Genomic DNA, 115,343 nt, shown 5'->3' on the forward strand with positions numbered 1-115,343 from the left:
TTTTTCTCCTTTTTTTGCTTAAATTTAAGTTTTAGAAGTTATTTTAAGGGATTTTAAAAAAATATTGTTAAAATTTAAAACCAAAATCAACTTTATTAAATGTGCTAAATAAAGTTGATAAAATGTTTGCAAAAACATTTTTGTTGTTTTAAACAAAACAAATTGATTTAAAAATTATACTACAAAATTAAAGGAAAATTTATAAAATGCAAACAAATAAAAATAATTTAAAGGTTAGAACACAGCAAATTAGACAACAAATTGAAAATTTATTAAATGATCGAATGTTGTATAACAACTTTTTTAGCACAATTTATGTACTCAACGAGACAGAAACTGAAATTATTATAGATTTTACAGACTTAATCGCGAAACAGGAAGTGATTTCACGCTGAGTTGATACGGTTGAAAAAGCTATTAAAAATCTTGAAATTTCAAAAATCCTAACTTTTAACAATACAAATAATTATACCATTAATTCAAAAGAAAGCCAAAACTTTTCCATAAAAAATAAATATTGCAGCTTTAATATTAACAATGTTTTAAACAAATTTACCTTTAGAAACTTTATAAAATCAAGTTATAATTTCCAAATTTTTAGTATTTATGACGCAATAGTCGCAAATTCAAGACTAAATTACTCACCAATTTTTATTTCAGGACCATCAGGAATTGGAAAAACGCATTTTATTAATGCGATCGGAAATTTACTTGTAGAAAAACAGAAGAAAGTTTTCTACATTAACGACTATAAATTTATCAGTTGCGTTTCTTCCTGGATGCAAAATGGTCAAAATGAAAAAATTAGTGAATTTTTAAACTGATTGTCTCAAGTTGACGCTTTTCTTTTTGATGATATCCAAGGTTTGGCTAACAAACAACAAACTTCAATTGTTGCACTTGAAATTTTAAATAGATTTATCGAAGAGGATAAAACAGTGATAATAACATCTGATAAATCGCCTTCTTTACTTGGTGGATTTGAAGAAAGATTTATAACGCGATTTAGTTCAGGGTTGCACATTAAATTAAACAAGCCGAAAAAAGAAGACTTTTTGCGGATTTTTAAACATAAATTAGTTGAAGAAAAATTAGAAAAACATATTTGAACAAATGATGCTTTTGAATTTTTGTCAAAGCATTTTCGAAATTCGATTCGTGAGCTTGAAGGTGCGCTAAAATCAATTGTTTTTTATATCCAAACAAATAAAAATAAATTTGAGAATGAAATTTATTTTGATAAGAAAAAAATGTTTGAAATTTTTGTTGAAAAATATGAAATCGAACAAACAATTACCCCTGATTTAATCATTGAGGTTGTCTCAAAATATTATGGCGTCTCAATTTTAGATATAAAAAGTGAAAAAAGAGGCAAAAATATTGTGCATGCCCGCGATATTGCAATCTGATTAATTAAAAATATTCTGGATTTAACTCATAATAGCGTAGGAACTTTTTTTAACAACAGAAGACATTCGACAATAATTTCTACCCTTAAAAAAATTGATACCTTAAAACAAAGCAACAATAATGAACTTGAAATTGCACTTAACCACATTTATAAACAATTAAACTGAAGTTTTAAACAGCGAAAATAAAAATATTAAACAGCATTTTGGACAAAAAGTACTATAAATTAAAGTGGTTTTCTATTTTTTCTACATTTCTACAGCCTTATTATTTTTATTATTAAAACTAAATAAAAATTAACCAAATATAATATAATTATTAGAGGTAAAAATATGAAATTTACAATTGAAAAAAAAATTATTGAATGACAAATTGAAAGAATGCAATCAGCAATTCTAAATAATATAAATTCACCATTAAGTTCGTTTTTTTTAAAACTTACAAGAAGCGGATTATTTATAATTTCAACAAACAGTGAGCTTTCTTATAAAGTTTTTATTAATAAAAAAGATTTAATTGAAATTCATGATGTTGGAAGTTGCTTAATTGACGGTGTTTTTTTACGTGATGTTATTAGAAAAAGTGATAAACAATTAAGTTTTCATCTAATTGGTTCTGAATTAAAAGTTTTTTGGGAAGATGCTCTTTTTTCAAAGACAACTCGGGATTCTTCTTTTTTTCCAGAAATTAACTTTGAGCAAAAAGGAATTAAATTAACTGTAAATGCTAAAAATTTTAAAAGAGCGATAAAAAATACAGCTTTTGCAACAACAAATAATCCTTCACAGCCGATTTTATCGGCAATAAATCTTAGATCTGAAGCCGGTTTTCTACATTTTTCGGCAACAGATACATCTCGATTTGCCTCAGAAAAAATCGAAATTTCGAATAAAAGTAGAATAAATATTTCTGTTAGCGCGAAAAATTTAAAAGATTTTATCCCACCTGAACTTGATAAGGATATCGAATTAAATATTGAATCTTCAAAAATTAGTTATATTTACGATAATTTAACAATCCAGTCGCGAATTTTCACTATTGAATACAAGGATATTTCAAATATCCTACCAAAAGACAGCGAAATTTTATACTCACTTACAATCAACAAACGCGACATCCTCGATCTGATTGATAAAACAACAATAATTACCCCCGGAAAAGATAATGTTATTAACCTTTCGTTGTCAAAAAATGCGTTAAAAGGCTATATTTCTCAATATGATTCGGGTCAGTCGAATGTTCAGACAAAAAATGTTCTTGATTTCAGATTTAACCCAAGATTTGCATCAGATTTTCGATTCGACCCTGAATTAGCTCAGGTTAATATAAATTATCGCTATTTAAAAGATGCAATTTCTGTTTTTGATAAAGTAATTGATATTCACATTAATGAAAAAATGAACAAAATGTTGATAGTTTCACCAGAAAAACCAGAAATTTGTCAGTTAGTCGGTCTTGTTTTAGTCTAAATTTTCTCTAAAATTTAGACTATTTTTTTTGATTAATATTTAAAAAAAATAAGCTATTTTATAGTATAATTTAAAAAAAGAAACTAATTTGAGGAAATTTTTAATGTCAAAAAAATCTAAAAATTCAAGCATTGAATTTGATGCTATTGTTGTCGGTGGCGGCCATGCTGGGATCGAAGCAGTTTATGCATTATTAAAAAAAAAGTTAAAAGTTGTTCTAATAACTCTTGATAAGAAAAAATTAGCTTCAATGCCTTGTAATCCCGCAATTGGTGGGCCAGCAAAAGGAATTATAACTCGCGAGATCGATGCCCTTGGAGGAGTTCAGGGAAAATTTTCAGATTTAGCAATGATCCAAATTAAATATTTAAATGAATCAAAAGGTCCTGCCGTTTTAGCAATTAGAGCCCAAATTGATAAGGAAAAATATTCAAAATTAATATTAAAGGATTTGAAAAAACAGGAAAATTTATTAATTATCGAGGATTTGGTTAGTGAACTTCTAGTTGAAAAAAATCGTGTTTTTGGGCTAAAAACAGCGAAAAAACAAGTGTTTTTTTCAAAAACCGTGATTATTACAACAGGTACCTACATGGATTCAAAAGTTCTTCGAGGCTCATTAGCGATTCCAAGTGGGCCTGATGGTCAACAAACTTCAAATTTGCTTTCAAATAATTTAAAAAGGCTTGGTTTTGAACTTCAAAGGTTAAAAACTGGAACTCCCCCGCGAATTTTTACTTCTTCAATTGACTTTTCAAAAGTTGAAAAAGAGGTTTTGCCTGTTTATAATATAAATTTTTCTTTCCAATCAAAGCATAAGATAAAAAAACAAATTTCTTGTTATTTGACTTATACAACAGCAAAAACTCATGATATAATTAACAAAAATTTAGGAAAATCCTCGATGTATTCAGGTCTAATTTCCGGTGTTGGACCACGTTATTGTCCTTCGATTGAAGATAAAATTGTTCGCTTTTCAGAAAAACCTCGCCACCAAATATTTTTCGAACCAGAAACAAAAAAACAAGATATAATGTATATTAATGGCCTTTCAACGTCGATGCCCGAGGATGTTCAGCTTGAAATGGTTAAAACAATTCCTGGTCTGGAAAATGCAAAAATTGCAAAATTCGGTTATGCGATTGAATATGATGCCCTAAATCCGCTTGAATTGAAAAAAAGTTTGGAAACTAAAAAAGTTAAAGGACTTTTTATGGCAGGTCAAATCAATGGAACAAGCGGATATGAAGAAGCCGCGGCTCAAGGTTTAGTCGCCGGAATTAATGCGGGCCAATTTGTGCTTGGGAAAAAACCAGTCGAAATTTTAAGAAATGATGGTTATATCGGCGTTTTAATTGATGATTTAGTCACTAAAGGAACAAAAGAACCTTATCGTATGCTGACTTCACGTGCAGAATATCGGCTTATTTTAAGAAATGATAATGCCGATATTCGAATGGCAAAATATGCTTTAAAATCAGGGCTGATCTCCAAAAAAGAGTATTTGAAAATCAAAGCAAAGTATGCAAAAATTGACAGGAAAATTTTAGAACTTTCTAAAGAATTTGTTTCCCCAAAAGATGAATTAGCAAAAAAATATAATTTGGAGAAGCGAATTTCCAAGTTAAAATTAATTTCCTGACCAAATGTTAACTTTAAAGATATTCTCCCTGATTTTGAATTCGGATATGAATTAACTGTGATGGCCCGGCTAAAAGGTTATATTCAAAAACAAAATTCTGAAGCCCAAAAGATGATTCGACTGGAAAAATTACTGATTCCAGGCGATCTAAATTATGAAAAAGTCGCAAATTTGTCATCAGAAGCTCTTGATAAGTTTCAAAAAGTTAGACCAAAAACAATTGGGGAAGCAAGTAGAATTAGTGGTGTAAATCCTGCTGATATCCAGATGCTTTTGTTTCATATTAAAGTTTTAAAAATGCAAAAAGTCTCTAAAATTTAATGAAAATTTCAATAATAAGTTTTGGTTCTAGCCCCAGAGAATGATTAGGTTTATACAAAAAAGAAATTAATAAAATCAAACAGTTTAAATATCAAATCGAATTTATCAACCTTTCTGAGCATTCCCAAGAAAATATAGAGCTTAAAAAAATGCTTGAAACAAAGGATATTTTGCAAAAAATTCCTAAAAATTCATCTTGTTATCTTTTTACAGAAAGGGGAAAAACAGTAACGAGTAAAGAATTTTCCCAACTTTTGAATTTCTCGAATATTTGTTTTATAATTGGGGGTTCGTACGGCGTTGATGAAAAATTAATTGCAAAATCAAGGCCAGATATTGGTTTTTTATCATTTGGAAAGCTAACTTTTGCCCATAAAATTTTTAAGCTTATCGTTTTAGAGCAAATTTACCGTGGTTTTTCGATTAAATTTAATCGAAAATACCACCACGCCGATTAAAAAAAGAGGTAAAATGAAAAGAAAAAATTATGAAAAAATAATTCAAAACATTGAAAATCATGATAATATTTTTATCTTTCATCACATCAGACCAGATGGAGATTGTCTGGGTGCCCAACAAGGTTTTGGTTATGCGATCGCAAAAAGATTCCCTAAAAAGAAGGTTTTTTTTATTGGGGATAATGAAAATATTTTTAATTTTTTAAATTTTCATTTTGATAATGAAAATTTAATTCAAGATGAATTTTTTCAAAATTCACTTGCAATTACAGTCGATACTGCTGATATTAAAAGAATCAAAAAATTAGATTTTTTTCTAAATTCAAATTTTAAAACACGAATCAAAATTGACCATCACCCTGATATTTTTGAGGAAATTTATAACGAAAAATGGGTTGATCCAACTTTTTCGGCTGCTTCAGAGATGATAGGGTACCTACTAATGGAAGAAAATTGGGAAATTAATAGTGAAATTTCCAAATTTATATATTTAGGAATTCTAACTGATTCAGGCCGTTTTTTATTTCCTTCAACAACCTCAAGAACATTTCAGGTTGCTGCTTTTTTGATGAAATTTAATTTTGATTTTGCAAAATTAAATTGATTTTTGTCGAATAGAACAGAACAAGAAGTCGCTTTTTGTGCTGAAGTTTTAGCAAATTATAAAAAAAAAGATAAGGTTTTATGGTATTTTGTCTCAAAAGAGATACAAAATAAATTCAAATTAAGAAACGATCAGTTATCAGCCGTTAATATTTTGGCAAACATTGGCGATGCCCGAATTTGACTATTTTTGATTGAAATGGAGAATGGAATCCGTGTTAGAATACGTTCAAATGGTCCAAAAGTTAATGAAATTGCTTCTGAATACGGAGGTGGGGGCCATGAGTATGCAGCAGGTATTAATCTAGAAAAGTCAGAAAAAACTAAGGAAATTTCGCAGGAAATTATCGAGAAATTAGTTATTCAAGTAAAGGAATTTGAACAAAATGAGTAATATTAAGATAAAAGAAATTATAAAACTTATCGAAAATCACGATACAATTGTAATTTTTCACCATATCAGACCAGACGGGGATTGTATTGGCGCACAATTAGGGCTTAAAAATTTAATTTTAGATAATTTTAAAAATAAAAAAGTTTTTGCAGTTGGCAATCACAAAGGATCATTTTCATTTTTGAATGCAAAAACAGATTCAATTCCCGATAAGCTAATTTTAAAAAATTCTTTGGCGATAATTGTTGATGCAAATTTTAAAAATCGAATTGAATCTGTTTTTTTATTTGATCAATTTAAATTTAAAACAATTCTACGAATTGACCACCATCCAAATGAAGATGATTTTGAACAAATTTACCGTTGAGTTGATCCAAGTTATGTTGCTACCTGTGAACAAATTGCCGACTTGGCATATAAAGCAAAATGGAAAATTTCCCGGAAAAGTGCTACATTCATTTACCTTGGAATTTATACTGATTCAGGTCGTTTTCTTTATAAAAATACATCAGCTAGAACACATTTTTTGACAGGAATATTATTTAGAACAGGATTTAATTTTGCATTAATCCACGAAAAACTAAATCAAAAAAAATTATCTGATATTGATTTTGATAGTTATATTTTTTCTGTGAAAAAAATATATAAAAATGTAATTTTTTACACATTGAGTATGGAAGAGCAGAAAAAATTAAATAAAAATCCCTCAAATTCAGTGCGCCCAAATTTACTAGCGAATATTGAAAACTTCAGAATTTGGTTGTGTCTTGTTCAAGAAAAAGAAAATTCCTGGCGGGTAGAGTTTCGTTCATCCGGCCCAAATGTTCAAAAAGTTGCTCAAAATTGAGGAGGTGGGGGTCATCTTAATGCTTCGGGCGCGATTATTGAAAGTCTTGATAAATTAGATTTATTAATTAAAGACTGCCAAGCTGAATATGAAAGTTGATTTTCTCAGTTAAAATAAATAATAAAAAAGGAAAAGTAGGCGAAAATTACTAATTTTTTCCTTTTTTTTAATAAAAGGCTAAAAAAAATTAATATTGGTGGATGTTGAAAGGAGAAACTGATGGAAGGAATCAATATAACTAATTTTTTAAAATATCTATTTGCATATTATTATATTGATACAGGTGAAAGGGAGGTTTATCGAACATGAGTGCAAAAAATACTTTGATTTACACATTGAAAATTTTATAGAATGTATCAAATACCGTTTTTTTCAGAGAATTTTCAATCTTATAAATATGGGCCAATTTCCTGAACTGTATTGCAGACGCAATTTTTTGGTATCGAATCCTTCAAAAATTCACAATACAATATTGACGAAATATTGGATTTTCACCAAAATAATCTTGTTGACGAGTTTAAAAATCGACTAAAAGAAGACTTTTTAAACGACTTTAACGAAGATTTTGGCGAAACATTTGATGAAAATCAAATAAAAGGCGATTTAGATCTAAGATGATCTTGTTTTGTTTTTGTTTTTGAAAAATTAAAAAAATTTCGCCCAAAGGATTTAATAAATTTATCTCACAGCCAAAAATCATTTAAAATAGCGGCTAAAAATCCCCACTCAAAGGTTATTTTTAATGAAACAATTCTTGATGATGAGGAAATTTCTATATTAGAATCATAGAATTTTAAAATTATTTATTAAGAACTGAACGGAAAAAAGTAATTTTAATTTATAATTTAATAAAATTATAAAAATTATAGGAATTAAAAATGTCTTTTTTTCGAAAAATTAGAGAAAAAATTTTTGGTACAAAACAAGAAAAACCGGCAAATTTGGATAAATATGTTGCCGGTTTAACAAAATCAAGACTTTCTTTTTTCAAACAAATAGTTCAGCTTCAAAAAAAACATATTAAAATTGATGAAAATTTCTTCGAAGAATTAGAAGAAATTTTAATAATGTCTGATATTTCTCCAAATTTTGTCAGAACAATAATAGACTCGTTAAAAGCTGAAGTTCGCCATCACAATCTCAATAATCCCGATCTAATTCCCGAAATAATTATGGATAAAATGTATACAATTTATTCAAATCGTTCAGTTGTCAACACAAATTTGAACATAAAAGACGGGAGAATCAATGTTTTTTTAATCTCAGGGGTTAATGGTTCTGGAAAAACTACTTCAATTGCCAAAGTCGCGCGAAAATTCATTATAGAAGGAAAAAAAGTTCTTATAATCGCTGCTGATACTTTTCGGGCAGCCGCAGTTGAGCAACTTGAAATTTGAGCTAACCGCGTAGGGGCTTTAATTTTAAAACCCGAAGCTAATGAAAAAGATCCTGGATCTGTAGTTTTCCGCGGTTTGGATTTTGCTATTAAAGAAAAAACCGATTTGGTTTTAATCGACACAGCCGGACGTTTGCAAAACAATGTGAATTTAATGCAGGAATTAAAAAAAATAAATAAAATAATTTCCCAAAAGGTTCCTAATGCCCCTCATGAATCACTTTTGGTAATCGATGCAACAACTGGTCAAAATGGGGTTTCGCAGGCAGCAAATTTTGCAAAAATAACTCCCGTTTCTGGTATAATTTTAACAAAAATGGATGGTACAAGCAAAGGAGGGATCATTTTTTCGATTAAAGATCAACTTGATATCAGTGTTAAATTAGTTGGACTTGGCGAAGCGATGGATGATTTACAACCTTTCGATCTTGATTTGTTTATTTTTGCAATCACAAAAGAAGTTAAAAATCAATATCAGGTTTAAATTTTTACTTATTTTTTACCTAATTTTTAACAAATAAGTAAAAATTTAAGTATTTTTTCTAATTTTTTCAATAAAATAAAAAAAATTAGAAAAAAAATAAATTTGGTTAAATAAATTTTCCATTTTTGTAAAATTTATTTAACAAAAATGGAAAATTAAAGGAAATTAATGGCTAAAATCAGTTTTTTTGCACTTGGTGGGCAAGACGAAAATGGGAAAAATTGTTATATTTTAGAGATTGACGATAATATTTTCATAATTAATTCAGGGGCAAAAATACCACTGGATAGTTCAGTTGGTGTCGATACAATTATTGCAGATTTTACCTATCTTGAGGAAAATCAACATAAAATCAGGGGTGTTTTCATCACTGATGCTAAAAATGAATCATTTTCTGCCTTGCCGTGGTTGATAATGAAATTGAAAAAAATCAAGATTTATAGCTCTTTTTTCACAAAAGCACTAATTATTGAACGAATCCATAAATACAGACTGTCTGAATCTGCTTTTGAAGTAATTCCTATAACTTCTGAGCTAAAAATCAATGAAAAGATATCAGTTTCTCCTTTTCCAGTTGCGGGTTCTATGCCCGGAACAATTGGTTTTTGCTTTCACACAGAGGATGGCGGAATCGTTTTTATGGCTAATTATGTCGTTGGGAATTTAGGTGTTTATGGGGAGACAAATTTTGAATTGATCAAAAAAATTAGTCAAAATCCAAAAGGCATTTTGATGTTTATTTCTGATTCAGGTAAGTCAAACTTACCTGGAAAAGCAATAAATAAACTTTTTGCAAAAAATTTTTTAGAAAATTTTTTCTTAAAAGCCGATAAAAACTCGCGAATTGTGGTCTCAGCTTACGATGAAGAAATGGTTTCAATACAAGAAATTATTGATCTTTCGATAAAATTTAACCGCCAAATTACCGCTTATGGTAAAAAATATGATAAATTATACGATATGATCTACAAGTTAGATAAGCTAACAACTAATAAATTAAAGAAATTACCGACATTTTTTGACTATAAATATGCAAATAAACAGAAAAATTCGGTGATTTTGATTACTTCAAGTCCCGAAAGAATTTGTTATCGCTTTAATAGAATTCTTGAAAACGATGATGTTTATTTTAAATTAAAAAAATCTGATTATGTGATAATGTTGACCCCTCCAATCAACGGAATGGAGCAACTTTATGCAAAAGTTTTAGACCAGATTGCCAAATCAACAACAAGTATTGTTGATATTTCAGAATCAGATTTTGGACTTGCTCGCCCTTATAAAGAAGACATTTCTGAGATGATTCAGCTTCTAAAACCAAAATATTTTCTTCCAATTCAAGGTTTATATCGCTACTTAATTGTGGCCTCAAATATCGCGGTTGCAAATAAAGTCAAACGACAAAACATTATCGTTTTGCAAAATAAAAGGTCTGCTAATTTCATTGATGGTAGTTTATTTTCAAGAAAAAAAATTTCAAAAGGTGAGGAAGAAATTTATGTTTCTGGTTTTGGGATTGGTGATGTTTGCTTTAGAGTACTAAAAGAAAGAGATGCTCTGTCACGCAATGGTTTGATTATTGTTTCTTTTTTATTCGATCCAATCGAAAAAAAAATTTTTTCAACTCCAGAGATTACGACATATGGAATTTTAAGTAGGGAAAATCGGGAAGCTTACTATGATATTATTAGAAAAATTATTTTTAATAATTTTTCTAATATAAAAAAAATAAATGATAAAATACTAAAGGAATTGCAACAAAAAAGTCAAAAAAATATAAAGCGAAAACTTTTAAGAATTTTTGACAAGGAACCAAGCGTTTCAGTTCTAATTCATAATATTTATCCAGAGGTAAAAAAAATGAAAAAAATGCTATGAAAACAAGCCGAAAACGAATTAAAAACAGGCGTAGTTTACCTTGAATTTGCAGCGGATTGGTGTAATGACTGTAAAATGCAAGAGCCTGTAAATGAAGAATTAAGCAAATATTTTAAAGACCGAAGTGATGTAAAATTAATTAAAGTTGATGCGGAAGAATCCAAACTTTTCCGTCAAAAAGGGACAAAATATGAAGTACTTTTTGTCCCAACTCATTTTATTTTTAAAGATGGACAAATTCTTTTTAAGCAGTTTAATTATGTTCCAGCCGAAGTTTTAATTGAAAAGATTGAAAAAGCACTTAATTCATAGTAAAAATTTTTTAAAAAAATAAAGCAAATTACTAGATAACAAATTTTGCTAATTTGCTTTGTTTTTTGTTATAATTTACCAAAGATGCCAAAATTAGACTCAAAAAAAGAAAAATATCTTAAACAAATAGTCGAAAATTTCATAAAAACCGGTGAATCTATCGGTTCTCTTAACTTAAAACAAAGTTATGGTATCAAAAAATCACCTTCATATCTTCGGGCAATTATGAATCAACTTGAAAAGGAAGGATTCTTAGAAAAATCTCATAGTTCAAGTGGCAGAATCCCGACTTTACAAGGTTTTCAATATTATGCGGAATTTTTATCTTTTGACGAAAATGAAAATTTAGCAAACAAATTAAAAGATTTATTCGCCCGTCGTCGCATAAATATTGAAAACACAATTTCTGAAGCCGTTAAATTAATTTCTGAATCGGTTGGTACTACCCTAATTGCAACAACAAATAACGAAAATGAACGATTAATGTCAATAAATTTAACGCAAATTTCCCAAAATGAAGGAATTATTGTTGTTGTTAGTTCCAGTGGTAATGTGGAAAATAAAAAAATAACTTTTTCTGAACAGATTCCAAGACAAGATGTTAAAATTGCTATTAGACTTTTCCAGGAAAGATTAATAAATACACCTTTGCTTGAAATTTCTTCAAAATTAGCTATTTTAAAACAGGAATTAGAGAAACAAATTAAACACAGCGATGAACTTTTGCATCATTTTATGGAAAAAATTTTTAATTTTCAAGTCCAAAATAAGTCTAATATCTACAATAAAAATTCGCTGATTTTGGACAAGGAGATTTCGCGGGCCAAACTTGTTGATTTACTTTATATAATTGAAAAAAAATCAATTTGAGAAATGCTTGAAGATCGAACAACAAAAGACGATGATACCCTAAAAATCAGTATAAAGTCCCCAGAAGTTTCATTTATTTCGAAAAAATTTGAAAAATTTTTACCAATTAAGGAAATCAGTATGGTTGGAGCAGCTAAAAAAATTAATTATTCGGCCGCTCGAACAGGTATAAAACTTTTGGAAGATTTTTTATCAAACAAAAGCAAGATTAGAAAGGGATAAAAATGGTATTTGGTGATAAAAAATTACAAGAATTTGAAAATAATTTGCAAAATTTGTCTTCTGATAATGATTTAGAAGACAAAAAAGTTATAAATCCTGATGAAAAACAAGGGCTCGAAATAGATAAAGAAGTAGAAAAAACTGAGAAAACTGAGAAAAAAACTCGTAGATTTTTGAAAAAAGAAGCAAAATTAAAAGACCTTGAAAATCAAATTCAAAATTTAACCACTAGAAATATAACTCTCGAAATCGAAGCAATTAAGTTAAAAGATAAGATCAAAAAGTTAGAGGAAGATTTTAAATCTCAGGTTAAAACTTTTGAAGAAAAAGCAACACAAAAAGTCAAAGAATTAAAACTTGATTTACAAAAAAAGCTCGAAAATGAGCAGGATTTACTTAAAAAATACAGTTTACAACCATTTTTTGAGGATTTTAGCTCGCCTTTTTTAAACCTAAAAAAAGCTATTTCTTATGGTTTAATCTCTCAAAATCCCGAAATTTCCGCGTATGTAAAAGGTTTTGAAATGCTTGTAAATCAAATTGAAAATGTAATGGAAAATTTCGGTTTAGTCAAAATATATCCTAAAATAGGTGATTTTTTTGACTCATCAGTCCACGAAATTTATGAAATAAAAACAGGGGAAAATGATAAAATCATTGAAGTTGTTTCAGAAGGTTATAAATTACACGACCGAATTGTGAAAACAGCGCTTGTTGTAGTTGGAAAACCTAATGAAGAAAAAAATTAGCCAGGCAATAATTAAATTTTTTAAAAATGAAAATTTAATTATTGATGAAAGTAAACTAATTATTGAAAAGTCAAAAAATTTTGGTGATTATAGCTCTAATGTTGCGCTAATTTTTGCTAAACAGAACAAAATTGACTCCCTAAAATTAGCACAAACGATTAAAAATCAACTACTTTCAGAAAATTTAAATTTAGAAAAAATAGAAATCGCTCCCCCCGGCTTTATTAATTTTTTTATTTCCAAAAATGAATATGCAAATATAGTTTCAGAAATTATTCAAAAAGGTGAAAATTTTGGCCGTTATTCCTTACAAAAAAAAATAAACCTTGAATTTGTTTCGGCAAACCCGACAGGTTTTTTACATCTTGGTCATCTTCGAGGCGCAGTTATTGGTGATATTTTAGCGAATATCCTTGAATTTAGCGGAAATTTTGTTTTTCGAGAGTATTATATTAATGACTTTGGTAGTCAAATTGATCGCTTGGTGGGCTCAGTTTTTTCCCGATATCAACAGATTTTTAAAAAATTCGCTCTTCCTGAAGAAGCTTATCTTGGCGAGGATATAATTTGGTGCGCGCAGAAATTTTTTCAAATTTATGCAAATAAATTTGAAAATTCATCACTTGACGATTTAGAAACTTATAAAATTTTCCGTGAAAAATCTATTGAGATTTTTCTTGACGAAATTAAAGCTGATTTGGCAAATTTATCTATAAAATTCGATGTTTTTAGCTCAGAAAGCGAACTTTTTAGGACTGAGAAAGTTCAAAAAAATTTAGCAAATTTACCTTTTGTTTATAAAAAAGAAGAGGCAATTTGGCTTAAAACTTCCAAATTTGGTGATCAAAAAGACCGTGTTTTAGTTAAAAAAAACGGAGAATTTACTTATTTTTCAAGTGATATTGCATACCATTTTGAAAAAATTAATAGTAATTTTAAGCCGGATTTTTTGATAAATATTTGGGGGGCAGACCACATTGGTTATGTTGATAGAATGAAAGCGGCCCTAAAAACTGTTAATTTAAATCAAAAATTAGATATTTTACTATATCAATTAGTAAAATTATTCAAAAATGGCCAAGAATTTAAGATGTCCAAACGAATGGGGAAAACTTTTACGATTAAGGATTTACTTGAACTTGTTGATCAAGATGCAATCCGTTATTTTATTAGTGAAAGAAGTTATAACTCACTTGTCGAATTTGATATCGGTCTAGCGGCTAAAATAAGCCTGCAAAATCCGTTGTTTTTAATTCAATATGCCCATGCAAGGGCCTCGAAATTGTTGGCAAATTCGACAATAGTTCCAGAAAAAATATTAAAATTTGAAGCTGAAAACGAGACTATTTTGATTTCAAAATTAAAACAATTTGAAGAAATTGTTTTAAAAATTACAAAAAATTATAAAATTAACCTCTTAAACAAATATTTGCTTGAATTAGCTAATCTTTTTAACTCATTTTATTCTAATTCAAAAATAATTGGTAATCAAAATCAAAATAGTCTCTTATCCCTGACAAAAGCAGTTCAAATAGTACTAAAAAATGGACTAAAATTACTTGGGATTAAAGCCAAAGAAAGGATATAAAAACGTGAAAACAATCATTTCGATTGCAATTGATTTTCTAAAAAATCGTGAATCCGCTCATTTTAGCGACATTTTTTTAGAAGTTCAAACTTCTTTGATGTCAAAATGAGAAAATCAACTACCTAATTTATCAACAGATAAAATTTTAACACTAAAACGGGGCGAATTATACAAATTACTATCAATTGATGGTAATTTTGTCCCACTCGGCGATAATTATTGAACACTTAGATCAGATCTTAACGCTTAGTTTTTTTTTTTTTTTTTTTAAAAGGTTTCGACTGCAAAAAAAAAAAAAAAAAAAAAGTATCGAAAGGGAAAAATGCAACTAGTAAATACTAAAGAAATGTTGGAAAAAGCACTGAAAAATAACTACGCAATTCCACATATTAACATTAACAATCTCGAATGAACAAAAGCGGCACTTTTAGCGGCCCAAGCAAAAAAATCACCTTTAATTATTGGCACTTCCGAGAGAGTACTGACATATATGGGCGGACTCAAAACTATTTATAATTTAGTAACAAATTTAATTGACTATTTTAAAATAACAGTCCCAGTCGCTCTCCATTTGGATCATGGAACTTATCTCACCTGCAAAGAAGCACTAAAAAACGGCTATACCTCAGTGATGTATGATGGTTCTAAAGAAAAATTTGAACTAAATTTGGAAAGGACAGAGGAAATTGTTAGGCTAGCAAACAAAGTAAATGCAACCGTTGAAGCTGAAGTTGGCCAAATTGGGGGTGAGGAAGATGGTGTAATTGGTAATGGAGAAATTGCTGATCCGGAAAATGCAAAAAAAATAACAGAAACTGGAATTACATGTCTGGCAGCTGGCATTGGTAATATTCACGGTATTTATCCCCCAGATTGAAAGTCCCTGAATTTTGAGATTTTAGAAAAAATCTCAAAAGTAACAAAGATTCCGCTGGTTTTACACGGAGGGAGCGGAATACCAAAAGACCAAATCCAGAAGGCAATAAAACTTGGGATTGCAAAAATTAATGTAAATACGGAATTACAACAGGCAAATGCGGCCGCAATTTCCGAATTTGTTCTTTCAGGAAAAGTAAAACAAGGTAAAAATTTTGATCCTCGAAAATTATTAGCACCCGGAACTGATGCCATTCAGCTTCTTATTGAAGAAAAAATCACAGAATTTGGTTCTGCAAATCAAGCATAAGTTTTAATGATTAAGTTTGTCGCAACAAAAAATCAAAGCGGCCAAAAATTAATTCAGTTAATTAAGAAAATACTTTTGAAGTCGAATTATAACGAAATTCAAAAGTATTTTCGTACTAAAAAAATAAAAGTTAATAATACTTTCCAGGAAAAGAATTATATCATAAAAGAAAAGGATATAATTTTAATTTTTTCTCAAGAAAAACTAAAAACTTTTTCAAAAAAAGTGCCTGAATTTAAGTTAAATTTGAAAATTATTTATCAAGATGAAAATATTTTACTAGTTGACAAACCTCAAAACTTACAAGTTCATGGTGGTAGATTTAACCTGGATTTAGCAGTCTGAAATTATCTAAAAATTCCAGAAAATCAAGTTTTTAAACCTTCTCATATTGGCAGACTTGATAAGAAAACTTCCGGGATTATTTTATACGGGCTGAACTATCAAAGTGTGGTCGAACTTAATCAGAAGCAAAAATTTTTTGAAAAAATTTATACTTTTAAATCAGATATAAATTTAAAAAACACTATAAAAACAGATGTTTTTATTAGAAAAAACAACTTTCAACAAAAAATGGAAGTTACTTTAAAATCACCAAACTCATTTTTTGCATCTACAACTTTTTATTCTAAAAATCAAAAAAAATTTGCCATTTTACATACTGGGAAAAAACATCAAATTCGAGTTAGCTTATCACATTTAGGATTTCCAATTTTTGGTGATGAAAAATATGGTGGGACTAGGGATAAAATACTTTATTTACATAGTTTTTCACTAAAATTTTCTGGATTAGGAGGCTTTTTATCATACTTAAATAACAGGAAATTTATTTCAAAACCAAGTTGATGGTAGGGGCAATTTTCACCATTTTATTATTCTTATTATCTAAATAAAGGCTAAAATTAACACTAGCTTATACAAGGTGTTAAGTAAAAATTCATTATTTTTATTTGAATAAACGCTAATTTCTTTATTGCCTAATTGGTTATTAATTTTATATTTTAGTGATATTAATTTGAAAAAGTTAATAAATTTGAAATTCTTATTGATTTCAACTGTTTCAGTATTTCAATTTGTGGAAATTTTTGAAATAAATACTATGTTCTGTTTGTTGATATTCTTAAAATTTTCGAAAAAATAATTGATATCTGCCAAGTAAATTTCATTACTTGATATTATTTTTTCGTTTTTATTTAAGGAATTTATTTTTTCAAAAAAAAAAAAAAAAAAGTATAAAGAAATAAACATAGAAAAAGGTAAGCATAAAAATTTTAATTAATTTTTTTTGAAAAAGTATTTTATATATAACCTTATTTTTTATTAAGGAACCAAAAACTTAAATTTCCAATATGTTTGAATTTAAGTTTTTTACAAGTCACTAGTAAACCTATATAAAATATTATTAGGGCTAAAATTGGAATATAGTTGATCAAATAATTGAAAAACTAGTGTGATTTTCTATGTGTATGTTAATTTTGCAGAATCCTGATGTGAAAACCTTTTGTAAATTTCAGGAAAATAATTGGAACTATAAAAATGAAATCTGAATTTCCCGAAAAAGCCTGTAAAATAGCGATTTTTTGCTTCTAACCGCCAGATAGATCTTTGACTTGTTGATTTAGTTTTTCACCTTGAGTATTAAGAAAATTTGCTCTTTTTTCAAGCAAATTCTGATTAAATTCTTTTTGAATTAAGCTATTTCCAATTAAAATATTATTTTTAACAGAAAGATTTTCAATTAGGTTAAAATCTTGAAAGACTGCATTAATTAAAGGGTTTTTCTCTTCATTCGCTTTTATATTTCGTTGCAAAAACAACAATCAAATTAATTAAAACTGATTTTTACCAACCAACTTTTCAACTAGAAATGTCATCTTATTTGAAATAATTTCTAGGTTAATTTTCTTAAGAATAATTTTATAACTGTTTTTTTGGTTAAATTATTAATTTATATTTTAGATATTTTTATAGTCCTTATTTTAGAAGTTGAACCACCGGTTTGCTGTAAAAAAATCATGAAATTAACAAATAAATAAAAGAAAGAATAAAAAACAATATAATTCAAACTAATAAAAAATAAAGACAAACTTGCTCATATGAAGGAAATCTGTAGTTATTGTTTGATATCGCTGAATAAATTTCAGGAGTAATTGGGACTATTAAAATTAGCCCAAAAACAAAAATTAAAAAGGCTATAAAAATTAACGTCATTCAATGGTATCCGAAAATCCGGGCTGTTTTTGCTCCCAAAGCTTTCAAAACCCCAATCATTTTCCGCTTAGAATCTGTTAAATTTTTTGCATAAAAAATTGTTAAAACCACAAGGCTAAGTGAAAAAATAATCAAAACTGTAAAAATTATTACTTGAGTGAGGGTTTGTAGGTCGAAAAATAAATTGTTGATAATAGAACTTTTTTCAATAGGTTCAAATTCTGGGAAGGTTGATTTAAATTTTTCAATATTTTCACTTAAATTTTTATGCTCAAAAAATACTTTTAAAAGTAAAGGACTCAAATTTTTTGATTCTGGAATAATAGAATGATGAAAAATAACTTCATTTTTAATCGTTGTTTTTAGATCTGTTTTAGCTTTGATATTTTGTTTTTCTTGGTCATTTTGGTCGAAAATTCCGACTATTTTGAAATTAAATATCTGTCCATTATTTTTACTTAAAGAAGAAATTTTACTATCAATTAAAGATTTTTTTTCATTAAAACTTATGTAGTCATTTAAATTCTTTGAAATTGCAATTTCATTAGAATTTTTTGGGAAATTTCCTTCTAAAAGTTTAAATTTTTTAATTTCAGGCTGATTTTCATAGTAATTTTTGGTAATTTCTACCCTTTTTAAATCGTCTGATTCTACAAAAGAGAAAATTTGATCATTTTTATCAACATTTTTTGTATTTTCAAAAAGCGTTGATTTTGGCAAATTAAAGTGAACAAAAGATAAATTAAGATTATCATTGTTAAAAGAATTATTTACTCCAACAATTAAAAGCTCCTTTTTGTTTTTATTATTTAAAAAATCGATAAATTTAATTTTTTTTCCAATTGGATCTTTAATTTCTAATTCACTAGCAAGAGCTGCCGAAATTATAATTTCATTCTCATTTTTAATAAATCGGCCTTGTAAATCGTTTGTTCCGATTTTGAATCTTTTGCTAAAAAATTCGGATTCATCAACAAAATCAACAGGAGAATTTTTTGGCTGGTTATTATTATATGAAAAAAGCATAGTTGGGGCGCTATACAACGGTAGAATTTTTACTATTTTATTGCTACTTTTTTCAATTTTATTTATTTCATCGTTTTCAAATTTATCATAATTACTGTTTTTTCTGATTAAAACTGAATCTAAATGTTCTTGAAAAATTTTCTCAGTATTGATACCCTGAACATTTGAGTTGAGCACACCGAATAAAACAATTCCAAAAATTGTGGCTAAAAATGAAAAAATTAATAAAATTGTTGTTATTATTTTTGATTTAAAATCAACAATTGACAACAAAAGCCCAGTTTTGAATTTGCCTCAAAAATTAATATGTTTTTCCTTATTTTTTTGGTGAAAACTAGAATTTTTATTATTATTTTCCTGATTTTGTCCATTTTTTTCAAAAATTTCAACATCAATAGTATCTTTTTTGATATGGATAATTTGATCTGCATATAATCTTGCCATCTCTAAATTATGACTTACAACCAAAATTGTCTTGTTGCTAGATAATTTTTTTAAACTTTCAAAGACTGCTATTCCGTTTTCTCTGTCTAAATTCCCGGTTGGTTCATCAAGTAAAATAAAGTCTGAATTTCGCGAAAAAGCACGTAAAATAGCGACTCTTTGCTTCTCGCCGCCTGATAAATCATTAGTTTTTTGTTTTAATTTTGAACTTTGAATATTAAGAAAACTCGCACTTTTTTCAAGTAAATTTAAGTTAGTTTCTTTTTGAATTAAGCTATTGCCAATTAAAATGTTATTTTTAACTGAAAGCTGTTCGATTAAGTTAAAATCCTGAAAAACTACATCAATTAAAGGATTTTTTTCTTCTTTTCCATCTTTAAAAAATAGAATTTCACCCTCATCTTTTTTAGTAAAACCGGCAATTAAATTAATTAAAGTAGTTTTTCCAATCCCAGATTTTCCAATTACAAATGTTATTTTATTTGATGGAATTTCTAGATTAATTTTGTTTAATATTAAACGGTCCGCAATTTTTTTACTTAAGTTTTTAATTTCTATCATTTTAAAAAATTATTTTTAATACAATTATTCGAAATTTTAATTAGTTGTTTTAATTTTTTTAATAGTAATTTAAATAATTTTAATTAAATTATCCCATAAATTTTATATTTTTTTGGTTTTTTGTGTTTTTGGGTCCCTTTTCAAAAAAAACCTTAACGTTTTGTATATATTTCATTCCAAAATTATCTAAAAATTATGCGATTGATCTTTTGTAATTAGTCCTTAATGTTAGTAAAGAAAAAATTGAAAAAATAAGAAATCCTGCTAATCAAACAACAAAAACATAAAAACTGATTATCGAATATGAGGGTAGCACAACATTTTGCCCTGAAATCCAGTGATAAATTTCAGGAATTAAAGGCATCAATACAACAAATCCAAAAACAAAAGCTAAAACAGAGATAAAAACACACGTCATTCAATGATAAAGAAAAATTTGTCATTGTTTGGCTTTTAAATTTTTTAAAAGCCTAATTATTTTTCTTTTTGAAGATGCTAAATTTATTGAATAAAAAATCATTGCAATCAAAGAAATGATTGATAAAAACACAGAAATCGCAATAAAAAATCAGCTTAAAACCTTTATTGGTCCTTCAAAATTGTCTCTTACTGTCTTAACTGGTTCGAGTTTCTTATATTCCGGAAAAGAATTTCAGAAATTTTTGATATTTTCATTTAAATTTTTATAGTTAAAAAAGATCTTTAAAAATATAGGTTTAAAAGTTTTTGATTTCTCAATGATAGTGTGGTGAAAAATTACTTCAGTTTTAGGAATAGAATTTTTTTCAATTTTATCGTTAAGTTCGCCATTTTGATTTTTTGAGTCGTAAACCCCAACAATTTTAAAGTCAAAATTTTGCCCTGTATTTCCACTTCATGAATACACAATGTTGTTGATTATGGAATTTTTATTAGAATTTATAAAATTTTGTAAGTTACTTGAAATTACAATTTCATCAGAATTTTTTGGGAAATTTCCTTCTAAAAGTTTAAATTTTTTAATTTCAGGCTGACTTTCATAGTAAATTTTGCTAATTTGCGCCTTTTTTGAATTCCCTGACTCTAAAAATGAGAAAATTTGGTCATTTTCTTTATTCAAGTTTTTTTGCTTATTTTTAATAAAAGTCGATTTAGGAAGATTAAAGTGAACAAAACTCAACTGTTGATTTCATTGATTAGAAGCATTATTTATTCCAACAATCAAAAGTTCTTGATCCATCCTACCATTTATATCATCAATAAATTTAATTTTTTTTCCAATGGGGTTTTCAATTTTTAACTCTTTTATTAGTTTAGATGAAATAATAATTTCATTCTCATTTCTAATAAATCTACCCTGAAAATCTTTTGTGCCAGGCTTGAATCTTTTACTAAAAAATTCGGATTCATCAACAAAATCAACATACCCGTGACTACTTTGTTGACCATTATAACTAAAACTCATATATGTAACATAAAATGGTAAAATTTTAGCAATATTTCCACCTTTTTCTTCAATTTTTTTAATTTCTTCAACCTCAAATTGATTTCCAGGACCTTTTCATATTGAAATTGAATCTAATTGGTGTTGAAAAATTTTTGACTTGCTAACAGCCTCAACCTTTGAAGTTAAGGAAAAATAGCTAACTATTCCAAAAATAGCCATAAAAAAAGCAAAAATAAGTAAGATTGTAGAAACCATTTTTAATCTAAAATCAGCAAAAACAAGCAAAAGACCAGTTTTGAATTTTGTTGAAAAACTAACTGGTTTTTGTTCAATTTTTGTTTCAAAATCAAAAATTTCACTTTTGATTTCCTCGTTTTTTTCACAAATTTCAATTTCAACTGAATTATTTTTTAAGTGAATTATTTGATCTGCATATTTTTTTGCAAGATCTAAATTACGGCTAGCAACCAAAATTGTCTTGTTTTTAGATAATTTTTTTAAACTTTCAAAGACAGCAATTTCATTTTCCTCATCAAGATTTCCGGTTGGTTCATCGAGTAAAATAAAATCTGAATTTCGCGAAAAAGCACGTAAAATACCGACTCTTTGTTTCTCGCCACCCGATAAATCTTTGACTTGTTGATTTAGTTTTTCATTTTCAATATTAAGAAAATTTGCTCTTTTTTCAAGCAAATTTTGATCAAATTCTTTTTGAATTAAGCTATTTCCAATTAAAATATTATTTTTAACAGAAAGATTTTCAATTAGGTTAAAATCCTGAAAAACTACATCAATTAAAGGATTTTTTTCTTCTTTTCCATCTTTAAAAAAGATAATTTCACCTTCATCTTTTTTAGTAAAACCAGCAATTAAATTAATTAAAGTTGATTTTCCAATTCCGGCCGCACCCACAATAAAAACAAGTTTGTTTGCAGGAATTACAAGATTAATTTTTTTAAAAATTCATTTATTAGCATCTTTTTTATTTAGATTTATAATTTTTATCATTTTTAATTAAATTATTCATATTTTTTACTTTTAGTAATTCATAATCATATTTTTTAATAAAATTTTGAAATTTTTAATTTTTTAAAAGTTGTACAACTGGTTTTCTATAAGTTCATAGCGAAGTTATTATATAAATTAAAGTTAAAATTGTAAACATTATGGCTCAAATAATTGAAAAAACAAATATAACCTGAGTATATGAGGGTTGGGCAAAATCCTGATGAGAGATTCCTTTATAAATTTCAGGAATAATTGGAACTATAAAAATAAAGCCTAAAAATAAAACTGCAAAGGATAAAATCAACAAATCGAGCCAATGATAAAATAGAATTTTTTTGGTTTGGGCACCTAAAGCCTTTAAAATTCCCACTGTTTTTCGTTTTGATCAACATAAATTTCTTGCAAAAAATCCAATAAATATAGAGAAGGTGATAGAAAAAATTATTAAAACCCCGAAAAGAATCAATTGCAGAATTATTTTAGCATTAATTAATAATCCAAGGGTTCTTTCTGCACCACCATTTATTAAAAAATAGGGATGATTTTTTTCAAAATTTTTAATATTCCGGTATAAATCATCGTTTGAAAAGTATAACCTAAGTGTGTTTGGTCTTAAGGTTTTTTGCATTTTTTGAATTTGATGATTGAGAACAACAGTTCCAAATCTACCATCAACTGCACCATTTAGTTGTTTTTCAGGTTCAAAAACCCCAACAATTTTAAGAACCACATTTTGGTTGGCTAAATTTGTGTTGGTCTCTAAAAAATCACCAATTAAATTTAACGAATCCTTCCCGATAAAACTATAATTTGAACTAATAGCGATTTCATCATAATTTTTTGGAAAATTGCCTTTTAGTAATTTTAGTTTACTAATTTCTGGTTGGTTATCGTAATAAAATTTCGAAACTTCTTTTTCTTCACCGTCTCGAATTTCGTGAACTTGGTCTACCCGAGCCGTTTTATAATTTTTACCAATTCAAGAAATCGACTCAAAAGGTTCTAATGTTTGATTTTTCAAATATTCCTTTTCAAAAATCGATTTAATTAAATTATGATGTAAATAAGAATAAGCAAAATTTTCAACTAGTTTATTATTTACTCCAACTATAGTTGCTTCAATATGCCTGAATTGATTAAGATCTAATTCTTTGTTTTTTTTATCAATTTTTGCTAAATTATAGTAAACAACATTAATTTTCTGCCCAATTGGGTTTTTAATTTTTAATACTCTAACAACATCTGTTGATATTATGATTTCATTTTCATTTTTGATAAAATTACCATCAACCTCTTTTGTATAAAGTCGTTTTTTAAAAAAATTTGACTGATCAATTGGCATAATTAGATTGTCAATTGCAAGTTTTTTAGAATAAAAAAAACCAATATTTCTCATTAAGTTTTGGTAATCCGGTATTAATTTTTCGATTTTTGAATTATTTTTTACAATCTCTTGCTGATCTTCCTCGGAAAAAGGAATTCCTATAAATGGTCTATTTATAATTACTGAGTCCATACTATATTCCTGGACCTTAGACAAATTGAGATTTTTTGCAGAAATCTGTAGTGAAGTGAACAATGTGCCCCCACTTATAAAAACAAAAAAAACAATAATTAATAAAATAAAAGTTGTTATTTTTGTTTTAAAATCGGCAAAAGCTAGCAAAAAACCAGTTTTATATTTCGTTAAAAAATTAAAAACTGGTTTTTGTTCAATTTTTGAAACAAAAGCAGAATTTTCACTCTCATTTTCTTGTGTTTTTTTCTTTTTGTCAAAAGTTTCAACATCAATAGTATCTTTTTTGATATGGATAATTTGATCTGCATATTTTTTTGCTAGTTCTAAATTGTGACTAACAACCAAAATAGTTTTGTTTTTTGATAATTTTTTTAAATTTTCAAAAACAGCAACTGCATTTTCCTCATCAAGATTTCCGGTTGGTTCATCGAGTAAAATAAAATCTGAATTTCGCGAAAAAGCACGTAAAATACCGACTCTTTGTTTCTCGCCACCCGATAAATCTTTGACTTGTTGATTTAGTTTTTCATTTTCAATATTAAGAAAATTTGCTCTTTTTTCAAGCAAATTTTGATCAAATTCTTTTTGAATTAAGCTATTTCCAATTAAAATATTATTTTTAACAGAAAGATTTTCAATTAGGTTAAAATCCTGAAAAACTACATCAATTAAAGGATTTTTTTCTTCTTTTCCATCTTTAAAAAAGATAATTTCACCTTCATCTTTTTTAGTAAAACCGGCAATTAAATTAATTAAGGTTGATTTTCCCATCCCAGATTCGCCAACTACAAAAGTTAGTTTGTTTGTGGGAATTTCTAAATTAATTTTTTCAAAAATCGATTTAGTTTCAAACTTTTTACTTAAGTTATTAATTATTATCATCTTCTTCAGGTAAATGCCCGTATTTTTCTTCGATATAACGACCTAAAATATCAGGAAATGATGTTTTAGGTTTTCTTTTTCGTCGTGTTGTAATCATTGAATTTTCAGTATTAAACATTAAAAATTCATCTTCAGTTTCTATTGCTCCTACTCCATATTGCCCATATGAAGTTACTTTGTATCTCCAACCCGTACCCGCATAAGTTATTTTAGCTTGTGGTAGGTTTTGAACACTTTTAGTAATAAATAATTCTCTAGTTCCATAATCTATTCCAATTTTTATACCTAAATTAGATCTGAAATTACCATTATATTTTATTTCCCCGCCTACCTCAAAGGAAGGGCTACCTAAGCCCGAGGTTCAAGTTTTTAAGGTTGCTTCAATATATTTTGGCTTACTTGTTATATAATATGGACTTACTTTTTTTTGATGTTTTACTGTTAAATTACTTGCTCATGCAACTTTATCTTCCCAAAATAATCCACCAAAATAAACTATGGATTTTGCTCCGAGAAGCGAGATTTCCCCTGCGTAATTATCTTGTTCAATTTTTAAATATTTATCATCTACATATTTTTGGGCTAGCGCGAATGAACTTAACGATTTAAATGGGTCCAGAGCAGAGGAAAAAATTGTAGAAGCTATTGAACTTGCATTTTTAATATTTTCTTTGCCCGAATAAAACCCGTTTGCATTTTCATTTCTAATAGAAATTGTTGTTGTGGTTGTTGTAAGAATTGTACATAAAGAACCAAAAATTCCGAAAAATAAGGATATTTTTTTTAGATTCTTTTTTAGATTTTGCATTATTACTAATTCCTTTCGGTTTTATAAGTTAGGTTTGTTGGGTTTTAACTTAAATTTTACTATGCAATAATTTTAACAAAAAAAAAAAAAAAAAAAGTAAAAATAAGGAAAGAAGAATATTTATAAAACATTGAATAATATTGAATTATTTGCAAATATCAGAATAAAAGGTCACTTCTTTACTAAATCAAATTATTTTACTATAGAATTTTATATTAATTAGTATGTTTGCCTCAAATTCAACACTTTTTATTATAAAATCAAAAATTAAAATTGTTTTTTTATGATAAAATATCAAAGAAATAAATTTAATAACTATGTTAAAATCTAAAAACTTAAGTAACAAATTTCTAAAATTTATTAAGAAAAATCGCTTAATTATTGGTGTTATTTTTATTTTTACTTGTGTTTTAATAGTTTCTGCGCTTTTTATCTTTGTCTACCAATTAATAAATGTCGAAGGAAACTCAATGTTTCCAACCTTAAAAAATGGCCAACAAATTTTTATTAACAATGTCAAAAAACCTCAGCGAAATGATGTGGTAGTTTTCAAATATAAAGATAAAATTTTAATTAAAAGATTGGCTGGAATTCCTGGTGATAAATTAGAAGTTACTGAAAATTCTATTTTAATAAATGATGAATTAGTTGCTAATTTTACTGATTTAGGTTTTTGGAAATTTAACGGAGTTATTCCCGAAGGTAAATTTTTTGCACTTGGTGATAATATAAATTTTAGTAATGATAGCCGTACTTTTGGCTTTTTTGATTTAAATGATATTAAAGGTGTTTGGGCCTAAAAGCTGTTTTTGTGGTTAAAAATTTGCCAAAATTTTAAAAATTTTATATTTATGTTAATTGTTATACTATATTTTTTCAGAAATTAACCAACAAAAAAATTTTTAGTTGGTTAAAAATTTAAATTTTTTGATTTTTAAGAAAATTTTAGTGTATAATCTGTTATTTATATAAAAAATAATAAAGAATTTTTTGGGGGAGAAGTGGACAAGGAAAAAATATTAAAACTTGCAAAATCTCTCTATTTTGTCCCAAATGAGAAGGTAATTTATACAATTTTAACTGAAAAAGATCAAATGTTAGCTCGAATTAACTATTTGCACCAGTTTGATACAAAAAACATTCAACCACTTGAAAAAATTAACTCACTGCCAAAAGGTATAGAAATTTTATTTGAGGATATTCCAGCTTTTACCAGTTTTAGAGAACAACTTTTTGACAATTCTATTCATAGCAGTGAAAACCAAATTATAATTAAAAAGGTAATTGATGACTAAATTTCAGCTTAGTTTTCAAGGAGCACTTGAGAAATTAAAAAATGATAAAAATAATACGGTTGCTTACTTTTTTCAAGAAAAAAACAACAAAAAAGGTGTTTTGGCAAATAAATTTTTTAGCATCAAATCGAATTTTGCAACAACTGAAGGTGTTTCTCATGCTTCTTCAATTTCCCTTTTAAATTTTAAACCCTCTTATAATGCAACTGTTTTTCAAAAATTAATTAATGCCGGAGCACAACCACTTGTAAAAGTTCATAATGACGAGTTGGGTTTAGGTGGAAAAGGTCTTTTTTCAGCTTTCGGTAAAATTGTAAATCCTTTAGACAAAACAAAATTAATTGGCGGATCTTCATCTGGAAGTGCCGCAACAATTAATTTTGTTCACTTCGCAATTGGCTCAGACACCGGCGATTCGATTAGAAGGCCGGCTAGTTTTATCGGGAAAGTTGGATTTAAACCTTCATATGGTGCTGTATCCCGTTATGGATTGTTTCCTTATGCCACTTCGTTGGATACAGTAGCGTGGTTAACTCATAATGTTCTGGATTCTATTTTAGTATCACAGGTAGTTTTTGGTTCTGATGAAAACGACTTAACATCTGTTGAAATCGATGTTAAAAATGTTGAAAAAACAAAACCAAAAAAAGTTGCATTTCTTGATTTGGATGCTGAAATTGAAGATTATGTAGTAAAAAAACTCTATAAATTACGGAATATTTTAAAATCTGACCAGGTAGAAATAGAGATAATTAAACCAGATTTAAACCTATTAAAAACAATTCTACCTGTTTATGAAATAATTTCTTATTCAGAGGCAACCTCAAATTTATCTGCAATTAATGGGATAACTTTTGGGAATACTGAAAAAAATTTAAAATGAGAAGAGATTTTTATTAGAACAAGATCAGATGGTTTTGGTTTGATGCTGCAAAAAAGACTAATTTGAGGCTCTTTTTTTCTTGAAAAAGATAATCAAGAGCATTTTTTTATTAAAGCCAAAAAAATGAGAACTTTAATTAAGAATTATTATGAATCTATACTGAATAAATTTGATTTAGTAGTTTTTCCTGCTTTTTATGGCATTGCCCCTGATATTCAAGGTGAAAACAGTGAAAAAAGTGATAAAATTACTAATTTTATTCTAGCTATTTCAAATTTAGTTGGCAATCCATCAATTAGTTTGCCATTAGGTAGTTATAAAAATTTACCTTTTAATTTAGCGGTTGATTCAAAAATAAATTCTGATGCAGAATTGTTAGGATTTTCCCTTTATCTTGAAGAAAAAATAAGCGAAATTAATAATGAATAATAAATATTTAGTCACAATTGGGATTGAAATTCATTTGGAATTAAATACAAAAGCAAAAATGTTTTCAAATTCACCGAATTTACGCGGTGAAGCAAATCAATTTTTTAATCTTTTTGATCTAGCTTATCTCGGAACTTTACCAAAAATTAATAAAGAAGCTGTTAAAAAAGCAATAATTTTGGCAAAAGCACTAAAAATGCGAATTTCACCAATTTTAGCTTTTGATCGAAAAAATTATTTCTACCCTGATTTGCCAAAAGGTTTTCAAATTAGTCAACAATTCCATCCCATTGGAAAAAATGGAATTTTAAAAGTTGGTGATTTTAATGTTGAAATTGAAAGAATTCATCTTGAAGAAGATACGGCAAAACAAATTCATAAAGATAATCAAACATTTTTTGATTATAATAGATGTGGGGTTCCCTTGATTGAAATTGTTACAAGACCTGTAATAAGTTCATCAAAACTAGCAGCAAAATATGTCGATGAAATTAAAAAATTAACCTTATTTTTAGGTATTTCTGATGCAAAATTAGAAAATGGATCACTTCGTGCTGATATAAATATTTCAGTTCGCCCTGAAAATCAAGTCGAATTTAATCCAAAAGTTGAAATAAAAAATATAAATTCAATTTCTAATATCCAAAAAGCCGCCGAACTTGAAATTCAAGAACAAATTTATGCCTATGAAAACGGTATAAAAGTCAAGCAAGTTACAAAAAAATTCAATGATGTTATTGCAAGAAATCAAATTTTAAGACTTAAAACAGATGCAATTGACTATAAATATTTTCCAGAACCTAATTTGCCATATATTGAACTAAAGCCAGATTTTGTTGATAAAATTCAGGTTCCACTTACCCCATCAGAAATAGAAAAAATGCTTAAAAAAGAAGGAGTTTCCACCTTTTATATTAATCAGATCTTGAATAATTTTAACTACTGAACCTACCTAAACAACTCCAATCCTGATAATTGAAGTTTAAGTGTTAAATTATTTTTTTCTGAAATTGTACCAATTATTAATAAGCTAGGGTTCGAAAATTTAGCAATAGAATTTGATTTTTTTGGGAAAATAATCCAAAAACATTTTAACAAAGAATTGTCAAATTCCGAAATTCGCAAAATAATTGAAATAAAACAAACAAACAAACAATTTAATTTAAATGATATTTTATCTAACATAAAGGAGAAAAAACTATCTGAAGCAGCAATAAAAAACTTGTTAAAAGAAGTAGTTAGTGAAGAATTTGCTCAGATTGAAAAAAATAGACAGGATAAGTCTAAATTATTTAAATTTTTAATAGGAAAATTAATGCAAAAAACAAAAGGAAACGCCGAACCAATTAAAGTCAATCAAGTTTTAAAAGAATGGTTAGATAGTTTTAACTAAAAAATAAGTAAGATATTACAGAGACAAAATTGTTGGTTATTTTTCTAGGTAAAACTCAGGATTTTCCAAAAAAATTAATTTATTTTTTTGAAAAATTAAGTAAACCTTTTTCATTAAAATTTTAGTGATTCGTAAAAACCAGTTAAATATTAAAATTTTAAATGTTTTTTAATTTTAGTAGTCGACAAAATTTTTGATTTTTTTAAAAAATCGCAAAAATAAGGTAGAATTTAAATATGTATAAAGCTGAGATAAAAAGATTATTAATTTCACTTAAAAATTTAACAATAACTTTAATATCAATTCGGGGTGTTAGGTTTGTTATAGAAATTATTTGGGGTATTATGGCATTCTGACTTTTAACAACCTGACTTTTTACTGCCTCTTCAGAAGATATAACTGATCCTAAAATTTGACAAGAGAAGCAAGATGCAGTTAAAAACCAATTATTTAGGTTTTCAGGGCCACAATTTATTTTGCTTCTTGTTTTAATCGGGCTAATTATAGCAAACTGAATTTTTTATATAATGTTTTTTATAAAGTTAAATAGGCTTCAAAAACTTCACTTTTATATTCAAAACCCGATAATAATTGCTAGATTATCCACAATTAAGTCATATACTATTATTGGTTTTTTTGTTGGGTATGTTGATTTGGTAGCGGCTATTTTTGCTTTAAAATTAGTTGTATCAGATTGAAGAAGACTAACAGAACCTGAACAAAAGAAGTTAGAAATTTAAAATTATCCTTTAATTTATGTTATTTTTTAAAAATTTGTCGTATCTTTTGGGAATAATTTTCAAAAAATAAGTTAGAAAAAATTCATTATCTAATAAATTAATAAGGACTGAGATTATTATTTGTCAGCCTTTTCTTTTGGTTGTTTTTTCATTCTTCTTCCATCAAAATTCTTTAAAAAATTAATAAGATGAACTAAAACAATACCAATTGGTCCAGAAAAAATAAATAAATCAGCAAAATTAAATGTACCACTTGAGGGTAAATATGGTAAAAAAAGCAAATCTTTTACGGTATTATTGTTTAAAATTCGGTCAATTTCGTTTCCTCAGTTACCCGCTAAAAGTGTTGCCATAAAGATAGTGAGTGAAAATTTTCTACTAAAAGGTATTAAAATTAAAAGAATCGCTGTCAAAAAAAAAGCAAAAATATGAATTCCCACAAATCCAATGATTTTGTTAATTTTAGAAGTTACACCTTGGTGCAAAAGTGGCCGAAAACCAATAAAACCTCATGAAATATTTTTTATAAAGCCTTTTTTGGTTGAAATTTCGTATTCATCTCAAGTAAAAATTAAATTTTTTGTTAATTGGTCAACCAACAAAAAAACTAAAATAATTGAAAAACCAATGATAATATTTAAAATAAATCGTTTTTTTCCAACAAGTTGGTATTTTGTTTTGGTAAAATTAACTATTTTTTTCAGGTACAATTTCACTTAAAACCTCAAAACAACGCGCACATACTTTGTTTATTTTTTCAAAATGATTCCAACATCTTGGGCATTTTTCTCAATTTAGTTGTAAAATTTCCGTTTTTCCATTAGAAAATTCAACTTTTGCAACCATTAACAACTTCTTAAGGTCGATTGATTTTATAAAGTCTGAGTCAGTTTTTAGTAAAACACCTACTTCATTTGGTCGTTTAATTTCCTTTGACTTAATTTTTTGCTCAATTAGTTGGTAAACTGAATCCTTAATTTGGAAAAATTCGTTTCATTTTGCGTCTAATTCTTCATCAAAATGTGACTCTTTAAAGAATTCTTCCATATGAACTGAAATTTGCTTGTTATTTTTTTGTATAAAACTGTAAATTTCTTCGGCAGTCGTTGGCATAATTGGTGCAATTGCAATATTTAAAACCTGCAAAAGTTCATATAAATTATACTGAACTTGCCGTCTTTTTAAGGACTCTTTTTTATCTGCGTATAAAATATCCTTGACAATTGAAAGATAAAAATTCGAAAATTCAATAATAAAATTATTAATAATTTTGACAACTCGAACAAAGCGATTTTGATCATAATTTTGAATAATTTCGTTTTTTAATTTTTGAATTTTATTGAAAATATATAAATCCACTTCAGTTAATTCGTATTTTGTTGGCTTAAAATCGGCTAAATTGGTGATTAAAAACCTTACTGTGTTGCGAATTTTGCGATAAATTTCAACATTTTGCTCAAAAATCGCCTCAGAATACACAATATCATTATAATATTCGCTGTTTGCAACTCAAAGACGAAAAATATCGCAGCCATATTTGCTTAAAATTAAGAGTGGGTCAACTCCATTTCCCCTGGATTTTGACATTTTATTCCCCTTTGCATCAACAACAAAACCGTGAGAAAGTAATTTTTTATAAGGAGAAAATCCAAAATAAATTACAGAATTTATCAAAGACGAGTTGAATCAACCGCGATATTGGTCCGAACCTTCAAAATAAATATCAAAAGGAGGTTTTTCATCGCTAATATTTGCAGCAAAAAAACTAACACCGGAATCAAATCAGACATCTAGAATATCATTTTCCTTAGTTCAACCTAAATTTTGGTACTTTTCTGGTAAAAGTTCATCAGTAGTTTTTTCATACCAAATTCTAGAACCAAATTTTTCAACAAGTGAAATTATATAATCAAAAATTTCTGGCTTATCAAGGACAGGATCTTTATTTTGATCATAGAAAATAATCAACGGAATTCCCCAACTTCGCTGACGTGAGATCAGTCAATCTTTTCGTTCGACTACCATTTTTGTCAGCCTTTTTTTGAGTCAATTTTCCGGGAATTCAATTTCTTCTATTGCTTTTTCAAGATCTTTTTTAATCTTTTCAATTGAGACAAACCATTGCGGCGTTCCGCGATAAATTACCGGTTTTAAAGTTCTTCAATCATGTGGGAATGAGTGATCTATAAAACTTAGGTGCAAAATTTTTGACTTTTTTTCTAAAAATTCTGTTATTAATTTATTGGAATCAGCATAAAACTGCCCGGAAAATTGACCTGCATTTTCATTAAATTTTCCATCATCATTTACATGCATTACCATTTCAAGGTTGTTTTCTCTTCCAATTCAGTAGTCATCCTCACCAAAAAGTGGCGCCAAATGAACAAGTCCAGATCCAACATCTAAACTTACATGGTTTCCAGAAACAATTGGACAAATTTTTTCAAAAATTGGGTGAAGATATTTGATTCCCAAAATCGCCCTTCCAGGAAAATTATCTATAATTTCATAGTGTTTTCAGTCAAAAATAACAGCTAATTTTTCTAGTAAATTAGCTGCTAGAACATAAAAATTCTCTCCATTTTTTATGCGAACATAATCAAAATTTTCTCCAACAGCGACTCCGGAATTGGCAATTAATGTTCAAGGTGTGGTGGTTCAAATTATTAATTTATCATTTTCAGCGACAAAATTATTACCTTTTTTTATATCAAAACTCGTAAATAAAGACGGTGAACGGTATTCAAGATACTCAATTTCGGCTTCTGCAAGCGCACTTTGGCTACTTGGCGATCAATAAACTGGCTTTAGTGCCCGATAAACAAGTCCGCGACTGACCATTTTTTTAAATAATTTTAGTTGTTTTGCCTCATAATTAGGCGTGTTTGTTTGGTAAATTTGTTTAAAATCAGTTAATAAATTTAACTTTTTAAACTGCTTCATCTGTGCTAAAATTTGTGAATTTGCAAAATCATTTGATTTTCTACGGATTTCTAGTGTCGATTTTGAGCCAATTTGGTTGATAATTTTATTCTCAATTGGCAGACCATGAGTATCTCAACCTGGAACAAAAGGTGAATAAAATCCCGCCATAGTTTTATAACGAACAATAATATCCTTCAAAATTTTATTAAGCGCATGGCCAATGTGAATATCACCGTTTGCATATGGTGGCCCGTCGTGTAGGATGAACCGCGGATTTCCGCGTCTTTTTCTTAAAATTTGCTGGTAAATCTGATTTTTTTCTCAAAAATCAGCATAAAATTTGTCTTTTTCTGACAAATTTGCTTTCATTGAAAAATTAGAATTAAAAATATTTAATGAATTTTTATAAAAATTTTTATCCATTATTTGTCATCCTTTTCTATTTTTTTCAGAATTAAATCAATATCAATTTCACTTACTTTCCGAAGTTTTTCTTCTAAAGTTGAGTCATTTTTTGATATAGAATTTTGATCATTAGAATTGCTTTTTAGCAAAAAGTTGTTGTTTTTTATGTGGTTTTTTCCCGATTGAATATTTGGTAAAAAGAATTTATAATCTTTTTTTTGATTAGTTTTTAGCTTTCTAAAATCATTTAAACTAAAAATTTTTAATCCTTCTCCAAATTCAAAAATTTGCAAATTTTCGTTATAAATTATTATGCTTTTTGGGCTCAGGGAAAAATCAAGCTTTGTTTTAAAGTTTTTTGGAGTAAGAATTTTATTTCCAAAAAACAAATTTTCAGTATTAATTTTTTCAAACTGTGAATTAAAGTCAATAACTGCAAGTGATTCTGAGCTTTCAATAGTTTGACTGGCACTGATAAATTCATTTTTTCGGTGTCTGAAAATTTTTATACCTGTGGAATTTCTAGTATAAATTGGAATTTCTGATATACTCATTTTTAGAGCGCGGTTTTGTGTGGTAATTAGAACAATATTTTTTAATTTTTCTTCTAAAAAAACACTAATTAGCTCATCACCTTCCTTGAATCGAAAGATATTTTGTAATTTTTTTTGCTTAATTTTCATTAATTGGTCCAAATTCATTCTTTTAGCAAAACTGAATTTGGAAATAAAAATTAAAAATTGACTACTTTCAAAACTATCAGCAAAAAAAACACTTAAAATTTGTTGATTATTTGGGATTCCTAAAGTTATTTTTAAATTATTAGGTGAGTTTTTCAGATTTAATTCAGGAATTTGATGCACAGCTAAAATTGCTATTTCCCCTTTATTAGTTAGAAAAACTGCTTTTTGTTTTTGGTTAATTATACCTTGAAAAATGAAAAAATCTCCATTTGGAAGCTGAGTTTTTTCTATTTCATCAGGGAGAGAATTTTTTATATCTAATTTTTTATAAAGTCCCGATTTTGTTATTCAAAAATAAAAAAACTCATCTTTTACTAATTCATCTTTGTTAATTTTTATCTTAATATCAGAGTCAATTATCCTAGTTTTTCGCGGTTTTCCGTGATGTTTTTTAAAATCAGTTAACATATTTATTAAATTTTTATCAAATTCATCTTTATTTTCAATAAGTTTTTTGAACTTAGTAATGTTTTTTTCTAAATTTTTTGATTCTTCAAGGTAAATTTGCTGCTCAATTTTCGAAAGACGGTATAAACGCATTGATGCAATTGCCTCTGCTTGGGTTTGGCTAAAGTTAAAAAATTTAATTAAATCATTAACTACCCCAACTTTTGAATTATCAGATGCGCGAATAACCTTAATAACTTCGTCAGTAATATCGGCAACTTTGAGAAACCCAGTAATAATTTCTAATCTTTTTTTATTTTTGTAAAGTTCAAAATTAAATTCGGCAAGCTTAATTTTTCTTAAATGCTCAAGATAGTAAAAAATCATCTCCTTGATTGACAAAAGTTTTGGTGAATTATCACAAATTGCAACGGAATTATAAGAATAATGTATTTGTAGATGAGTTTTTTGTAGTAGATAATTAATAATTAGGTCAGGATTTCCGTCCTGTTCGAGTTCGATCAAAATGGAAACTCCATTTTGATCGGATTGATCAATTACATTTTTAATCCCATAAATTTTTACATCAAAACGAATGTCATCAATTTCTTCGATTAAACTTGACTTTGAAATTCCAAAAGGAATCGAGGTAATTTCAATTACATTTTGCCCATTTTTTTCGAAAATTTTATAATCAGAGCTTATTTTTATTTTGCCTTTTCCAGTTTTGAAAGCATCAAAAATACCTGATTTTCCATAAACAATTCCGCCTGTTGGAAAATCAGGACCTAAAATTATAGTAGAAATTTCTTCAATTGTAATTCCTGGATTTTTAATCATCAAAATTGCTGCATCGATCACTTCGCCTAAATTATGCGGGGGGATTTCAGTTGCAAATCCACTTGCAATTCCAATTGCCCCATTTATTAATAAATTTGGGAAAATTGCAGGTAAAATTGTTGGTTCTTTTTCACTATCATCAAAATTAGGGCAAAAACTTACAACATTTTTCGAAATTAATTCAAGTAAATGCTCACTAATTTCAGCCAATCTAACCTCTGTATATCGCATCGCGGCAGGTGGATCGTCATCAATTGACCCTTTATTTCCGTGCATTTCCACAAGCGGAGAATTCATTTTTCATTCCTGGGCAAGTCTGACAAGAGCATCATAGATTGAAGAATCACCATGAGGATGATATTTTCCGATTACATCACCGACAACTCTAGCAGATTTTTTGTAATTTTTACTATTTTTTAGCCCCAACTGTCACATTGAATAAAGAATTCGCCTCTGAACCGGTTTTAGGCCGTCTTTGACATCTGGAATTGCCCGTTGTTGAATTACATATTTTGAATAACGGATAAATTTTTCTGCTAAAATTTTTTCTAGCTGGGAATTAATTACTGAATCAAGACTTTTATTCATAAATTGTTTCCTTTAAATTTTCAATAAATTTGTCTTCAAGGGAAAAATTAACGTTTTTTTCAATTCAGCTCTTTCTTAGATCAGCTCTTTCCCCCATTAAAATTTGAAAATTTTTCTCTACTTTTGGATAATTTTCAATTAAAACTTTTTCCAAAGTTCGCCTCTCGGGGTCCATTGTCGTTTGCCAAAGCTGATTTGCATTCATTTCCCCAAGTCCTTTATAGCGCTGAATTTGCAAATTTGTACTGTTTTTGATGTATTTTTCGAACTTTTCCTCATCCCAGATATAAATATCTTTTCTCCCCTTTTCACTAATTCGATATAAGGGCGGTTGAGCAATATAGACAAAACCTTTTTCGATTAAAGGCCGCATATGCAAAAAAAGAAAGGTTAAAATTAAAATTTGGATGTGGGCTCCGTCATTGTCAGCGTCAGTCATAATGATAATTTTGCCATAATTTAGGTTCTTAAGGTTAAAATTCTGGCCAATTCCAGTTCCTAATGCACTAATAATTGCGATAATTTCCTCATTTTTTAATAGATCAATTAATCTTGTTTTTTGGGCGTTTACAATTTTACCTTTTAAAGGTAAAATTGCTTGAAACTCACGGTTTCTTGCAAGTTTTGCAGAACCACCTGCCGATTCACCTTCAACCAAAAAAAGCTCGCGATTCATAGCTTTTTTTGAATTTGCTGGGGTTAATTTCCCTGATAAAATCCGCTTTTCTTTTGTAATTGATTTGCTTGTTTTTGACTCAATTATGCTTAATTTTGACTTTTGTCTTTGGGTATAAGTTTCTAGTATAAAATTGATTATTTTACTTGCAACTTCTTTATTTAGTGCAAAAAAAGTCATTAAATTTGTAAAAATTACCTCTTCTGTAACTGTTTTTGCTAAAATAGTTGATAATTTATTTTTTGTTTGCCCAACAAATTCAAGAATTGATTCAGGAATTCGCAGTGATAAAACAGCTGAAAGTCCAACTTTTGCATCACTAAATTCTAAAATTTGCTTAGTTTTAAGTAAATTATTTTGTTGGCCGTAAGTATTAATTGCCTTTAAAAAACCGGATTTAAAACCATTTTCGTGACTTCCCCCTAAATTTGTTTTTACATTATTGACAAAAGAGATAATATTTTCTTGCTGTGAATTAACATACTGAAATCCAAATTCCACTATGATTTCCTGCATTTTTTCTTTAAAAGTAATAACTTTATCATGAATTTTTTCTTGATCATTGTTCAAAAATTCAATAAAACTTTCGATTCCCCTTTCGCAGAGAAACTTTTTTTCAATATTGTTTTTTGTATCAAAAAAATTGATTTTTAGATTGTTAATCAAAAAACAAGTTTCGCGTAGGCGCGAAATTATCATTTCTGAGTCAAATTCTGAATGTGAAAAAAGGGAAAAATCAGGTCAAAATCTGATTTTTGTCCCAGTTGTAGCGCTTTTTCCTATAATTTTAGTTCGAGTTTCAATTTTTCCACCGTTAATAAAACTAGTATAGAACAATTTTTTATCCCGATTTATATAGACTTCTAGTTTTTCAGAAAGAGCATTAACAACTGAAGAGCCAACACCATGAAGGCCACCAGCGGTTTTGTAGATATCAGTAGAAAATTTCGCTCCTGAATGGAGCTCGCTAAAAACTAATTCAACGCCAGTTTTTCCGGTTTTTTTATGAATTTCTGTCGGGATTCCGCGCCCATTATCACTAATTTCAATAGAATTATCACTATTAATTATTAGTGAAATTTCATTTGCAAATCCAGCAATTGCCTCGTCAATTGCATTATCAAAGATTTCCCAAATTAGCTGGTGTAATCCGTTTTTATCAGTTGATCCAATATACATTCCCGGGCGTTTGCGGACCGCTTCAAGCCCTTTTAAAAGTTTTAATTTTTCTACTGAGTAGGTCATATAGGGTCTAAATCCTTTCTGAAAATGCGTAAAAATTTTTCTAAATTAAATTTTATACAAAAAGGTAAATAATTTTACAAAAATTTTAATGTAAAATTTAAAAAAAGTGGTAAAATTACTAAAAATAATTAAATTTTGTTAATTTTTTGTTTTTTTAGTACCAAAACTCAAAATAGACAAAATTAATATAAAAGAAATGGAGATTCGCAATGAAAAAAATCGCAATTAATGGCTTTGGACGGATTGGGAGGTTGGCACTTCGTCGTCTTTTTGAAGTTAATGATGAAAATTTACAGGTTGTTGCAATTAACGACTTAACAGATGCATCAGTTTTAGCTCATTTATTTAAGTATGATTCCGCCCATGGAAAGTTTAACGGTGAAGTTGAAGTTTTAAAAGATAACGGAAAAAATTACCTTAAAATTAAAGGTCAAAAAATTCTTGTTTTATCTGAAAGAGACCCAAAGTCCTTGCCTTGAGGTCAGCTTGGAATTGATTTGGTTGTTGAATGTACAGGATTTTTTGCTTCAAAATCAGGAGCTAGTCAACATTTAGAGGCGGGAGCAAAAAAAGTAATAATTTCTGCTCCGGCAGGAAATGATGTTAAAACCATTGTTTATAACGTAAATTGTGATACAATTACTGAAGATGATAGAATTTTATCCTCAGCTTCTTGCACTACAAACGCACTTGCCCCACTTGTAAATGCGCTTGATAAAGAATTTGGGATAGACCACGGATTTATGACAACAATTCATGCTTATACTGCAGACCAAAGATTACAGGATGCTCCACATGGGGATTTAAGAAGAGCTCGAGCGGCTGGAGTAAATTTAGTTCCTTCATCAACAGGTGCTGCAAAATCTATTGGACTTGTAGTTCCTTCCCTTACAGGAAAATTGGATGGAATTGCAATTAGAGTCCCAGTGATTACAGGATCTTTTGTTGACTTAAGTGTTGAACTTAAATCAAATCCGTCCATAGAAGAAATTAATCAGAAAATGAGAGAATATGCAAACGAATCTTTTGCATATTGCGATGAGCCAATCGTTTCCAGCGACATTATTGGTGACAGACACGGATCAATTTTTGATGCAACATTAACAAAATATATTGAAGCAAATGGGAAAAGACTCTATAAATTATATACATGATATGATAATGAGTATTCATTCGTGTCTCAATTTGTAAGGGTTATTAGAGATTTTGTGCAAAAATAACAAAAAGTAAGTAACAAATTTTGTTACCAAAAGTACTTAAACTAATATAAAAATCCTTAATAAGAGTTTAAGTTCCTTATGAAAGCAAAAATAAGGGGGTGATTTTGGTAAGATATAAAAGAGAAAAAATTAAAAAAATCCTAAAAATACTTAGTATTTTCGGGATTTTTTCTCTTTCTTCTTGTAATTATTATAGTTCAGTTCCCTTAGTTAATAAAATTAAAATTCAAAATTCAATTCCTTACAATGATAAAACTGATTTAAGTCAGACTGTTTCAGAAGATAAAGTACCTGAAAAAAAAGATTTTTTTGTTGAACCAAAAGTAAAAACTTCGAAATTAGATTTAAATCTCAGTACAAAAAATCAAGAAAACTCCAAAAAAATCGATAAAAATAATCAGTATTTTTCTACCCAAAAAGATCAAACTACCCAAAAAGATCAAACTACCCAAAAAGATCAAACTACCCAAAAAGATCAAACTACCCAAAAAGATCAAACTACCCAAAAAGATCAAACTACCCAAAAAGATCAAACTACCCAAAAAGATCAAACTACCCAAAAAGATCAAACTACCCAAAAAATAACCTTATTACCGCAAAAAAAGCCAATAAAAAAAGTTATTGTACCCCCTGTTTCACCTGTTGTACCCGAAGAACAGCTTAAAAAACAAGTCGTACAACCTTCAATTTCACCTGAAAATTTAAGAAACCAACCTAAATCAATCTCAGATAACGGGAAAATTAGCCCTCCTAACTTAGTTAGTTCTCCAAAGACAAAGGATCAGATTTCGCTAAAACCACAAGATCCTAAAAAAATTGAAAAAAAGGCTATAAATAAGTTCGATATTTCTAAATTATCTAAATATAACGATAATGAAAAAGTGCAAAATATTGTTTTGGGGAATAAAACCGGAATATTTAAAACATTTAAGGTGTCCACCGATAATGCAATTTTGCGTGAAAACGGCGAGTCATTTTCAGGGTCAAAAAACGAAGGTTTAAATATTTATCTACTAGATAAATTGGATAAAAATAAAATAGATAAGAATAATCCAGTTCTTGGATTTTTTGTTAATTATTTTAATAAAAATTTTCGCAAAAACTACTATAAATTAAATCATTTTGGCTTTAAATCAGTTGATTATGCTGATAAAAGATACAATGAAATTTATCAGAGAAACGTCCGCTTCAGTTCAGGGACATCAATTTTACTTGATATGAATAGTGAGGAGGCGCTTTTTTTAACAAATAATCACGTATTATTTGACAAAAACAACCGTCCAATGTGGGCTTTTTTTGGTTACCCATTTATACTTTTTTATTTTAATAATCGGATTAATTTTATTCCTTCCCCTGATTATTCCTGGGTTTTGGACACTCTCCAAATTAAAGAAGAATATGAGAAAAAAGGTAATAAATTTCAAAAAAAGTCGAATTCAAAATCTAAACCAGAATTTGTTAAAAAAACTTACGAAAAATACTTTCGACTTGCCCCTGATTTTAACAGAAAAAATAAAGATCTTGGACTTTTTTACTTTAAATACAAAGAATTTATAGCTGATTTTTCAACGGCGGTTAAATTTTTTGAACAACATCAAAACGAAATTAAAACTACTTTTGACTGAGCAAAACGGCAAGATACACAAAAAAGGTTAAAAGATTTTGAAAGAGCTATCCAAGTTTTTAGCAAATATTTTGAGCAAATGTCCAAATTAGGTCCTGTTAAATTAAGTGAAAGGGTCTGAAAAAATGGAGATATCGACTATGAAACAAAATTAGGCCTATTTTGGCCGCGTCATATAGCTGCCAAAAATATGTTCAAAGGGGTTTATATCCGCGGGCAAGAGGCAACTTTTTTTGCTACAAATGGCCATGGCGCATCGGGAAGTGGGATTTTTAACACAGATGGTTCGCTTGCGTTTGTAAATTATATAATAGTTAAAGATACGGCACAAAAGTATTATTATAGTGATCAAAATAATTTATTCAATTTTCTTACAGCCGCAATTGCTTTAAAGACTCCTTATATCAATTTAGTTGATGAAATTTATAAATTTTATTATAATAAAAATGTAAGGAATACTTTAAAATAAAGAATTTTTTGCGAGTATACTTGGCTTATCTAAATTTTTTATTTTGCACAAAAATGGAAGATTAATAATTTTTTTAAAAAAAAAGTGATAAAACTGAATTTTAGGCTAAAATAGCACTAATTTTACCCTCTCAAACATTAACACTTTCAATTTTAATATCAATAAATTCGCCCAATTTAAATCTTCGTCTGCTATTATAAATGCAAAACCCATCTTCTGTCAATTGGTATGGATCATTTTCGTTGTTTGGGAGACTTTTATTACTTAACATCGCATCAAAAAGTCCGTTAATTTCAACAAAAAAACCAGATTTTATAATTGAAGTTATTTGGGCATTAAAAGTTTGACCGATTAATTTTTTTACATATTCAGTTTTTTTTATATTGACAATTTTTCTTTCTAAATTAAAGGCTTTTTGCTCTAGTTCCGTGGTCAAGTAGGAATTTTTAGTTAAAATTTCGTTGAAAAAATCAAAATTTTTGTTTTTTTCAAAGATAAAAAAACGAATAATTCGATGTAAAATTAGATCCGGGTAGCGGCGAATTGGGCTTGTAAAATGGGAATAAAAATTCGCTGCCAAACCAAAATGACCTATGTTTTCCGTGCTATAAATTGCTTTTTGCATTGTTCTTAAAATTGAATATTTTAAAAAATTATCGTTATTTTTTGTTTTTATTTCATCAATTTTTCTTGCAAATTCCCTTGAATTTGAGTTTAATTTTAAAGTATTCTTAACTCCTAACACCTTCAAAATTTGATTGAAAATCATAATTTTTTCAGGATCAGGCTTGTTATGAACCCTGTATAAAATTGGAATTTTCCTTTTTGTTAAGAATTCAGAGACATTTTCATTAGCTCTAATCATAAAATTTTCAATTAATTCTTCTGAGGTTCCCCTACTTTTTAATTTTAAAGATTCTGTAAAACCTTGTTCATCCAAAATAATTTTTATCTCATCTATGGCCAAATCGATATAACCTTGATTTTTTTTAAACAGTGATAAAATGGTGTTTAATTCTTGTGCTGTTTTCAACATTTTTTCTAAATTAGTATCGTTAAAACTAGATTTTCCATTAAAAAAATTATTGACATCTTTGTAAGTCAGTCGCCATTTTGAGTTAATTACTGATGGATAAATTTTAATTGATAAATTTTCACCCCTTTTATTAATTAAACTTTCCATTGTTATTGTAAATCGGTCAACATTCGGCTTTAAAGAGCAAATTCCATTTGATAATTCTTCGGGCAACATTGGAATGACGGTGTGAGGTAGATAAATTGATGTTCCTCGGCGTTGGGCTTCAACATCAATTGGACTATCCTGCTTGACATAATGGGCAACATCGGCAATATGGACTTTCAAAAGAAAATTTCCTTCATTTGTTTTTTTAACAGAAATTGCATCATCGAAATCTTTTGTATCTTCGCCATCGATTGTAATAACTAATTCATCGCGCAGGTCGGTCCTGTTTTTTTCAATATTAGTAATTTCCTTTTCAATTTTTTCAGCCTCTTCAAGAACATCAGCACTAAATTTATTAGAAACTTCAGATTCAATTATTGGAATTTTTACATACAAAAATGGCTCGCTTTTATGACCAATTTTCTGAATTATGCTTATTTTTAAAGTATTTTTTTGATAGTCAATAATTTTTACCTTATAATAATTATCATTAATTAAATCATCAGTTGTGTTTCAACGGAACAAAAAATCACCTTTAAAATTTACAGGTTCAAAATCTCAATATTTCCCATTTTTAAAAGCTTTTCCGATTAAAAACTTGTTATTTCTTTGAATAATTTTGGTTACTATACCAAATACCTGATCACTTTTGAAACGATCAGCATAAATATTAATTTTAACTTCATCACCTTCAAGGGCGCTCGCTGTAAAACGCCCGGGGATAAAAACGTTATTTTTCTGGATTGGATTTTCTTTGTCTTCAACAAAACCAAAAGCAGAATTGGTTGCTCTGAAAATTCCAGATGTGGTTTTGAGAAATTTAGGAGCATAATATTTTCCTTCAGGGGTTTTAAAAACAACAAAATTTTCAATTAGATTACTAATTTGATTAGTTAGCTGGTGATTTAAATTGAAAGGAATGTTAAATTTTCGAACAATTTCAATAAAAGTTTTTTCTTGACGCAGAAAATTTTTTAAGCGCTCTTCCGATATAATTTCCATAATATTTATAATAACCTAACAACTAAAGCGAGCCCGAGAAAGATAAAACCCACAACAAACATTGCTCATTTTGTGAATTTTTTAAATCCGCGTTCTTTTGAAATCTGGAATAAATCTAGGTCGCTAGAACCAATAAGCGCTCCCGAAAAAGAGTTTGAATGTGGCGACATAAGCAGTGAGATTAAAATAATTAAAACACCAAAAATGGCAATAAACGTAACGATGATTGTTCTTCACATAATTCAAAAACACCAATAATAATATTAATAATTATACTATAAATTAGACAGTTTTATATAACAGTTTTTAAAAAAAATATAAAAAAACGAAGGATAAAAAAAACTTTTGATACCTTATTAATTTCAATAATAATATTTTGATTTTTTAGTACCTGAATATAATTTAAAAAGTCACCTAAAATTTTTCCTTTAAAAAATAAATTAGTTTCATATTGAAAAAGAAGCGATCGATAATCTAAATTCGAGGTTCCTATCATTCCATATTTATCATCAATGATTATTGACTTTCCATGGAAGAAAAGTTCTTTAAAATAGTGTATTTTTGCTCCATATTTCAATAATTTTTTAGCAAAAAAATCATTGAAAGTTTTAATAATTTTTGAATCATTTCTCCCCGGTAAGAAAAAATTAACCTCAATTTTAGCAAGCAAAATATCCTTTAAAGCATCAATAATTTTTTGCGAGGGAACAAGATAAGGGGTAAAAATTTTTATATTTTTTTTTGCTGAATAAATTTTTTTTAAAATAAAACCCTCAATTAATGAGTGCTCGAGGTTGGGTCCATTTTGAATAACTACACCAAGATTATCGTTTTTGTCTTGCTTTAGATTAGAATTTTCAATACTGCAAAATCCATTGATTTTTTCTTTTGATATCTTTTTTTTGCCTCATTTTGTTCAATGGAACAGAAAATTTTTACAGTAAGTTTGAACAATTTCACCTTCAAGTCTAAGGTTTAAATCCATTCAATATCCATAATTTTTATCAAAACTTGAATATTCTTCGGATATATTATTTCCGCCTGTATAAGCAATTTTTCCGTCAATAATATAAACTTTTCGGTGATTTCGGTAAAAACTTTGTCCGGAAACAAATGGAATTTTAAAGGTGTTAAAGTGCAAAACCTCAATTTTTTGCTTCTTTAATTCGATTCAATGGCGCCTTTTTATAAGATAGGTGCCAAAAGAATCGACTAAAATTTTAATTATCACCCCGCATTTCCGCTTATCAACCAGTATTTTTTTTAATTTTTTTCAAATAAAATCATTTTTTATTATATAAACATCAATAAAAATAAATTTTTTTGCATTTTTAATGTCAGCAAAAAGTTTTTCAAAAAAACTATGACCATCAACTAGCAAATTTCCATTAAATTCTTTAATTGGGGATGAAAAATATTCACTAGAAAAACTTAGTAAAGTATCTTTAGATTCTTGATTTTTCCAGGTTTGAACTTTTTCTTTTAGGTTAGTAAAATTTCTGTATTGTGCAAAATATTTTTTAATATTTTGACTTTTTAAGTATTTTCTGCCTAAAAAAATATATGAAATTGGGCCTATTATTGGCAAAATTGAACAAGCAATTAATCAAGAAATTTTCGTTTCATACCTTCTTTTTTGTAATAATATAAATAAATTAAAAAAAGAGGTAGAAGCATAAACTATAAAAATAGTCAAAATTGAAATTCAATTCATATTCTTTGCTAAAAAATAATGAATTAAATAAATTGTGGCACTAAAAGCAACTAAAAATATTACTAAGAAACAATAGTAAAAAAATCATTTTATAAATTTATGCATTATAATAATAATTTTACTATAATGTTTGAGATTGTTGTTGATTTTCCTTTAGTTTTTCAATAATTTGATCCTTTATTTCATTAAATAGTTTGGTATTATTTTCAAGTAGTAATTTTAAATTCACTTTACCTTGGGCGATATTCTCTCCCTTATATGCAAATCACGAACCTTTTCGTACAAGAATTCCAAGTTCCTCGCCTAATTGGGCAATTTCTGCTGATTTTGAAATACCTTTGGCAAAAACAATTTCAACTAAAGCAGTTTTAAAAGGAATTGCAAGCTTATTTTTTACTACTTTGATTTTTACACTATGCCCGGTGATGTCGTTTCCACTTGTTATTTGTTGAATTTTTCTAACATCTAACCTGATTGAAGCATAAAATTTGAGTCCTCTTCCACCAGGAGTAGTTTCAGGATTACCAAAAATTACTCCAACTTTTTCCCTAATTTGGTTAATAAAAATTACAGTTGTCCCGTTTTTATTTAGAGATGCTGTGATTTTTCGGAGCGCTTTTGACATCAGTCGAGCTTGTGCTCCTATTACTTGATCTTTCATTTCTCCTTGAAGTTCAGCCATTGGCACTAATGCAGCAACAGAGTCAACTACAATTAGATCAATTGCTTTTGTTTTTGTTAATGTATCGACAATGTCTAAAGCTTGTTCGCCAGAGTCTGGCTGTGAAAGTATTAAATTATCGATATCAATTCCTAAATTTTTTGCATACTGTGGATCAATTGAATGTTCTGCATCAATAAAGGCGGCAATTCCTCCCTGTTTTTGGACTTCAGCAATGGCATGGAGACTAATTGTGGTTTTCCCTGATGATTCAGGACCATAAATCTCAACAATTCTTCCTTTCGGAAAACCACCAATTCCAAGAGCCATATCGATAGCCATACTCCCAGATGAAAAAACTTCTGTATCAATTGGCGGCTTTTCACCTAAAACCATAATTGATTCGTTACCAAATTTCTTTTTAATTTCTGCAAGCGCTTGTTTTAATAATGATTTTTCGTTAATTTCAGTCATAATTGTTTCCTTTTTTTAATTTTTCGGTTTTGGTTTGTTGCTTATTCTAATTTAATATTTTTTAAACATTTTAATAAAAAAAGGAAAAATTTAGGAAAAAGTGGCCATTTTTCCTTTTTTTGAAAAAATTTTGTATTTTTTCATAAAATATTATGCTAGGGCGGAAAATAAAAGTAAAAATTTCAGCCCTAGTAATAATTTTTATTTTAAAATTTGAAAAATATAATAAAATTTCCAGTATGAAAAAAATTTTGATTGGATTTACTAATGAATCATTCCGCGAGGGTAACAAATTTATACAAAAAAAAATCCATAATGGAATGAATCATAAAATAGATTATAATATTTTATCAAATTTTAATTTTGTTCCAAAATTAATTTTAAATTCTAATGAAAAAATTATTTGGGAGTGGATTGATGGCGAAAAAGTTGAACCAAAAATTGAAACACTAGAAAAAATTGCTTCTCAATTAAGAGAAATTCATAATTCCAACCTTGATTTTCCTCCCTCAAATCATTCCTTTCGGGTTGAGCATTATTTGAAAGTTTTATCTGAAAAAGGTATAAATAATACAGTTATTGTAAAATATTATGACTTTATTAAGAAAATTCTTCAAAAAATGGATAAATCCAAGCCACTTCATAATGATTTGTGGTTGATGAATATGATTGAAAAAGATCAGAAAATCTACTTTTTAGACTGGGAGTATGCATCAAAAGGTGATATTCATTTTGATTTGGCTTATTTTATTGAATCAGCCAAACTAAATAGTGAAAAAGAACGCATTTTTTTAAATTTTTATGGTATAATTAATTATGAAAATCTTCTATTACAAAAAATTTTAGTATTATACCTTATAATATTGTGAGTGAATGCGCAAGAAACAAAACATTTTGATGATACACCTTATGCGAAAAAACTAGAAGATTTATATTTGGTTTTTGCATCTCGAAAGGAATAAAATGCGATTTGTCGACTATGTTTCAATCGAAGTCGTGGCTGGAAAAGGTGGCGATGGGATAATATCGTTTCGCCGGGAAGCTCATGTCGACAAAGGTGGACCGGACGGTGGCGATGGTGGATGAGGTGGTTCAATTTATTTTGTTGGTGATTCAGGTATGAATACTTTATTACCTTTTTATCAAACCAAGAAGATTTTCGGTTATAATGGCGAAAATGGTAGGCCAAAAAGACAGACTGGCGCTAATGGAAAAGATATTTTTATAAAAGTTCCTTTAGGTACACAAGTTTTTCTAAAAAAGTCTTTAATTTGTGATATAATTTTAGAAAAAAAATACTTAATAGCCAAAGGAGGTCGAGGAGGTCTTGGAAATTTTCATTTCAGAAATTCAAAAAATAAGGCACCTCGAATTTCTGAAAATGGGGAATTAGGTCAAAATTTTTATCTTGATTTACAACTAAAAGTTATGGCTGATATCGGTTTGGTAGGTAAGCCTAATGCAGGTAAATCGACACTTTTATCACTAATTTCTAACTCAAAACCAAAAATTGCAAATTATGAATTTACAACTTTAGCCCCACAATTAGGTGTTGTGAAAATTTATGAAAATTCATTTGTAACAGCTGATCTTCCCGGATTAATCCAGGGTGCTAGTTCGGGGAAGGGAATGGGAATTATTTTTTTAAAGCACATTGAAAGGTGTCGAGCAATTGTTCACGTAATTGATTTTGGTTCAGATAACAAAAATCCAATTAAGGATTTTATCGAGATAAAATCAGAATTAGAAAAATTCAATAAAAAGTTATTGGATTTAAACCAAATAGTTATTGCAAATAAGTGTGATCTACCTAATTTTCAGTTTAATTTAGCAAATTTTAAAAGAAAATTTCCAAAAATCAAAATAATTAAAAGTAGTTTAATTTCTGCAAAACAAAACGAAATTAATATAATTAAAGAGAAAATGTTTGGTTTGTTAGGAGAAAAACAAAAAAAATTAGAAATTCAAGAGATAAACACCTCAAAAATTGAATTTAACTTAAAAGCTCCCTTTTTAATTAAGAGCAGAAATAACGGTTTTTTTGAAATTACAGGAGAACTTATTCAAAAAATTATTCAAAAAATCCCGCTAAATTCTCAAGAGAACATTTTACGTTTTAATGCAAAAGTTAAAAAAATTGGACTTTGGGATGAATTGATCAAAAAAGGAATTAAACCAGGGGATTTAGTTAGAATCTATGAATTTGAATTTCACTGGAATTAAAATTATTTTATTAGAGCGAAAATCGCTCCAAATCACCAATATTATTCAAAAAAAATACAAACCATATGAAAGTGAGGAAACGCAATGAGCGTAGTTGCCAAAATAAAGAAGTTAATTGCGGAAAACCCGAAAGACAAAGCCGAGTGGTCTTTTGTTGCTAAAAAAACATTAGTTGCATTGTTATTTTTATATCATAAATCAACTAAATTAACTTCTCAAAGAGAGAAAGTTTACCAAACTTTAGGAATAGTTGAAAAACCAAAAGAAAACAAAGAAGAGGAAGTTTCAGCGATAGAACGTGCGCTCTCGCTATTGGAACCTAAATATACAAAACTTTTGATCAAAGAATTTATTGACAACGATTATAGCTGAATAAAAAAATATTGATCAAAATCCACTTATTACAAAAATATGCACAATGCAATTGACCAATTTATCATAATTTTAAACCTTTAATATATGAATTTCGAATTAGCTCCTTATGAAAATCCGGAAATCCAAATAGCAAGGAGTTATGGGCAGATTTCATTTAGTTATGCATCAAGTTCTTCACCAAACGGAATTAGACAGTTTGTGAAAATTGAGCGTGATTTATCTTCGGATCAATTTAGCGTGATTGTTACTGTTTTTTCAAAAGTAGCCGGAAAAGTTAATGTTTATGTTCAGGTTAATAATTCTAGTCCAACAGCTCCAAAATTACTTGAATTATTACCAGAAAAATTCAATCAAGCAGTTTTTACATTCGGAGACTTTGGGCAAACAAAAGAAAAGGCCAATGAGTCTAAATTTCCGAAATTAGATAATATTTTAGTTTACTTAACAAAAGAAAACGAGCAAAAAATACTATTAGATAATGTTTTGAAGGTGCGAAATTTTTCAGATGTAAATAAAGAATATTCGATTAAAAAAGCAGGGATTGGTTTTAAGCTTTTAAAATCAATTAAAATGGCAAATTTAGGCGCTGATGCCTCAATTGAATTTTCAAAAACTTATGAAAAAATTGATGAAAATACAATCTATTTTTTTCCTGATAAATTTAGTCAAAAAAAACACAATATAAATATTTTTAAAGTTGGTCTTGATCCTGAAGTTTTTGAAGCTGGCAATATTGAAAAAAATATTAATATTAGCAATCTAAAACTAACAAATCTGCCAGTTAAAGCAGTAACCGGATCAAAAAATCAATTGGATTTATCTTTTAAATTTCGCCAAGATATTTACGATAAAAATAAGGGACCGGAAATAATTCAAGGAAAATACATTGTTGGTGATATTTTTATAACATCAAATAGTTATTATGATCCAACAGAAAGAGCAGTTTTTTTAGGGAATTCGCAAATTTCTCAGCAAGGTTTTGTAATTCCCTATAATTTTTCAGGGACGCTAAATCCTAAAGTAGAGATGAGCATCAATAATGACTATCGGAAAATAAACGTCGCTTTTTCACAAGAAATACCGAAAAAATTAATTGATTATCAAAAAAAGAATGGAATTTACAAGCTAAAAATTACAAATTACCCTACCCCTTTTATTAAAACAGATCGAATTAGAATCTCAAATCAAGATTTTAAATATGTTGCCACTAATTTTTTAACAATTCAACAATTAAAAGATCTTTCTTTTACTAACTTTAAAGAAGACGATGATGAGAAAGAATTAGAGGAATAAAATTAAGGGCGCAATTAAAGTAGGGGCAGCTCTTATCTCGGTTGGGATAATTGCTGGAGCTGGTTTTGGAGGTTGGTATTTATATAATCACAAGTTGCAAAAATCAATTCCATCTTTAAAAAAACAGCTTGATTTTGATGTAAAATCTGATACTGATTATAAAGATAGTGATGTTTTTCCAAATATTTATGCCAACGATTTTTATGATACAATTAAGGTTAAAAACGGGGAAGTTTATATTGATGAGTGATTAGTGGAGAATGTAATTAAGGAGATTGTTTCAAAAATTAAAGTTGCTTTCGGAACGGTCAATTTTCGATACCAAATTGATGAGAAAAAAGAAACAATATATATTGAAATTTTATGAAAATATAAAAAACATATGTTAAATCGTAACTATAAAATTAGTTTATATCAGGATATTTAATATTAGTTATTTTCGAAAAATTAAGTATAATTATTTTTGATTTTATGTTAAAAATAATTGCTCATATTGATATTGATAACTTTTTTGTTTCATCAGAACTAAAGTTAAACCCAAAATTAAAAGGACAGCCAATTGTAATTTCCCGAAGCGAGGATTTTGCAATGGCTGTTTCTGTCTCTAAAGAGGTTAAGTCAAAAGGTTTCAAAATATCAGATAAAATTAATGAAATTAAAAAAAAGATACCTAATTTATTAGTAATTCATCCAAATATAAATTATTATAAATTCTTATCTGATCAATTTTTTAATTTTATAAGTAAAAATTTTTCAAAAAAAATTGAGGTTTATTCAATTGATGAATGTTTTATTGATCTAACAGAATATTCCCGAAAATTTAAGTCAATTACAGATATGCTCTATTTTATTAAAAATAAACTAGTAAAAAATTTTAGATTACCAATCTCAATCGGACTATCCTATAATAAATTATTAGCAAAAATGGCAACAAATTTAGCCAAAAATTCAGAAGCAGGCATTATGCAGGTTTCAACAAAAAAAGATGTTAAAGCTTTTATTTATCCTCAAAAAATAGGCAATCTTTTTGGAATTGGCATTCAAAATACTGAAAAATTAAAAAAATTCGGAATTATCACTATTCAAGATTTTATCCAAAAAGGTGTTAATAATGAGAAAATAATTGAAATTTTAGGAGTTAATCGTTATTATTTTTTTCATGCATTAACTAAAATAGGTGATGATAATGTTTGTGATAAACTTGAAAAATTCAAGAGTGTTTCGCATTTTCGCACTTTATCAGGAGATATTTTATTAACTAAAAAGCAAATTTTAGACGGTGTTTCCGAATTTTTACTAGAATTAGTAGAAAAACTAAAAAAATTCAACAAAGCAGCAAATCGTGTTGAATTTTTTTTTAAATTAAAAAATAAAGAAAAAGATCATTTTTTTTCTGATATAAGTTTCCCCTCAAATGATTATGATTTTCTTTATCAGAATTTGTTAGCACTTGTTGAAAAAATTGAAAATTTTTCTTTAATTCACGGCTTTGGTATCACCCTATCAAAAATTTCAGATTATGATAAAAGTATGTTAAATACTAATCCAAAAGTAAAAAATATTGTTGCAAAAGTTAATAAAAAAATCGGGCTGAAGAAATTATTTGTCCTAAAATACCTTAAAAATTAAAAAAATGAAAAAACTTTTATATTTTTATTTAAAAATATTTTTTCTAATATCAGTAGTTTTAGCTTTTGTTGCAGCTTGGAATTACACATTAATATTTGGATGGCTTTTTTCTGGCATTAGCGTTTTAGCATCTTTTTTTTCAAAACACTTTTTTTTAAAAAGAATTGTAATAAAAATTAAAACTGAAAAAACTACGTTTTTTAAAGGATTTTTTGCTTATTTGGGATTAATTTTATTTCAGGGATTAATATTGATTTCCATTTATTTTATTAATAAAAAATTCCAAAAAACCAATGCTAATAGCATTTTTGGAATTTTTTCTTATCCTGTTAATATTTTTTCTTTTATTTTTGGCTATACAATTTTCCCGGTTTGTGCTATAATAATAAATTCTATAAATATAAAAGTTAGTCAAAAACAAAAAAAGGAGAAATAATGGATTTTTTTCGCGACTGAAATCAACCGCAATTATTTACCCTTTTTATTCTAGTATTTCTTGTAATAATTTTATCAATTATTATTTTTTTTCATATAAAAAAAGCAAAAATTGATGAATCCCCATCAGCTGTTGTTTTGTTTGCTGAATCTTACCTAATTTTTATTGATGATTTAGTTGAAACTGCTGGAGAAGGTTATATTAACAAAGTAAAACCATACATTTTTTCACTTTTTACCTTTTTTTTACTAGGAAATTTATTATCACTTGTTGGCTTAGAGCCAATTTCAACATCAATTTCGGTTACTTTAAGTTTGGCCTTTATTAGTTGGTTTGGAATTTTTGTAGTTGGCGCTATTTATTCAAGGTGAAAATATTTGTCTGAATTTGCAAAAAATCCTTTAAAAATAATAGGGATTCCAGCGCCGTTAATTTCATTATCGTTTCGTATGTATGGAAATTTAATTTCTGGATCAGTTTTATTATTAATAATTTATTCAGGCGTCCAGTGAATTTATCAAAAAATACCATTAGGGACTTTTGGTAATTTTAATTTGCCGATTGTCTTGATTTTTCCACCTTTTCTTATTTATTTTGACATTGTTGGCTCGTTAATTCAATCTTTTATTTTTGTAATTTTAACAACTTCATATTGAGGTATGGAGGTAAATCAGGATGAAGCAAGATTAAAAATTAATAAAAAACAACTAAATTTACAGAAAATTTAGACTTAAATAACTTAAAAAAGGAAAAAAATGAATTCTATTGTTAATTTTTCGCAACAACTTATTCAAAATTTTCAGGAAGTAAGTCAAAGAACTGCGGCAGATTCATCAAATTTAAAAGCATTTGCATATTTAGGCGCAGGACTGGCGATGATTGGAGTAATTGGGGTTGGTGCTGGCCAAGGATATGCGGCCGGGAAAGCCTGTGATGCAATTGCCCGTAATCCCGAAGCACAAAAACAAGTATTTCGTGTGTTGGTTATAGGGACAGCGATTTCAGAGACATCTTCAATTTATGCGCTTCTTGTTGCACTAATTTTAATTTTTGTTGGATAATTTTAAGCAAAAATTAAAATTTTTATTCTTTGATAGGTTTAAAAAAAGTTAAAATGGTAAATCTGAATCAATCATTGGGTGACTTATTTAAAGGGATTATCCCTAATGTTTATGTTTTGGGTGCTACAATAGTTAGTTTTTTGATTTTGTTTTTATTTATTACTTATTTTGTCTATCGTCCGTTAAAGAAATACATAAAAAAACGTAAGGATTTTTTACAAAACCATATAGATCTAACAATTAAATCAAATGTAGAAGCTGAAAAACTTGAAAAAAAAAGTCAACAAAAACTGCTAGAAACTAAAGAGTTTTGCATTGAGCTTAAAGAAAAATCACAAATTGAAGCTAATGAATTTCTTGAAGATGCCAAGAAAACTGCAATCGATAATGCGCGTCAACTAATTAATGAAGGCCAAAAAGTTCTACTTGAATACGAGAATGAAATTAAGTCTAAATATTATATGAATGTTATAAATGTTGCAGTTGAAATCTGTCAAAAATACCTTGAAAAACAAGATAAAAATAATAAAATTCTCCAGCAAAGTCTGATTGCTGACTTGGAAAAGGAGCTAAAAAAACGCGAAAATTCCTCCAAAAAAAAGGATAATTTTGGTAAATAATGTATTTGTATAAAAAAAATTATTATGGTTATGCTGAGAGTCTTTTGGATATTTCCATTTCTGAAAATAATGTTGAAAAATATATAAATGATTGTTTTTTTATTCTTAGTATAATTCAGAATAATCAGGTTTTAATCTTGTTGTTTAAGTCTCATTTTATTGGAAAACAGGAAAAATTTAACATAATAGATAAAATTTTTTCAGCAAAAATTGAAAAAATTTTAGTTAATTTTCTTAAAGTTATTGCTAAAAATAACCTTTTTTTATATTATAAGCAAATTTTGCTAAAATATATTAAGCTGGCAAATTCTCATTTAAGTCAAACTTGGGGTGAAATTGAAACTGCATTTCCGATTTCTTCAGTAATGACTTCAAGTTTCGAGTCTATTCTTTCAAAAAAACTAGGAAAAAAAGTTCATCTAAGACATAAAATTAATTCAAAATTAATTTCTGGGATTAGAATAATTGTTGATAATCAAATTTTTGAAAATTCACTTTTTTCCGAACTTAAACTGCTAAAACAAAATCTAAAAAAACACCTAATCACCAAAAATGATCTATAAATTTAAAGGTTTTTTATTATGAATAAAGATATAAATATAGCCGCAATAATCAAAAATGAAATAGAAAATTTTGAAGGGAAAATTCAAAATCACGACATTGGAAAGGTCATTATTGTTGGTGATGGTGTTGCGCTTGTATCGGGAATTGAAAAAGTAAAATTTGGTGAACTTGTTGAATTTGAAAATAATGTTTTAGGAATCGCGCTAAATTTAGAACAAGATTTAATTGGCGTTGTTATTATGGCTAGTGAAAATTCAGTTTTTCAAGGGTCGATAGTTAGAAGAACAAAATCGGTAATTTCAATTACAGTTGGTGATCAACTTTTAGGACGAGTTGTAAATGCTCTAGGAATTCCAATTGATGGAAAAGCAGAACTTGATAATAGTCTGAAAAGTGCGATTTTTACAAATGCGCCGTCAATTATGGACAGAAAAAGTGTGGATCGCGGGCTAAAAACAGGAATTTTAGCAATTGATTCACTAGTTCCAATCGGAAAAGGTCAGCGTGAATTAATAATTGGTGATCGCCAAACTGGAAAAACAACAATCGCAATTGATGCAATTTTAAACCAAAAAGGAAAAGATGTTTATTGTGTTTATGTAGCAATTGGACAAAAAAACTCAAGTGTCGCACAAATTGTTTCGCTTTTAGAAAAAAAAGGTGCCCTTGAATATACAACAGTAATTTTGGCTGGAGCAAGCGAACTCTCACCTCTCCAATACCTTGCGCCATATTCTGGGGCAGCGATCGCCGAATACTGAATGAATAAGAAAAAAGATGTGCTAATAATTTATGATGATTTATCAAAGCATGCAATTGCCTATCGAACTTTGTCACTACTTTTGAGAAGGCCGCCCGGAAGAGAAGCATTTCCTGGGGATATTTTTTATCAGCATTCTTACCTCCTTGAAAGGTCTGCGCAACTTTCTAATGACAAAGGTGGTGGTTCGATTACAGCTTTGCCCATAATTGAAACCCAGGCCGGGGATATTTCTGCATATATCCCAACAAATGTAATTTCTATTACCGATGGGCAAATTTTTTTACGAGATAGTTTGTTTAATTCTGGCCAAAAACCAGCAATTGATATTGGCCTTTCAGTCTCACGGGTTGGTTCTGCTGCCCAAACTAATTTGATGAAATGAGCATCTTCATCCCTAAAATTAAACTTAGCCCAGTATAATGAACTTAAAGCTTTTGCCCAGTTTGGTTCTGATTTAGGGCCTAGTTCACAGTTAATTTTAGATCGTGGGAATAAAATTTATGAAATTTTAAAACAAGAAAACCAATATCCACTAACTGAAAGGCAGCAAATTATGTTGCTAATTTTGATTCGCGAAAATCTAATCGATAGTTTAGAACAAAAATCAATACCATTATTTAAGTCAGCGTTTTTAAAATATTGTGATTCTGAGCCCAAATTTAGAGACAAAATTGAAAAAATGGATTATAATCGTGTTCTAGAACCCAATAATCTTGCTGGAATTCTTAAAGATATCACCGATTTTATTGAAAAATTCAATTTAGGGAATGTATTTTAGTTAATTTTTCTGTAAAAATGAGTAAAAAATGCCCAAATTAAACCGACTTAGAGCCCGATTTGTCCAGATTCAAAACATTGAAAAAATGACAAATGTAATGGAAATGATTGCGAATGCAAAAATTCCAAAAATAAAAAACAAGTTTAAAATTGTTCAAGAATATTTTGAAAATTTAGATTATATTTTTCAAAATATTCTTGCAAATTTATCTAAGAAGGTTGAGGAATTAACTAATGCTGATTCCAAAAAAAATCTTTATATTATTTTTGGATCAAATTTAGGTTTTTGTGGTGCCCTTAATAATTTAATCTTAAAAAATGTTGTCCCACAACTTCAGAAAAATGATGAAATTATCGTCTTTGGTGAAAAAATTTATAATTTTTTGTCAATAAATTACTCTAATTTAATTATTAAATTTTTTCTAAATATTGAAGAAACTAATTTTAGTGAACCAATTTTAGAAATCTCAAACTTTGTAAATCAATCGATTTTTGAGAGAAAATATAAAAAAATTTTTATTTGTTATAACAAATTTATCAGTATTATACATTCAAGCCCAGAGATGCAAAATTTATTTGATTTCAAAAAAAATACTATAAAATACGGTGGTTACGGGATTGAGTTTGAACCAAATGCTACTGAGGTTTTTAAAAAATTAATGCCCTTTTATATAAAATCCATCCTTGAAAAACTTTTTATCGAATCAAAATTAGTTGAGACTTCAACTAGACGAACATCAATGGAAAGTGCAACTGAAAATGCCAGTGAAATTTTGCATAAGTTAGAAACAGAAATAAATTCAAGTCGTCAAGCAATGATTACACAAGAAATTATTGAGATTATTAGTGGTAAAATGTAGAAAAAGTAGGTAAATTTATGGAAAAACAAAAAAATGTTGGTCATATTGTACAAATTTTTGGCCCTGTCATTGATGTTCAGTTCCCAAACGAACATATGCCGGCGATTCTTTCAGCTCTTGAGGTTAAAATTAACGATGAGAGTATAATTTTTGAGGTCGCACAGCATTTAGGTGAAGGAATTGTTAGGGCAATCGCAATGTCAATGACTTATAATTTATCAAAAGGACTTGAGGTTTATGATACTGGTTCACAAATTTCAGTTCCTGTTGGAAAACAAGTACTTTCTCGAATGTTTAATGTTTTAGGTCAACCAATCGATGGCGGAAAACCACTTGATTCATTTATAAAAAATCCTATTCATGCAAAAGCGCCGACATATTTAGAGCAAAAAGCAACTAGCGAAATTTTAGTTACTGGCATAAAAGTAATTGATCTTTTAATACCATTTATAAAAGGCGGGAAAATCGGACTTTTTGGCGGAGCAGGTGTTGGCAAAACTGTTTTAGTTCAAGAATTAATTAATAATATCGCTTCAAAACATGGAGGTCTTTCGGTTTTTGCTGGAGTCGGCGAAAGATCGCGCGAAGGAAATGATCTTTATTTTGAAATGAAAAAGGCCGGTGTTCTAGATAAAACGGCGCTTGTTTTTGGACAAATGAATGAACCTCCTGGAGCAAGAATGCGAGTTGCGCTCTCAGCACTAACGATGGCAGAGTATTTTCGTGACTATGAAAATCAGGATGTTCTACTTTTTATTGATAATATCTTTCGGTTTACTCAAGCAGGCTCAGAAGTTTCAACTTTATTAGGAAGAATTCCTTCAACAGTAGGATACCAACCAACATTATCCACTGAAATGGGTCAGTTACAAGAGCGAATTACATCAACAATTCGCGGTTCAATAACCTCGGTTCAAGCGGTTTATGTCCCAGCTGATGATATCACTGATCCCGCACCAGCAACAACTTTTTCTCATCTTGATGCAAAAACAGTTCTAGATCGAGGCATTGCTGCTTTAGGGATTTATCCAGCAGTAGACCCACTGGCTTCATCATCGCGGGCACTTGAACCAAATATTGTCGGTAAAAAACATTATCTAGTTGCCAAAAAAGTTGTTCAGATTTTGCAAAGATTTAAGGAATTACAAGATATTATTGCGATTTTAGGCGTCGATGAACTAAGTGAATCTGATAAACAAGTCGTTGCCCGTGCGCGAAGAATTCGAAATTTTTTATCACAACCATTCTTCGTAGCGCAGAAATTTTCCGGAATTCAAGGGCAATTTATAAAAATTCAAGATACGGTTAATAATTTTGATGAACTTTTATCAGGAAAATATGATAATATCCCTGAAGAAGCATTTTTATATGTAGGGACAATTGATCAAGCACTTGAAAAAGCAAAAAAAATGGGTTGAAGTGAAAAAAATTAGTCTTAAAATCCTTACTCCAAAAGGAGTTTTTTTAGAATCAAGTCCTTATTCAGTGGCAGTGAAAACAAAACTAGGTTACCGAATTGCCCAGTATGGAATTACACCTTTTGTTGGTGTGATTTCCTCCTCAAATTTGCATATTTTAAATGATAATGAAAAAATTGAAATTCCAATTAAAAGCGGAATTGTTTATGCTAACAAATATGAGGTTTTGATTTTTAGCGAGGATCAATTATCATCTACCTAATATTAATTTTTTTATGGAAAATTTCATAAAAAAAGGAAAAACAGCTTGTTTTTCCCAATTTTTTCCTTTTTTCTGCCAAAAAGTGAAAAAAAACTTAATATGTTATATATGAACCACAAAAACCGCGGAATGTTTCTCGAAAAAATTATTAACAACACAATTGAATTTTACTGTGAAAACGGTATTGGTATTTTCCATAAAAAAAATTTAGATATTAGTTTTAAGGCGGTTAGTAAAGATTTAGCAGTCAATGATGCTTTTATTTTTAAGAAATCAACAGTTGATTATTATGGAATTTATAAAGGAATTTTTGTTGCTTTTGAGGCAAAAAGTACAAACGAAAATGTTCTAAATTTAAAGCAAATACCTGAACATCAACTAAGTTATCTTCAAAAAATTCGAGAACATTTTGGTTGTGCTTTTTTTATAATTTTTTTCAAACAACTAGAAAAATTTTATATTGTAAGTATTGACAAAATTAATTTATCCTGAAAATCTATTCCTGTTGCATTTTTACAAAAAGAAGGTTTTGAAATCCCGCTAACATATCCAGGGATAATCGATTTTATAGGTTATATTGATCAGATGATTTAATTTTTTAGTTTAATTTGTAAATTTAAAGCAGAATTACAGGTAGTAATTGTATCAGAAAAAGATTAAATTGTTTTTAATTTTTAATTTTTAATTTTATGATATAATTTAATTCTTAAGCTCAGAATAAATAAAAATATCATTAAAATGGATTCAGTTGGGTGTGCTTTTTTAAGTTCTAACTGTTCGAAATTTTAAGTAGAAATAACAAACTAAAGGAAAAATATGGAAAAACTAGTAACACAACAAGTCCAAAATGTTGATCCAAAGCAATCCGAAATATTAAATATTAGCGAGATTCCAGCGGAAAATCCTACTGAAACTCCTATTATTTCAAAACAAAAATTACTCGAAGCTGGGGTTTATTTTGGTCACAAAGCATCACAATGACACCCAAAGATGGCGCAATTTTTGTTAAAAAAAAAGAGAAATGAAACCCACATTATTGACGTTTTAAAAACACAAAAAATGTTGGAAATTGCCTATAAATTAGTTGAAAAGTTTGCTCAAAAAGGAGCAAAATTTATTTTTGTTGGAACAAAAAAACAGGCAAAAAAAGTCATAGAAGAACAAGCTGTCCGAACAAATTCTATTTATGTTTCAGGCAGATGATTAGGTGGAACTTTAACAAATAATCGAACAATTTTATCTAGGCTTAAAACAATGGAAAATCTTGAAAAGCAAGCAGCAGAAAATTTTCAAGGTTATACAAAAAAGGAAAAACTTGCAAAACAAAAACAATTAGCCAAGTTACAAAAAAACCTTAACGGAATTAAAGGGCTTAAGGATGTTCCCCTATTTTCTCTAATTATGTTAGTTGCCGACCCCTTAAAGGATGCAATCGCGGTTAAAGAAGCTCGTAAGAAAGGGATAAAAATTATTGGCATAACAGATTCAAATGTTGATCCTTCGTTGGTTGATTTTGGGATTCCAGCAAATGATGATTCGACTAAATCAATTACATTAATATTTACAGTTCTAGCTGATGCAATTGCTTCAGCAAAAGGAGGTAAAAAACTTTTTGCATATCAGTCAGACGAAAATATAATTCTTCCTGAGGATCCAGAAAAAGAATTAAAACAAACTCGTTACCGCAATAATTCATTTGAAAAATTTGCTCGCCAAAAAAATACTTTAAAAGAGAGTCAAGTTTTAAAACCAAACACAGAAATTCAAGCCTAAAAAATAAAAATAAAAATACGAGAGGTTAAGATGTCACAAATTGATAAAATGGCAAAAATCAAAAAATTAAGGGAAATTAGTGATGCTCCCTTTGTTGATTGTAAAAAAGCATTAGAAAATTCCGATTATGATATTGATTTAGCAATTAATTGACTTAATAAAAGCGGAAAATCAAAAGCTTTGAAAAAATCAGATCGAATTGCCGCTGAAGGGTTGGTTTTAGCAAAAAAAGATCCTAATTCCGTTTTAGTTTTTGAGCTAAATTCGGAAACTGATTTTGTTGCGAAAAATCAAAATTTTATAAATTTGCAACAAAAGATTGGTGAGTTACTCCTTGCAAATGATTTTACAAATTTAGAAGACGCCTTACTTATTCAGGATGAGGCAGGTAGGCCAATTTCAGAATTATTGATTTTAGCAACAGCAACAATAGGCGAAAAAATTACCTTGCGTCGCGTTTTTAAAACAAAATATTCTTTAGAACAAAGTGTTGAAGTTTATACCCATTCAAATGGTCAAATTGCAGTAATTACGATTTTAAAAGGCGGAAATTTAGAAATAGCAAAAAATATTTCCATGCATGTAGCGGCATTAAATCCCCAATATATTTTAAAAATCGAGGTTCCAAACGAGAAATTGCAGGAAATTCAATTAGAAGTTGAGAAAAAGGCTTTTGCTGAAGTTAAAAATTTTGAGAAAAAACCAGAAAATGTTAAGGCCGGCATTTTAAAAGGAATGATAGACAAGCAACTTTCAGAATTTGTTTTAGAACTTCAGCCTTTAGCGACTGACAGTGCTATTACAGTCGAAAAATATTTAGCTCAAAATTCAGCAACATTAGAAAAAGTAGTTCGTTTTGAGGTAGGCGAGGGGATCCAAAAGCAGAATGTTGATTTTTCCGCTGAGGTTAATCAGCAAATTCAAGAATTTCAGAAAAAATAGAAAAATTATCAAACTAAAAATCTGAAGAGGGGTATAAAATTTTTCCTATTTTTAAAGGAAAAGTTTTGTATTTTTTATAAACAAATGCTAGAATTTTTAACTAATCGAATTCAGTCATCCTTAAAAAAATTACAAAAATCCATAACAATTAATGAAAGTGATTTAGTCGAAATAACACGTGAAATCCGGCTTGCCTTACTTGAAGCTGATGTTAATTTGTTGGTGGTTAAAGATTTTATATCTAAAGTTAAAGCCCAAGTCTTAAAGCAGGGTTTGACTTCAAAATTAAACCCACAGCAAGAATTTCTAAAAATTTTACATCAAAATTTACTAGAAATTCTTGGAATTAATTCAAAATCAATTAATTTTAACAAAACTCTTACTATAATAATGTTAGTTGGCCTTCAAGGTTCGGGGAAAACAACAACCGCTGCAAAATTAGCAGTTTTTGCAAGGCAAAAAAAATTAGCAAAAAAAATTTTACTAGTTGCTTGTGATACTTATAGACCAGCTGCAATCGATCAATTAAAACAGTTAGGAAAACAGGTTTTAATTGAGGTGTTTTATGTTGAGAAATCACCAGTTCAAATTGCAAAAGAGGCCCTAATTTATAGTAAAAACAATGATTTTGATCTTGTAATTTTCGATACGGCTGGCCGGCTTTCAATCAACGAAGAATTAATGAATGAGCTTTCAGAAATTAAAGAAAATATTAAACCTGATCAAATTTTATTTATTCTTGATGCACTTTCAGGTCAAGACATTATCAATGTTGCTCAAATTTTCAACCAGAAAATTAACCTCACAGGAGCAATTATTACAAAATTAGACTCAAATGCGCGCGCAGGTGCCGCGCTTTCAATAACGCATTTACTTAAAATTCCGGTTTTGCTCGTCGGGACAGGTGAAAAAATTTCTGCTCTTGAACTTTTTCATCCAAATAGGATGGCCGATCGAATTTTAGGAATGGGGGATGTAAGGTCACTTTTAGAGCAAGCAGAGGAAAATATTGACAAAAAAACAGTAAAAAAATTATCTCATCGAATGTTTTCTGGCCAGTTTGATTTAAATGATCTTTTAAATAGTCTAGCCCAGATTCAGAAAATCGGAAAATTTTCAAAAATTATTAAAATGATACCAGGTTTATCAGGAAAAATTGATCAAAGTCAAATAGATGAAGTTGAGAAAAAGATGAAGGTCTATAAAATTTTGATTTCTTCAATGACAATTGAGGAAAGAAAAAAACCAAAAATTTTAAAAAATCCCTCGCGTCGAAGTCGAATTTTGCGTGGTTCTGGAAGGTCAAGTGCTGAATTTAACCGTTTAATTAATGAATTTGAATCAATGTCGAAAAAAATGTCAGAAATTTCCACAAAAAATCTTAATCTTGACTCTTTTATTAAATAAAAACTAATAATTGTTAAGGATTGAATAATGGCCAAAATTGAAAATTACAATTTTTTTATTAACCAACTACGGGAGCTAGGGTTTGTTTTTCCAAGTTCACAAATTTATGGTGGTCTGGCAAATTCGTATGATTATGGTCATCTTGGTGTGCTTTTAAGAAAAAATATTGAGAATTTTTGAGCTGATTTTTTTGTTAATTCAAATCCTAATGCATTTTTTATTGATAGTAAAATTTTATTAAACCCGAAAGTTTGACAGGCGTCTGGACACCTTGATAATTTTGTTGATTTATTAGTTGAAAATAAAATTAATAAAAAAAGATATCGTGTTGATCATCTTTTTGAAGAATTTTTTCCTGAGGTTGAATTTGAAAAATTATCTCAGGATGAAATTCAGGGGTATTTATCTCAAATTCAACTTTTGGAAAATGCAAAAGTTGAATGAGCTAGCCCAAAAAAATTTAATTTACTTTTTCCGACCTATCAAGGCATAATCGAAGATGAAAAAACACTTTTATATTTAAGACCGGAGACAGCTCAGGGTATTTTTATAAATTTTAAAAATCTTCTGCGGACAACAAAAAATAGTTTGCCCTTGATAATTGCTCAAGTAGGAAAATCTTTCCGAAATGAAATTTCCCCGGGAAATTTCATTTTTCGTACACGTGAATTTGTACAACTAGAATTAGAAATATTCTTAAAACCCGATCAATCAGAGAATTTTTTTCAAAATGAGATTGAAAAAATTAAAAACTTTTTAAAAAAACTTGGTTTTGCGAAAAATTCAATCAGATTAAACTATCACAAAAAAGAAAAATTAGCTCATTATGCCAAGGCAACAGCTGACTTTGAATACAATTTTAATTTTGGGTGGGGTGAATTGATCGGAATTAGTAATCGTGGTGATTATGACCTCAAAAACCATAGTGAGAAAAGTGGTGAGAAGCTTGAATTTGTTGATTCAGCTACAGGAAAAAAATTTTTACCCCACATTATCGAACCTTCGATGGGCCTTGATCGTTTAATGTTGGCGGTTTTAGAAGAATGTTTTTGTTTTGACAGTGTAAAAAATCGCTATTTTTTAAAGCTACCATTTATTCTAAGTCCTTATAAGGTTGCAGTTTTGCCGCTTTTGAAAAAATTTAATTTTTTAGCAGAAAAAATTTGAAATGAATTAATTAGCCAAAAAATATCAGCAACACTAGTAACTTCCGGTTCAATCGGGAAAAGATACTATCATCAAGATGTGATTGGAACGTATTTTTGTATTACAATTGACCAAAAATCGGTTGAAAATAGCATTGTAACACTAAGATTCCGGGATACAACCGAGCAAAAAACACTAAAAATTGACGAAATAACTAAATTTATCAAGGAAAATTTTGTTAATGAATAGACAAGAAATTATAACACATATAATAAAAAATACCGATATTTACGACCTAATTTCAAAAAATATAAATTTAAAACCAAAAGGTCGAGATTCTTTTGTCGGTCTTTGCCCATTTCATGAAGATACAAATCCGTCGTTGTCAGTTTCCTTAAAAAAACAAATTTTTAAATGTTTTTCGTGCCAAAAATCCGGTAATATTATAAATTTTGTAATGTTGTTACAAAATTTAAATTTTTTAGAAGCCCTGCAATTTCTTGATAAGGAATATAATTTAAAACTTAAGCTAAATTATACCACAAAACTTGAAAAAAATTATTCAAAAGATGAGCTTCAAGCATTACGAGCCTTTGAAAACGCGGTTTCTATTTATTTAGTTGAACTTATCAAGATTTTCTCTTTAGGCCAGCAGAATTTGATTATCGAAAATCCTATTTTTTTCCAGTTATTTAACTTCCTTAAATCACGCGGGATTACAAGGGAAATTATCGAAAAATTTAAAATCGGATTTGTGCCGACAAACTCAATTTTAAAAAAATTTTTAATTGATTCAAAATTTTTTGATGGCGAGGTTTTAATGAATTATTCACTTCTAACTGTTAATGGAAATGATTTTTTTCAAAAAAGACTTGTTTTTCCGATTGAAAATTTTGAAGGAAAAGTGGTTGGATTCTCTGGTCGCTGTTTAGATGATAAAATATGTCAACCAAAATATTTGAATTCATCCTCGAATAGTTTGTTTTCAAAGACTGAAATTCTTTATAATTATGCAAACGCAATAAAGCAAAACCCAAAAGAAATCATTATTACAGAAGGATTTTTTGATGTAATTGCTTTTTATAAGGCGGGAATTCAAAATGCAGTTGCACTGATGGGAACAACTTTGACAAAAAAACACTGTGAAATGCTTAATAATTTTACAGTTTTACTCGCGCTCGATAGTGATAAGGCTGGTGTGGAAGCTAGTCTAAAATCAGGACTTATTCTGGGACAAAACCGTATAAATACTTATATTTTAACAGGTTTTGAAGGCAAAGATCCAGATGAATATTTCAATACTTTTGGTTCAGAAGCACTTGTTAATAAACTAAGTAATCGAATAAATAGCTTTGATTTCGCTTATGATTTTTATAAGAATTCTATAAAAAATAATTCAAGTGAAGAGATAAAAATTTTCATTGAAAAATTTAGTCCCTTTTTAGAAATATTATATCACCAAAATCTGCAATTAGCGCAAATTTTTTTCAAAAAAATTAAGGAAGATTTTGGTATTTCCCAGGATAGTTTTAAATTTAGACCTTCAGTTCAACATTATAATGAATTAGAAAATACCTTAAAAGAAAATGAGGACCAAATTAAAAGTATTCACATAAAAAAAACAACTAATTTATGGCTAGCAAAACCGATTTCAACCGAAATTCAAGAACTTAAAATTTTAAGTCAAGTTTTAGATGATATTTTATACCATGACGGTGAAAAATATAATCGTTTTAAAGGAAAGCAATTTAAATTTCTAAATCCATTAAATAATAAATTAATGGAAGAAATTAACATTTTTGGGTATAAAAATCCAAAAATGCGGGAAAAGATAAAAACAAAATTAAAGGAAGTAAATGCTGAATTAGAAAATTTAATATTTAAAGATCGCATAGAAAAACTCATAAACGAGGATTTAAATTGAAAAAAAGAGAAAAATGCCGATGATTTAGACAATTTAATGGAATTAATACAAAAAACAAGAGGCAGAAAAGATGCCGATAATATTCGTAAACTTCAACTTGATAAAGAAATGAATAATGAGTTTGTGGGCAAGTTCTTTAAAAAAATTAGAGGTCTATAATCAGAAAAAGGTGGGTGTTTATGCTAAAAAAACAGTTAAAATTCCCAAAACAAGAGAGTTTTATTGATTTTTCGTTGCTAGAAAAAACGCAGAAAACAAAAAAAATTATTGATAAAAAAGTTTCAAGTATTAGTGTAGAAGAGATAAAAATGGAAAATTCATTAAAAAAAGTAAATATAGAAGAAGGAAAAAAAACAGATTTAACAAGAGAAGATGGAATTAAAAAGCCAAAAAATACAAAAAAAGCAAATCTTCGTGAGCGAAGAAAAAATTCATACGAGCAAATCGAAAATTTTTTCAACATTATCAAAACATCAAAACACCAATCAGATTTTTTAAAGAATTTAGAACAATTTCGAGCAAAAACTTTATTGCAACTATCTCAAAATATTAATTCAACTAGTTTGGCTCAGAAATCAAAAAAAGAAGAAAAATCTAAACAAAAAACAGAAAAACAGCTAAATTCCACCCTGGTATCCCCCAAAAAACCCGTAAAAAAAGCTAAAACAAATTCAGTTAAGGAAAAACTAACTAAAATTATCCCAGTCAAAAAACCTGATAATATAGATTTACCTAAAAAAATAACAGAAAATAAAGAACTTTTCCCCCAAAAAGAGGATTTTATTCCAATTTCTAATATTAATCAAAATAGTTCTGAATATAATTTTATTATCGAGAAATTAGAACAAGAATTAGAACAAAAACACCAAAAGATAGGAAAAAATAGTTCTAATTTAGATAATTTTTCTATTTTTTTAAGTCACGATGAAATTTATAAATATATTGAAAAGTGAAATCTTGCAATTGAAGAAGAAAAACTTGATGATTTTTTTCAAACTTTAATACAAAGAAAAATAATTGCTGATGAAGTCGATAAGGAGGATCTTGAAAATGTTTCAAGTTTTGATTTTGCCGAGCAAATTAATAATAAAAAATCTGTTAGAGATAAAAAAAATAAAAAATATAGTCAAGATTTTGATCAGTCACTAATAAACTTAGATGATCAAAATTTCGATATTAATCATAACGAGGAAGATGATAATTCTGACCTAAATCTAGGACAATCAGTCGATGATTCCTTAAAAATTCAGGAAATTGACGACCTGGATTATATAACAGAAAATAGTCCAAATCAATACCACAAACCAAAAGTTTATAGTGATGAAGTTTACCTTAACAAACTGACCGATACAAGTGATATGATAAAATGGTATATGCGTTGGATTGGAAAATATGGAAAACTTTTAACGGCTGAAGAAGAAAGAGAACTTGCAAAAAAAATGAAAATCAAAGGCCGGATTGGAAAAAAAGCGCGTGATACCTTAATAAAACGGAATTTACGTTTGGTGGTTAACAGTGCAAAACGCTATAAAAACCGCGGTCTTGGATTTATCGATCTAATCTCAGAGGGAAACCTCGGTATTATTAAAGCAGTTGCAAAATATGACTATACCCGTGGATTTAAATTCTCAACTTATGCAACCTGATGAATCCGCCAAGCGATTACAAGGGCGGTTGCCGACCAAGCCCGGCTCATTCGAATTCCGGTTCACATGGTCGAGACAATCAATAAAATTAATAAGGTAGAAAGGGAATTACAACAAGAAAAAGGACTTAATCCAACAGCCGAAGAAATTTCAGAACGTTTAGATGGCGAATTTAGCCCTGATAAAATACGGTATATTAAAAAAATCAATATCGATCCAATTTCACTAGATAAAGCAATTGGGAAAGAGGAAGATAGTTCATTTTCTGATTTTATCAAGGATGAGAATATGATTTCCCCAGTAGATTATGCAATTCGTGAGGAAAAAGCGAAAGTTTTGCTTGAAATGATCGATTCAACACTTGATTATGATGAAAGAGATTTTATCAAAAGACGTTATGGGGTCGGAACAAACGATGAAGGAATTCCTTATCAGGCCCATAGTTTTGAAGAGCTTGCGGCGATGCGTCGAGTAACAAAAGAGAGGGTTAGGCAAATTGAGGCAAAAATTCTAAAAAAATTAAGAACCCCACATCGCCGCCTATCATTAAGGGATTTTAATTAAAAAGTAATGAAAACAAAGGAAGTTGGCGATTTTCTCCTTGAAAAATTTCCACTAGAAAATTGTCAAAATTGGGATAAGTGTGGCTGACAATTTCTTTTTGATACTAAATTTTTAGGCGCAACTATTTGTCTTGATCTGACAAATGATGTCCTAGATTTTGCACTAAAAAACAGTTCTAACTTGATAATAACTCATCACCCATTTTTTTTCTATCAAACAAAAAAAGAGGAATATGCCTATTCACCTTATAAAAAAAAACTTACTCTTTTACTTAAAAAAAAATTAATTAGCGTGATTTCACTGCATACTAATTTTGATTCAAAAGAAAATCAAACTGCTTTTTCAATAATAAAGCAGTGTGGATTCGATTTTGAAAAAATCGAAAAAATTGATGAATTCAATATTTTGTTTCAAACTAGTGCGGATTTTAATGAAATTTTAAAAAAAATTTCATTAAATACAAATTTAACTACTTTCCGCAGCAATGTTGAAAAAAATTTTTTTCCAAAAAAAGTAGCAATTCTTCCTGGTTCAGGCGGAATTTTGGCCTGCCTTCAAGCAAAAAAACAAAAAGCCGATTTAATTATCACCTCAGATCTAAAATGATCCGATCAGATAACATTATACCATAAAAAAATAAAAGTCCTAGAAATTCCCCATTTAATTGAGCAGGCTTTTGTCTTTGAAATTGAGCGAATTTTAAAGGAAAAATATAGCAAAATTCCAACCTTTACAGTTAAATTAGCTGAAATTTTAAAAGAAATGAGATTATTATGATAAAAATAGGCTCCCATGTAAGATTCAGAAAACCTGATTATCTTTTTGGTGCAATTCAAGAATCACTAGAAAATAAAGCAAACACTGCAATGATTTTTCTAGGACCTCCACAGTCAACTTTCCGAGTCAAGCCCGAGAATTATAAACTCCAAGATTATCAAAAACACTTTTTTAAACAAATTCCGCCTGAAGATATTATTGTTCATGCCCCTTATATTATAAATCCGGCTAGTCCTATAAAAGCACAATTTTCTAATGATTTTTTAGTAAAGGAGATCGAAAAAATAAACTATATCGGGGCAAAATTTTTGGTTCTACACCCTGGATTTTTCACAAGTTTTACTAAAGAAGTGGCAAAAAAACAGTTAATTTCATCACTAAAATCAATTTTAGAAAAAACTAAAAATGTAATTTTATTACTTGAGACAATGTCTGGAAAAGGTAGTGAAATGTGCGCTAATTTTGAAGAAATTGTTGAAATAGTTGAAGCAGTTGAATCACCAAGAATCGGAATCTGTCTTGATACATGCCATGTCTGGGATGCTGGATATGATCTTAAAAATTTTCCTGAATTTTGTAAAGAAATAAGAAGAACAAGGCTAATTAATTATTTGAAAGTGATCCATTTAAATGATTCTTTAAGCCCACTAGGTTCAAAAAAGGATCGACATGCTAATATTGGCAAAGGTTTTATTGGGCTTGAAAGCTTACGCAAAATTATTTTTGACCCACTTTTTGCTAATATTCCTAAAATTTTAGAGACACCTTATGTTGATAATAAGCCTATTTATGATCAGGAAATTGCGCTTTTATTAAAAAAAGTTTAAAATTTAAAGGTTTTTATGTCATATATAGAAAAACAAGAATTTCTCACTGAATTAAAAACAAGAAATATTCTAAAGGATATCAGCAGTCCTGAAAAATTTTTTAATCTAAAACCTGACCAAGGAATTTATATCGGATTTGATCCAACAGCTACTTCTCTGCATTTAGGAAACTATATTTCAATCAGTCTACTTAAAAGATTACAAAAAATAGGGATAAAAGTACTTGCAGTTATTGGTGGGGCTACTGGAATGATTGGGGATCCATCTTTTAGTTCAAAAGAGCGAAAACTACTTGATTTTAAGACACTTAATGCCAATAAAGAGAAAATTAAAAAACAGTTAGAGTCCTTTGGTTTGCCAGTTTTTGATAATTTTGAGATATATAAAAATATGAATATTCTTGATTTTTTGCGTGATGTCGGGAAAAATATCAATATTTCTTATCTTTTAGCCAAAGAATCGGTGGCTTCGCGGATCGAAGTTGGTCTTTCTTTTACAGAATTTTCCTACCAGTTGATTCAAGGCTGAGATTTTAAATTTTTAGCAGAAAATTATCAAATAATCGGTCAAGCTGGTGGTTCTGATCAATGAGGGAATATGGTTACTGGTCTTGATTTTATCAAAAAATCAAATTTAGTCCAAAAAGATGAAGCTTTTGTGTTTACAACTAATTTATTAACCGACGAAAACGGCCAAAAATTTGGCAAAAGTTTAGGAAAACCAATCTGGCTTGATCCAGAAATGTATTCGCCATTTCATTTGTACCAATTTTTATTAAATCAAAACGATGAGCAAGCCGAAAAAATTATGTTGTGGTTATCTTTTTTAGATCTAAAAGTAATAAATGAGCTAATTTTCAAGCATAAAAATGATAAAAAACAACGTATTTTACAGTATAATTTAGCACAAGAGGTTGTTTTTAATATCCATGGAGACAAAGGCCTAAAGATAGCTAAAAAAATTACAAAAATTTTATTTGAAAAACTAGATTATACAGAAATAACATTTAAAGATAAGTTAGAACTAAAAAAAATTATCCCGTATTTTAAAGTATCTTTTTTCAATGCCAATCAAATAATCGACCTTGGAATATTTAAATCAAAGCGTGAATTAAATGAATTTATTTCTCATAAAGCTCTTGAAATTAATGGATCTAAAATCTCAAATATTGGTGATATAACTGAAGAACTAAAAGATAAAAGCAATTTATTTTTGCTTAGAAAAGGCAAAAAATACTTTTTTATCATAGAACTTATTTAGTGTTTTTTTCTAAAAAAACATTTATAATATTCATACATATTTTGAAAAAAGTATTTTTTTTTAAGGAAATTTTATGGAAGTTGATAGTGTTTATGAAAATCTTAAGAATTGACAAAATAAATTATTAGATATTTCAAAGAAAAACCGCCTAATTAATTTTAATTTATTTCAGCCAACTAAGTCTGTTCCACTAAAACTTGGTATTTTATTTCCTGATTTTAATCAGTTTTTAGACAATATTATTGAAAATAAAACAACTTTATTTTTCAGATCGCTTGATCAACAAAAAAAAGCATCTAAAAAAAACAGCCATAAATTAAGTGATTTTTTGCCTTTAACACTTGAGCAACTTCAAATAAATACAAAAATTTCAAAAATTCCTCCAAAAGTAATTATTTCGGATTTTTTACTTGAACAAGAACAATTAATAATTAAAAATTTATATCAAAAATCAAAAAATTATAAAGAAGAAAAGTCAATAAATATTCTTTATTTAGGGATAGGATTTTTAAAATGATACGAAAATACTGAGGAAAACACTCCTATTTATAGTCCTATTTTTTTATTTCCTGTCCAAATTAACCGCTTGATTTTTCAAGGAAAAGAAACAATTTCGCTAGAATTTCTCGATAATGCCTTTCTAAGTATAAATTTTACGCTTCTAAAAAAACTGCAAATCTTAGGACTAGATACTAAACTTTCTAAATTCAGAATCGATAATTCGCTTTCGATTAAGGAAAATTACAATAATTTTAAAAAGTTATTCAGTGAAGGTAATAACTTATCTAACTGAGAAATGATTGAGACCATCCAGTTAAGCGCTTTTGACTATAGTAAAATTGAAATTTATACTGATTTGGTTGAAAACCAAGAAAAAATTATTAAAAATAATTTTTATACAGAAATAAATGGAAATTTTTTTGGTTCAGATTCTTTAATTAAAACTACTGACGAAACCAAAAAAATCAAAACCGCTGATGAATTCAATAACATCAACCCACGCGATTATTTTCATATTTTAGAAGCAGATTCAACTCAAGAAGCAGCAATTCAGGCGGCGATAAAAGGGGAAAATTTTATTTTAGATGGACCTCCAGGAACCGGAAAGTCACAGACAATTACTAATATAATCAACGAATTTTTGGCAAGAGGGAAAACAGTTTTATTTGTTGCTGAAAAACTAGCGGCACTAAATGTTGTTTATTCAAACCTTAAAAAAATTGGATTATCAGATTCGGTAATTGCGATTCATAATGAAAATATAAATAAAAAAGAAATAATCAACGAGCTTTTAAATACTTTAGAAAAAGGATCAAATTCAATTTTAATTAATAAGGTTGAAAGCAACCTAATCGAAAATAATTACTCTGAATTACAGCGAAAATTGAATGATTATGGTGATAAATTAACAAAAATTCGTCCACAGTTATCAAAAAGTTTATATCAATTAATAGCTGAATATCAGAATCTTGCCGATTTTTCTAGTTTTGATTTTTATTTATCTGAGGAAAAAATTAGGAAAATTAACTATGAAACTCTACAGAAAATTCAATGAGCTCTTAATAATTTGTTTCAAAAATTAAAAAATATTAATTTTAATTTAAAAAAACATCCTTGATATGGTTTTAAATCGGCACAAGTTGATGAATTTGAAAAAGAAAAATTTAGAACTTGGTTATTAGAATTAATTAAATTAAGCAAGCTAATTTTTGAAAATATTAAAGAATTTAAGTTTTTTTTAATGCATTCTGATCAACATCTTAGCAATATTATAAATTTATCAGAACTTCTAGAATCCTTATATAAATTAACAAAAATCGATTTAGTAGGCTTGCAAGAAATTGAAGATTTATCATTTGAGATAGAAAAATATAGTCAAATTAAGGAAACTAAGGCAGAAATTATTAGCCTTGAAGATAATCTAAAAGTTTATTTTAAAAGAATTCCGCTAAATATTCCGCTTTTGGAGTTTAAAGAGGTTATTGAAACTCACCAAAATTCCAGGATAAAATTTTTGGACTTTAAGTATAAAAAAATTAAAAAAACCTTATCTACTTATCTTAAAGATGGTTATGAGCCTGAAATTTTTCTTAAAACTCACTCATTAATTCATTTATTAATTCAAAAAAAATTATTGTTATCAAAATTAGTTGAGAGTCTCAAATTTAAATTAAGTCTGAATTCAGAAGAAGAAATTGAAAATAATCTTTGACAGCTGAAATTTTATGTAAAATTAAAATTTTTAAATAATTCAACAAAAATTAAGGTTCAAGACAAAGAATTTGTTGACTTTTTCTTTGATTCAAAATACACAAAAGAACTTTTAACAGAAAAATTATTTTCCCCAGTTATTAAATTTATGCAGATATGAAAGGAATTTACTTCATATTTTGATTCTAAACAGTTTGATTTTTTGTTTCTTGAAAAGAAAAAATTCGAGGAAAACTTACATCAAAAGTTTGTAAAAATCGACCAAATTTATGAAATTTCGCGGATTAATACTGATATTAATGCGCTAATTCAATTAGAAATTGATGATTTTGTAAAAAAAGTAATAGAAAACAACATTCAGCAAGATTTTTATAAAATTTTTACTAAAAAATTTTATAAATTATTAATTAATCAAATAGTTCATTTGGAATTTGAGGCTTTTGATTGACAAACTTTGCATTTAAACCAAATGCAGTTTGAACAAGCCCAGAAAAATTTAGACCAATTAACCCGGAAAAAAGTTGATTCAATCCTTCTAGAAAAAATTCCGCAAATTGACTCTTTTTCCGATAAAAATTCAGAAATTAGAATTTTAAAACAAGAAGCAAATAAATCTCGTCGCTTAATGCCTTTTCATGAACTTTTTGTCCGAATACCTAATCTGTTAAAAAAATTAAAACCTTGCCTTATGATGTCGCCACTTTTGGTTAGTTCATATTTTAAAAATAGTGATATTGTGTTTGATCTTGTAATTTTTGATGAAGCCTCGCAACTAAAACCAGAAAGTGCAATCGGCGCAATTATCCGCGGAAAACAGTATATAATTGCGGGTGATAAAGAGCAAATGCCCCCTACAAGTTTTTTTGATAGTCTTTCTGAAGATGGAGAAAATAACGAAGATCTAGCAGAATTTAATGTTTCTGATTATCTTTCAATTCTTGATGTAAGCCAAACTTTTTTAAAATCTTATAGATTAAAATGGCATTATCGGTCAAAATTTGAAGAGCTAATTCAACCTTCAAACATTGAAATTTATAATAATGATTTAATGACTTTTCCGGCAATCGAAAGGCCACAAGAATTTCAAGGAATTAAATTTTTTAAAGTTGAAAAGGCAGTTTATAAAAATCGTAGAAATGAAAAGGAAGCCGAAAAAGTACTTGAAGTCCTTGCAGAAATTTTTCAAAAATATCAAAATAAGTTTACAATTGGAGTCGTTACAACAAATCTTGAACAGGAAAAATTAATTGCTGGGAAAATTGATAGGTTTAAGGCAGAAAATCCGCGGTATTTTCAAGGTATATCAGAAGGTATTTTTGTTAAAAATATTGAATCAGTTCAAGGTGATGAACGAGATATTATCATTTTTTCACTGAATTTTGGGCCTAATCCAGAGGGAAAAATTTCTGCTAATTTCGGAGCAATCAATCAAAAAAATGGTTATCGCCGTTTGAATGTCGCTTTTACTCGCGCTAAATATTCAACAGTTGTTGTTTCTTCAATTGAACCAGAACAAATCGATCTAACAAAAACAAAAGCCAGGGGCGCTGTTTTTCTAAGGAAATATTTAGAAATTGCCAAATATGGCGTTCAATTTAGTACTCAAACTACAAAAACCACATCAAATGAAGTAACTTTTGAATCTATTGTTTATAATGAACTAAAAAAATTAGGTTATAAATTATTAAAAAATGTGGGTTATTCTAATTATAAAATTGATTTAGTTATTTTAAATCCTGAAAATGAAGATCAGTTTTTGCTAGGCATTGAATGCGATGGTTCAATTTTTGCAAAACTAAAAAACGCGAGGGATCGTGATATTTTAAGGAAAAAAGTTCTTGAATCGCGTGGTTGGAAAATTTTTAGAATTTGGTCAATTGATTGATTTCAAAATCCCAAATTACAAATAAAAAAAATTAAAGAACAATTAAAACTAATAGGAACTAAAAAAGCTGAAAAAAGCCAGGATGTGTTAGCCAAACAAAACAAAACTAATGAAAATTTGATTTTAATAGCTGAAAAACCAAAAAACGATTTCAGATCCGCATTTCAAATAAGATTTAAATTGGATTTTCAAAATTTAATTAAATTATATGATAAAATTAAAGATAAATTTAGTTTATTAATCTATATTTTTGAAAAAGTTCAAATTTTACACAAAAATGAATTTTATAAAATTGTTGCCTGATTAGATGGTAAGACAAGAACAAGTATTCTAACTAAACAAGAGGCACTTAAAATTGCTAATAATCTGATAAAAAAAGGTATAATTTTCGAATCACAATCACATTATTTATTAAAAAATGTTGTGAATTATAATTTTTTCTTTCAACCAAAAAGACCAATAAAGGAAATTCACTATTTCGAGATTAAAGATTTGATTATAAAAATAGTTCAACACACAAATTCGATAACTAAAGCCGATTTATATAACTTAATTTTAGAAGTCACTCATTTCACAAGCCTACAAAACAAAACTCGCGACTATCTTGATAGATGTCTTGAAAAATTAATAAGTGAAAAATTAATTTTTATTGATAGATATAGCAATTTAACTTTATAGCCCTAATTGTTTTGTTCATTTTTCTATTACTAGGTTGATAACTTTTTATGCTAAAAAAAGTTGTTTTTATATCATTTGTGGTATAATTTATGTAATTAAAAAAGGTGGGTATGATGAAAAAGACGCTGAAATTAGGTCTACAGGTAAGCCTTCCCATTATTTTTTTCTCCGGAATTATTACAGCCGGTGTTTTTTTTCAACCTCAAAAAAAAGCCAATTTTCCTAAAAATTTTTCAAATGAGATAAAAAAACCATTATTAAATGAGATTAATTATCTTGCTCTTGGTGATTTTTTAAGCACTGGATTTGATTGAAATAACAATCTTGATGGTCGGAGTAATATGGTAAATGGCTCAATTACGGGAATTTCTTTTCCTGCTTTTTTTGTTAATTTTGCCCAAATTATTAAGTCTGATTCCGTTAAGTCATTTAAAAATTTAGCCTTAAATGATTCAGGAATTTTGGACTGATTATATTTTTTGGAGCCAAAAAATAATTTTCTTGATAAGGCAAGATTGAATAATTTTAAAGCGCAAATTTACAATAAGTCCCGATTCACAGAGATAATTAGGTCGGTTTTTGGGGATTTTAGTTCTAGTTTTCCAAAATTAATTGAAGAGATAAAAAAAGCAAATTTAATTAGTATTTCACTTGGATTTAAAGATTTTTTAGATGCATTTAATTCTCAATTTTTTGATGATCTTAAGCTTTCAAGTTTAAAAGAAAATAGAAAAAACACTGATTTTGTGCTAAAAGTAGACAAAATTTTCACAAGAATTGAGGCAAATTTAGAAAGAATAATAACCATTATCAAAAAAATAAATCCTAAAGCTCATATAAATTTAATAGAATACTATCAAATTCAGCCAAAAATCCAAAAATATTTACAAGATTTAGCCGAAAATTATTTAATAGAAATTAATGATAATAATCTTTCGATTTATCGATTGAACAAACTAATCCAAAAAGTAGCCCAAAAAACAGGGGTTAATTATATAAATCCTTTTAGAGGCGTTAATTCTAAGGTTGGTGATGAATTTTATTTTGATAGTCATATGAATTTTCGCCCGCAAATTAAGGGAAGTAAGCAAATTGCGCAAAATTTAATTTTATCGTTAACCCTAGGTAAAAACCAAATAAATTCTCTATCTGAATCAAAAGATCGCAGAATTCACCAAACTAATTTTTCTAGCGATTTAAATGAAAACCAACAAATTAATTTAGCTCCAGATAAAGAAATTTTAGAAAAACTATCGCTTAATGGTTCATTGCTAAATTTTGTAAAAGCTGATTCAAATTTTGAAAAGGAAAGCATTCAGGCATTGCATACTTTTAAAAAAGAGGAAAAAACTAATTTTTCTGCAAAGGATTTTCTAAGTAAAATTACTCCACTTCTTGATTCACAGCAAAGTCCCTTTGTAAAATTAGTAAACGAAATAATTGATACTTTTGGCAATGAGGCAAATCCTAATTTTGAAGCATTTAATAATATTATTGACATTATTTTCAAAAGTAATTTTGTCACAAATCTTCTTCAGGTCGCCCAAAGTTATTTATTTAATTCCTCACCTACAAACCAGACAAATTCTAAAACTGAACAAAAAAAACCCGATTTACTTACTTATTTAAAATCGACCGTTTTAACAGAAAAAGAAATTGTTAAGCTTTTAATTGAGGTTTTAGCAAGCCCCTATGTTCAAAAACACCAAAATGAAACTATTAGTTTATTTTATAATCTATTTTTCCGGCAAAAAAAGATTATCAAACTAATTATTATTTCATTTACCAAAGATCCAGTTTATCAGGAAATTATCAGTCAAGTTTTAGATTTTAATACTCTTCAAAAATTTGTAATTTTTATTTTAACGGAATTAATTAAAAATAACAAGGATTATTCAACTGTTAGTTCATTTAAAGATTTATTGTTGCTGTTTTTGCAGAATTCAAATAATTATAATAAATCAATCACTTTTATCCGAAATTTTGTAATTGAAGCATTCAAACAGACAGATTTTCTAAAAAATGTTTTAAATTTATTATTAAATAAATGAAGTTTTAGTATAAATCACGACGATCAAGCTTCTTTAGTATCTCTAATTTCAAGCATCAGCGACATATTGACAAGAACAAAAACTTTTAAAAATTTAATTAATTTAATATCAAGGGAAATTATATTAGGACTTAAACTAAATAGCGAAAAAAATAGCAGTAATTTAGGATCTTTTTTAGAAATTTTAACAAATTTGCCTCTTAAAATTCAAAATTTTTTTAAGGAAAAAGATAATATTTTTAATTCATCACAAGATATTTTACATTTTAGTCCTTCTGTCAGACAGTTAGATGCAATAAAAGCTTTTATTGATAAAATTTTACCTTTTATTACCAAGATAAAAATCAAACTAACAGATTTTTTGGGCCTAGATTCAAATAATTTTACAGAAATAAATTTAGTTTTTGAAGCTTTTGTAAAATTTTTATCAGAAAATAATTTTCAGCAACTATCCAAATTAATCAAAGCTTTTCTTGAGAGTTTTTTTGTAATTGATAGTTTAAAATATCGGAATAGTTTGGATTTTAATGGGATAATTTTTAATTTAATAAGTAATAATTCCGAGATAATAAAGCAAATTTTCTTGGATTTTGTAATTACCAATAAAAATAATACGCAAATTTTAGGTATAATTTCCTCAATATTTTTAAAAATGATTAATAATAACGCGGTAAAACACCTTCAAGGCCAGGAAACAAACACATTTGATCGTATAAAAATTTATTATTTAATTGATACATTTTTACTAAAAATTAAGGAATTAACAAATCAATATAATATTAATATTGCAGAAATTAATTCAAAATTAGCAGATTCAAAAAATTCCTTAGAATTTCCCGAGTTAATTAAAAAACGTGAGAATTTAAAGACCTTTTTAAATATTAATAAGCTTAAAAATTAAATTTTGTTAACTTATTTTTTTCAAAAAGATAACAAAATTTAAATGCTGAAATTTGAATTATTCCTTAGAAAATAAACTTTTTATTTGTTTTTTCTTCATTTTTTCCTTAACAAATAAATCGACATTTTCTTGAATTAAAGCAAAGAAATTAAGAACTTCTTGAGCTAGGTTAATTTTTTTACCATTTAAGTCAATAATTTTTTCAGTTTTATGCCTTTTATTTTTTACCATTCCAAAAATCGGAATTTCAAAGTGATTTTTTCTTAAAATTTCTATAATTAAATTAATTTGTTGAATTCCTCCATCTACTAAAATCAAATCAGGTTTTAGAAATTTTGGATTTTTAATATATTTTTCAAAACCCTGTCTCATATAATTTGTATCACCTTTTTTTGTTCCCCTATAATTGAAAAATCTATTGTAATTTCGCTCATATATTCCGTTTATATAGAAAATAATTCCAGTTGTGGGGTAGTTTGACTCTAAATTTGAGCAGTCAATTGCCATAATTTTTTCAACATTTTCAATTTTTAAACTGGTTTTAACTAGTTCTAAAATTTTCTGATTTTTAATTTTTTTCTTAATTTCTTGGTCAAAATTATGGCTGATAAAATCTTGGTGATTTTTTGCTAAAGTGTTTAAAATATGCTTATATTTTAAGCTTTTTCCAATTTTGATATTAATTTTTGGGTCTAAAAATTCAGCATTTTTAGGCCAAAAATTTTTAACTACTAACTCATCGGGATAAATATTAATTTTATAATAATTATTTAAAAAATTAATTAAAACTTCTGTATAATTAAGTATAATATCAATAATAAAATTTTTATTAGATAAAAAAACACCATTGCGATAAAAAGCAAAACTAATTACTAAATTATTCTCGCCAATTTCACTATAATAAAGAAAATCAATATTTTTTAGGTTGTTAAGCTCAATATTTTGTTGTTCAATTTTAGTTTTTTTCAGTGCAATAAGCGCTTTGTGATATTCGTTGGCGAGTTCAAATTGGTTATTTTTCTTTGCTTTTTCTAATTTTTGTTCGCAAAAACTAATTAATTTTTGTTCCTGTAGTATTTTTTTACATAAAAAAAATTTTTGATTTAAAATTTCTGGTTCTGATTGTACAATTTGTTGTCCTTTTTTGTATAAGACAATATTTTCTAATATTTTTTTTAGGACCAAAGCGCTGCTTTTATTAAGAAAAGGCCCATAAAAAAAGATATTTTTTGACTTTTTGCTGCGTGAAATTTTATAAACTAGTTCAATATTCAGTTTTTTTTCTAATTCTAATTTTATATAGGGATAATTTTGGTCATCTTTAAGTTTAATATTATAAATTGGTTGGAATTTGCTTATGATTTTTTTTTCTAAAATTAGTGCTTCGGTTTCGTTTTGGAGAATATCATATTTAATTTCTTTAGTTTTTCTAATTAAAACTTCGGTTTTATAAGAATTAGTTGCTCCTTTTGCATACTGATTCATTCGTGATTTTAGATTCTTAGCTTTCCCAACATATAAAAGGGTGTTTTTTTCATCATAAAAACGGTAAACTCCTACCTGGTTTGGCAGCATCAATTTTTTAACTAATTCCTGAAATTTTTCCATATAAAAATTTTAAGTTCTTAAAATATAAACAAATTTTTGATAATTATTATAATTTTAACAAAAAATTGGTATAATTAAATCTTGAAGTTAAAATAAATTAGAGTGAGATTTTTTAAAATGGATTTTGAATCATATAAAAAAACTTCTGTTCCTAAAATGAAACAGTTGAAAAAACATGGAAAAATTTTCTTAGTTGTTGGAATTATTTTTTTGATTTTTTTTATTGCTTTACTCACTTTTTATTTAGTTAAACAAAATGACGGCGGCTTGCCAAATGATTTTATCGATTCAACTTGACTTGCAGTTAGTTTGTTGTTTTTGGTAATTAGTATTGCTTTTTTGGTGTTTTTTGGGATAGTTATTTATAAAATTAAGGCTATTAAAAAAGTTGAAAGACATATCGAAACTCAATTAAAAGAATTATAGCTATTTTAAAAAAAGTGAAAAAAATTATAATAAATTTTTATTTCTAGTTAAAAATTATGACTATTTTTCATAAATTCTGGCACTTTTTAACTTTAAGTGCCAAATTATGGTATACTTTCTTTTGTCTAGGAAAATAAGACAAAATAATACTCAAAATTCAAAAAAATTAGAGAAAGGATACCAAAAAATGGCAAAAGAAATCATTTTAGGAATCGACCTTGGAACAACAAACTCAGTTGTTGCAATTATTGAAAATCAAAAACCTGTCGTTCTCGAAAATCCCAACGGAAAAACAACAACTCCATCCGTTGTCGCTTTTAAAAACAATGAAGAAATTGTCGGGGATGCAGCTAAAAGACAACTTGAAACTAACCCAGAAGCAATCGCTTCAATTAAAAGATTAATGGGAACTGATAAAACAGTTCGTGCAAATGAAAGAGATTATAAACCTGAAGAAATCTCGGCAAAAATTCTTGCTTATTTAAAAGAATATGCTGAGAAAAAGATTGGTCATAAAGTAACAAAAGCAGTAATTACAGTACCTGCTTATTTTGACAATGCCCAACGTGAGGCAACAAAAAATGCCGGAAAAATCGCTGGATTACAAGTAGAAAGAATTATAAATGAACCAACAGCGGCCGCACTTGCTTTTGGCCTTGATAAAACTGAAAAAGAAATGAAAGTTCTTGTCTATGACTTAGGTGGGGGAACTTTTGATGTCTCAGTTTTAGAATTATCCGGTGGAACCTTCGAAGTTTTATCAACTAGTGGTGATAATCATTTAGGTGGGGATGACTGGGATAATGAAATTGTAAATTGACTTGTTAAAAAAATCAAAGAAGAATATGATTTTGATCCAAAAAGTGATAAAATGGCGCTTACAAGACTTAAAGAAGAGGCTGAAAAAACCAAAATTAATCTTTCAAATCAAAGTGTTTCTACAGTTTCTCTACCATTTTTAGGAATGGGCAAAAACGGGCCGATTAACGTTGAACTTGAACTTAAAAGATCAGAATTTGAAAAAATGACTGCCCATTTAATCGATAGAACTCGCAAACCAATTGTTGATGCTCTAAAACAAGCAAAAATTGAGGCTTCAGATCTTGATGAAGTTCTCCTTGTAGGTGGATCAACAAGAATGCCAGCTGTTCAGTCAATGATTGAGCATACTTTAAATAAAAAGCCAAATCGTTCAATTAATCCTGATGAGGTAGTCGCAATTGGTGCTGCAATTCAAGGGGGGGTTCTAGCTGGAGAGATCAGTGATGTTCTACTTTTAGATGTTACTCCTTTAACTTTAGGAATTGAAACTTTAGGTGGAATTGCAACACCTTTGATTCCAAGAAATACAACAATTCCGGTAACAAAATCACAAATTTTCTCAACAGCTGAGGATAATCAAACCGAAGTAACAATTTCTGTTGTCCAAGGTGAACGTCAACTTGCAGCGGATAATAAAATGTTAGGTCGCTTTAATTTATCAGGAATTGAAGCTGCTCCACGAGGTCTTCCCCAGATTGAAGTTAGCTTTTCAATTGATGTCAACGGGATTACAACGGTTTCAGCAAAAGATAAAAAAACCGGCAAAGAACAAACAATTACAATTAAAAATACTTCAACTTTATCAGAAGAAGAAATTAATAAGATGATTCAGGAAGCCGAAGAAAATCGTGAAGCTGATGCTCTTAAAAAAGACAAAATCGAGACAACAGTTCGTGCCGAAGGGCTTATTAATCAACTTGAGAAATCAATAACTGATCAAGGTGAAAAAATTGATCCAAAACAAAAAGAATTACTTGAAAAACAAATTCAAGAATTAAAAGATCTTCTAAAAGAAGAAAAAACTGACGAATTAAAATTAAAATTAGACCAAATTGAAGCAGCTGCCCAATCTTTTGCGCAGGCAACCGCGCAGCAAGCAAATACATCTGAATCTGATCCAAAAGCTGATGATTCAAACACAATTGATGCTGAAATCAAGCAGGATTAAAATTTTTTCGGTATAAAAAACGCACACTTGCAAATTTCTGCTAGTGTGTCTTTTTTATATTTATATAGTTAAATAACTTCTAAAAATGGAATTTTCACTTAAAAATTCCTTAAATTTTCCGGTTTTGGAATTTGATCAAACAGGAAAATTTAATAAAGCGGGTTGAAAAAATAAAAAAAACTTTAAAAAAAGAAAAATAAGGTATAATTTATGGCAAAACAAGATTTTTATAAAATTCTGGGAGTTGAAAAATCAGCATCACTAACAGAAATAAAAAAAGCTTATCGAAATTTAGTAAATATTTATCATCCTGATAAAAATACAAAAAAATCAGCTGAAGAACAAAAACAAGCTGAGGCCAAATTTAAAGAAATCCAGGAAGCCTACGAAATTTTATCTGATGAAACAAAGCGAAAACAGTACGATAAATTCGGTCATGCCGCTTTTGATCAGCAATTTGGTGGTGGGTCTAGTGGCTTTTCAGGATTTGATTTTGGCGATATTTTTTCAAGTTTTACCTCTGGTTTTGGTTTTGGCGGCTCACAAGAACAAAAATATAGTCGTCCTTTAAAGGGCGAAAATTTTCAAGCTAAAATTTATATCAGTTTTATCGAGTCAATTCTCGGAAAAGAAATCTCCCAGAAATTAACAAAATACGATCAATGTGATAACTGTAAGGGTTCAGGCGCTAATTCTTCTTCTGATATTACAACTTGCTATAATTGTCAAGGTCGGGGAATGCAAACTGAGGTCTTAAATATCCCGGGATTTGGTCGGGTTCAAAACAAAACAACTTGTTCAGTTTGTTTAGGTTCCGGGAAAAACATTACAAAAAATTGCAAAAAGTGCCGTGGAAAAACTATAGTTGAGACAAAAGAGGAAGTAACTATTAAAATTCCGGCCGGAATCCAGGATGGAATGTTTATCCGCGTGGCCGGATTTGGTGGACCGGGACACAAAGGCGGGCCTTCTGGAGATCTTCATCTTGAGATTAATGTTCGTCAGCATAAACATTTTACTAGATCAGGAAATGATATTCATGTGAATATGCCAGTTTCAATAATTGATATTATCAACCAAAATACTGTCGAGGTTCCCAGCCCAACCGGTTTGAAAAAAGTTAGACTTTATGATTATTATAAATCAGGTCAAATTGTTAATGTTCTTCGTGCTGGGGCTCCTGATCCAAAAAATCCAAGAATTATTGGCGATCTCAAGGTTCATTTAATTTTTTATATCCCCGAATTTAGTCCCCGTCAAAAAGATGAGCTCAACCAGGTTTTTGCTCAAATCAATGATAAAACAAAGGCAAAATGACTAAAAGAATTTCAATAATCGGAAAAATTGTTTATAATTTTGTATAAAAGTTATTAACAGGAACTACTTATTATAAATGCCTTTTAAAAAAATTAATATTGCAATCGATGGACCTTCTGGAGTTGGAAAATCAACAATTGCAAAACAAATTGCAAATAAATTCAATTATTTATTTATAAATACCGGTTCTTTATATCGCGCAATTGCTTTTTTTTGTCAAAAAAATCAAATTAGCATTACAAGTGAGCGGAAAATGATAAAGCATTTGCCACCAAATTTTTTATCACTTGATTTTGAAGGAAATGTTTGACTACAAAATCAAAATGTTTCTAATCTACTACGCAATGATCTTATCTCAAAAAATGCAGCTATCATCGCTCAATACCCACAAATAAGGAAAATTGTTACTGAAATTTTGCAAAATTTCCAAAAAAATCATAAAGGAATCATCATGGAGGGTCGCGATACAACTTATAATGTTATGCCAGACGCTGATCTGAAAATTTTTTTATGAGCAGATGCAGAGACAAGAGCAAAAAGACGTTTAAAACAAAACACTTTTTTGAATTTAGAAACAGATTTTCAAGAAATTTTAAAGGCAATTGAACATCGCGATTACCTTGATATGACCCGAAAAACTAACCCCTTAAAAAAAACAGTTGATTCAATTTTTCTTGATACAACAAATTTTACAAGAGATCAAATTGTATCCCAGATTTCCAAGTTAGTTTTTCGGAAAATTGGTCAGTTTTCACTTGAAATTTAAAGGTTAATTTTTAATTAATGAAAAATTTAGTTGCTCTTGTTGGAAAGTCGAACGTTGGAAAATCAACACTTTTTAACCGAATAGCAGGCAAAAAAATTTCAATAACTAATCCACTTCCAGGTGTTACAAGGGATCGAATTTATCAAAATGTGACCTGAAATCAACATAGTTTTTTGTTAATTGATACAGGCGGAATTCAAATTGAGAATGAAAATTTTCAGGATTTAGTCAGAATTCAGGTCCAAATTGCCCTTGAAGAAGCCGATATTTTAGTTTGAGTTCTTGATGGTACAAAAGAAATTGATTCAGAGGATCATTTTGTCCTTAGTTTATTAAGAAAATCCAAAAAAAAAATTATTTTAGTTGCAAACAAACTTGAAAACAACAAATCTTTTGATATAAGCCTTTTTGAGTTAGGTTTTGAGAAAGTTTTTCCAATTTCTGCCTTACACGGTCATGGAGTTGGTGATTTTTTAGATGAACTTGTAGGTAATTTTAACAAAAAAAATTTTAAAAATGAGATTTTTTTTAAATTAACTCTAATTGGTCGCCCAAATGCAGGAAAATCTAGTCTCCTTAACTGACTTTTAGGGGAAAATCGTTCTATTATTTCAGAAATTCCCGGTACAACAAGGGATTCAATTTCTGGTTTTTGGAAAATAAATGGACAAACTTTGGAAATTATCGATACTGCCGGGATTAGAAAAAAATCAAAACTGGCAGAATCAGTTGATTTTTATGCATTTTTACGAGCTTTTCGCTCGCTTGATCAGGCTGATTTAACCTTGATTTTATTAGATGCTTGTCAGGATTTTCATCATTTTGATCTCAGAATTGCCGGTTATGCCTTTGAGAGAAATAAGCCGATAATTTTAGTTATAAACAAGTGGGATTTAATTCAAAAAGACACAAGAACACAACAAGAATATCTTAGGAAAATTAAAGGTAAGTTTAAATTTCTTGATTGAGCGCCGGTTGTTTTCATTTCAGCAAAAACAGGAGAAAAAATTCATAAACTCATTGATGTTATTTTTCAAGTTAAAAATAATCTTGAAAAAAAAATTTCAACAAATTTACTTAATCAATTTCTAATGGAAATTCAGATGATTCAACCCCATCCAAATGTTAATGGTAAAAAAGTTTACTTCAACTTTTTAGAGCAAATTTATGGAAAAATTCCCACTTTTATATTTTTTGTAACTGATAAAAATTTAGTCCATTTTTCTTATCAGCGTTATATTGAAAACCAAATGCGCAAGTATTTTGATTTTTTTGGCTGTCCAATTAAAATTATTTATAAAAATATTACCAAAAAATAAGAAAATAAAGTAAAATTTATAATTATCTTAGTTATGAATGGAGTCATTAAAATGAACAAAAAAGAACTAATTGAGCAAATTGCAATTAAAACCAATCTTCCTATAAAAAATATTGAGCTTGTTTTAAATGAATTTTTTGGAATAACAGCAGATGTTGTCAAAAAACAAGGAAAATTAGTGATTAACTCTTTTGGAACTTTCCAAGGAGTTTTCAAGCCCGCATCTTCTTCATTTAATCCACTAACCAAAACCCAGATTACAGTCAATGCAAAAACAACAGTGAGATTCAAACCTTCAAAAGTTCTAAAAGATTTTATTGCCTAAAAATGTTTAGAAAAAAGCAAAAAAAGCCGAAATTTAAATACAAAACCGCAAATCAAGTAATTTATGGAAATGTAGTTTTACAAAAACTTAAAGAGATTAAATACGGGAAAAAAATAGCACTTTTTCTCCTTTTATTTCTCCTGGTTGTCGGCCTTGTTTTAGGTCTTGTTTTTCTTATTTTTTATTTTGCAGATAGCGGAAGTAACATTGAAGAAATAGTTAGTCGTGGGTAGATGGATAATAAAAAAATTCGAAATTTTGCCATAATTGCGCATATCGATCATGGTAAATCGACTTTGGCCGACAGAATTCTTGAATTTACCAATACAGTTTCAAAACGTGATCTAAAAGAACAACATCTTGATTCAATGGATCTTGAAAAAGAACGTGGGATTACTATTAAACTAAATGCGGTCCAAATTCGTTATAATTCTTACATTTTTCATCTAATTGATACACCTGGCCATGTCGATTTTACTTATGAAGTTTCACGATCTTTAGCGGCAACTGAAGGCGCTTTGCTTTTAGTGGATGCAAGTCAAGGGATTCAGGCACAGACCTTGGCCAATGTTTATTTGGCCCTTGAGAATAATTTAGAAATTATTCCAATTATAAACAAAATCGATTTACCTTCGGCAAATGTTGATAAAGTCAAAGCCGAGATTGAAAACACTATCGGAATTTCCGCTGAAAATGCCATTTTGATTTCAGCCAAAAATGGCATCGGTATTGAAAAAGTACTTGAAGCGATAGTTAATTTGATCCCGCCACCACAAGCTTCAGACGAAAAAGATCCTTTAAAAGCGTTAGTTTTTGATTCTTATTTTGATATTTACCGCGGGGTAATAATTTTTATCCGTGTGGTTACAGGGAAAATTTCAGTCGGGGATACTTTCAAATTTATGGCTAATAACTTGAAATTTTCCGTGATTGAATTAGGAATTTCCAGTCCAAATCAGGTTAAAAAAGAGGCGCTTTTTGCTGGTGAAGTCGGTTGGGTGGCCGCCTCAATTCGCAATGCAAAAGATGTTGAGGTAGGTGATACAATCACTTTAGTTGAAAATCCGGCTAAATCTCCACTTCCTGGATATAAAAAATTAGTTCCTGTAATGTATACTGGATTTTACCCCGTGGATTCACAGCAATACAATCTTTTAAAAGATTCTTTAGAAAAAATTTCGCTTTCGGATTCATCAATTATTTATGAACCTGAGTCATCAAAAGCGCTTGGTTTTGGTTTTCGGATTGGATTTTTGGGACTTTTGCATATGGAAATTCTTCAGGAAAGGCTTGAAAGGGAGTTTAATCTTTCAATTATAGCAACTGCACCTTCTGTTGAATTTCAGATTACAAGAACAAATGGCCAAGTCCAGATAATTTCTAATCCGAGTTTGTTTCCTGAACCTAATTTTATTAGTGAAATCAGAGAACCTTATATTTTAGCGAAAATTTTTTTACCTGAAGAATTTTTAGGGCAAATTATGGGACTTTGTCAAGATAAACGCGGAATTTATGTTGATCTTGAATATATAGATGACTTTCGTAGGCGCTTAATTTATAAATTACCGCTAGTTGAGGTTATTTTTGACTTTTTTGATCGGCTAAAATCACTTTCAAAAGGTTATGCATCTTTTGAATACGAGGTAATTGATTATCAAGTTTCAAAACTGCAAAAATTGGATATTTTACTAAATGGACAGAAAATCGATGCACTTTCAATGATAGTTCATAAAGATTTTGCCTATCCAAAAGCAAGAGATCTTACCCAAAAATTAAAGGAAATTATCCCAAGACATTCTTTTGAAGTCCCAGTTCAAGCTGTAATTGGATCAAAAGTGATTGCTCGCGAGACAATTAAAGCTTATCGTAAAGATGTAACGGCAAAATTATATGGAGGGGATGTCACAAGAAGAAAAAAATTACTTGAAAAACAGAAGGCAGGAAAAAAAAGAATGAAATCTTTCGGGGTCGTTGATGTTCCTCAGGAGGCCTTTTTAGCAATTTTAAAAACAAATGTTAGTGAAAAATAGTGTATAATTTGAGAAAAATAGGTGAAAAACAAGCAAAAATTCTTTTTTTTACTTTACTAGGTTAATAAATATGAGAAGAAATAGACAAAAATTTGAAAATTACCCCTACCAGCGACCACAAAATAACCCAAATTTTTCTAATTTTGAGCAAAAAAACAAAAATTTTCAACCCACACAACATGAATATCAATATAATGAAGAAAATTATCAGGAAAATTCCCGTTATAGGCCAAAATATGAAAATACTTCGCAATTTTATCATAATGAATTATTAGAACGCGAATATCAAGATAGAATGGAACAAAAACGCATTCAGGAAGAAGCGAATACCTTTATTTCAAAAGAGGTTCGGAAAATTTTTGGTTTAGAGTTAATTTTCCTACCTTTAAAAGCGATTTTTTGACTAGCATTGATTCTTACAGTTTTAATTGTTTCAGTTCTTTGGACTCAGGAAAAAATTCCAGCTTGATCTTATGAGAAAAAATATTTACCTTTGCTAATAGTCCCTGGAATTTTTGGCGCTATTTTATTTTTTCTTTTTATTAAAACACTTTTAGACTATAAAGCAATCAAAAAATCTGTTATTTATTTTCGTTCCCAGTTGCAAAATAATGCAAATCGACTTGAAATGCCACCAATGATTCCATGACTTGTAAAAAAAGTGAATCAAAAAGAGGTAAATGCTATCTGACTTAGCGGCTTTACTTTGTTTGCAACAATTATGATGGGCTTAACTTACTGAGTGTTATTAAAATATTATCCGGAGAAAAATATTCAAAATTCTGCCGAATATATAACTGCAATGGCAGTAAATGGCGCTTTGTTTATAGTTATGCTAATTTATGATTTAATGCTTCGTCGGCGTTTGGGAAATATTGAAGCAATTTTTGGTCACATTTATCATAAAAGTATTGATATAGGTAAAATTCGTTTTCGCCGTCATTTACTTTGAGCTTTTTTAACGGTAGTAATTTTTTTGATTTTACGAAGAATCGGAAAACGTAAAAATTGAATTTAGATATATTTTACCCTATTTATTTTTTTCTCCAAGTAAAAAATAAAAATTTTTTTAACTTTATAAAAAGCACTTAAATTTAAGCGCTTTTTTATATTTAATAGCAAAAATAATTATTAATTAAATTATTATGCCAAGAATATTACAAAAATTTTGCTAGCCGGAAAAGTTACATAAATTACGATACTTTTTTAAATTAAATAAGATTAATTCTAATAAATTGTATAAAAAACCGAGTTTTTAGAAAAAAATGAAATTAATTCATCTAAAAACTCGGTTTTCTTAATTTTTCGATATTTTTTTATAGTTTTCTTTTTTTAGTCATCTTCCTTAATTGCTCTTTGTTTTACGATGACATCGGAAATATTTTTGGGTACAATTTCATAGTGATTAAATTGCATCTGATAGGTTCCCCGGCCTGAAGTCATTGAACGTAATTGCGTTGAATACCCGAACATTTCTGCAAGTGGGACGTGTCCGCGAATTACATTTGCCCCATCAGAACGAGTTTCCTGTTCACGAACTAGACCACGACGACGTGATAAATCTCCCATTACATCTCCTGCATATTCAGAGGGAGCAAAAACAGAAACATCCATAATCGGCTCTAAAAGTACTGTTCCAACAGCATCTCTGGCGCGGGAAAGTGCCTTAGATGCTGCGATTTTAAAGGCCATTTCAGAAGAATCGACTTCATGAAAAGAACCATCAAATAAAGTTGCCCTTAAATTAATTAAAGGATAGCCAGCAAGAATTCCGGCTTGCATTTTTTCTTCTAGTCCTTTTTGAATTGATTTGATATATTCTTTTGGAATTTTCCCCCCAACAATTTTATCAATAAAATCAAAACCTTCTTCAGGATTAGGTTCAAATTTAATCCAAACATGACCGTACTGCCCACGACCACCGGATTGTTTGATATATTTTCCTTCAACTTCAGCGCTTTTTGTAATTGTCTCGCGATAAGAAACCTGCGGTTTTCCTACACGAGCTTGAACATTAAACTCTCTTTTGAGCCGATCAACAATAATATCAAGGTGCAATTCGCCCATTCCGGCAATTATTGTCTGTCCGGTTTCAATATCAGTTCAAGTTTTGAAAGTTGGATCTTCATTTGCTAATTTTTGGAGGGCAGTAGCTAATTTTTCAATTTCGGCTTTTGAAAAAGGTTCAAGTGACTGGGAAATCACAGGTTCAGGAAAATTCATCCTTTCAAGAACAAAAGTTTTTGCTTTTTCGGAAATTAAAGAATCACCAGTTGTTGTATCTTTTAGACCAACAAAGGCACCAATATCACCAGTTCTTACCTCATCAATTTCTTCACGGGAATTAGCATGCATAGCTAAAATACGGCCTACACGTTCTTTTTTGCCTTTTGTTGAGTTAATTATATAAGTACCTTTTTTTAAAACTCCAGAATAAACCCGGAAAAAAGTAAGTGATCCAACAAAAGGATCATTCATAATTTTAAAAGCAAGGGCAGAAAATTCTTGATCATCGCTAGCTTCAATTGTAATTTCTTCCTCATCACGAAACGCTTTAATTGGGGGAACATCAACAGGGGAAGGTAAATAATCGATAACCGCATCGATCATCTTTTTAACACCCTTGTTTTTAAAGGAAGATCCGCAGACAACAGGGAAAAAATTACCTGTAATTGTTGCAGCCCGAATTGCAGCTTTTAATTGTTCAGGTAAAATTTCCTTTTCTTCTAATAAATTATTAAAAATTTCTTCATCATAGTCAGCAACTGCTTCTGCAAGTGCAAGTCGCATTTGACTTGCTTTTTCGAAAAGATCTTCAGGAATTGGAATTTCATATTCGATTTCTTCTTTTTGGCCATCATAATTATAAGCCTTCATTTCAACAAGATCGATAAGTCCACTAAAATCGGCTTCAGCGCCAATATTTAACTGAATTGCAACTGCATTCCCGTTTAATTTTGTCCGCACTGATTCAATTGAAGCTTCAAAATTTGCACCAGCTTTATCCATTTTATTGACATAAACAATTCTTGGAACGCTATAATTTGTTGCTTGTCTTCAAACAGTTTCAGTCTGAGGTTCAACCCCGGATTGGGCATCTAAAACAGCAACTGCCCCATCTAAAACCCGTAATGATCTTTCAACTTCGACAGTGAAATCAACATGGCCTGGTGTATCGATAATGTTAATTCTTTTTCCTTTTCAAAAAGCAGTTGTTGCTGCCGAAGTTATCGTAATTCCGCGTTCTTTTTCCTGTTCCATTCAGTCCATTTGGCTAACCCCATCATGAGTTTCGCCAATTTTATGAATTTTTCCTGTATGGAATAGAATTCTTTCAGTTGTTGTTGTTTTCCCTGCATCAATATGGGCCATAATTCCAATATTGCGATAATCTTTTAGTTCAAATTTTCGTGCCATAATTCTAAATTCCTACCATTTAAAGTGGGCAAAAGCCCTATTTGCTTCCGCCATTTTGTGGGTATCTTCTTTTTTCTTAAAGGCCCCTCCGGTTTTATTATAAGCATCAATTATTTCGTTTGCTAACTTAACTATCATTGTTTTTTCATTCCGTTTACGGGCAAAAAGAATTAATCAGCGCAGTGCGAGAGTTTGTTGTCGTTTCTGTCTTACCTCCATTGGCACTTGATAGTTCGTTCCGCCAATTCGACGAGAACGAACTTCGGTAAGCGGTGTTACATTTTTAACCGCCTGGCGAAAAACTTCAAGTGCATCTTTTTGTAACTTTTCTTCTACTAATTTAAATGCTGAATAAAGAATGTTTTGAGCGGTGGTTTTTTTCCCTTCTAACATTGTGCAATTTATTGCTTTTGTTATCAGTTTGGAATTAAAAACTGGATCGGCTAAAACATTGCGAACGGGAGCCTGTTTTTTTCGTGACATTTTATCTCCTTTTTTAAAAATATGTTGTAATTTATAGTATTTTTTTATTTTTTACTTTGATTTTTTCGGTCTTTTAGCCCCGTATTTTGAACGGCCTTGCGATCTTTTGGCAACCCCAGTTGTATCTTGGGTTCCCCGAACAATGTGATAACGAATTCCGGGTAAATCCTTAACTTTTCCACCGCGGATTAGTACAATTGAGTGTTCTTGTAAATTATGACCTTCGCCAGGAATATAAGCATTAACTTCAATTCCATTTGAAAGTTTTACCCGAGCAAATTTTCTAAGTGCAGAGTTTGGTTTTTTAGGTGTCATCGTTGCAACTCTTGTACAAACACCCCTTTTAAAAGGGGCGCTTAATTTTAACTCCTTTTTATGCAAAGAGTTATAAAGCATATTAAGCGCTGGAACTTTAGATTTTCAAGTTTTTTTAACGCGACAACCTTTAGCTAATTGTGATATTGTTGGCATTTTTTCCTTTATTTTATAGTGTTTTTTGTTTTAGAAAACAACGGTATCGGTGATATAGAATTAAGATCTATAAATGCTTTTAACAAGAAAATATAAAAGAATTTTACCACTTTTTTAAATTATTCAAAGCCTAATTTTCGATTTTTATATCCATTAGTTCTCGTGCTAACTGTTCTAAATTTATTTCTTTTTCATCAAGCTCTTTTCTTTTAGTTTCATAAAATTCAAGTTTTTGGCTTGCCTTTTTATAAACATTTTCAAAAACAAAAAATGAAGAAAGTGATGTTACAAATGTGATAATTGCGTTAATAAAAGCGATTGCAACAAATAATTTAATTGCTGTAGGATTCGGATTTTTAGTGATTGCATAAGCTGATAAAATTCCATTAAAAGCTGACATTAGAATTAAAGCGATACTGCAGAACAAAAAAATACCTTTTGAAATACGTGCTTTTGCTGTTAATTTAATAATGTCAAGTTCAATTTTTGCTTTTATTTTTTCTTTATTCATCTTTTATTTTCCTGGTTTTTTATTTTCTAATTTATTTTTAAGTGCGTTTAAAATTCCTAAATATTTAGAAATTGAATTAAATAATTCAAGTTGTAAATTTTTTGCATTTGCATATTTCCCAGATTTTGTTTCAAATAAAATAAGTTCAATTTTTAAAAAGTCATTAATTTCTTGATTCCGATTTCAACGTGGTTTTACTAAAAAAAGTGCAAAAAGTCCGTTAATTATTGAAATTGAAAGATTAATCCACAAAACAAAAATTGGTCATTGATCAACAATTTTCCCATTTTCGTCAACATAGGTAAAAAAATTTGCAAATGGTTCAAATACACTTAATTTTGGCGATGCAAGTTTAAAAATACCCATTAAAGTTGAAAAAAAAGCAAAAAAAATGCTAAAAAGCGATACTGTTCAAAACAAAAATTGGAAAAATTTTGCCTTTACAAGACTTTTTTTATATAAGAATTTGGCAAATTCATATGAATTTGACTCCAGGCGAACATTTTTTACAATCACTTTTTGCCACCAAAAACGATACTTTTTAAAATTTTTAGCTTTGAAACTTCTTTTTTTTGAAAATAAAAATCAGAAATTTGTTGATAATCTTTTTCAAATTCCTCTATATTATATTCATTATCGTTTTGGATTTGAAAAAAAATATAACTGAGTTCTCGTTGTGCTTTTTTATAATCCTTAAACTTCATAACCTCACGGTAAATTGCAAGAAATAAATTAATAAAAAAAGTTAAGCAAATAAAACTGGCTAGAACAATTGTCAACCCGAGGTCTGCAAAAATTGACTTATTTGGAGAATTAATTAATCGATAACGGTTTATTTCAACAATAATTACTGTGATTGCCAGCGAAATTACAATTATGTTTGCAAAAAAAATAATCCATTTTATAGCATTAATTCCATAATAGGCGATTTTTTTACTTCTTTTTAGCGCTTGTTCTTTGTTTTCAATGAATTTTTTGAGCCGTTCAATTGTTTCGTTTTGTGACATTTTACCTTTTAATTTAACAATTTTAGTTAATTTTTTAGTTCTTAATATAAATAATAAAAAAATTTACTATTTTTTACTTAAAATTTTTCCACTTTTTATTCAATTATAACATATTCTAATTTTTCTTTGTTAAATATACAGTGAATTAATTAACTAGGATAAAATTTAGCTGTTATTTTTTAAAAAAAAGTTTTTTATTTATGATAATATGGTATAATTTTAAAATTCTAACAAATTAAAATCTTTTAGGATAATAAGAACAAAATGTCTCAAAAAAAATCAAAAAATTTTCTAACTGAGAGGCAATTTATTTTTTATGGGCTTAATTACATCGTTGGATTTGGCTTTATTGCTACAATTTCAAATGTAATTAGTCAAGGTGTTTGAGGGATTTTAGTTTTTATTCTAACTTCGTTGATTACTCTAGCCGTAATTTTTGCTTTTGCAAGAGCAGGAAACAAATACCAATCTGAAGTTGGTGGATCATATGCATATGCCAAAAAAACCTTCAAAAAAGAGATGGTATTCTTTCAAGGTTGGAATCAAATAAGTCAAATTATCCTTTTTTCAGGAACAACACCCTTATTTTTTTCAAATCTATTAACATCTTTTGATCCTGAAAGAAAATGAATTTATGTTGCTATTTCTTTAGTAATTTATATTGGTCTTATTTTAACTAGTGCTTTTGGTTTTCGTCTTTCAAAGTGATTTGTATTTACAACTGCAATTTTTAAATGGCTAACTTTAGTAATTGGTTTTGGTTTAATTATTTACTTAATTAGCGAGTCAAAAAGTTATGGTCAAACTTTTAAAACAATTGCGCCTTTTAGTGTTTTGAGTCTTTCCGGGTCAGTTTTATCTTTTATTTATTCTTATGGCGGTTTTGAATCATTAGCGACAATTTCAAAGAATATCGAGACAAAAAGGTTCAAAAAGTTGATAATTTTAATCTTTTTAATCGTAATTTCTAGTTATTTTATTTTTTATATTATATTTTTAGGATTAGGACCAGAATATTTAGCAAACTTTGGACTTGAAGGGGTTTATAAAGCGCTTTGAGGTTCAGCAGGCACATCCCTTTTTACAATTGGGCTTACTTTTAATAGGATGTCAGGAGCATTTTCTTATGTCCAACCGCAAGCAAGATTTATTTCCCCTCTTGCAGAAGATGGTTTTTTACCTGCATTTTTAGCCAAAAAAAATAAATATAATGAGTATCAAAATGCAATTTATTTAGTAGTTGTTGTTGCAATTTTTTCAAGTTTAGTTTTTACAATTATTCCGGAAATTCTTAGGATAGAAAATTCTTTTAATACAATTTTAGCAGCCGGTAATATTTCATTTTTAGTCCAATATTTACTTACTATTTTTACAGTTTTGCTTTGAAAATGACGTAAAAGTGAGAATATTCCAGTTTGGGAAATCATAATTTATATTTTAGGTATGTTAACCATTTTATTTACACTTATTTTTTCTCAACTACCTTTTATTAGTTCGAAAGAAGTGACTTTTGAACAATTTATCCCCATAATTAGTTATGCTTTTGCGATTTTAATTGGGTATATTGTTAAGTTTTCCGTTCAACTAACTAAAAAAAAGAAAAAAATATAAAAAAGTAGTTAATTTTTTACTTATTTAATAAATGTTTATTATAGTTTTTCTAATTTTATGTTTTTATTTTAAAAATACCAGAAAAAAGTAAATTTTTTCCTATTTTTAAAATAAAATCTAAAAAAATGTTGTATAATTTTTTTAGATTAAAAATAAAATGATATTTATTTTTCCTTTTTATATAAATTTAAACCAAAAACAGGAGTTATAATTTATGAAAATTATATCAATTGGGACAAATCATGCTGGAACTTCGTTTCTAAGAACATTAAAAACTATTTATCCGCAGGCTGAACTTGTTACTTATGATAGAAATACTGATATCTCATTTTTAGGCTGTGGAATTGCGCTTTGAGTTTCTGATGAATTCAGTGATCCATCCGGACTTTTTTATTCAAGTCCTGAGCAATTAAAAAGTATGGGAATTAGCGTTAATTTAGAACATGATGTAATAGGAATTGATCGTAAAAATAAGGAAGTTACTGTTAAAAACTTAGTTACTGGTCAAATTTTTAAGGATAATTATGATAAATTAGTGTTTGCTGGTGGAACTTGGCCAATTATTCCTCCATTTGAAGGAATTAGTCTTGAAAATATTTTGGTCTCCAAAACTTTTACCCATGCAAAAACCATTAAAGAAAAAGCGGTTGATCCATCTATAAAAAATGTAATTATTATTGGTGGAGGCTATATTGGGATTGAATTACTTGAAGCTTTTCATAAATATGGCAAAAAAACTACCTTGATTGATATGCAAGATCGAATTATCCCAAACTACTTTGATCATGAATTTACCCAAAAAATGGAGGAGAAAATTCGTGCTGAAGGGATAAATCTTCAATTCGGGCAAAAAGTTATGCGGTTTATCGCTGATGAAACAGGTAAAAAAGTAGCATTTGTTGAAACCGATAAAGGAAAATATGCCGCAGACCTTGTGATTTTAGCAATCGGCTTTTCTCCGAATACAAAAATTTTAGCTGATGTTGAAAAAACTCCAAATGGTGCTATCAAAGTTGATCAATTTCAACGTAGTTTAAGTGATGAAGATCTTTATGTAATTGGTGATTCAGCAGCTATGTTTCATAATGTAACTGAAAAACATGCTCATATTGCCTTAGCAACAAATGCCGTAAAATCAGGAATAGTTGCTGCTTTTCACCTTGCTGGTCGCAGTGATATTCCTTTTCCAGGTTATGTTGGAACTAATGCAATTTCCGTCTTCGGATTTAATTATGCATCAACTGGTTATTCTGAAAGAGGTTGTTCATTAATGGGGCTCGAGGAGGTTGCAACTGAATATCTTGAGGACTGAGATCGCCCTGAATTTATGCAGGAAAAAGCAAAAGTTTGAATTAAAATTACCTACCATAAACCAACTTTAAGATTACTTGGGGCCCAAATTGGATCATATGGGAAACAATTTAACCATACAGAAGTAATTTATTTTCTTTCCCTGGCAATCCAAAAAAGACTGAAATTAACAGAAATTGCTCTTTCAGATTTTTATTTTCTCCCCCATTTTAACAAACCGTTTAACTTTGTAGTTCAAGTAATTTTAAACGCTTTAGGGCTTAGTTATAATAAAAAATTAAAATAATTTTCTTAATTTTTTCCAATTTTCATTATTTAATAAAAACGGTTTCACTTTTAAAGTAAAACCGTTTTTTTACTTTTTATAAAATTTTAGTAAAAAAAAAAAAAAAAAAAAAAATGCAGCTTGAATTTTTAGGAAAATTTTTTTCAATTTTAAAAAAATACTATAAAATCAAGTGTATTTTTGTTTTTTAATTTAAAAACATCTTTTCAAATTCAGGTTCAGGATTAATACTAAAAGTCTTTGGAATTAAATCCTGGATTTGTCTAAGATCAATTGGACTAGATGAATATAGACTAAAAATTAATTGATCTTCTTGGACATATTCACCGGTTTCAACCTCAAGGGAGATTCCAGCCTCATAGTCAATTTTTTGGTTTAATTTTGTTCTCCCCCCACCTAAAAAAGCAACAATTTTTCCAAAAATCAAGGCATTTTCTCATTTAATATAACCATTTTGAGGTGCAAAAATTTGCTCTTTATAAGCGGGAATTCAAAAATTTGAGGACTGAATTAATGTCAGATTTCCACCTTGAGCACTTACCATTTTCAAAAAAAGTTCATAGGCTTGACCAGATTCAATTACATCTTTTACTTTTTCGCGGGCTTTTTCAATTTTAATTTTTTCAAGTTCTGTTAAGGTTTGAGCAACTAACTCGCTTGCAAATTCACTAAGTTGGGACTGATTTCCTTGAAGAATCGAAAGTGATTCAATAATTTCGTTTTTATTTCCAATCATTTTTCCTAGCGGTGCTTCCATGTTAGTGATTTTAACGATAGTTTTTTTTCCAAATTTTTTCCCTAACATTTTAATTTTACTAGCTAATTTTTTGGCTTTTGGCAGTTCAGTCATAAAAGCGCCATTACCACATTTCACATCAATAAGGATAACATCGGCCCCAGTTGCAATTTTTTTAGACATAATTGAACTAGCAATTAAAGGAATCGAGGAAACTGTCCCGGTGACATCTCGAAGAGCATAAATTTTTTTATCAGCCGGAACAAGTGCGTTTGATTGGGCAACAATTGCAAGTCCAATTTTTTGAACTTGTTCTAAAAAATTGGCCTCAGTTAATTGGGTTTTAAACCCAGGTATTGACTCTAATTTATCAATTGTTCCACCTGTAAAACCAAGTCCTCGTCCTGACATTTTTGCTACTTTATAACCAAGGGAAGCAAAAATAGGTCCAATAATTAAAGAAATTTTATCGCCAACTCCTCCTGTTGAGTGTTTATCAATTTTAATTCCGTTAATTTTCGAGAGATTAATTGTATTTCCTGAGGCGATAATTTCACGGGTAAAATAAAAAAGTTCATCATCATCAAGACCGTTAATTAAAATGGCCATTAAAAAAGCCGAAAATTGATAGTCAGTAATTAGGCCGCTTTGAAATCCGTTGATCATAAAATTAATTTCTTCAGCCGAAAGTTTATGTTTTTGTGATTTTTTTTCAATTATTTCGAATAAACTCATAATATTAAATAGCCTCAAGAGCAATTTCAATCATTTCCACAAATTTTTCCTGTCTTGTAACCGAATCAAGTTCAGATTTTGTGATTAAATTATCGGAAATAGTAAGAATTGAAGCTGCTTTTTTTCCGAGATAATTAGCGATTGTAAAGAGCGCAAAAGATTCCATCTCGACTGCTTTTGCCTTTGATAGTTCAATAGTTTTTTCTAAATTACGACTTGAGTAAAAAACATCGGTTGAGTGAATTCTTGTATAAAGTGGATTTAGTCCTAACTTTGTAGCACTATGGAATAAATTTGCTACTAAACCTGGATTAGGGTGGGCTAAATGTACTTTTTTTCCCGAAATAAGTGCGGGAAAAGAGCAAGAATCTGATCAGGCTGAATTAGCAATTACAAGTGAATAAACTTCAAGATCTTTATCATAAGAACCTGCTGAACCAATTCGAATTATTTTTTCAACATCATAAAATTTAAATAATTCATAGGCATAAATTCCAATTGATCCAGAACCCATTCCGGAAGCGGCAATAGTTACTTTTTTTCCTTTATATTCACCAGTAAAAATCAAATTATTTCGAACTTTTGAGACTAATTTAGCATCTTTTAGAAAATTTTTAGCAATAAATTCTGCCCTTAACGGGTCGCCAGGCATTAAAACTATCGGTGCAATTTCGTTTTTTTTAGCTTCAATATGTGCTGTCATTTTTTCTCCTTATGTTAATTATCAAGTGATATTATAATATAAAAAGGGCATTTTTGTTAGTATTTCTTTGCAAAAAATATCTAAACTTTTATTTTTCAATGATAGAACAGGTATGAATAATTCTAAAATTAATCGCAAGCAAACTAAAAAAACAACCAAAAACTAGGCCAAAACTGTAATAAGTAATACCAAATTCAATTAAATTATATAGATTAAAAATTATTAAAGAGATAAAAGATAAAATTATCAAAATAAAATAAATTCTATTATTCTTTTTTAGATAAAAATTGCAGATATCTTTTTGAAATTTAACATCTTTAAGTAAACTATTTTTTCAAAAAATTGGAGCAATTTTATCCAAAAAAGTCAAAAAAATAAAAATTATTAGCAAAATTCCGCTTAAACTATTAAGGCTAACAAAACTAATAAAATTTAAGCTTTGGAGGTAATGATAATAAATAAGGTTTTCAAAGATCGAAATAGCAAAACTGAAAAGAGCCAAAAGCCAGCTAAATTTTGTTCAAAACATAAATGAAGAACTATTCTTTTGTCTTTTTATTCAACTTGTTCGCTAAATTTTACCATCTTTGCCTAAAAAAACCAAGCAAAATGGAAAAATTTAGGAAAAAGTGCTTATTTTTCCTTTTTTTTAGTTTTTTCGCCAGTTTTTCTTAATATTGGTACGGCAAATTTAAAACTTGATTCCGGCTTGATCTTACTCATTCGGGTTTTTAGCAGTTTGTTGCGCCTCTCCTTTTGTTCTTTCCAAATCCTCATTGTTATTTATATTTGTTTTTTCGTTATTATCTTCTTCCTCTGATGATATTAATTGTTTATCTGCATAATCCGCACCGAATATCAGTTTATTATATGCATCAGGATCATTTTTAAAATCCACAAATTCAACTTTTTGGGGATTTTCATTTTGAATTTCTTCCTCTATTTCTTCAATCTCTACAATCTCTAAATTTTGTTCTTGTATTAGGTTTTTTTCTTCCTCGCTCATCATTTCAAGTTGTTCCTGCTGCATTTTTACTAAAATATTTTGTTTTTCATCAAGAGGCATTTCCTTTTTTAGGTTAACTAGTTTGCTATCTCCGATTTTTCAAAGTTCAAATTCCTCTCCTGATTCAACCTTTTCAATTTTTAGTTTAGCAAGTTGTTTTTCAATAAATTCAGGCTGTTTTTCTTCTTTTGCTTTTCTTGCAGCCGCGATTCTCTCCTCGTTAGAGGCGATTATTTGATCAATTATTTCTTGAGGGCTATCTGCCGGATAAGAAATTGCGGTTCCATCAGACAAAATTGCTTTGATATATTCTATTTTTTCAGCATTTGAATTATTAAATAAAGAAACTATTGCCTGATAAGCGGATTCTGCTACTAAAATGTTGAATTTTTTTGTTGCTTCCTCGGTAAAAATTTGATAAGGATTTTTCTGGGAATACTGAACTAAATTAGCAGAAGATCTTAATTTGTCAATGGTGTCAATATGATTTTGTCACTGACTATCAAGTGTTGATAAAATAATATAACGTTCTGATTCAAAGTAGGTTTTTCCAAGATTTTCCTTTAAAACTGATTGGATTTGTTTAAAATAAATAGTTTCTAATTGTTTGATTAAAAATTCATTAAGTTGTTCAATGGGATAATTTTCAATTCCAATTTGCCCAAAGTTAAAATGAGTAATTCTTGATAAATTATCATTAAGAAAATTTATTAAATTTTTATAGTGAATTTCTTGATTTGGTAAAATTATAAAATCATAGCTTAAAATGATATCAACAGCCCGAATAATCATCTTCTGGATATAATGGTCAAAATTTTCAATCTGAAGCAAAATATCTCTTTGGGCATAAATTAAATCACGCTGTTGACGAATAACATCATCATAACTAAGCACAGTTTTGCGCATATCGAAGTTAAAGCCTTCGATTTTCTTTTGGGCTGCAAGTAAAACCGCATGAATATATTTTCCTTTAATTGCCCCATTTGTTTGTCCATAAGCGCCAAAAATTTGATCAAAATTGGTAAAACGCCGAAAAAGTTGGTCCTGAAGTGAGATAAAAAATCGCGAAATTCCCACATCACCTTGTCGTCCAGAGCGACCTCGTAGTTGGTTATCGATTCTTCTAGCTTCGGCTTTATCGGTTCCAAGAATATAAAGGCCGCCAAGTTCAGTCACACCAGGCTCTAAAATTATATCAGTTCCTCTTCCAGCCATATTTGTCGCGATTGTAATCGCATTTTTTCGTCCTGCCTTGGCAATAATTTCGGCTTCAAGTTGGTTTTGTTTTGCATTTAATACTGTATGATAAAGTCCTTTTTGGTTTAGCATCTCCGAAAGCGTTTCAGAGTCAACAACTTGTGAGGTTCCAATTAAAATTGGCTGCCCCATTTTATGAACACGTTCAACTTCGGAAATTATAGCTTGATTTTTTTCGTGACTAGTGGCAAAAATTTCATCTTTTTCATCCTTACGAATCATCGGTTTGTTTGTCGGAATCACATTCACGCGCATATTATAAACATCGATAAATTCTTGTTCTTCGGTTTTGGCAGTCCCGGTCATCCCTGATAATTTTTTAAAAAGGCGAAAAAAATTTTGATAGGTAATTGTTGCTAGTGTTTTTGTCTCAGGTTCAATTTCAAGCCCCTCTTTTGCTTGCAGGGCTTGCTGGAGACCTTCAGAATAAGATCTTCCAGCCATAATTCGCCCAGTAAATTGATCAACTAAGGCAATTTTGCCGTCCTGGACAATATATTCAACATCGCGTTTCATCACCTTATTGGCTCTCAGCGCGTTTTGAATTCGATGAACTATTTCTGAGTTTTGAATTTCATATAAATTACGAAGGCCAAAAAAAGCATTTGCCTTATCGATTCCTTTATCATTTAATTTAATTCCCTTAGTTTCTTCATCAATATAAAAATCTTCAGCAATTAGAGTATTAACAAATTGGTTCGCGGATAAATATTGGGCTGGAAGGTTAGTTTTGCCACCACTGATAATCAAAGGGGTTTTGGCTTCATCGATCAAAATTGAGTCTACTTCATCGATTAGGCAAAAATTTAGTCCCCTTTGAACTTTTTCAGCTGCTGAAAAAACCATATTATCCCGGAGATAATCAAAACCTAATTCAGAATGAACCGAATAAGTAATATCGGCATTATACATCATTCTTTTGGTATTTGCATCCATTTCGGTTTTGTTAATTCCGACTGTAAGGCCTAAAAAGTTATAGACTTTTCCATTATCTTCAGCATCTCGTTCGGCTAAATATTCATTAACAGTTGAGACAATTACCCCTTGGCCTAAAAGCGCATTAAGATAGACAGGCGGGATTGAAGCAATTGTTTTTCCTTCACCGGTTTTCATTTCAGCAACTGATCCCATATCCAAAATTAGACCCCCAAGAATCTGGACATCATAAGGGGTTTTGCCTAAAATTCGCTTGGTCGCCTCGCGGGCAACTGCGAAAGCATCAACACGAATATCCTTGAGTTTTTCGCCGTTTGCAAGCCTTTTTTTGAAAATATTGGTCTGGTTTGCCAGGTCAAAATCGGTCATTGCACCATAAAAACTACGTTTTTGGTTAATTTGTTTCAAAAGCCGGTATGCGAGCCGTAATTCGGATGAGGTTTTAAAAAAGTTAAATAGATTTTTCATCGTTTTAATATGGATTTTTTGAATAATTTTACCAAAATTATTCAAAAAAATAAGAAAAGTTTATCAATTTAATTACCTATGTAATATAAATAAGAAAAATTTAGGATTCTACTAAAATCTTAATAATTTTTTATTTTTTATAAAAAATTATATTTTTAAATTAAAAACTTATTAAAAAGAGATTTTAATTTAAAAATACCTGTTTTTCATTTATTTTTGTCATTTTAATAACTTATTTTTTAATTTATTACAAACTAAAAAATAAAAAAGATGCGTAAAATAAAGCATCTTTTCAGTCTTAAATAAGATATGGTGGCTCCGACAGGAATCGAACCAGTGACACACGGTGCTTCAAACCGTTGCTCTACCTACTGAGCTACAGAGCCATGGCGGTCTAGACGGGGATCGAACCCGCGATCTCCTCCGTGACAGGGAGGCGTATTAACCACTTTACCACTAGACCTCTGGTTGCGGAGACAGGAATCGAACCTATGACCTTTGGGTTATGAGCCCAACGAGCTACCTCTGCTCTACTCCGCTATAAAATTTATAAGATATTTTTGAAAAAGTACTATAAAATAAAGGATAATTTGGCGGGCAATGAGGGATTCGAACCCCCGCGGGCTTTCACACCCCTGCCAGTTTTCAAGACTAGTCCCTTCAGCCACTTGGGTAATTGCCCTTTTTGGTGGATCTAACTGGATTCGAACCAATGACCAACCGGTTATGAGCCGGATGCTCTAACCGCTGAGCTATAGATCCAGTTTAAATTTAATTTTTGCTTATTTTTTTAAAAAAATTAAAAAAATAAGATTTTTGGTGGCTCCAAGGAGATTCGAACTCATGACCTTCCGGGTATGAACCGGATGCTCTAACCAACTGAGCTATAGAGCCATTTTGGTGGAGAGGAAGGGAGTCGAACCCTCTACCTCCTGCGTGCAAAACAGGCGCTCTAGCCAGATGAGCTACCCCCCCAAAAAATGGTGAAGAAGACAGGATTTGAACCTGCGACCACTACGTCCCAAACGTAGCGCTCTGCCAAGCTGAGCTACTTCTCCAAGATATAATTATACACTAAATTTTTAAAAAGTCAAATTTTTTTATTTTTTTAAAATATTTCTTTTAAAAAAATAAAAAAATGGCGATCACGAGAGGATTCGAACCTCTGACCACAAGCTTAGAAGGCTCGTGCTCTATCCTACTGAGCTACGTGACCACGCCTAAATAATTATACCATTTTTTATTTATAATTTATAATTATTTAATATGAAAATAAATTGATTTCCAGGTCATATGGCAAGAAGCATAAATGACATAGAAAATAAAGCGCGAATAGCAGATCTTTTTATTTTAATTGTGGATGGGAGATGCCCTATTTCTAGTCTAAATGAGAATTTTTTGCAGATTGCAAAACAAAAAATGACACTAGTAATAGTAACAAAAATTGATTTAGCTGATAAAAATAAATTCACTAAAATAAAAAAATTTTTTACGGATAAAAAATTTTTTATTCTCTTTGTAAATTTACGAGATTATTCAGCTAGATTAAAAATTCTATCACATTTAAATAAAATATTTAAAATAAAACAAGAAAAAAATTCAACTAAATTTTTTTCGCCAAGTCTAAAATGTTTTGTTGTCGGAGTGCCTAACACTGGAAAATCAACGCTAATAAATTTAATCACAAAATCACAACTAAAGGTAGGAAACCAACCGGGAATAACGAGAAATAATCAATGAATTAGCTATGATAAATTTCTTTTTCTTGACACCCCAGGTATCCTATTGCCAAAAATGAACGATCAAATTTTAGCCGTAAAATTAGCTATTATTGGTTTGATAAGGTGGGAAATTCTAAATATTAGCGATCTTTTTATTGAAGCATACAAAATAATTTCTGAACAATATCCAAATTTTATTACAGATTTAAAACTAAAACCCTCACTAATTGATTCAGAGATTGAAGAAAACTTGTTGATTTTGTCCAAAAATAAAAAATTTATAAATAAAAATGGTCTAGATTTGTCTCGCTGTCGAAGATGATTTTTAATGCATATTGGCAAACAAAAAATTACACTAGATTAATTTTTTTAAGAAAATTAAAGTTCATTAAAAAAATTTTTTAGAATAGTTAATTTTTAAAAAGATCTAAATTACTATATTAATTTAGATGCAAAAATGCGGTATTTTTCTTGTTTTTTGCCCCGCAGAAACAAGTTTATATTTTAGATTTTAACTTTATATTTTTTAGATTTTTTGCTTTTAGAAGTCTAGAAAAGTCTATAAAAAGGTTGCTTAAAATGCAAATGAGTTTTTACCACAAACTGCAAATAAAAATTATTTGCCTGATTTTTTTACTAATTTAAATTTATATGTAGTTTTTTTCTTTTGGATCTTCTTCATATTTATCTAAATAATTGTTTTTTAAATCTTCAATTAGTTCAAGTCGGCTAACTTTTTTATCAAAAACGATATTTTTATCCTTAGGAAAAGCCAGGATTTGGAAGGCCACTTTATCAAAACTGGATTCAGGATTTGTATTAAAATTTAGTGTTAAATCCGTTTTAAAAATTGTTGTCAAAAAAATATTATTATTATTATTATTATTTTCTGTTTTTCTAAGAACCAATTTTTCTCATTCAACCCTTTTTGAAAAATTAGTAGGGGGGGATATAGGCTGGAGAACCCCTCCTCAAAATGGTTCATAACCAATTCGTTCCCAAGTTTCGTAAATAAAAATATTATTATTTTTTAGAAATTCATCAAGTTTTTCGCTGTTTAGAAATTTTTCTTCAAAATCAGAAATTAAATCATTTTGGTCAAGTTTTAATTTAGGATCTAATTTTAAAATTCGGTCAATAATTGTTGTCTTAAATTCGTCAATATTTTTAATAATTGTATGTTTTTTTGGTAAAAAACTGTTAGATCAAGGATTAATTTTATTTGTAATTAAATCAAGAATTTTTGGCTTTAAAGTTTTAATATTATTAATTTCTTGGCTAAAATTGATAATATTAAACATAAAAGAGGGGTAAGAAGTACTAATCTTGTTTTTTGATAAATTGTACTTTTTTGCGAGTTTATTATAAATTTTTCTAGCTTCTCCTTCAATTAATATTTTCTTTCTTTTATAGTCTATATTTTTATCATTATGGCCAGTGTAAATTTTTTCTTCAATGTTCCTAAAGGTGATTGTTTTATTTTTAGGGTAGACTATAACATTAAAAAAAGGTGAATCATCAAAAACTACAGCGGGTTCAATTAATTTTGCATCTATAATATAATCTGGTGTAAATCTTGTGGCTATAATGTTTGAAAAACCATTTTCTTCAAAATAATAGTGGGTAACACGAGTTGGTTTTCAATATCTACCACGCTCGCCTATTATAATATTGTTTTTTTCTAAGACTTTTTCAAGAAGTTCTCCTTTTAGAAACTTGTCTTCAAATTCTGACTTGAGTTCAGAACTATTAACTTTAGCAAAATTAGGATTATTTTTTATAATTTCTTCAGTTCTATCAACAATATTTTTTTGAAATTGCTCTAAATTTTCAATTGTTATTCTACTTTGTTCACCAAGGAATAAAAATTTGTCCCGTTGTTTTTCGGGTTGATTATAAAACAGATTTAAGGCTGAAAAAGTACCATTTTTTGCATTAAATTCTTCATAATGCTTCGCTAGTAAATTTAAAAAATAATAAGAATTATAATTTTCTGGATTGTTAATTCCCTCATCTTTGTTAAAAATTTGCTTAACAATAAAAGGAATTAAATTTCTGCAGGAAGTTAAAAAAAATGCCGGAATTAAAAGGGTTATTCCCAAAAATTTACTAAGAATTAGTTTATTTTTCATTATTAACCAAATAAGAAAGTGCTAATTTATCTTCAACAGAATTATCAAAAGTTACAGATTTAAATTTTTTGATATAAAGCCGATAGTAGCCTGATTCTTTTGCTCTAAAATCAATTAATTCATCATTGCTTTTAATACTTGTTGACCAAGAAACATCAATTCAATTATTGTTTGAATCAAGTTTTTGCAAATACAAATCATAATCTGAAACCCAAGTGTCATTTTGATTTTTTTTAGTAGCTTCTAAGTTTAAACGTTCAGAATTAATATGTGTTTTTGACCATTTGTCAAAGTCATTTTTATATTTGTCTATCTTAGCTTTAGCATCTAAAATAGCTGCAGCGCCTGCAATTGGGAAAACAATCGGAGCAAAGGGTGTTAAAAATCACCATCAACTTATGTAGTTGCTCTTGTCAGGCGCAGCAACTTTATTTTTTAGAAGACCAGCATTAAACATTCAAGATAAAGAAGCTTTAATTCTATCGTTTGAATTTACTCAGAATGGTTTGCTAGTAAAAATTATTTCATTTTCTGATTTTTTTTGGTCTTTAATAAAGTAGGTATTTTCACTAGCTTTTAACATATTTTTAAAATCAGGAGTGCCTGAGCCATATTTTTCAAAATAACCGCTTTTCTTTTTAGTTAAATCACTATGATCTGGGGAAATTGCCGAAGCAGATAAAATTGCTTTTAATGCTATTAGTCTATTATCATCATTATCTAAATTTGGTTTTTCTCTTAGCAGTGTTGATATTAAGCCAGTGACAACAGGGGCTGCAAAACTAGTTCCGCTAACAAAATCATCCTTAGAACGATTAGTAACAGGATTATAAATCCGCCCGGGAGCGACGACTAAAGGTTTGGCCAGTTCATAATATTGTTGGCCAGTTTTATAATTTGAATAGTCAGCAATTTTGTTTTTGGCAATTTTTCAAGGTTCAGAATTATCATCAAGTGCCCCAACAACTATAGAATTTAAAGACAAACTTCACGCATCTATTCAAGGGTGGTCCTCATATTCCTCATCAGAATATTCTCTTGCACCGTTACCCGCTGCAAAAACGTTAATAACACCATATTTTCTTGCTAAAAAATCAAGAAAAAAGGAGTCTTCATCATAATCGTAAAACTCTTTTTTTCCACCCCCATAACTATGATTTATTACTTTAACATTATTGGTTTTAACCATCCATTCAATTGCTTTTTGTCATTGACTGTTAATACCAAATATAGACAAATAGGGAGTTGACTTGGTATCAATGCCCAGTTTACCGCCTAATATTAATGATACTAAAGTTGAATGATATGGTTCTTTTTGACCTTCCTTTTGTTCATTTCACTTATTAGTAGATCCCAAGTCGTTAATATGAAAATTATTAGCATTAAAATAACTCATAAAATTATAGTTAAATTCATCAGTAACTTCAATTGCGCCAACTTTTGTTTGTGGTGATTTGTAAGTTAATTCATCCTTTTTAGTCTGTTCTTCAAAATTAACAATCTTAATATTTTTTAACAATGATTCTTTGAATTTGTCAATTGGAGTTTTAGGTAAATAATGGTAGTAATTATCTAGAAATTGATCATTATAACGATACCAACTTAAAGGCTTTATTTTTTTATCTCCTTCATTTTTATATACGATGTAACGACTAATGAACGAGTTTTCTATTGAATTCTTTACAAAAAACTCTCTATCATTCTCGGTATCAAAATAAAACCATACAATTGGTAATATTTTACTGCTCTTAACTTCTTTGAATTTTAATCTTGATTTTTCTATTTTTTTAATAAATTCAAGATTAAAGTTACTTATTTCTTTAGACTCAGTACTCAAGAAATTAGGGTTTAACAATAGTTTTAATTCGAATTGATTATCAAAATCATCAATTTTTGCCGAGTTACTGAACTTTTTGGCAAAAGGTTCTCTTATATCGATTTTATTACTAAAATTTGAAGCATATCAATATTTTTTAGTATTAAAATTTATAAGAAAAGAGTGATATATTAAAAAAATTGATGGTCAAAACACCAATAATAAAATTATTTTTTTAAATTTTGCTAATTTCATTTTTCGCACCCAATTAAAATTATTTATAAAAATTATAACATATTTTGTCTTTTTAATTTTAAGTTAGTATATTAATTTCAGACACATTAAAAAAAAGGTGTCTCAAAATGAAACAATACAAATTTAAATATATCAAAATTGCTGAAACTAAATGGTTAAAAATTGCAATTTTGCATTTTCCAGAAGAATTTAGAGAAATTTACAAAAACAAATCTAAAAGTAAAAATGCGCATAAAGAATGAATTTTGCATATATATGGTAATAATTTAATAAGAAATTGGAAAAAAGTTTTATAATAATGGTATGAAAAGTCTAATAAGTGCTCGTGGGAAAAACAAATCTCCATGCAGACCAAAAAAGAAATATACAATTAACGATCTTTCTGAAATTGATCGTGGAATTTATCAAGAAATAATGGAGAATGTTCTTAGAAGATACGGAATTGACCCCGCAATTGTTCTTGAGGAGCTTAAAAAACGAAAACAAGAACTAGAACAACAACAAAAGCAAGAACAAGAAAAAGATAAAGATAAAGAAAAAATCGAAAATTAAGTTAGTATATAAACTAATTGTCTGAATTTTTTCTACTAACTTAAAAATATGTTATAATTTTTCTTAATTATTTTTGTGTAGAGAGAAGGTAGTAACATTTTTTACCTTAATCCTTCAAGTTTTTATTTATCTCTTTTTGTAAATTTATTAGTTTTTCTTCTAATAATTCTTGCTGTTCCGATTTTACTAGTTTTATTAGTTGCTTTTGTCAAACCGCGGATTAAACAAACATCAAATATTTATCTTTATTCTTTAAGTAGTGGACTTTTGTTGATGGTTGCAACTGTTGGACTTATTCAAGAAGGTTTTCATGGGGCTGAAGCATTCAGTCATAAATTTGAAAATTTAGAAAATTTATATAAAATTTTAATAATTGGCGGGGGAGCACTTTTTGGACTAGTTAGTGTTTTTATTGCTCGTTGATTTTTTATTAGAATTTTTAAAACTGAACTACATTCAGATCATAAAAAGCATGACCATAGTGATCATATTGTAAATTTTTCTGATGTTGATAGTCCAAAAAGTGCTTGACTTGCGATACTTCTTTTACTTTCACACCGAACAATTGATGGCTTTATTTTAGGTTCAGTAATCGCAAGAGTAACTGCTGGGGACCCAATAAATTGATATTTAATTGGAACTTTTATAGCTCATATGTTAATTGAAGTTTTAATAATTCACTACCGTCAAGTTCAGTATGGCCAAAGTATTAAAAAATCAGTAATTTATAACTTAATAACAACCCTGATTTTAGTGCCGATTATTACAGTTGGCGCCTTTTTGAACCGTTTTTTTATTAAAACAGGCTGACTAATACCATTTTTTAATGTTTCTGGCGGGGCAATTTTAAGTTTTGTTGTCATAATTGAGTTAGTTCCAGAATTTATCCATTTAAGAAATAACCCTTCTTTTCAGTGACATTTTTCTCTTTTTTTGTTTGCTTTAGGAATTATTTTAGCCTTAATTATTTTAATTTTACATGAACATTAAGCGCGTAGATCCACAAAAATACTATAAATTTATAGTATTTTTGTCGAAGAGTAATTAGATAAATTCCTGAAATTGATGTAAAATTTAATATAAAAATTTCTAATTTTTGTTAATTTTTAAAAAAATTTCATAAAAGTTAGAAATAAGCCTAAATAATTATTTAAATTTAAATTATTCTTTGTTTTAAAGTATTTTTTGGTAACAAAAAATTTTTTGATTAATTTTAAAAAATATGTTATAATTATTTTCGAGCTACAAAATGTATATTAAGCTTTGGTTTAGTTCAAACCGCTCAGATGAACATCTTTGACTTTGCAGTTGTAGTTAAAGCAAAAAACTGCACCACCAAATTTATTTGGTGGTTTTTATTTAAAAACAATTATTTTATATTTAAAATTGTTTTTAAATAAGCGCCAGTATATGATTCACTAACTTTTGCTACAGCTTCTGGTGTTCCTTTTGCAACTATTTGGCCCCCGTTATCCCCGCCGTTTGGGCCTAAATCAATAATATAGTCAGCAACTTTAATTACCTCTAAATTATGCTCGATTACAATTATGCTATCACCGTTATCGACTATTCGATTTAGCACTTTAATTAAATTAGCAACATCATAATTATGGAGTCCAGTTGTTGGCTCGTCAAGTACAAAAAGTGATTTTCCTTTAGGTTTTTTTTGTAAAAAAGTGGCTAATTTAATTCGTTGAGCTTCTCCTCCTGATAAAGTTATTGCTGATTGGCCAAGTTTTATATAACCAAGACCAACATCAGCTAGGGTTTGTAATTTTGCGATTATTTTAGGCCAATTATGGAAAAATTCAAGTGCTTCTGAAACTGTTAAATCAAGAATATCCGCGATTGTTTTTCCATAAAAACGAATTTGTAGGACATCCGGCTTGTATCTTTTTCCTTGGCAGTGATCACATAAAACATAAATATCAGGCATAAAATACATTTCAATTTTAATTTGCCCGTCTCCTTGGCATTTATCACACCGCCCAGTTTGCAGATTAAAGGAAAATTTTGACTTTGAAAAACCAAGCGCTCTTGCCTGCTCAGTATTGGCAAAAACCTCACGGATATCATCAAAAACAGAGGTATAAGTTGCGGGATTTGATCTAGGGGTTCGTCCGATTGGACTTTGATTGATTGCAATCAACTTATCAATATTAAAAAGCCCTTTAATTTCCTCACATTTTCCAATGCGAATATTAGTTGTTCCAAGATTTTTGGCAATCGCATTTACGATAATTTGATTAACTAATGTCGACTTTCCAGATCCAGAAACACCAGTGACAACAACAAATTTGCCTAGAGGAATGTTGACATTAATTTTTTTTAAATTATTTTCAGCAGCTTTTTCAATAATTATAAATTTGCCATTGCCAGCCCGTCGTTTTTTTGGTACTGGAATTTCCAATTTTCCAGTTAAAAATTGGCCGGTAAGTGATTTTGGTTCATTTTCAATATCCTTAATTGATCCTGCAGCAACCAAAAAACCACCGTTTTCACCAGCTTTTGGCCCGATATCAACAATATAATCAGCAGCTAAAATTGTCTCAAAATCATGCTCGACTACAATTAAACTATTACCAATTTCAACCATTTTTTTCAGTGTCGCAATTAATTTGTCATTATCTTTTTGATGTAGGCCAATTGAAGGTTCATCAAGAACATAAAGAATTCCGGTTAGTTGAGATCCAACCTGGCTTGCAAGCCTAATTCGTTGGGATTCGCCTCCTGATAAGGTTGCCGTTGATCTATTTAAAGTTAAATATTCAAGACCAACATTTGCTAAAAATGACAGTCGTGATTTAATTTCATCGAGAATTAAAGTAGAAATTTTTCCGTCAAATTCAGTTAATTTTAAATTTCTAAAAAAAGTTATTAAATCTTTAATTGAAAGTTGGGATAATTGAAAGATATTATACTTTTCAATGAAAACGGCAAGCGCATACTTGTTAAGCCGGGCTCCTTTGCAACTACTACAAGGAAATTCTGACATCATTTTCTTAAATCAAAGTCGTAAATCTTCGCTTGATGTCTCCCAAAATTTTCTCTGAATTTTATTAAGAATTCCTTCAATTGGTCGAAAATAGTCATATCTTTTCCCGCTTTCAGAAATTAGTCAGTAATTTAGAGATTCTTTTGATCCATATTTGATTATTTCAAGCTCATTTTTCTTCATTTTTACTATTTCTAGATCAGCCGAGATTTCAAAATAATCAAGTAAAATTTTAAATTCTTGTCATTCAAGTGATTTTGTATTTATTGATTTTCCAAAATATTTAATCGCTCCCTGATTTATAGTTAAATTTTTATCCGGAACAATAAGGTCAAAATCAGCCTCCAAATTTGTACCCAAACCTTTACAAACCTGGCACATTCCATAAGGTGAATTAAAAGAAAAAAGCCGATTTTCAAGATTTGGCATCTCAAAATCACCAAAAGGACAGGCTTGTAATTTTGAAAATCTGATAGTTTCAGATTCATTAAATTCACAAAGGGCAATTCCTTTTCCAAGATCAAAGGCAAGTTCTAATGCTGACTGAAGTCGATTTTTGTCCTCTTTTTCAAGCAAAAATCGATCAATCACTACCCAAATTGTGTGCTTCTGTTTTGGGTCGAGTTTAATATCGTCAGCTAAATAATAAAAAGATTTATTAATTTTTATGCGCAAAAACCCTTGATTTTTAAGATTTTTAATTAAATTTTGGTGACTCCCTTTTTCACCTTCGATAATTGGCGCCATAATTATAAGTTTTGTTTTTTCAGGATATGCTAAAATTGTATCCAAAATTGTGACAATTTTTTGAGCTATAATTTCAACTTTGTGGTTTGGGCAGAATGCTTTCCCAATTTTTGCATATAAAAGCCGAAAATAGTCATAAATTTCCGTAATTGTACCAACTGTTGAACGCGGATTGTTATGACTTGTTTTCTGTTCGACTGAAATTGTGGGTAAAAGCCCATAAATTGCATCAACTTTTGGCTTTTTTGTCCCACCTAAAAATTGCCGAGCATACGAACTTAAAGAATCAATATAGCGGCGCTTTCCCTCCTCATAAATAGTGTTAAAAGCGAGCGAAGATTTACCAGAACCTGAAAGTCCCGTAAAAACTATTAGTTTATTTTTTGGAAGAACAAGATTAATATTTTTTAAATTGTTTTCGCGTGCGCCTTTAATGTAGATAAAATTGTGAGTGTCTTTATTTTTAAGCATTTTTCGGTATTTTATTACTTTTTTGTGAGGTCTTTTTATTATTTTCTTTATTAATTTTAGTATTTATAGCAGTAATAAAATTAGATTTTTTAAATTTTTTTGGGCTTTTTGGTATATTCAGTTCTTGTTTTTTCGTTTGAAAAAGGGTATTTTGCTTCTTATTTTTTAAAGGATAAAGTTTTTTTCTGGCTAATAAGGCTTGTGGATCTCTTGAATTTTTAACATTTTCTTTATTATTATAAGGTAAATTTTTTGAGTTTATAAGACTTTTTTTTATCTTTTTTTTAGCATCATTTTCATAGCTTTTTTTTAAATTTTCTTTTTTAAAGAATACTAAGTTTTCGGTTTCTTGAGGATTTTTATTTTTAAATTTATTTGGGTTTTTCTGATTAGAATTTGGTGATTTTTCTATTAGAATATCACTTTGATTATCATTTTTTGTTTTTCTTAAAGTGGAATTTATTTTTCTAGTCACTTTTTTAATTGATTCATTTATTTTATTTTCTTGATCTTTTTCTGCCTTAGAAGATTTGACATTCACATTTTTTTGCCTAATTTGTAAATTTTGTACTTTTTTATTTAAATCTGATTTTTTAGCTATTTTATTATAATTTTGTTCAGTTTTTGGATGGTTTTCCATTTTTTTGCCTTTTTTAGTTGGAATTTCTTTATTTTTTTCACTTTCTTTGGTAAGATTAGTTTTAATTTTCTTAACCACAAATTTTTCCGTGGTTTTTTCCTGGTAATTTTTTAGAAAATCTTCTTTTTGATCAACATAAAGAATTTGTGTTAAAATTACTGGTTTTCAACGTTTTGTTCTATGGAAATACGAATTTAGCCGATTTTTTATTAATTGTTTAATTTGCGGTGGTGATCATTTTGGCTGTTTTTCAATAAAAAACTTAATTGATGCAAAACAAAGTCGGCGAATTTCAGCAATAATTTGTGTTCCATTTTTAGTTGAAAAAGCTCCTTTTGTAATAACCGAAATTCGCCCATTTATTGAATTTTTTTGTCTATCAAATGGAACTAAGACAAAAACAAAACCATTTTC

Annotated in this window: 90 protein-coding genes, 9 tRNA genes and 1 pseudogene (1 of these 100 running past the window's edge); 64 read left to right on the forward strand and 36 right to left on the reverse strand. The window is 28.7% G+C overall.

The genetic code is table 4. The features are described 5' to 3' along the window. Nucleotides 1–206: 206 nt before the first annotated feature. The 15 genes from dnaA to MHJ_RS00075 all read left to right on the forward strand — a co-directional run bounded on the left by dnaA (nucleotide 207) and on the right by MHJ_RS00075 (nucleotide 16,681). On the forward strand, nucleotides 207–1,598 hold the full coding sequence (dnaA, locus tag MHJ_RS00005) for a chromosomal replication initiator protein DnaA (RefSeq protein ID WP_044272251.1): 1,392 nt from the start codon (nucleotides 207–209) through the stop codon (nucleotides 1,596–1,598). A 144-nt stretch (nucleotides 1,599–1,742) separates the two neighbouring features. Then, nucleotides 1,743–2,879, forward strand: coding sequence for a DNA polymerase III subunit beta (locus MHJ_RS00010; protein ID WP_011283825.1), 1,137 nt, complete (start codon nucleotides 1,743–1,745; stop codon nucleotides 2,877–2,879). A 103-nt stretch (nucleotides 2,880–2,982) separates the two neighbouring features. Beyond that, nucleotides 2,983–4,842 carry a tRNA uridine-5-carboxymethylaminomethyl(34) synthesis enzyme MnmG gene (gene mnmG, locus MHJ_RS00015; protein WP_044284564.1) on the forward strand — a complete coding sequence of 620 codons (1,860 nt, stop codon included), beginning with the start codon at nucleotides 2,983–2,985 and terminating at the stop codon, nucleotides 4,840–4,842. Further along, nucleotides 4,842–5,300, forward strand: coding sequence for a 23S rRNA (pseudouridine(1915)-N(3))-methyltransferase RlmH (locus tag MHJ_RS00020; RefSeq protein ID WP_011205843.1), 459 nt, complete (start codon nucleotides 4,842–4,844; stop codon nucleotides 5,298–5,300). The genes mnmG and MHJ_RS00020 overlap by 1 nt, the downstream gene beginning before the upstream one ends. 13 nt (nucleotides 5,301–5,313) lie before the next feature. Continuing rightward, a complete protein-coding gene (locus tag MHJ_RS00025) occupies nucleotides 5,314–6,297 on the forward strand; it encodes a DHH family phosphoesterase (protein WP_011205844.1) in 984 nt (327 codons plus the stop codon). After that, a complete protein-coding gene (locus MHJ_RS00030) occupies nucleotides 6,290–7,261 on the forward strand; it encodes a DHH family phosphoesterase (RefSeq protein WP_014579519.1) in 972 nt (323 codons plus the stop codon). The genes MHJ_RS00025 and MHJ_RS00030 overlap by 8 nt, the downstream gene beginning before the upstream one ends. 102 nt (nucleotides 7,262–7,363) lie before the next feature. After that, nucleotides 7,364–7,933, forward strand: a complete 570-nt coding sequence (locus MHJ_RS00035; protein WP_020835484.1) for a Panacea domain-containing protein — start codon at nucleotides 7,364–7,366, stop codon at nucleotides 7,931–7,933. 89 nt (nucleotides 7,934–8,022) lie between these two features. Beyond that, nucleotides 8,023–9,024 carry a signal recognition particle-docking protein FtsY gene (gene ftsY, locus MHJ_RS00040; protein ID WP_011283830.1) on the forward strand — a complete coding sequence of 334 codons (1,002 nt, stop codon included), beginning with the start codon at nucleotides 8,023–8,025 and terminating at the stop codon, nucleotides 9,022–9,024. 168 nt (nucleotides 9,025–9,192) lie between these two features. Next, a complete protein-coding gene (locus tag MHJ_RS00045; RefSeq protein ID WP_011205848.1) occupies nucleotides 9,193–11,214 on the forward strand; it encodes a thioredoxin domain-containing protein in 2,022 nt (673 codons plus the stop codon). An 84-nt stretch (nucleotides 11,215–11,298) separates the two neighbouring features. Next, the gene (locus tag MHJ_RS00050) at nucleotides 11,299–12,306 is read left to right on the forward strand and encodes a heat-inducible transcriptional repressor HrcA (protein WP_011205849.1); all 1,008 of its coding nucleotides are present in this window, start codon (nucleotides 11,299–11,301) and stop codon (nucleotides 12,304–12,306) included. Between the two features lie 2 nt (nucleotides 12,307–12,308). Further along, nucleotides 12,309–13,055 carry a nucleotide exchange factor GrpE gene (locus tag MHJ_RS00055; RefSeq protein ID WP_044284565.1) on the forward strand — a complete coding sequence of 249 codons (747 nt, stop codon included), beginning with the start codon at nucleotides 12,309–12,311 and terminating at the stop codon, nucleotides 13,053–13,055. Then, the gene (argS, locus tag MHJ_RS00060) at nucleotides 13,039–14,643 is read left to right on the forward strand and encodes an arginine--tRNA ligase (protein ID WP_011283833.1); all 1,605 of its coding nucleotides are present in this window, start codon (nucleotides 13,039–13,041) and stop codon (nucleotides 14,641–14,643) included. The genes MHJ_RS00055 and argS overlap by 17 nt, the downstream gene beginning before the upstream one ends. 4 nt (nucleotides 14,644–14,647) lie before the next feature. Next, a complete protein-coding gene (gene rpoE / locus MHJ_RS00065) occupies nucleotides 14,648–14,893 on the forward strand; it encodes a DNA-directed RNA polymerase subunit delta (protein ID WP_011283834.1) in 246 nt (81 codons plus the stop codon). 72 nt (nucleotides 14,894–14,965) lie between these two features. Beyond that, a complete protein-coding gene (gene fba, locus MHJ_RS00070) occupies nucleotides 14,966–15,829 on the forward strand; it encodes a class II fructose-1,6-bisphosphate aldolase (protein ID WP_011283835.1) in 864 nt (287 codons plus the stop codon). A 6-nt stretch (nucleotides 15,830–15,835) separates the two neighbouring features. Beyond that, nucleotides 15,836–16,681 carry a pseudouridine synthase family protein gene (locus MHJ_RS00075; protein ID WP_011283836.1) on the forward strand — a complete coding sequence of 282 codons (846 nt, stop codon included), beginning with the start codon at nucleotides 15,836–15,838 and terminating at the stop codon, nucleotides 16,679–16,681. 737 nt (nucleotides 16,682–17,418) lie between these two features. Here MHJ_RS00075 and MHJ_RS00085 read toward each other — a convergent pair. The 5 genes and pseudogenes from MHJ_RS00085 to MHJ_RS00105 all read right to left on the reverse strand — a co-directional run. Next, a pseudogene (locus tag MHJ_RS00085) lies at nucleotides 17,419–17,745 on the reverse strand (ABC transporter ATP-binding protein); the annotation flags it as partial. 58 nt (nucleotides 17,746–17,803) lie between these two features. Further along, entirely contained in the window at nucleotides 17,804–20,071 is a 2,268-nt protein-coding gene (locus MHJ_RS00090; protein WP_011283839.1) for an ABC transporter ATP-binding protein/permease, read from the reverse strand. Between the two features lie 193 nt (nucleotides 20,072–20,264). Further along, nucleotides 20,265–22,505 (reverse strand): ATP-binding cassette domain-containing protein, encoded by a 2,241-nt coding sequence (locus MHJ_RS00095; RefSeq protein ID WP_011283840.1) that lies wholly within the window; start codon nucleotides 22,503–22,505, stop codon nucleotides 20,265–20,267. A 73-nt stretch (nucleotides 22,506–22,578) separates the two neighbouring features. Beyond that, a complete protein-coding gene (locus MHJ_RS00100; protein ID WP_011283841.1) occupies nucleotides 22,579–24,906 on the reverse strand; it encodes an ABC transporter ATP-binding protein/permease in 2,328 nt (775 codons plus the stop codon). Next, nucleotides 24,893–25,714 (reverse strand): hypothetical protein, encoded by an 822-nt coding sequence (locus MHJ_RS00105; RefSeq protein ID WP_237697225.1) that lies wholly within the window; start codon nucleotides 25,712–25,714, stop codon nucleotides 24,893–24,895. The genes MHJ_RS00100 and MHJ_RS00105 overlap by 14 nt, the downstream gene beginning before the upstream one ends. Nucleotides 25,715–26,031: 317 nt before the next feature. Between MHJ_RS00105 and lepB the strand changes: the two genes are divergently transcribed. The 5 genes from lepB to MHJ_RS00130 all read left to right on the forward strand — a co-directional run bounded on the left by lepB (nucleotide 26,032) and on the right by MHJ_RS00130 (nucleotide 30,454). Continuing rightward, entirely contained in the window at nucleotides 26,032–26,514 is a 483-nt protein-coding gene (lepB, locus tag MHJ_RS00110) for a signal peptidase I (RefSeq protein ID WP_014579531.1), read from the forward strand. Nucleotides 26,515–26,715: 201 nt separating this feature from the next. After that, nucleotides 26,716–27,009, forward strand: a complete 294-nt coding sequence (locus MHJ_RS00115) for a glutamyl-tRNA amidotransferase subunit C (RefSeq protein WP_014579532.1) — start codon at nucleotides 26,716–26,718, stop codon at nucleotides 27,007–27,009. Next, entirely contained in the window at nucleotides 27,002–28,321 is a 1,320-nt protein-coding gene (locus MHJ_RS00120) for an amidase family protein (RefSeq protein WP_014579533.1), read from the forward strand. Before MHJ_RS00115 ends, MHJ_RS00120 begins: the two co-directional genes overlap by 8 nt. Next, a complete protein-coding gene (gene gatB / locus MHJ_RS00125; protein WP_011283846.1) occupies nucleotides 28,314–29,714 on the forward strand; it encodes an Asp-tRNA(Asn)/Glu-tRNA(Gln) amidotransferase subunit GatB in 1,401 nt (466 codons plus the stop codon). The genes MHJ_RS00120 and gatB overlap by 8 nt, the downstream gene beginning before the upstream one ends. A 236-nt stretch (nucleotides 29,715–29,950) precedes the next feature. Further along, on the forward strand, nucleotides 29,951–30,454 hold the full coding sequence (locus tag MHJ_RS00130) for a hypothetical protein (protein WP_011205870.1): 504 nt from the start codon (nucleotides 29,951–29,953) through the stop codon (nucleotides 30,452–30,454). Nucleotides 30,455–30,570: 116 nt separating this feature from the next. Here MHJ_RS00130 and MHJ_RS00135 read toward each other — a convergent pair whose 3' ends face one another. From MHJ_RS00135 to MHJ_RS00150, 4 genes are read right to left on the reverse strand one after another with little or no spacing between them, the layout of a single operon-like run. Next, on the reverse strand, nucleotides 30,571–31,164 hold the full coding sequence (locus tag MHJ_RS00135) for a signal peptidase II (protein ID WP_044284737.1): 594 nt from the start codon (nucleotides 31,162–31,164) through the stop codon (nucleotides 30,571–30,573). Next, nucleotides 31,142–33,802: an isoleucine--tRNA ligase gene (ileS, locus tag MHJ_RS00140; RefSeq protein ID WP_044284566.1), complete on the reverse strand. Its 2,661-nt coding sequence runs from the start codon at nucleotides 33,800–33,802 to the stop codon at nucleotides 31,142–31,144. Before ileS ends, MHJ_RS00135 begins: the two co-directional genes overlap by 23 nt. Next, entirely contained in the window at nucleotides 33,802–36,342 is a 2,541-nt protein-coding gene (locus MHJ_RS00145) for a DNA topoisomerase (ATP-hydrolyzing) (RefSeq protein WP_011283850.1), read from the reverse strand. The genes ileS and MHJ_RS00145 overlap by 1 nt, the downstream gene beginning before the upstream one ends. Continuing rightward, nucleotides 36,335–38,263, reverse strand: coding sequence for a DNA gyrase/topoisomerase IV subunit B (locus tag MHJ_RS00150; RefSeq protein ID WP_011283851.1), 1,929 nt, complete (start codon nucleotides 38,261–38,263; stop codon nucleotides 36,335–36,337). Before MHJ_RS00150 ends, MHJ_RS00145 begins: the two co-directional genes overlap by 8 nt. 209 nt (nucleotides 38,264–38,472) lie before the next feature. On the opposite strand from MHJ_RS00150, the gene gap reads away from it, so the two are divergent. Further along, the gene (gene gap / locus MHJ_RS00155; protein ID WP_011283852.1) at nucleotides 38,473–39,483 is read left to right on the forward strand and encodes a type I glyceraldehyde-3-phosphate dehydrogenase; all 1,011 of its coding nucleotides are present in this window, start codon (nucleotides 38,473–38,475) and stop codon (nucleotides 39,481–39,483) included. Between the two features lie 128 nt (nucleotides 39,484–39,611). After that, on the forward strand, nucleotides 39,612–41,576 hold the full coding sequence (locus tag MHJ_RS03825) for an Mhp366/Mhp367 family surface (lipo)protein (protein WP_408631360.1): 1,965 nt from the start codon (nucleotides 39,612–39,614) through the stop codon (nucleotides 41,574–41,576). 100 nt (nucleotides 41,577–41,676) lie between these two features. Here the strand turns inward: MHJ_RS03825 and rnr are convergent, their stop codons facing one another. Genes rnr through recA form a run of 4 tightly spaced genes read right to left on the reverse strand, consistent with a single transcriptional unit; the run spans nucleotide 41,677 to nucleotide 46,610 of the window. Further along, nucleotides 41,677–43,761 carry a ribonuclease R gene (gene rnr, locus MHJ_RS00165; protein ID WP_044284567.1) on the reverse strand — a complete coding sequence of 695 codons (2,085 nt, stop codon included), beginning with the start codon at nucleotides 43,759–43,761 and terminating at the stop codon, nucleotides 41,677–41,679. A gap of 5 nt (nucleotides 43,762–43,766) precedes the next feature. Then, nucleotides 43,767–44,000, reverse strand: coding sequence for a preprotein translocase subunit SecG (secG, locus tag MHJ_RS00170; RefSeq protein WP_044284568.1), 234 nt, complete (start codon nucleotides 43,998–44,000; stop codon nucleotides 43,767–43,769). Nucleotides 44,001–44,053: 53 nt separating this feature from the next. Continuing rightward, nucleotides 44,054–45,580: a phospholipase D-like domain-containing protein gene (locus MHJ_RS00175; RefSeq protein ID WP_044284569.1), complete on the reverse strand. Its 1,527-nt coding sequence runs from the start codon at nucleotides 45,578–45,580 to the stop codon at nucleotides 44,054–44,056. 16 nt (nucleotides 45,581–45,596) lie between these two features. Then, on the reverse strand, nucleotides 45,597–46,610 hold the full coding sequence (gene recA / locus MHJ_RS00180; RefSeq protein WP_044284570.1) for a recombinase RecA: 1,014 nt from the start codon (nucleotides 46,608–46,610) through the stop codon (nucleotides 45,597–45,599). A gap of 239 nt (nucleotides 46,611–46,849) precedes the next feature. On the opposite strand from recA, the gene MHJ_RS00185 reads away from it, so the two are divergent. From MHJ_RS00185 to MHJ_RS00315, 26 genes are all read left to right on the forward strand, one after another. After that, nucleotides 46,850–47,572 carry a phosphotransferase gene (locus tag MHJ_RS00185; RefSeq protein ID WP_318023737.1) on the forward strand — a complete coding sequence of 241 codons (723 nt, stop codon included), beginning with the start codon at nucleotides 46,850–46,852 and terminating at the stop codon, nucleotides 47,570–47,572. Between the two features lies 1 nt (nucleotide 47,573). Further along, the gene (gene obgE, locus MHJ_RS00190) at nucleotides 47,574–48,833 is read left to right on the forward strand and encodes a GTPase ObgE (RefSeq protein ID WP_011283858.1); all 1,260 of its coding nucleotides are present in this window, start codon (nucleotides 47,574–47,576) and stop codon (nucleotides 48,831–48,833) included. Nucleotides 48,834–48,917: 84 nt separating this feature from the next. Then, a complete protein-coding gene (locus MHJ_RS00195; protein WP_011205883.1) occupies nucleotides 48,918–49,289 on the forward strand; it encodes an MG284/MPN403 family protein in 372 nt (123 codons plus the stop codon). Between the two features lie 3 nt (nucleotides 49,290–49,292). Next, on the forward strand, nucleotides 49,293–50,501 hold the full coding sequence (locus MHJ_RS00200; protein WP_011283860.1) for an MHO_1580 family protein: 1,209 nt from the start codon (nucleotides 49,293–49,295) through the stop codon (nucleotides 50,499–50,501). Between the two features lie 94 nt (nucleotides 50,502–50,595). Beyond that, nucleotides 50,596–50,928 carry an MHO_1590 family protein gene (locus MHJ_RS00205; RefSeq protein ID WP_044284571.1) on the forward strand — a complete coding sequence of 111 codons (333 nt, stop codon included), beginning with the start codon at nucleotides 50,596–50,598 and terminating at the stop codon, nucleotides 50,926–50,928. Between the two features lie 44 nt (nucleotides 50,929–50,972). Beyond that, the gene (locus tag MHJ_RS00210) at nucleotides 50,973–52,130 is read left to right on the forward strand and encodes a Y-family DNA polymerase (protein WP_020835510.1); all 1,158 of its coding nucleotides are present in this window, start codon (nucleotides 50,973–50,975) and stop codon (nucleotides 52,128–52,130) included. Nucleotides 52,131–52,565: 435 nt separating this feature from the next. Beyond that, nucleotides 52,566–53,294 (forward strand): F0F1 ATP synthase subunit A, encoded by a 729-nt coding sequence (locus MHJ_RS00220; RefSeq protein ID WP_044284572.1) that lies wholly within the window; start codon nucleotides 52,566–52,568, stop codon nucleotides 53,292–53,294. A 27-nt stretch (nucleotides 53,295–53,321) separates the two neighbouring features. Next, on the forward strand, nucleotides 53,322–53,627 hold the full coding sequence (locus tag MHJ_RS00225; RefSeq protein WP_011283865.1) for a F0F1 ATP synthase subunit C: 306 nt from the start codon (nucleotides 53,322–53,324) through the stop codon (nucleotides 53,625–53,627). Between the two features lie 53 nt (nucleotides 53,628–53,680). Continuing rightward, complete coding sequence (locus MHJ_RS00230; protein WP_044284739.1) at nucleotides 53,681–54,247, forward strand: ATP synthase F0 subunit B; 567 nt, start codon at nucleotides 53,681–53,683, stop codon at nucleotides 54,245–54,247. Next, on the forward strand, nucleotides 54,247–54,810 hold the full coding sequence (locus tag MHJ_RS00235; protein WP_014579552.1) for a F0F1 ATP synthase subunit delta: 564 nt from the start codon (nucleotides 54,247–54,249) through the stop codon (nucleotides 54,808–54,810). Before MHJ_RS00230 ends, MHJ_RS00235 begins: the two co-directional genes overlap by 1 nt. Before the next feature lie 18 nt (nucleotides 54,811–54,828). Beyond that, nucleotides 54,829–56,352 carry a F0F1 ATP synthase subunit alpha gene (gene atpA, locus MHJ_RS00240; RefSeq protein ID WP_044284573.1) on the forward strand — a complete coding sequence of 508 codons (1,524 nt, stop codon included), beginning with the start codon at nucleotides 54,829–54,831 and terminating at the stop codon, nucleotides 56,350–56,352. A gap of 28 nt (nucleotides 56,353–56,380) precedes the next feature. After that, nucleotides 56,381–57,211, forward strand: a complete 831-nt coding sequence (locus MHJ_RS00245) for a F0F1 ATP synthase subunit gamma (protein WP_011283869.1) — start codon at nucleotides 56,381–56,383, stop codon at nucleotides 57,209–57,211. A gap of 17 nt (nucleotides 57,212–57,228) precedes the next feature. Next, on the forward strand, nucleotides 57,229–58,644 hold the full coding sequence (gene atpD, locus MHJ_RS00250) for a F0F1 ATP synthase subunit beta (protein WP_011283870.1): 1,416 nt from the start codon (nucleotides 57,229–57,231) through the stop codon (nucleotides 58,642–58,644). After that, on the forward strand, nucleotides 58,631–58,891 hold the full coding sequence (locus tag MHJ_RS00255) for a hypothetical protein (RefSeq protein WP_228365406.1): 261 nt from the start codon (nucleotides 58,631–58,633) through the stop codon (nucleotides 58,889–58,891). The genes atpD and MHJ_RS00255 overlap by 14 nt, the downstream gene beginning before the upstream one ends. A gap of 108 nt (nucleotides 58,892–58,999) precedes the next feature. Beyond that, on the forward strand, nucleotides 59,000–59,485 hold the full coding sequence (gene recU, locus MHJ_RS00260; RefSeq protein WP_011283871.1) for a Holliday junction resolvase RecU: 486 nt from the start codon (nucleotides 59,000–59,002) through the stop codon (nucleotides 59,483–59,485). 222 nt (nucleotides 59,486–59,707) lie between these two features. After that, on the forward strand, nucleotides 59,708–60,664 hold the full coding sequence (gene rpsB, locus MHJ_RS00265) for a 30S ribosomal protein S2 (RefSeq protein WP_193325077.1): 957 nt from the start codon (nucleotides 59,708–59,710) through the stop codon (nucleotides 60,662–60,664). 30 nt (nucleotides 60,665–60,694) lie between these two features. Then, complete coding sequence (gene tsf, locus MHJ_RS00270) at nucleotides 60,695–61,606, forward strand: translation elongation factor Ts (RefSeq protein ID WP_011283873.1); 912 nt, start codon at nucleotides 60,695–60,697, stop codon at nucleotides 61,604–61,606. A gap of 84 nt (nucleotides 61,607–61,690) precedes the next feature. After that, on the forward strand, nucleotides 61,691–63,013 hold the full coding sequence (gene ffh, locus MHJ_RS00275) for a signal recognition particle protein (protein ID WP_011283874.1): 1,323 nt from the start codon (nucleotides 61,691–61,693) through the stop codon (nucleotides 63,011–63,013). Between the two features lie 27 nt (nucleotides 63,014–63,040). Continuing rightward, nucleotides 63,041–64,408, forward strand: coding sequence for a glycine--tRNA ligase (locus tag MHJ_RS00280; RefSeq protein WP_044284574.1), 1,368 nt, complete (start codon nucleotides 63,041–63,043; stop codon nucleotides 64,406–64,408). Next, nucleotides 64,401–66,242, forward strand: a complete 1,842-nt coding sequence (gene dnaG / locus MHJ_RS00285) for a DNA primase (protein WP_011283876.1) — start codon at nucleotides 64,401–64,403, stop codon at nucleotides 66,240–66,242. Before MHJ_RS00280 ends, dnaG begins: the two co-directional genes overlap by 8 nt. A gap of 20 nt (nucleotides 66,243–66,262) precedes the next feature. Continuing rightward, entirely contained in the window at nucleotides 66,263–68,293 is a 2,031-nt protein-coding gene (locus MHJ_RS00290) for an RNA polymerase sigma factor (protein ID WP_237697226.1), read from the forward strand. A 6-nt stretch (nucleotides 68,294–68,299) separates the two neighbouring features. Beyond that, nucleotides 68,300–69,073: a Nif3-like dinuclear metal center hexameric protein gene (locus MHJ_RS00295; protein ID WP_011283878.1), complete on the forward strand. Its 774-nt coding sequence runs from the start codon at nucleotides 68,300–68,302 to the stop codon at nucleotides 69,071–69,073. Then, nucleotides 69,067–69,897, forward strand: a complete 831-nt coding sequence (locus MHJ_RS00300) for a deoxyribonuclease IV (RefSeq protein ID WP_011283879.1) — start codon at nucleotides 69,067–69,069, stop codon at nucleotides 69,895–69,897. Before MHJ_RS00295 ends, MHJ_RS00300 begins: the two co-directional genes overlap by 7 nt. Before the next feature lie 15 nt (nucleotides 69,898–69,912). Then, nucleotides 69,913–71,157, forward strand: a complete 1,245-nt coding sequence (gene tyrS, locus MHJ_RS00305; protein ID WP_011205904.1) for a tyrosine--tRNA ligase — start codon at nucleotides 69,913–69,915, stop codon at nucleotides 71,155–71,157. Nucleotides 71,158–71,230: 73 nt separating this feature from the next. After that, complete coding sequence (locus tag MHJ_RS00310) at nucleotides 71,231–75,931, forward strand: DUF4011 domain-containing protein (protein ID WP_044284575.1); 4,701 nt, start codon at nucleotides 71,231–71,233, stop codon at nucleotides 75,929–75,931. Between the two features lie 113 nt (nucleotides 75,932–76,044). Further along, nucleotides 76,045–78,882, forward strand: coding sequence for an SGNH/GDSL hydrolase family protein (locus tag MHJ_RS00315; RefSeq protein ID WP_044284576.1), 2,838 nt, complete (start codon nucleotides 76,045–76,047; stop codon nucleotides 78,880–78,882). A gap of 57 nt (nucleotides 78,883–78,939) precedes the next feature. Here MHJ_RS00315 and MHJ_RS00320 read toward each other — a convergent pair whose 3' ends face one another. Continuing rightward, nucleotides 78,940–80,490: a GIY-YIG nuclease family protein gene (locus tag MHJ_RS00320; RefSeq protein WP_014579568.1), complete on the reverse strand. Its 1,551-nt coding sequence runs from the start codon at nucleotides 80,488–80,490 to the stop codon at nucleotides 78,940–78,942. Between the two features lie 117 nt (nucleotides 80,491–80,607). Between MHJ_RS00320 and MHJ_RS00325 the strand changes: the two genes are divergently transcribed. The 9 genes from MHJ_RS00325 (at nucleotide 80,608) to MHJ_RS00365 (ending at nucleotide 89,680) form a co-directional block, all read left to right on the forward strand. Then, entirely contained in the window at nucleotides 80,608–80,916 is a 309-nt protein-coding gene (locus tag MHJ_RS00325) for a hypothetical protein (protein WP_044284577.1), read from the forward strand. A gap of 187 nt (nucleotides 80,917–81,103) precedes the next feature. Continuing rightward, complete coding sequence (gene dnaK / locus MHJ_RS00330; RefSeq protein WP_011283883.1) at nucleotides 81,104–82,906, forward strand: molecular chaperone DnaK; 1,803 nt, start codon at nucleotides 81,104–81,106, stop codon at nucleotides 82,904–82,906. A 210-nt stretch (nucleotides 82,907–83,116) separates the two neighbouring features. Beyond that, entirely contained in the window at nucleotides 83,117–84,241 is a 1,125-nt protein-coding gene (locus MHJ_RS00335) for a DnaJ C-terminal domain-containing protein (protein ID WP_011283884.1), read from the forward strand. 58 nt (nucleotides 84,242–84,299) lie between these two features. After that, on the forward strand, nucleotides 84,300–84,989 hold the full coding sequence (gene cmk, locus MHJ_RS00340) for a (d)CMP kinase (RefSeq protein ID WP_011283885.1): 690 nt from the start codon (nucleotides 84,300–84,302) through the stop codon (nucleotides 84,987–84,989). A gap of 17 nt (nucleotides 84,990–85,006) precedes the next feature. Continuing rightward, entirely contained in the window at nucleotides 85,007–86,308 is a 1,302-nt protein-coding gene (gene der, locus MHJ_RS00345) for a ribosome biogenesis GTPase Der (protein ID WP_044284578.1), read from the forward strand. Between the two features lie 51 nt (nucleotides 86,309–86,359). After that, nucleotides 86,360–86,632 (forward strand): HU family DNA-binding protein, encoded by a 273-nt coding sequence (locus MHJ_RS00350; RefSeq protein WP_041361533.1) that lies wholly within the window; start codon nucleotides 86,360–86,362, stop codon nucleotides 86,630–86,632. A gap of 2 nt (nucleotides 86,633–86,634) precedes the next feature. Continuing rightward, on the forward strand, nucleotides 86,635–86,865 hold the full coding sequence (locus tag MHJ_RS00355) for a hypothetical protein (RefSeq protein WP_011283887.1): 231 nt from the start codon (nucleotides 86,635–86,637) through the stop codon (nucleotides 86,863–86,865). Continuing rightward, complete coding sequence (gene lepA / locus MHJ_RS00360; protein ID WP_011283888.1) at nucleotides 86,866–88,662, forward strand: translation elongation factor 4; 1,797 nt, start codon at nucleotides 86,866–86,868, stop codon at nucleotides 88,660–88,662. 70 nt (nucleotides 88,663–88,732) lie between these two features. Beyond that, entirely contained in the window at nucleotides 88,733–89,680 is a 948-nt protein-coding gene (locus MHJ_RS00365; protein ID WP_044284579.1) for an MSC_0882 family membrane protein, read from the forward strand. A gap of 314 nt (nucleotides 89,681–89,994) precedes the next feature. Here MHJ_RS00365 and fusA read toward each other — a convergent pair whose 3' ends face one another. The 6 genes from fusA to MHJ_RS00395 all read right to left on the reverse strand — a co-directional run bounded on the left by fusA (nucleotide 89,995) and on the right by MHJ_RS00395 (nucleotide 94,551). Next, nucleotides 89,995–92,079 (reverse strand): elongation factor G, encoded by a 2,085-nt coding sequence (gene fusA, locus MHJ_RS00370; protein ID WP_011205921.1) that lies wholly within the window; start codon nucleotides 92,077–92,079, stop codon nucleotides 89,995–89,997. A gap of 12 nt (nucleotides 92,080–92,091) precedes the next feature. Continuing rightward, on the reverse strand, nucleotides 92,092–92,562 hold the full coding sequence (gene rpsG / locus MHJ_RS00375) for a 30S ribosomal protein S7 (RefSeq protein ID WP_011205922.1): 471 nt from the start codon (nucleotides 92,560–92,562) through the stop codon (nucleotides 92,092–92,094). A gap of 51 nt (nucleotides 92,563–92,613) precedes the next feature. Further along, nucleotides 92,614–93,033 carry a 30S ribosomal protein S12 gene (rpsL, locus tag MHJ_RS00380; RefSeq protein WP_011205923.1) on the reverse strand — a complete coding sequence of 140 codons (420 nt, stop codon included), beginning with the start codon at nucleotides 93,031–93,033 and terminating at the stop codon, nucleotides 92,614–92,616. A 130-nt stretch (nucleotides 93,034–93,163) separates the two neighbouring features. Continuing rightward, on the reverse strand, nucleotides 93,164–93,544 hold the full coding sequence (locus tag MHJ_RS00385) for a DUF4231 domain-containing protein (RefSeq protein ID WP_011283891.1): 381 nt from the start codon (nucleotides 93,542–93,544) through the stop codon (nucleotides 93,164–93,166). Between the two features lie 3 nt (nucleotides 93,545–93,547). Continuing rightward, nucleotides 93,548–94,060, reverse strand: coding sequence for a DUF4231 domain-containing protein (locus tag MHJ_RS00390; protein WP_014579576.1), 513 nt, complete (start codon nucleotides 94,058–94,060; stop codon nucleotides 93,548–93,550). Next, complete coding sequence (locus tag MHJ_RS00395; protein WP_044284580.1) at nucleotides 94,051–94,551, reverse strand: hypothetical protein; 501 nt, start codon at nucleotides 94,549–94,551, stop codon at nucleotides 94,051–94,053. The genes MHJ_RS00390 and MHJ_RS00395 overlap by 10 nt, the downstream gene beginning before the upstream one ends. Nucleotides 94,552–94,815: 264 nt before the next feature. On the opposite strand from MHJ_RS00395, the gene MHJ_RS00400 reads away from it, so the two are divergent. Together MHJ_RS00400 and MHJ_RS00405 are read left to right on the forward strand one after the other, a co-directional pair. Continuing rightward, the gene (locus tag MHJ_RS00400; RefSeq protein ID WP_011283894.1) at nucleotides 94,816–96,162 is read left to right on the forward strand and encodes an APC family permease; all 1,347 of its coding nucleotides are present in this window, start codon (nucleotides 94,816–94,818) and stop codon (nucleotides 96,160–96,162) included. Nucleotides 96,163–96,376: 214 nt separating this feature from the next. Continuing rightward, nucleotides 96,377–97,759 carry an FAD-dependent oxidoreductase gene (locus tag MHJ_RS00405; protein ID WP_011283895.1) on the forward strand — a complete coding sequence of 461 codons (1,383 nt, stop codon included), beginning with the start codon at nucleotides 96,377–96,379 and terminating at the stop codon, nucleotides 97,757–97,759. Nucleotides 97,760–97,946: 187 nt separating this feature from the next. Here MHJ_RS00405 and MHJ_RS00410 read toward each other — a convergent pair whose 3' ends face one another. Together MHJ_RS00410 and MHJ_RS00415 are read right to left on the reverse strand one after the other, a co-directional pair. Then, the gene (locus tag MHJ_RS00410) at nucleotides 97,947–99,230 is read right to left on the reverse strand and encodes a thymidine phosphorylase (protein WP_011283896.1); all 1,284 of its coding nucleotides are present in this window, start codon (nucleotides 99,228–99,230) and stop codon (nucleotides 97,947–97,949) included. A gap of 4 nt (nucleotides 99,231–99,234) precedes the next feature. After that, a complete protein-coding gene (locus MHJ_RS00415) occupies nucleotides 99,235–99,933 on the reverse strand; it encodes a purine-nucleoside phosphorylase (protein ID WP_011206134.1) in 699 nt (232 codons plus the stop codon). A 448-nt stretch (nucleotides 99,934–100,381) separates the two neighbouring features. On the opposite strand from MHJ_RS00415, the gene MHJ_RS03780 reads away from it, so the two are divergent. Continuing rightward, the gene (locus MHJ_RS03780; protein WP_187286315.1) at nucleotides 100,382–100,528 is read left to right on the forward strand and encodes a hypothetical protein; all 147 of its coding nucleotides are present in this window, start codon (nucleotides 100,382–100,384) and stop codon (nucleotides 100,526–100,528) included. A 120-nt stretch (nucleotides 100,529–100,648) separates the two neighbouring features. Here the strand turns inward: MHJ_RS03780 and secA are convergent, their stop codons facing one another. The 10 genes from secA to MHJ_RS00470 form a co-directional block, all read right to left on the reverse strand. Further along, nucleotides 100,649–103,600, reverse strand: a complete 2,952-nt coding sequence (secA, locus tag MHJ_RS00425; protein ID WP_011283898.1) for a preprotein translocase subunit SecA — start codon at nucleotides 103,598–103,600, stop codon at nucleotides 100,649–100,651. A gap of 310 nt (nucleotides 103,601–103,910) precedes the next feature. Continuing rightward, nucleotides 103,911–103,986, reverse strand: a tRNA-Phe gene (locus MHJ_RS00430). A 1-nt stretch (nucleotide 103,987) separates the two neighbouring features. Next, nucleotides 103,988–104,063, reverse strand: a tRNA-Asp gene (locus MHJ_RS00435). A gap of 2 nt (nucleotides 104,064–104,065) precedes the next feature. Next, a tRNA-Met gene (locus MHJ_RS00440) sits at nucleotides 104,066–104,140 on the reverse strand. A gap of 51 nt (nucleotides 104,141–104,191) precedes the next feature. Continuing rightward, nucleotides 104,192–104,282, reverse strand: a tRNA-Ser gene (locus MHJ_RS00445). Between the two features lie 4 nt (nucleotides 104,283–104,286). After that, nucleotides 104,287–104,362, reverse strand: a tRNA-Ile gene (locus tag MHJ_RS00450). A 55-nt stretch (nucleotides 104,363–104,417) separates the two neighbouring features. Next, nucleotides 104,418–104,494 (reverse strand) — tRNA-Met (locus MHJ_RS00455). 4 nt (nucleotides 104,495–104,498) lie between these two features. Next, nucleotides 104,499–104,575: transfer RNA gene (locus tag MHJ_RS00460), tRNA-Ala, on the reverse strand. Between the two features lie 6 nt (nucleotides 104,576–104,581). After that, nucleotides 104,582–104,658: transfer RNA gene (locus MHJ_RS00465), tRNA-Pro, on the reverse strand. A gap of 81 nt (nucleotides 104,659–104,739) precedes the next feature. Continuing rightward, nucleotides 104,740–104,816, reverse strand: a tRNA-Arg gene (locus MHJ_RS00470). 50 nt (nucleotides 104,817–104,866) lie between these two features. Between MHJ_RS00470 and ylqF the strand changes: the two genes are divergently transcribed. Continuing rightward, a complete protein-coding gene (ylqF, locus tag MHJ_RS00475) occupies nucleotides 104,867–105,685 on the forward strand; it encodes a ribosome biogenesis GTPase YlqF (RefSeq protein ID WP_011283899.1) in 819 nt (272 codons plus the stop codon). A 283-nt stretch (nucleotides 105,686–105,968) separates the two neighbouring features. On the opposite strand, the gene MHJ_RS00480 is transcribed toward ylqF, so the two are convergent. Together MHJ_RS00480 and MHJ_RS00485 are read right to left on the reverse strand one after the other, a co-directional pair. Beyond that, the gene (locus tag MHJ_RS00480) at nucleotides 105,969–107,453 is read right to left on the reverse strand and encodes a hypothetical protein (protein ID WP_044284582.1); all 1,485 of its coding nucleotides are present in this window, start codon (nucleotides 107,451–107,453) and stop codon (nucleotides 105,969–105,971) included. After that, nucleotides 107,443–109,524 carry a S8 family serine peptidase gene (locus tag MHJ_RS00485; protein ID WP_044284583.1) on the reverse strand — a complete coding sequence of 694 codons (2,082 nt, stop codon included), beginning with the start codon at nucleotides 109,522–109,524 and terminating at the stop codon, nucleotides 107,443–107,445. Before MHJ_RS00485 ends, MHJ_RS00480 begins: the two co-directional genes overlap by 11 nt. A 107-nt stretch (nucleotides 109,525–109,631) precedes the next feature. Between MHJ_RS00485 and MHJ_RS00490 the strand changes: the two genes are divergently transcribed. The 3 genes from MHJ_RS00490 (at nucleotide 109,632) to MHJ_RS00500 (ending at nucleotide 111,066) form a co-directional block, all read left to right on the forward strand. Continuing rightward, entirely contained in the window at nucleotides 109,632–109,820 is a 189-nt protein-coding gene (locus MHJ_RS00490) for a hypothetical protein (protein ID WP_044277959.1), read from the forward strand. 7 nt (nucleotides 109,821–109,827) lie between these two features. Further along, entirely contained in the window at nucleotides 109,828–110,076 is a 249-nt protein-coding gene (locus tag MHJ_RS00495; protein ID WP_014579585.1) for a hypothetical protein, read from the forward strand. Between the two features lie 273 nt (nucleotides 110,077–110,349). Further along, the gene (locus MHJ_RS00500) at nucleotides 110,350–111,066 is read left to right on the forward strand and encodes a hypothetical protein (RefSeq protein ID WP_041361727.1); all 717 of its coding nucleotides are present in this window, start codon (nucleotides 110,350–110,352) and stop codon (nucleotides 111,064–111,066) included. A gap of 379 nt (nucleotides 111,067–111,445) precedes the next feature. On the opposite strand, the gene uvrA is transcribed toward MHJ_RS00500, so the two are convergent. Together uvrA and MHJ_RS00510 are read right to left on the reverse strand one after the other, a co-directional pair. Further along, complete coding sequence (uvrA, locus tag MHJ_RS00505; RefSeq protein WP_044284584.1) at nucleotides 111,446–114,289, reverse strand: excinuclease ABC subunit UvrA; 2,844 nt, start codon at nucleotides 114,287–114,289, stop codon at nucleotides 111,446–111,448. Beyond that, on the reverse strand, nucleotides 114,282–115,343 hold the 3' end of the coding sequence (locus MHJ_RS00510; protein ID WP_044284585.1) for a ribonuclease J. The gene runs 1,389 nt beyond the window's last position; the window shows 1,062 of its 2,451 coding nt (coding positions 1,390–2,451); its start codon lies beyond the right edge, outside the window — the gene reads right to left on this strand; it ends in the stop codon at nucleotides 114,282–114,284. Before MHJ_RS00510 ends, uvrA begins: the two co-directional genes overlap by 8 nt.

The organism is Mesomycoplasma hyopneumoniae J (genome assembly GCF_000008205.1).
In the GTDB taxonomy this organism is placed as follows: Bacteria; Bacillota_I; Bacilli_A; order Mycoplasmatales; family Metamycoplasmataceae; genus Mesomycoplasma; species Mesomycoplasma hyopneumoniae.